General features: G+C 68.4%; 74 protein-coding genes. 37 read left to right on the top strand and 37 right to left on the bottom strand.

What is annotated here, in order from left to right; all coding sequences use genetic code 11:
• Nucleotides 1–168: 168 nt before the first annotated feature.
• The 5 genes from VSO01S_RS04070 (at nt 169) to VSO01S_RS04050 (ending at nt 5,207) form a co-directional block, all read left to right on the top strand.
• Complete coding sequence (locus tag VSO01S_RS04070; RefSeq protein WP_068640515.1) at nt 169–1,065, top strand: DUF2950 domain-containing protein; 897 nt, start codon at nt 169–171, stop codon at nt 1,063–1,065.
• Between the two features lie 144 nt (nt 1,066–1,209).
• Entirely contained in the window at nt 1,210–2,094 is an 885-nt protein-coding gene (gene ppk2 / locus VSO01S_RS04065; protein ID WP_084241674.1) for a polyphosphate kinase 2, read from the top strand.
• A 1-nt stretch (nt 2,095) separates the two neighbouring features.
• Entirely contained in the window at nt 2,096–3,859 is a 1,764-nt protein-coding gene (locus VSO01S_RS04060; protein WP_068640514.1) for a SulP family inorganic anion transporter, read from the top strand.
• A 32-nt stretch (nt 3,860–3,891) separates the two neighbouring features.
• The gene (locus VSO01S_RS04055; RefSeq protein WP_068640513.1) at nt 3,892–4,146 is read left to right on the top strand and encodes an RNA recognition motif domain-containing protein; all 255 of its coding nucleotides are present in this window, start codon (nt 3,892–3,894) and stop codon (nt 4,144–4,146) included.
• A gap of 26 nt (nt 4,147–4,172) precedes the next feature.
• Nucleotides 4,173–5,207: a hypothetical protein gene (locus VSO01S_RS04050; protein WP_068640512.1), complete on the top strand. Its 1,035-nt coding sequence runs from the start codon at nt 4,173–4,175 to the stop codon at nt 5,205–5,207.
• 23 nt (nt 5,208–5,230) lie between these two features.
• Here VSO01S_RS04050 and VSO01S_RS04045 read toward each other — a convergent pair whose 3' ends face one another.
• Nucleotides 5,231–6,166: a LysR substrate-binding domain-containing protein gene (locus tag VSO01S_RS04045; RefSeq protein WP_068640511.1), complete on the bottom strand. Its 936-nt coding sequence runs from the start codon at nt 6,164–6,166 to the stop codon at nt 5,231–5,233.
• 85 nt (nt 6,167–6,251) lie between these two features.
• On the opposite strand from VSO01S_RS04045, the gene VSO01S_RS04040 reads away from it, so the two are divergent.
• The 4 genes from VSO01S_RS04040 to VSO01S_RS04025 are packed head-to-tail and all read left to right on the top strand — an operon-like array spanning nt 6,252 to nt 9,030.
• Nucleotides 6,252–6,578 (top strand): DUF2917 domain-containing protein, encoded by a 327-nt coding sequence (locus VSO01S_RS04040; RefSeq protein ID WP_068640525.1) that lies wholly within the window; start codon nt 6,252–6,254, stop codon nt 6,576–6,578.
• 56 nt (nt 6,579–6,634) lie between these two features.
• A complete protein-coding gene (locus VSO01S_RS04035) occupies nt 6,635–7,432 on the top strand; it encodes an enoyl-CoA hydratase-related protein (protein WP_068640510.1) in 798 nt (265 codons plus the stop codon).
• 60 nt (nt 7,433–7,492) lie between these two features.
• Nucleotides 7,493–7,762 carry a cysteine-rich CWC family protein gene (locus VSO01S_RS04030; protein ID WP_245684100.1) on the top strand — a complete coding sequence of 90 codons (270 nt, stop codon included), beginning with the start codon at nt 7,493–7,495 and terminating at the stop codon, nt 7,760–7,762.
• The gene (locus tag VSO01S_RS04025) at nt 7,759–9,030 is read left to right on the top strand and encodes a 6-phosphofructokinase (RefSeq protein ID WP_068640509.1); all 1,272 of its coding nucleotides are present in this window, start codon (nt 7,759–7,761) and stop codon (nt 9,028–9,030) included. The genes VSO01S_RS04030 and VSO01S_RS04025 overlap by 4 nt, the downstream gene beginning before the upstream one ends.
• Here VSO01S_RS04025 and VSO01S_RS04020 read toward each other — a convergent pair.
• Nucleotides 9,007–10,221: a zinc-binding metallopeptidase family protein gene (locus VSO01S_RS04020; protein WP_084241673.1), complete on the bottom strand. Its 1,215-nt coding sequence runs from the start codon at nt 10,219–10,221 to the stop codon at nt 9,007–9,009. The two genes, VSO01S_RS04025 and VSO01S_RS04020, sit on opposite strands and share 24 nt — an antisense overlap.
• 111 nt (nt 10,222–10,332) lie before the next feature.
• Here VSO01S_RS04020 and VSO01S_RS04015 point away from each other — a divergent pair, with 111 nt between their 5' ends.
• From VSO01S_RS04015 to VSO01S_RS04005, 3 genes are all read left to right on the top strand, one after another.
• On the top strand, nt 10,333–11,832 hold the full coding sequence (locus VSO01S_RS04015; protein WP_068640507.1) for a DHA2 family efflux MFS transporter permease subunit: 1,500 nt from the start codon (nt 10,333–10,335) through the stop codon (nt 11,830–11,832).
• Between the two features lie 44 nt (nt 11,833–11,876).
• Nucleotides 11,877–12,644 (top strand): class II glutamine amidotransferase, encoded by a 768-nt coding sequence (locus tag VSO01S_RS04010; protein ID WP_068640506.1) that lies wholly within the window; start codon nt 11,877–11,879, stop codon nt 12,642–12,644.
• A gap of 145 nt (nt 12,645–12,789) precedes the next feature.
• Nucleotides 12,790–14,994, top strand: a complete 2,205-nt coding sequence (locus VSO01S_RS04005) for a TonB-dependent receptor (protein WP_068640505.1) — start codon at nt 12,790–12,792, stop codon at nt 14,992–14,994.
• Nucleotides 14,995–15,006: 12 nt separating this feature from the next.
• Here VSO01S_RS04005 and gshB read toward each other — a convergent pair whose 3' ends face one another.
• The 8 genes from gshB to leuS form a co-directional block, all read right to left on the bottom strand.
• Entirely contained in the window at nt 15,007–15,960 is a 954-nt protein-coding gene (gshB, locus tag VSO01S_RS04000) for a glutathione synthase (protein ID WP_068640504.1), read from the bottom strand.
• Complete coding sequence (locus VSO01S_RS03995; RefSeq protein ID WP_068640503.1) at nt 15,957–17,174, bottom strand: benzoate/H(+) symporter BenE family transporter; 1,218 nt, start codon at nt 17,172–17,174, stop codon at nt 15,957–15,959. The genes gshB and VSO01S_RS03995 overlap by 4 nt, the downstream gene beginning before the upstream one ends.
• A gap of 161 nt (nt 17,175–17,335) precedes the next feature.
• Nucleotides 17,336–19,207 carry a potassium transporter Kup gene (locus VSO01S_RS03990; protein ID WP_068640523.1) on the bottom strand — a complete coding sequence of 624 codons (1,872 nt, stop codon included), beginning with the start codon at nt 19,205–19,207 and terminating at the stop codon, nt 17,336–17,338.
• A 170-nt stretch (nt 19,208–19,377) separates the two neighbouring features.
• The gene (gene gshA, locus VSO01S_RS03985) at nt 19,378–20,670 is read right to left on the bottom strand and encodes a glutamate--cysteine ligase (protein ID WP_068640502.1); all 1,293 of its coding nucleotides are present in this window, start codon (nt 20,668–20,670) and stop codon (nt 19,378–19,380) included.
• A gap of 111 nt (nt 20,671–20,781) precedes the next feature.
• A complete protein-coding gene (locus VSO01S_RS03980; protein ID WP_068640501.1) occupies nt 20,782–22,074 on the bottom strand; it encodes a glutamate-5-semialdehyde dehydrogenase in 1,293 nt (430 codons plus the stop codon).
• A gap of 47 nt (nt 22,075–22,121) precedes the next feature.
• The gene (holA, locus tag VSO01S_RS03975) at nt 22,122–23,195 is read right to left on the bottom strand and encodes a DNA polymerase III subunit delta (RefSeq protein ID WP_068640500.1); all 1,074 of its coding nucleotides are present in this window, start codon (nt 23,193–23,195) and stop codon (nt 22,122–22,124) included.
• Between the two features lie 12 nt (nt 23,196–23,207).
• Nucleotides 23,208–23,726: an LPS-assembly lipoprotein LptE gene (locus VSO01S_RS03970; RefSeq protein ID WP_068640499.1), complete on the bottom strand. Its 519-nt coding sequence runs from the start codon at nt 23,724–23,726 to the stop codon at nt 23,208–23,210.
• 10 nt (nt 23,727–23,736) lie between these two features.
• Nucleotides 23,737–26,367, bottom strand: a complete 2,631-nt coding sequence (gene leuS, locus VSO01S_RS03965) for a leucine--tRNA ligase (protein ID WP_068640498.1) — start codon at nt 26,365–26,367, stop codon at nt 23,737–23,739.
• Nucleotides 26,368–26,599: 232 nt separating this feature from the next.
• On the opposite strand from leuS, the gene VSO01S_RS03960 reads away from it, so the two are divergent.
• The 6 genes from VSO01S_RS03960 (at nt 26,600) to VSO01S_RS03935 (ending at nt 37,852) form a co-directional block, all read left to right on the top strand.
• Nucleotides 26,600–28,255: an alpha-glucosidase gene (locus VSO01S_RS03960; RefSeq protein WP_068640497.1), complete on the top strand. Its 1,656-nt coding sequence runs from the start codon at nt 26,600–26,602 to the stop codon at nt 28,253–28,255.
• Nucleotides 28,242–30,404 carry a 1,4-alpha-glucan branching protein GlgB gene (gene glgB / locus VSO01S_RS03955; protein WP_068640496.1) on the top strand — a complete coding sequence of 721 codons (2,163 nt, stop codon included), beginning with the start codon at nt 28,242–28,244 and terminating at the stop codon, nt 30,402–30,404. The genes VSO01S_RS03960 and glgB overlap by 14 nt, the downstream gene beginning before the upstream one ends.
• A 13-nt stretch (nt 30,405–30,417) precedes the next feature.
• Complete coding sequence (gene glgX / locus VSO01S_RS03950; protein ID WP_068640495.1) at nt 30,418–32,478, top strand: glycogen debranching protein GlgX; 2,061 nt, start codon at nt 30,418–30,420, stop codon at nt 32,476–32,478.
• A gap of 92 nt (nt 32,479–32,570) precedes the next feature.
• A complete protein-coding gene (glgC, locus tag VSO01S_RS03945; protein ID WP_068640494.1) occupies nt 32,571–33,866 on the top strand; it encodes a glucose-1-phosphate adenylyltransferase in 1,296 nt (431 codons plus the stop codon).
• 11 nt (nt 33,867–33,877) lie between these two features.
• On the top strand, nt 33,878–35,341 hold the full coding sequence (gene glgA, locus VSO01S_RS03940) for a glycogen synthase GlgA (protein ID WP_068640522.1): 1,464 nt from the start codon (nt 33,878–33,880) through the stop codon (nt 35,339–35,341).
• 36 nt (nt 35,342–35,377) lie between these two features.
• Nucleotides 35,378–37,852 carry a glycogen/starch/alpha-glucan phosphorylase gene (locus tag VSO01S_RS03935; protein WP_068640493.1) on the top strand — a complete coding sequence of 825 codons (2,475 nt, stop codon included), beginning with the start codon at nt 35,378–35,380 and terminating at the stop codon, nt 37,850–37,852.
• Nucleotides 37,853–37,879: 27 nt separating this feature from the next.
• Here the strand turns inward: VSO01S_RS03935 and VSO01S_RS03930 are convergent, their stop codons facing one another.
• The 5 genes from VSO01S_RS03930 to VSO01S_RS03910 form a co-directional block, all read right to left on the bottom strand.
• Entirely contained in the window at nt 37,880–38,308 is a 429-nt protein-coding gene (locus VSO01S_RS03930) for a nuclear transport factor 2 family protein (protein ID WP_245684099.1), read from the bottom strand.
• 133 nt (nt 38,309–38,441) lie between these two features.
• The gene (locus VSO01S_RS03925; RefSeq protein ID WP_068640492.1) at nt 38,442–38,918 is read right to left on the bottom strand and encodes an ExbD/TolR family protein; all 477 of its coding nucleotides are present in this window, start codon (nt 38,916–38,918) and stop codon (nt 38,442–38,444) included.
• A 22-nt stretch (nt 38,919–38,940) separates the two neighbouring features.
• Nucleotides 38,941–39,561: a MotA/TolQ/ExbB proton channel family protein gene (locus VSO01S_RS03920; RefSeq protein WP_373282867.1), complete on the bottom strand. Its 621-nt coding sequence runs from the start codon at nt 39,559–39,561 to the stop codon at nt 38,941–38,943.
• Between the two features lie 68 nt (nt 39,562–39,629).
• On the bottom strand, nt 39,630–40,454 hold the full coding sequence (dapB, locus tag VSO01S_RS03915) for a 4-hydroxy-tetrahydrodipicolinate reductase (RefSeq protein WP_084241672.1): 825 nt from the start codon (nt 40,452–40,454) through the stop codon (nt 39,630–39,632).
• 68 nt (nt 40,455–40,522) lie between these two features.
• Nucleotides 40,523–41,083, bottom strand: coding sequence for an outer membrane protein assembly factor BamE (locus VSO01S_RS03910; protein WP_068640489.1), 561 nt, complete (start codon nt 41,081–41,083; stop codon nt 40,523–40,525).
• Between the two features lie 165 nt (nt 41,084–41,248).
• Between VSO01S_RS03910 and fur the strand changes: the two genes are divergently transcribed.
• The gene (fur, locus tag VSO01S_RS03905) at nt 41,249–41,668 is read left to right on the top strand and encodes a ferric iron uptake transcriptional regulator (RefSeq protein ID WP_068640488.1); all 420 of its coding nucleotides are present in this window, start codon (nt 41,249–41,251) and stop codon (nt 41,666–41,668) included.
• Here the strand turns inward: fur and hprK are convergent.
• The 4 genes from hprK to VSO01S_RS03885 all read right to left on the bottom strand — a co-directional run bounded on the left by hprK (nt 41,665) and on the right by VSO01S_RS03885 (nt 45,909).
• A complete protein-coding gene (hprK, locus tag VSO01S_RS03900; RefSeq protein WP_068640487.1) occupies nt 41,665–42,624 on the bottom strand; it encodes an HPr(Ser) kinase/phosphatase in 960 nt (319 codons plus the stop codon). The two genes, fur and hprK, sit on opposite strands and share 4 nt — an antisense overlap.
• A gap of 37 nt (nt 42,625–42,661) precedes the next feature.
• Complete coding sequence (locus VSO01S_RS03895) at nt 42,662–43,129, bottom strand: PTS sugar transporter subunit IIA (RefSeq protein ID WP_068640486.1); 468 nt, start codon at nt 43,127–43,129, stop codon at nt 42,662–42,664.
• Nucleotides 43,130–43,234: 105 nt separating this feature from the next.
• Complete coding sequence (hpf, locus tag VSO01S_RS03890) at nt 43,235–43,564, bottom strand: ribosome hibernation-promoting factor, HPF/YfiA family (RefSeq protein ID WP_068640485.1); 330 nt, start codon at nt 43,562–43,564, stop codon at nt 43,235–43,237.
• 254 nt (nt 43,565–43,818) lie between these two features.
• Complete coding sequence (locus VSO01S_RS03885) at nt 43,819–45,909, bottom strand: ATP-dependent helicase (protein WP_068640484.1); 2,091 nt, start codon at nt 45,907–45,909, stop codon at nt 43,819–43,821.
• A 262-nt stretch (nt 45,910–46,171) separates the two neighbouring features.
• On the opposite strand from VSO01S_RS03885, the gene corA reads away from it, so the two are divergent.
• Complete coding sequence (corA, locus tag VSO01S_RS03880; RefSeq protein WP_068640483.1) at nt 46,172–47,161, top strand: magnesium/cobalt transporter CorA; 990 nt, start codon at nt 46,172–46,174, stop codon at nt 47,159–47,161.
• Between the two features lie 132 nt (nt 47,162–47,293).
• Here the strand turns inward: corA and VSO01S_RS03875 are convergent, their stop codons facing one another.
• The 12 genes from VSO01S_RS03875 to VSO01S_RS03820 all read right to left on the bottom strand — a co-directional run bounded on the left by VSO01S_RS03875 (nt 47,294) and on the right by VSO01S_RS03820 (nt 61,449).
• Complete coding sequence (locus tag VSO01S_RS03875) at nt 47,294–49,606, bottom strand: xanthine dehydrogenase family protein molybdopterin-binding subunit (RefSeq protein WP_068640520.1); 2,313 nt, start codon at nt 49,604–49,606, stop codon at nt 47,294–47,296.
• Nucleotides 49,607–49,707: 101 nt separating this feature from the next.
• Nucleotides 49,708–50,250, bottom strand: a complete 543-nt coding sequence (locus VSO01S_RS03870; protein WP_068640482.1) for an MOSC domain-containing protein — start codon at nt 50,248–50,250, stop codon at nt 49,708–49,710.
• Complete coding sequence (locus tag VSO01S_RS03865) at nt 50,247–51,005, bottom strand: 5'-methylthioadenosine/adenosylhomocysteine nucleosidase (RefSeq protein ID WP_068640481.1); 759 nt, start codon at nt 51,003–51,005, stop codon at nt 50,247–50,249. The genes VSO01S_RS03870 and VSO01S_RS03865 overlap by 4 nt, the downstream gene beginning before the upstream one ends.
• Nucleotides 51,006–51,075: 70 nt before the next feature.
• The gene (locus VSO01S_RS03860; protein WP_068640480.1) at nt 51,076–52,701 is read right to left on the bottom strand and encodes an ABC transporter substrate-binding protein; all 1,626 of its coding nucleotides are present in this window, start codon (nt 52,699–52,701) and stop codon (nt 51,076–51,078) included.
• A 30-nt stretch (nt 52,702–52,731) separates the two neighbouring features.
• Nucleotides 52,732–53,730, bottom strand: coding sequence for a peptide ABC transporter ATP-binding protein (locus tag VSO01S_RS03855; RefSeq protein WP_068640479.1), 999 nt, complete (start codon nt 53,728–53,730; stop codon nt 52,732–52,734).
• Nucleotides 53,727–54,746 carry an ABC transporter ATP-binding protein gene (locus VSO01S_RS03850; protein WP_068640478.1) on the bottom strand — a complete coding sequence of 340 codons (1,020 nt, stop codon included), beginning with the start codon at nt 54,744–54,746 and terminating at the stop codon, nt 53,727–53,729. The genes VSO01S_RS03855 and VSO01S_RS03850 overlap by 4 nt, the downstream gene beginning before the upstream one ends.
• Before the next feature lie 3 nt (nt 54,747–54,749).
• A complete protein-coding gene (locus tag VSO01S_RS03845; protein ID WP_068640477.1) occupies nt 54,750–55,661 on the bottom strand; it encodes an ABC transporter permease subunit in 912 nt (303 codons plus the stop codon).
• Nucleotides 55,658–56,668 (bottom strand): ABC transporter permease subunit, encoded by a 1,011-nt coding sequence (locus VSO01S_RS03840; RefSeq protein ID WP_068640476.1) that lies wholly within the window; start codon nt 56,666–56,668, stop codon nt 55,658–55,660. Before VSO01S_RS03840 ends, VSO01S_RS03845 begins: the two co-directional genes overlap by 4 nt.
• Before the next feature lie 81 nt (nt 56,669–56,749).
• Nucleotides 56,750–58,417 (bottom strand): long-chain-fatty-acid--CoA ligase, encoded by a 1,668-nt coding sequence (locus tag VSO01S_RS03835; RefSeq protein WP_068640475.1) that lies wholly within the window; start codon nt 58,415–58,417, stop codon nt 56,750–56,752.
• Between the two features lie 69 nt (nt 58,418–58,486).
• A complete protein-coding gene (locus tag VSO01S_RS03830) occupies nt 58,487–59,974 on the bottom strand; it encodes an NAD(P)(+) transhydrogenase (Re/Si-specific) subunit beta (RefSeq protein WP_068640474.1) in 1,488 nt (495 codons plus the stop codon).
• Entirely contained in the window at nt 59,971–60,297 is a 327-nt protein-coding gene (locus VSO01S_RS03825; RefSeq protein WP_068640473.1) for an NAD(P) transhydrogenase subunit alpha part 2, read from the bottom strand. The genes VSO01S_RS03830 and VSO01S_RS03825 overlap by 4 nt, the downstream gene beginning before the upstream one ends.
• 21 nt (nt 60,298–60,318) lie before the next feature.
• Nucleotides 60,319–61,449 (bottom strand): Re/Si-specific NAD(P)(+) transhydrogenase subunit alpha, encoded by a 1,131-nt coding sequence (locus VSO01S_RS03820; protein WP_068640472.1) that lies wholly within the window; start codon nt 61,447–61,449, stop codon nt 60,319–60,321.
• A gap of 304 nt (nt 61,450–61,753) precedes the next feature.
• Here VSO01S_RS03820 and VSO01S_RS03815 point away from each other — a divergent pair, with 304 nt between their 5' ends.
• From VSO01S_RS03815 to mnmA, 5 genes are all read left to right on the top strand, one after another.
• On the top strand, nt 61,754–62,491 hold the full coding sequence (locus VSO01S_RS03815; protein WP_068640471.1) for a response regulator transcription factor: 738 nt from the start codon (nt 61,754–61,756) through the stop codon (nt 62,489–62,491).
• Nucleotides 62,492–62,496: 5 nt separating this feature from the next.
• Complete coding sequence (locus VSO01S_RS03810) at nt 62,497–62,802, top strand: hypothetical protein (protein ID WP_068640470.1); 306 nt, start codon at nt 62,497–62,499, stop codon at nt 62,800–62,802.
• A 96-nt stretch (nt 62,803–62,898) separates the two neighbouring features.
• On the top strand, nt 62,899–65,250 hold the full coding sequence (locus VSO01S_RS03805; protein WP_161944418.1) for a CHASE2 domain-containing protein: 2,352 nt from the start codon (nt 62,899–62,901) through the stop codon (nt 65,248–65,250).
• Nucleotides 65,247–65,720, top strand: coding sequence for an NUDIX hydrolase (locus tag VSO01S_RS03800; RefSeq protein WP_068640468.1), 474 nt, complete (start codon nt 65,247–65,249; stop codon nt 65,718–65,720). The genes VSO01S_RS03805 and VSO01S_RS03800 overlap by 4 nt, the downstream gene beginning before the upstream one ends.
• A gap of 72 nt (nt 65,721–65,792) precedes the next feature.
• The gene (mnmA, locus tag VSO01S_RS03795; RefSeq protein WP_068640519.1) at nt 65,793–66,911 is read left to right on the top strand and encodes a tRNA 2-thiouridine(34) synthase MnmA; all 1,119 of its coding nucleotides are present in this window, start codon (nt 65,793–65,795) and stop codon (nt 66,909–66,911) included.
• A gap of 15 nt (nt 66,912–66,926) precedes the next feature.
• Here mnmA and VSO01S_RS03790 read toward each other — a convergent pair whose 3' ends face one another.
• Nucleotides 66,927–67,910, bottom strand: a complete 984-nt coding sequence (locus VSO01S_RS03790) for an LLM class flavin-dependent oxidoreductase (RefSeq protein WP_068640518.1) — start codon at nt 67,908–67,910, stop codon at nt 66,927–66,929.
• A 184-nt stretch (nt 67,911–68,094) separates the two neighbouring features.
• Here VSO01S_RS03790 and VSO01S_RS03785 point away from each other — a divergent pair, with 184 nt between their 5' ends.
• The 3 genes from VSO01S_RS03785 to VSO01S_RS03775 are packed head-to-tail and all read left to right on the top strand — an operon-like array spanning nt 68,095 to nt 71,634.
• Nucleotides 68,095–70,203, top strand: a complete 2,109-nt coding sequence (locus VSO01S_RS03785) for a TonB-dependent siderophore receptor (protein ID WP_068640467.1) — start codon at nt 68,095–68,097, stop codon at nt 70,201–70,203.
• A 10-nt stretch (nt 70,204–70,213) separates the two neighbouring features.
• Nucleotides 70,214–71,431, top strand: coding sequence for a PepSY-associated TM helix domain-containing protein (locus tag VSO01S_RS03780; RefSeq protein WP_068640466.1), 1,218 nt, complete (start codon nt 70,214–70,216; stop codon nt 71,429–71,431).
• Nucleotides 71,428–71,634 (top strand): hypothetical protein, encoded by a 207-nt coding sequence (locus VSO01S_RS03775; protein WP_068640465.1) that lies wholly within the window; start codon nt 71,428–71,430, stop codon nt 71,632–71,634. Before VSO01S_RS03780 ends, VSO01S_RS03775 begins: the two co-directional genes overlap by 4 nt.
• Nucleotides 71,635–71,707: 73 nt before the next feature.
• Here VSO01S_RS03775 and ssb read toward each other — a convergent pair whose 3' ends face one another.
• Nucleotides 71,708–72,241, bottom strand: a complete 534-nt coding sequence (gene ssb / locus VSO01S_RS03770; protein ID WP_068640464.1) for a single-stranded DNA-binding protein — start codon at nt 72,239–72,241, stop codon at nt 71,708–71,710.
• A 97-nt stretch (nt 72,242–72,338) separates the two neighbouring features.
• On the opposite strand from ssb, the gene VSO01S_RS03765 reads away from it, so the two are divergent.
• Nucleotides 72,339–73,706 carry a chloride channel protein gene (locus tag VSO01S_RS03765; protein WP_068640463.1) on the top strand — a complete coding sequence of 456 codons (1,368 nt, stop codon included), beginning with the start codon at nt 72,339–72,341 and terminating at the stop codon, nt 73,704–73,706.
• Nucleotides 73,707–73,724: 18 nt separating this feature from the next.
• Nucleotides 73,725–76,811 (top strand): excinuclease ABC subunit UvrA, encoded by a 3,087-nt coding sequence (uvrA, locus tag VSO01S_RS03760; RefSeq protein WP_068640462.1) that lies wholly within the window; start codon nt 73,725–73,727, stop codon nt 76,809–76,811.
• A 15-nt stretch (nt 76,812–76,826) separates the two neighbouring features.
• On the opposite strand, the gene VSO01S_RS03755 is transcribed toward uvrA, so the two are convergent.
• A complete protein-coding gene (locus tag VSO01S_RS03755) occupies nt 76,827–77,897 on the bottom strand; it encodes an AraC family transcriptional regulator (protein ID WP_068640461.1) in 1,071 nt (356 codons plus the stop codon).
• Nucleotides 77,898–78,072: 175 nt separating this feature from the next.
• Here VSO01S_RS03755 and VSO01S_RS03750 point away from each other — a divergent pair, with 175 nt between their 5' ends.
• Nucleotides 78,073–79,707, top strand: a complete 1,635-nt coding sequence (locus VSO01S_RS03750) for an AMP-binding protein (RefSeq protein ID WP_068640460.1) — start codon at nt 78,073–78,075, stop codon at nt 79,705–79,707.
• Nucleotides 79,708–79,765: 58 nt separating this feature from the next.
• On the opposite strand, the gene VSO01S_RS03745 is transcribed toward VSO01S_RS03750, so the two are convergent.
• Genes VSO01S_RS03745 through VSO01S_RS03735 form a run of 3 tightly spaced genes read right to left on the bottom strand, consistent with a single transcriptional unit; the run spans nt 79,766 to nt 83,834 of the window.
• Nucleotides 79,766–80,581, bottom strand: coding sequence for a GntR family transcriptional regulator (locus VSO01S_RS03745; protein ID WP_373282865.1), 816 nt, complete (start codon nt 80,579–80,581; stop codon nt 79,766–79,768).
• Nucleotides 80,582–80,598: 17 nt separating this feature from the next.
• Nucleotides 80,599–82,353 carry a glycerol-3-phosphate dehydrogenase/oxidase gene (locus tag VSO01S_RS03740; protein ID WP_068640459.1) on the bottom strand — a complete coding sequence of 585 codons (1,755 nt, stop codon included), beginning with the start codon at nt 82,351–82,353 and terminating at the stop codon, nt 80,599–80,601.
• Nucleotides 82,350–83,834, bottom strand: coding sequence for an FGGY family carbohydrate kinase (locus tag VSO01S_RS03735; protein ID WP_068640458.1), 1,485 nt, complete (start codon nt 83,832–83,834; stop codon nt 82,350–82,352). Before VSO01S_RS03735 ends, VSO01S_RS03740 begins: the two co-directional genes overlap by 4 nt.
• Before the next feature lie 182 nt (nt 83,835–84,016).
• Here VSO01S_RS03735 and VSO01S_RS03730 point away from each other — a divergent pair, with 182 nt between their 5' ends.
• The 6 genes from VSO01S_RS03730 (at nt 84,017) to VSO01S_RS03705 (ending at nt 94,322) form a co-directional block, all read left to right on the top strand.
• Nucleotides 84,017–85,057: a substrate-binding domain-containing protein gene (locus VSO01S_RS03730; RefSeq protein WP_068640457.1), complete on the top strand. Its 1,041-nt coding sequence runs from the start codon at nt 84,017–84,019 to the stop codon at nt 85,055–85,057.
• The gene (locus VSO01S_RS03725; protein WP_245684098.1) at nt 85,054–86,610 is read left to right on the top strand and encodes a sugar ABC transporter ATP-binding protein; all 1,557 of its coding nucleotides are present in this window, start codon (nt 85,054–85,056) and stop codon (nt 86,608–86,610) included. The genes VSO01S_RS03730 and VSO01S_RS03725 overlap by 4 nt, the downstream gene beginning before the upstream one ends.
• Nucleotides 86,607–87,626 carry an ABC transporter permease gene (locus tag VSO01S_RS03720; protein ID WP_068640456.1) on the top strand — a complete coding sequence of 340 codons (1,020 nt, stop codon included), beginning with the start codon at nt 86,607–86,609 and terminating at the stop codon, nt 87,624–87,626. Before VSO01S_RS03725 ends, VSO01S_RS03720 begins: the two co-directional genes overlap by 4 nt.
• Nucleotides 87,623–88,609, top strand: a complete 987-nt coding sequence (locus VSO01S_RS03715) for an aldo/keto reductase (RefSeq protein WP_068640455.1) — start codon at nt 87,623–87,625, stop codon at nt 88,607–88,609. The genes VSO01S_RS03720 and VSO01S_RS03715 overlap by 4 nt, the downstream gene beginning before the upstream one ends.
• A 51-nt stretch (nt 88,610–88,660) precedes the next feature.
• Nucleotides 88,661–89,515 (top strand): class I fructose-bisphosphate aldolase, encoded by an 855-nt coding sequence (locus VSO01S_RS03710; protein WP_068640454.1) that lies wholly within the window; start codon nt 88,661–88,663, stop codon nt 89,513–89,515.
• A 127-nt stretch (nt 89,516–89,642) separates the two neighbouring features.
• Nucleotides 89,643–94,322: a LamG-like jellyroll fold domain-containing protein gene (locus VSO01S_RS03705; RefSeq protein ID WP_068640453.1), complete on the top strand. Its 4,680-nt coding sequence runs from the start codon at nt 89,643–89,645 to the stop codon at nt 94,320–94,322.
• Nucleotides 94,323–94,399 lie beyond the last annotated feature (77 nt).

Raw genomic sequence — 94,399 nt, 5'->3', positions numbered from 1 at the left:
CAGTCGATGGGTGGCGGCGGATTTTCCGGCGGCAGCCGCGGCGGCGGCGGAGGCTTCCATGGTGGTGGCGGCCGGGGTGGTGGCGGCGGCGGGCGGGGCGGACGGCGCTAGGCCGCTGCCGACCCATTGCCCACTTCAGCACCACTCATTCGCGAGGTTCACATCACCATGCAACACATCCAATACCGCATCCACGCGCTGGCGGGCGCCGCCATCACGGCGCTGGCCATGAGCTTCGGCACGCCCGCGGCCGCGCAGCAGAACTACCCCAGCGCCGAGGCCGCGTCGCAAGCCTTCTTCAACGCCATCGTCAACAACGACGAGGCCGCGCTGCGCACCGTACTGGGCGCCGACTGGAAGCGCTTCGTGCCCACCGGCGAGATCGACCGCGAGGACATCTACACCTTCCTGGAATCCTGGTCGAAGGGCCACAGCGTCGTGGCGGACGGCGACAACCGCGCCTACCTTGGCGCCGGCACCACGGGCTGGACGCTGCCCATTCCCATCGTCAAGGGCGCCGGCGGCTGGCACTTCGACCCGCGCGAGGGCCGGGACCTGATGAAGACGCGCCGCATCGGCCGCAACGAGCTGTCGGCCATGCACGCCGTGCTGGCGTACTACGACGCGCAGCGCGAGTACGCCTCGGTCGACCGGGACAAGAACGGCGTGCTCGAGTACGCGCAGAAGTTCGGCAGCTCGCCGGGCAAGCATGACGGGCTCTACTGGGTCACCAGGCCGGGCGAGCCGGAAAGCCCGCTGGGCCCGCTGTTCGCCAGCGCCCGCCCGGGCGAGGGCTACCACGGCTACCACTACAAGATCCTCAAGGCGCAAGGCCCGCATGCGCCGGGCGGCGCCTACAGCTACCTCATCGGCAACCGCATGCGCGCGGGCTTCGCGCTGGTGGCCTGGCCGGTGAGCTGGGGCGAGTCGGGGGTGATGAGCTTCATGGTCAGCCACGCCGGCGTGGTCTACCAGAAGAACCTGGGCTCGGGCACCGACGCCGCGGCGCGCGCGATGACGCGCTTCGATCCGGACGACAGCTGGCAGAAGGTCGACGTGCCCTGAGGCTCGTGGCACCGGCGCCCCGCCCTGGCTCTTGACAGTCGGCGCGGGGCGCGAGACAACCGGGCCGTGGGATCGACACAGGGAGCCATGCGCGGCATCCGCCAAGAGACACGCCAGCGCGACGGTCGAACGAGGAGTTTCTCCATGGCCAAAGGCAGGAAGGGCGCCAGGCAGGGCGCCGGCTTGGACGAGGATGTTCTGCAGGCTCCCCCCGCGTCGAGCGACGACGCGGAGCCGGCACCCGAAGGCGGCAAGCGCGAGCCCTTGTCGAACAAGGAATACGACAAGGCCCTGAAGGACCTGCACATCGAGCTGGTCAAGCTGCAGGAATGGGTCAAGCACGCGGGCCTGAAAGTCTGCGTGGTGTTCGAAGGGCGCGACGGCGCCGGCAAGGGCGGCACCATCAAGGCGATCACCGAGCGGGTCAGCCCGCGCGTGTTCCGGGTGATCGCGCTGCCCGCACCCACCGAGCGGCAGAAGTCGCAGATGTACTTCCAGCGCTACATGGGCCACCTGCCGGCCGCGGGCGAGATCGTCATCTTCGACCGCAGCTGGTACAACCGCGCCGGCGTGGAGCGGGTGATGGGCTTTTGCACCGAAGAGCAGTCCAAGCGCTTCCTGCAGGGCACGCCGCTGGTGGAGCGGGCCATCGTCGACTCCGGGATCATCCTGCTCAAGTACTGGCTCGAGGTGAACCCCGAGGAGCAGACGCGCCGGCTCATGGGCCGCATCGAGGACGGCCGCAAGATCTGGAAGCTCTCGCCCATGGACATCAAGTCCTACACCCGCTGGGACGACTACTCGCGCGCCCGCGACGACATGTTCAAGACCACCGATTCCCCGTGGGCGCCCTGGTACGTGGTGCGCTCGGACGACAAGAAGCGCGCCCGGCTGAACCTGATCCGCCACATGCTCAGCCAGATTCCGTACGAAGAGGTTCCGCGCGAGAAGATCAAGCTGCCCAAGCGGCGCATCAAGACCAGCTCGCGGCCGGACTACGTCTGCAAGTTCGTCCCCGAGGTCTTCTGACTTGACCATCCCCGCGAGCGCCGAAGGCGGCGCGCGGTCGCCGCCGCTGCTGCACTGGCTGCCTGGCCTGCGGCTGCTGCGCGCGTACGACCCGGCCTGGCTGCGGCACGACATCGTGGCCGGCCTGGTGCTCACCACCATGCTGGTGCCGGCGGGCATCGCATACGCCGAAGCGTCGGGCATCGGCGGCATCTACGGCCTGTACGCCACCATCGTTCCGCTGCTGGCCTATGCGATCTTCGGCCCGAGCCGCATCCTGGTGCTGGGCCCCGACTCGGCGCTGGCGGCACTCATCCTGGCCGTCGTCGCGCCGTTGGCCGCCGGCGATCCCGCACGTGCGGTGGCCTTGGCCAGCGCCATGGCGCTGGTCTCCGGTCTCGTGTGCATCGTCGCCGGGCTGGCCAAACTGGGCTTCATCACCGAGCTGCTTTCCAAGCCCATCCGCTACGGCTACATGAACGGCATCGCATTCACCGTGCTGCTGAGCCAGCTGCCCAAGCTCTTCGGCTTCTCGGTGAACGCGGACGGGCCTTTGCGGCAGATCGCCGGATTCGCCGAGGCCGTGATGGACGGCAAGACCTTGCCGGCTTCGCTGGCCGTGGGCGCCGGCACGCTGGCGGTCATCCTGCTGCTCAAGCGCTTTCCGCGCCTGCCCTCGGTGCTGATCGCCGTGCTGGGCGCCACGGTGGTGTCGGGCCTGCTGGACCTGCACGAGCGCGCGGGCCTGGCCGTGCTGGGGCCGCTGCCGCAGGGCCTGCCGGCGCCGGCCCTGCCGATCATCGGCTGGGCCGACCTGCAGCCGGTGCTGCTGGGCGGCGTGGCGGTGGCGCTGGTGGCCTTTGCCGACACCAGCGTGCTCTCGCGGGTGTATGCCGCGCGGCTGCGCACGCCGGTGGACCCGAACCAGGAAATGGTGGGCCTGGGCGCCGCCAACCTCGCGGCCGGCTTCTTCCAGGGCATGCCGATCAGCAGCAGTTCGTCGCGCACGCCGGTGGCCGAATCGGCCGGTGCGCGCTCGCAGCTCACCGGCGTGGTGGGTGCGCTGGCCATTGCGGCCCTGCTGTTCGCCGCGCCCAACCTGCTCAAGAACCTGCCGAGCTCGGCGCTGGCCGCGGTGGTGATCGCGGCGGCGCTGGGGCTCTTCGAGTTTCGCGACCTGGGGCGCCTGTACCGCATCCAGCGCTGGGAGTTCTGGCTGTCCGTGGCGTGCTTTGCGGGCGTGGCGGTGTTCGGGGCCATCCAGGGCATCCTCATCGCGGTGCTGATCGCGGTGATCGAATTCCTGTGGGACGGCTGGCGCCCCCACACGGCGGTGATGGGCAAGGTGCCCGGCATCGGCGGCTATCACGACATCACCCGCTATCCGGATGCCAGGCGCGTGTCCGGCCTGGTGCTGTTTCGCTGGGATGCGCCGCTTTTCTTCGCCAATGCCGAGCTGTTCCGCGAGAAGGTGCTGGCGGCGGTGGCCGAGTCGCCCACGCCGGTGCGATGGGTGGTGGTGGCGGCCGAACCCGTCACCAGCGTGGACGTGACCTCGTCCGACATGCTCGCCGAGCTGGACGAGGAACTGCAGGGCCGGGGCATCGAACTGTGCTTTGCCGAGATGAAGGACCCGGTGAAGGACAAGCTCAAGCGCTTCGGCCTGTTCGAGCGCTTCGGGGCGGCCACCTTCCATCCCACGGTGGAAGAAGCGGTGGCCGCCTACCAGTCGCAGGTTTCAGAAAAAAGACCGTCAGACGCGGGCGGCGCTCCTATCATGGGGTAGCGCCCGCCACCTTCGACATCAAGGAGATCCGCATGGCACGCCTCTGGATTGGAAACATCGAGGACAAGACCACCGACGAGGAACTGCAGGAGCTGCTGACCAAGTACGGCTTCCCCAAGTTCGATTCGATCGAACGGGTGCCCGGCGACGGCTCGCGGCCCGCCGCCATCTTCACCTTCGGTGAGGCCTCGCCCGAAGGGTTGGCGCTGGTCGCACCGCGCATCCAGGACCTGTTCTGGAAGCACCGCAAGCTCACCGTGCAGGTGATGCGCGACAACTTCGCCTGAGCGCACCGCGCCAAGAGTTCGACCCCATGGGCCTGATCGGCCGCCTGTTCGGCGGCAAGGACAAGGACCGCACCCCGCACGACCCGCGCCTGCGCCAGATGGTGGAGCGCGTGGTGGCAATGCATTCGCGCCTGCGCCTGGCGCCGCGCTGCGAGGCCCGCCTGGCAGCCGCGATGGCCCCGGCGCTCTCGCACATCGGCGAACTCGTCGCCAGCGTGCCGCGCGCCCACCAGGCCAGCACGGCGGCGTGGTCCACCGACCCCTATGTGCGTGCCTATTTCGCGGCACCGGATGACATCAACCACGTGCTGGCGCGTTCGCGGGCGCTGCATGACTTCTTCGATGCCAACCCCGGCGCCAGCACGGCCTACGCGGTGATGGGCATGACGATGAACGAGCGCAACACGCTCGGCGTGGCGCGCGTGGGCGAGCAGACCCGTTCGGACGTGCCGCAGACCACGCTGGGCTTTTCCGACCACCTCATCCGCCTGTGCGGCGTGGACGAGGACGGCCTGCGCGAGGAGGTGACGCAGCGCATGATCGACCAGATCGCCATCGAGGGCCTGGCCAAGGTCGCAGCCGACACCTCGCTGCGGGAAGACCTGGAGCAGGAGCGCGCGCTGCTCGCCACCCGGCTGCGCCTGCTCGAGCGCCAGGGCGCGGGGCTGCGCGGCATGGTCGGCGCCGATGAACCCGGCGGGGCGGGCGACCCGGGCGAACTCGCGCGCGTGCGCGCCGAGGCCGAGGAGAACGAGCGCCGGCTGCAGGCCCTGGGCCCGCGCTCCGAAGTCCTGTCGCGCCAGCTCGACACGCTGTGCAGCGCCTTCGGCAACGCCGGCGAGCTGCTGCAGGTCTCCAGCCTGACGCGACGCATCGACCGCATGAACGTGGTGGTGCAGCACGGTGTGGGTGACGAGGCCGAAAGCCATTCGCTGGAATTTCGCGTGGCGCGCGTGCCGGGCAACCCGCCGCAGCAGCGCGCCCTGGCCATCCTGAAGGTGGCCCGGGCCGACCTGCCGCACGCGGCCAACCTGCTGGACAACGCCGACCGCCTGCTGTGACGCATCGTCCGGCGGCCAACGGCTCAGGACGCGCGCGCCAGCTCCGCCTCGGCCCGCAGCCAGCGGATGAAGTTCTGCGCATCGGGGTTGGCCGCGCCGCGCCGCGATGTCTCGATGAAGTAGCCGCGGCTCGACGACGCGCCCGCCCCGAACGGCGCCACCAGGCGCCCTTCGCGCACCAGCTCGGCCAGCAGCGGCATGCGGCCGATCACCACGCCCTGCCCGGCCATGGCCGCCGCCACCGCATCGGTGTAGTGGTTGAAGCGCACGGTGCTTTTCATGCGCAGGTCCTTGAGCTGCATGATTTCGAGCCAGGGGTCCCAGTCGAGCGTCAGCGCATCGCTCATGCCGGGGGCATCGATCGTCAGCAGGGTCTGCTGGGCCAGGTCTGCCGGCTCGCGCAGCTGTGAAGCCAGCCGGGGCGCGCACAGCGGCATCACCGATTCCTCGAACAGCGCCGGCCCGCTGCCGCGGCTGAGCGCCACGAAGCGCACGGCCAGGTCGAGCCGGGCGCGGTCCAGGTCGTCGACCACCTCCAGCGAGGCCGACACCCGCACGTCCACCTGCGAATGGCTGGCGGTGAAGTGCGCCATGCGCGGAATGAGCCAGAGCGAGGCGAAGCCCGGCGTGCAGGTCATGGCCACCTGGCGCGGCGCCGGCACGCTGCGCAGGCGCGCGGTGGCGTCGCGCAGGCGCTCGAGGCATTCGACCGCGGCGCGCTGGAAGATGCGCCCCGCCTCGGTGAGCACGATGGCGCGGTGGCGCCGCTCGAACAGCGGCACGCCCAGGCTGTCTTCCAGCTGCGCGATCTGGCGGCTCACGGCCGACTGGGTCAGGTGGAGTTCTTCCGCCGCCTTGGTAAAGCTCAGGGCGCGTGCCGCGGCCTCGAAGCTGCGCAGCAGCTCCAGCGGCGGCAGGTCGTGGGCGTAGGAGACCGGTTTTGCATTCTCACTGCGCATGCAACGAGTTCCGAATCAGCGTGTGAACTTTGAAGGGGTGCTGACTATATTCATTCTCATGATGAATGCGAAGGAGTGTTTTCCCATGCGCACCACCGACCCCCTCTCCACCTTCAAGATCGAACTGCCGCGCCATGCCATCTTCACGGTGGCCGACATCGCCGGCGTGGGCATCGAATGCCAGAGCGGCTGCGTCTGGCTGACCCTGGACGACGACCCGCGCGACCTGGTGCTGGAGCCGGGCGAGCGCTTCGTCGGCGACATCCACCGCCGGGTGCTGGTGTCGGCCATCGAGGCGGCCAGCATCGCCGTCTCGCACGCCTTGCCTGCAGCCATGCCGGTGCCTGCCACGCCCGGGAACGCAGGCGCGTCGCACCCGCGACTTTTCGCGCAGGGGTTGTCCCCGGCTTGACCCCCTGCCGGCCGCGGCCGAACCTCGACCCCTTGTTTCCCAAGGAGTCGAACCCGATGTCCACGGTTGTGCATGAAACCCAGGACGGCATTGCCACCCTGAGCCTGAACCTGCCGCACAAGCTCAACCCGATCGCCGCCGAGCTTCAGCAGGAACTGCGCGCCGCCCTGGCCCGCGTGCGCGATGACCGCAGCGTGCGCGCCCTCATCCTGACAGGCGTGGGCAAGGCCTTCTGCGTGGGCGCCGACCTGAGTTCGATGGGCGGGCGCGATGCGAGCGGCCCCAGCCTGGGCGATGCCACCGCGCGCTGGATGCAGGAACTGAGCCATCCGCTCATCGAGGACCTGCGCAGCATGCCGGTGCCGGTGCTGTGCGCCGTCAACGGCGCGGCCGCCGGCGCCGGCGTGGGCGTGGCGCTGGCCTGCGACATCGTCATTGCGGCAAAGAGCGCGTACTTCTACCTGCCCTTCCTGCCCAAGCTGGGCATCGTGCCGGACCTGGGCTGCACCTGGGCCATCCCGCGCCTGGTGGGCCCGGCACGCGCCATGGGCATGGCGCTGCTGGACGAACGGGTGAGCGCCGAGCTGGCCGTGCAGTGGGGATTGATCTGGGCCAGCTTCGAGGACGACCTGCTGCTGCTCGAGGCGCAGAAGATCGCCCAGCGACTGGCCCGGCTGCCCGCGCACGCGGTGGTCGAGGCGCGGCGCGCGCTGGAAGCCTCGGCGCGCCACACGCTGCCCGAGCAGCTGCATTACGAAAGCGAACGCCAGCGCGAGCTGATCGACCGGCCCGAATTCGCCGAAGGCGTCGCTGCTTTCCTGCAAAAGCGCGCGCCCGTCTTTCCCGGACGATGAGGGGCCCGCGGCGCGCCGCGCCTCGATGACGATTTGAAGCAGCGGCCGGCGCCACGCTGCATGACAATGGCCCGGATGAACGCGGCGCCTGCAGCCATCGACACCACCCGCTGCCCGCTGTGCGGCGCCGACAACCGCTGCGCGGTCGAGCTGGAACGCGCCACCGGCCAGGCGCAGCCGCCCTGCTGGTGCATGGACAAGCCGCCAATGGACGCTGCTGCCGCCCAGGCGCTGCAGCGGCGCCTTCCCGACAGCGCACGCGGCCTGGCTTGCGTCTGCGCTGCGTGCATGGTCCAGTTGCTGGAAGACACCCGGGAGCACATGCCATGAGCAACGACACGACGCGAATCACCAATGCCTTCTATGCCCAGTCGGGCGGGGTGACCTCGGTCATCAATGCCTCGGCCTGCGGCGTGATCCAGGCCGCGCGCCGGCACCCGGATCGCATCGGCAAGCTCTACGCCGGTCGCAACGGCATCCTGGGCGCGCTGGCCGAGGACCTGATCGACACCGGCCAGGAAAGCGACGAAGCGATTGCCGCGCTGCGCAGCACGCCGGCGGGCGCCTTCGGCTCATGCCGCTACAAGCTCAAGTCGCTGGAGAAGAACCGGCGCGAGTACGAGCGGCTCATCGAGGTGTTCAAGGCGCACGGCATCGGCTACTTCTTCTACAACGGCGGCGGCGACTCGGCCGACACCTGCTTCAAGATGAGCCAGCTGTCGCAGGCCATGGGCTACCCGCTGCAAGCCATCCACGTGCCCAAGACCATCGACAACGACCTGCCGCTGACCGACTGCTGCCCGGGCTTCGGCTCGGTGGCCAAGTACGTGGCGGTGTCCACCCTCGAAGCATCGTTCGACGTGCGCTCCATGGCCGCCAGCTCCACCAAGGTGTTCGTGCTGGAGGTGATGGGCCGGCATGCGGGCTGGATCGCCGCGGCCGGCGCGCTGGCGGCGGACCACGGGATTCCGGTGGTGGTGCTGTTTCCGGAGATCGAGTTCGACCAGGCCGGCTTTCTCGCCCGCGTCGATGCCCTGGTGAAGCACCACGGCTACTGCACCGTCGTCGTGTCCGAAGGTTGCCACTACGCCGACGGCCGCTTCCTGGCCGAGCAGGGCTCGCGCGACGCCTTCGGGCATGCGCAGCTCGGCGGCGCGGCGCCGGTGGTGGCGCAGATGGTGAAGGAAGCGCTGGACCACAAGTTCCACTGGGCCGTGGCCGACTACCTGCAGCGCTCGGCGCGGCACATCGCCTCGGCCACCGATGTGGAGCAGGCCTATGCCCTGGGCGAGCGCGCGGTGGAGCTGGCGCTCTCGGGCCACAACGCCGTCATGCCCTGCATCGAGCGCACGTCCGATGCGCCCTATGCCTGGCGCATCGGCACCGCGCCACTGGACCAGGTGGCCAACACCGAGAAGAAGATGCCGCGCGAGTTCATCTCGGCCGACGGCTACGGCATCACCGATGCCTGCCGCCGCTACCTGCTGCCGCTGATCGAGGGCGAGGACTACCCCGCCTATCGCAACGGCATGCCGGTGTATGCCACGCTCAGGCTGCAGTCCGTGGAAAAGAAGCTACCGGCCTTCGAGATGGCTTGAGCCCTCGCGCTGCTGCGCCACCAGCTGGTGGATGAACTGCAGCTTGCGCACCACCGAATGAGGCAGCGCAAAAGGATAGTTGTCCGGCTGCCCCATGCTGCGCGAGAACTCGTTGAGCACGTGCGTCAGCCGCACCCAGCCGTTGAGAAATTCCAGGAACTGCGCGGCCTGCGGATCATCGCTGCGCCACAGGTCTTCGGGCTGGAACAGGTCCTCTTGCGCGACTTCCACCTTGAGCGGGTTCACGCCGAAGCTCAGCGCCGTGTCCGCCGTATCGGTCATGTGCAGGTAGTGCGCCCAGGTTTCGGCCCAGTCCTCCCATGGGTGGGCGCCGGCATACGAACTGACGAAATTCGCCGCCCAGTCCGCGCGCGGGCCATTGCGGTAGTGCGCCTGCAGCGCCTGCGCGTAGTCGGCGCGCTCGTCGCCGAACAGGTCGCGAAAGCCCGCCAGCCAATCGTCATGCGGTGCCACCAGCAGGTCCCAGTAGTAGTGCCCGATCTCGTGGCGGAAATGGCCGAGCAGGGTGCGGTAGGGCTCGCGCATCTGGGCCCGCACCTGTTCGCGCACCGAGTCGTCCGCCTCGGCCACGTTCAGCGTGATCACGCCGCCGGCATGGCCCGTCATCACCGGCTGGCCCGGCAGCTCCGACAGAAAGTCGAAGGCCAGGCCATGCTGCGGATCCTGCACGCGCGTGGTCACGGGCAGGCCCAGTGCCAGCAGCTGCGACAGCAGGCGCCGCTTGGCCTGCTCCAGCAGGTTCCAGCGCTGCGGGTTGCCGGGCACCGACAGGTCGGGCAGGGTGCGCGTCGTGCTGCAGGCCAGGCACATTCCCGAAAGAAGGCCCATGGGCGCTTCGGCATCGGGCACGGTCTCGGTCTCTGCAGGCACAGGCACCATCCAGTTGCAGCCCGAGGCGCTGGTGAAGTTGGCGCAACGCCGATAGCGCAGCCCGCGCTCGTCGCCGAACACGGTGAAGTCTTCGGAATCGGCCACCGGCGCCAGCGGGACCACGCCCAGGCGTTCGATCACGTAGCCCAATGGCGTCTGGCAGGCCAGGCACCGGCTGTTGCGCAGGAACACGGGCCGCCCGCACTGGCACTGGTAGGCGCGGCTGACCGTGGGCGCCGTCAAGGCCTCGGCAGGCACGTCACTCCCTGATTGCGGGGCTGCAGCTGGATGGTCCGGCATGTGTTCTTTCATCTGACCGGCCATTGTGCGGGCGCCAAGGCGACTGCCGTGTCGGCGCAAAGGCCGATATCCTCGGGGCGAGCCGCCCATTGCGGCGCGCTGCCTTCTCCGATGAAATCCGACGACACCAACCCTGCCGCAGCGCCGGCCATGCCCAGCCTGCGCGAGCGCTACGGCGAGCGCTACCGCTGGTACCTGCTGCTGTCGGTCATGGTGGGAACGATGGCCTCGATCATGTCCTCGACCATCGTGAACGTGGCCATTCCGGACATGAGCCACTACTTCGGCCTGGGACAGGACCGTGCGCAGTGGGTCACGTCCGGCTTCATGGTGTCGACCACCGCGGCGATGCTCATGACGCCCTGGCTGCTCGCGCGCTTCGGCTACCGCCGGACCTACGTGGCCACCATGCTGCTGCTCATGGTCGGCGGCATCGTCGGCGGGCTGGCAAGCCAGTTCTGGCTGGTGCTGCTGGCGCGCGTGGCCGAGGGCCTGGCGGCGGGCGTGGTGCAGCCCATTCCGGCCATCATCATCCTGCGCGCCTTCGAGCCGCACGAACAGGGGCGCGCCAGCGGCCTCTTCGGCATGGGCGTGGTGCTGGCGCCGGCGGTGGGGCCGAGCATCGGCGGCGTGCTGGTGGACCTGTTCGGCTGGCGTTCGATCTTCTTCATGGTGGTGCCTTTCTGCCTGGCCTCCCTGTGGGCCGCCTACAAGTTCGTGCCGACCACCGCGCCGGGCGGCGTGACCGCCGAGCGCGGCGCGCGGCTGGATTGGGGCGGGCTGGCGCTGGCCACGGCGGGCACGCTGTGCCTGCTCAACGGCCTCGTCGAGCTGCGCGGCGGCACGGCGCTGGAAAGCGGCCTGCTGCTGGCGGGCGCCGCCGTTTCGCTGATTGCGTTCATCGCCTGGGAAAAGCGCATGGCGGCCAGCGGGGGCGCGCCGCTCATGAACCTGGCCCTGTTCGGCTACCGGCAGTTCGCCATGGGCAGCGTGGTGGCCTTCATCTACGGCACGGCCCTGTTCGGCTCCACCTACCTGCTGCCGGTGTACATGCAGGTGGGGCTGCACCTTTCGGCCTCGCACGTGGGCACCATCATGCTGCCGGCGGGCATCATGCTGGCGCTGACCATTCCGTGGGTGGGCCGCATGGCGGACCGCAAGCCCACCTGGCTGCTGGTGAGCACGGGCCTGGCGCTGCTGGCCCTGTCCTTCGCGCTCATGCTGACGCTTCGGCTGGGCAGCGCCATCTGGCTGCTGGTGCTTTTTGCGGTGATCGGGCGGGTGGGGCTGGGCTTCATCCTGCCTTCGCTCAACCTGGGCTCGATGCGGCCGCTGGCCCAGCCGCTCATTCCCCAGGGTTCCAGCGCCATCAGCTTCATTCGCATGCTGGGCGGGGCGGCGGGCGTGAGCCTGTGCGCCATCGTGCTGGAGTGGCGGCTGGCCGCGCATGGCGATTCGCTGGCCAACGCCGCCACCAGCCCCGCGCGGATTGCGGCCTTCGACGAGGTCTTCGCCATGCTGGCCGGCATCTGCGCCCTGGCGGTGTGCGCGGCCTGGCAGTTGCGCGAGGCGCCGGCGCCGCGAGACACGCCGCCGGCCGAGCCGCACTGACCGCACCCGACATTCGGCTGGCCATTTCGCGCTCTAATGGCGCGATGTGCCAATTGCTCGGAATGAACTGCAACACGCCGACGGACGTGACCTTCAGCTTCACGGGATTCGCCCAGCGCGGCGGGCGCACCGACCACCATGCCGACGGCTGGGGCATCGCCTTCTTCGAGGACCGCGGGCTGCGGCATTTCGTGGACCACCAACCGGCCTGCGAATCGCCGGTGGCCGAGCTGATCCGCCGCTACCCCATCCGCAGCCGCAACGTGGTGGCCCACATCCGCAAGGCCACGCAGGGCGAGGTGAACCTGCAAAACTGCCACCCCTTCGTGCGCGAGCTGTGGGGCCGCTACTGGGTGTTTGCCCACAACGGCGACCTGAAGGATTTCCGCCCGCGCCTGCACGGCAACTTTCACCCGGTGGGCAACACCGACAGCGAGCACGCCTTCTGCTGGCTCATGCAGGAGCTGGCCAAGTCGCATGCCGACGTGCCCAGCGTCGATGAACTCACGCTCACGCTGAAGGAACTGGCGCCGCGCTTCGCGCGCCAGGGCACCTTCAACTTCATGTTGTCCAACGGGCAGGCGCTGTGGGCGCATGCCTCCACCCACCTGTGGCATGTGGAACGGCGGCACCCGTTCACGACCGCGCACCTGGCCGACGAGGACCTGTCGATCGACTTTGCCGACCACACCACGCCGAACGACCGGGTGGCGGTGGTGGTCACGGCGCCGCTCACCACCAACGAGCCCTGGGTCGCGTTCGACCCCGGCGAATTGCGCGTGTTCGTGGACGGCCAACTGCGGCGCAGCTGAGCCCGCCAAGTCCAACGCGCGGCTTTCGCGCAACAGATTCGCGCCTGATCGGCACCGATCGGCGGCCAATTGCCACCAAAGGGCGGCCACGATCGCTCCAAACCTTAATAATAGGAGTTCTCATTTGCAATAACAGAGCCTTCCCTTGCCCGCCTCCTTCTCAGCCCGTTTCACCCTGCGCGCGGTCGCGCTGGCCGCTGCCGTCGCCGCCTCGGCCCCGCATGCGCTGGCGCAGGACAACAACCCGCCAGCCGCTTCCGCCGGCACCCTGAACACCATCACGGTGGAGGCCAGCGCCGACGCATCGGCCGCGGGCCTGGCCAAGCCCTTCGCCGGCGGGCAGGTGGCACGCGGCGGTCGGGTGGGCATCCTGGGCACCCAGGACATCATGAGCACGCCCTTCTCGTCGACCAGCTACACCAACGAGCTGATCCAGAACCAGCAGGCGCAGAGCGTGGCCGACGTGCTGCTCAACGACCCGACCGTGCGCCAGGCGCGCGGCTTCGGCAACTTCCAGGAGCTGTACGTGCTGCGCGGCTTTCCGGTGTTCTCGGACGACATCGTCTACAACGGCCTGTACGGCATGCTGCCGCGCCAGTACATCGCCTCCGAGTTCTTCGAGCGCGTGGAGGTCTTCCGCGGCGCCAACACCTTCTTGACCGGCTCGGCGCCCGGCGGCACCAACATCGGCGGCTCCATCAACCTGCTGCCCAAGCGCGCGCCCAACGATCCGCTCACCAGCATCAGCGCCGGCGTGCAGACCGGCGGCGAAGGCTATCTGGCCGCCGACATCGCGCGCCGCTTCGGGCCGGACCAGAGCACCGGCATCCGGCTGAATGCGGTGCGCCGCGACGGCGGCACCGGCGTGGACGACGAATCGCGCGAGCTGAGCGCGCTGAGCCTGGGCGTGGACTGGCACAACCGCAACGTGCGCCTGTCGGCCGACATCGGCTGGCAGGACCACGACCTCAAGCAGGGCCGCCCGAGCGTGACGCCGGCCGCGGGCATGGCGCTGCCGACCCCGCCCGATTCGGACAGGAACTGGGCGCAGCCCTGGACCTACTCGAAGGAGCGCGACACCTTCGGCACCCTGCGCGGCGAAGTCGACATCACCGACAACATCACCGCCTGGGCCGCCGCAGGCGCGCGCCGCGGCACCGAGTCGAATTCGGTGGCCAATCCGACGGTGCTCAACGCGGCCGGCGACACGAGCGCCTTCCGCTTCGACAACGTGCGCAAGGACGAGATCGCGACCGGCGAAGCGGGTGTGCGGTTCAAGTTCAACACGGGCAGCGTGGGCCATACGCTCACCACGGCGGCCTCCACCTACAGCAGCAAGGAGCGCGACGCGTACGCGTTCTCCAGCTTCTTCGGCGACAACCTCTACAACCACGTCAACGTCGCCGCGCCTGCGCTGTTCCCGGCCACGGGCAGCTTCAGCGACCCGCAGGTCACCCTGCGCAACAAGTTCAAGAGCGTGGCCGTCGCCGATGCCATCTCCTTCTTCGACGACAGGCTGATCGCCACCGTGGGCATCCGCCGCCAGAGCATCGAGCAGGACAGCTTCGACTACGTCACCGGCGCGCCCACCACCAGCTACGCGTCGGCGCGCAACACGCCGATGGCGGGCCTCTTGTTCAAGCTGAACCAGCAGGTCTCGCTGTACGGCAACTACATGGAGGCGCTCATTCCCGGCCAGGCCGCGCCTGCCAGCACGGCCAGCGGCCCGGTGGCCAATGCCGGCGAAGTCTTCCAGCCCTTCCGCTCCAAACAGAAAGAGCTGGGCCTGAAGTACGACGGCGGCACCCTCGGCGCCAGCGTGGCGGCCTTCTCCATCGAGCAGCCCCAGTACTTCGTGCAGAACAACGTCTTCGGCCCCAACGGCGAGCAGCGCAACCAGGGCGTGGAGTTCTCGGTGTTCGGCGAGCCGGTCAAGGGCGTGCGCCTGTTGGGCGGCCTCAGCCTCATGGATCCGCAGCAGCGCCGCACCGCCGGCGGGCTGACCGACGGCAAGGACGTGATCGGCATTCCCAACACCCAGTTCAACCTGGGCGGCGAATTCGACATCCCCGGCGTGCAGGGCCTGGCGGTCAACGCGCTGTGGCTCTACACGGGCAAGCAGTACGCCGACGCGGCCAACACGCAGGCGCTGGATGCATGGAACCGCGTGGACATCGGCGCGCGCTACCTGATGGATATCGGCAGCGGCCGCCTGCTCACGCTGCGCGCCAAGGTGAGCAATGTGTTCGACAAGTCGTACTGGGCCTCGGCCGGCGGCTATCCGGGCTCCAACTACCTGGTGATGGGCGCGCCCCGCACCTTCAGCCTGAGCGCGACCGTGGACTTCTGAGCCGCGCGGCGGCTACTGGCCCGAGGCGACGAGCCGCTCCAGCGCATCGATGAACATGGCCGGCACGTCGAAGCCGGTCTGCTCGGTGATCTCCTGGAAGCAGGTCGGGCTGGTCACGTTGATCTCGGTGAGCGAGCCGCCGATCACGTCCAGGCCGATCAGCAGCAGGCCGCGTGCCGCCAGCACCGGGCCGATGGCGTTGGCGATCTTCCAGTCTTCCTCGCCCAGGGGCTGCGCCACGCCCTTGCCGCCCGCGGCCAGGTTGCCGCGGATCTCGCTGCCCTGCGGAATGCGCGCCAGGCTGTAGGGCACCGGCTTGCCGTCGATCACCAGCACGCGCTTGTCGCCCTTGACGATCTCGGGCACGAAGCGCTGCACCATGATGGTCTGCGTGCCGTGCTTGTTGAGCGTCTCGATGATGGAGCCGAGGTTCAGGCCGTCGGCGCCCACGCGGAAGATGCCCATGCCGCCCATGCCGTCCAGCGGCTTCAGGATGATCTCCTGGTGCTCGGCATGGAAGGCCTTGACGGCCTTCTCGTCGCGCGTGACCAGCGTGGGCGTGGTGTGCTCGGCGAACTCCATGATCGCCAGCTTTTCCGGGTGGTCGCGCAGCGCGCTGGGCTTGTTGACCACGCGCGCGCCCTCGCGCTCGGCCTGCTCGAGCAGGTGCGTGGCGTAGATGTACTCGGCGTCGAAAGGCGGGTCCTTGCGCATCAGCACCGCGTCGTATTCGCGCAGGGGCACTTCGCGCGTGGCTTCCACGCGAAACCATTCGTTCTTGTCGCCGGTGAGCGCGACCTCGCGCACCGTGGCGGTCACCGGACGGCCGCGCTGCCAGCCCAGGTGCTGCGGCTCGCAGGCGGCCAGCTTGTGGCCGCGGCGCTGGGCCTCGCGCATCATCGAGAAGGTGGTGTCCTTGTAGATCTTGAAGAGCTCGAGCGCGTCGGCAACGATGAGGATGTTCATGGCGAAGTGGTCTTTCCAACGGATGCGTTCTTGTCATCGGCGCGGCGGCGTGCCCGGCCGATGCCCTGGATGCCGAGTGCGGCAGCCCCGGCCACCACACCCCAGAAGGCCGAGCCCACGCCCGCCAGCGTGACGCCCGACAGGGTGACGAGAAAGGTGATGAGCGCGGCCTCGCGGTGCGACTCGTCGCGCACTGCCAGTGCCAGGCCGCTGCCGATGGTGCCCAGCAGCGCCAGGCCGGCGATGGCCGCGACAAGCTCTTTCGGAAAAGCAGTGAGCAGCCCGGTGACGGCCGCGCCGAAGAAGCCGATCAGCACGTAGATGGCGCCGCAGGACACGGCCGCCGTGTAGCGCCGCGCCGGATCCTCATGCGCCTCGCGCCCCATGCTGATGGCCGCCGTGATGGCGCTGAGGTTGAGCGCATAGGCGCCGAAAGGCGCCAGCAGCAGCGTCATCACCCCGGTGAAGCTGATGAGCCTGGAGATGGGCATGTCGTAGCCGGCGGAGCGGATGGCCGCCACGCCCGGCAGGTTCTGCGATGCCATGGTGACGACAAACAGCGGCAAGGCCAGGCTCACCGCCGCCTGCCAGCTGAACGCGGGCATGGTGAACACGGGTTTGGCCAGTTCGAAATGCACCGCCGACCAGGCCAGCTCGCCGCGCGCGGCGACAAAGGCGATGGCCACCACCAGCGTGAGCGGCACCGCATAGCGCGGCCACAGGCGGCGCGCGACCAGGTAGCTGCCCAGCATGACCAGCACCAGGGGCAGCGCGGTCTGCGCCGCCTGGAAGGCCTGCAGCCCGAAGCGGGCCAGCACGCCGGCCAGCAGGGCCGAGGCGATTTCCATCGGGATCTTGTTCATCACCCGCTCGAACCAGCCGGTGGCGCCAGCCAGGGTGATGAGCATCGCACACACCATGAAGGCGCCCACCGCCTCGTTCATGGAAAAGCCCGCGCCGGCCACCGCCAGCACGGCCGCGCCGGGCGTGCTCCAGGCGATCATCACCGGCTTCTTCCACAAGAGCGAGGGAATGGCCGACGCCAGTCCCATGCCGATGCCCAGCGCCCACATCCACGAGGCGATTTCCGCCGCGCTGGCGCCGAAGGCCTGCGCCGCCTGGAACACGATGGCCACCGAGCTGGTGAAGCCCACGAGCACCGCCACGAAGCCCGCCACAAAGGCCGAGAGGCTCAGGTCCTTGAAAAAACGCATGGGCGCGATTGTGCCGGGACGGGCGAAACTGCGCCCCCGTGGGTCCATATGCGCGCTGGCCCAGGCCAGGGCACCCGCGGAACTGGCTTTGCCAGGCCGCTGGGTGCGCCCCCTCGCAGGGGGTTGGCGGACCTGCGAAGCGGGGCAGCCTGGGGGTGGGCCTAAATTTCGATCTTCGACCCGAGCTCGACCACTGCATTGTTGGGCAGACTCAGGAAGTCCGCCGCACCGCTGGCGTTGTGGTGCATCTGCGCAAACAGCTTCTCGCGCCAGGGCGCCATGCCGCTGCCCAGCGTGGGAATGACCACGTCGCGCGACAGGAAGTAGCTGGTGGTCATGGGCTCCATCTGGCAGCCGCGCATGCGGGTGCCGTCCAGCGCGCTGGGCAGGTCGATGTCGTTCTTGAAGCCGTAGTGCACGATCACCTGCCAGCAGTGGCGGCCCAGCGGCTCCATTTCGATGCGCCTGTCCATCGGGATCCAGGGCACTTCGTGGTTGCGCACGGTGACGAACAGGTTGTATTCGTGCAGCACCTTGTTGTGCTTGAGGTTGTGCAGGAGCGCGTTGGGCACCACGCCCGGCTCGGCCGTGAGGAACACGGCGGTGCCGTCCACCCGCGCCGGCGGGTTGACGAACACCGAGTCGAGGAAGGCGCGCAGGTCGATGGCGTCCTGCCGCTGCACCTGGCCCATCAGGCGCCGGCCTTCCTTCCAGGTGATCATGAGCGTGAACACCGCGCCGCCGATGAGCAGCGGGAACCAGCCGCCCTGCAGCAGCTTGAGCAGGTTGGAGGCGAAGAACGCGAAGTCCACCACGAAGAAGATCGCGGTCGCGCCGATGCAAAGCGCCAGGGGCAGCTTCCAGGCAAAGCGGATCACGAAGAAGGTCAGCACCGTGGTGATCAGCATGTCGGTGGTCACCGCGATGCCGTAGGCCGCCGCCAGGTTGCTGGAGCTGCGGAACATCACCACCGCCAGCACGATGGCCACGAACAGGCCCCAGTTGACGAAGGGGATGTAGATCTGCCCCGCGGTGCGCACGCTGGTGTGCTCGATATTCAGGCGCGGCAGGTAGCCCAGCTGGATCACCTGGCGCGTGACGCTGAAAGCCCCGGTGATCAGGGCCTGCGATGCAATCACGGTGGCCGCCGTGGCCATCACCACCATCGGGATCACGGCCCACTCGGGCGCCATCATGAAGAAGGGGTTCTTCACCGCGGCCGGCTCGCGCAGGAGCAGCGCGCCCTGGCCGAAGTAGTTGAGCGTGAGCGCGGGCATCACCACCGAGAACCAGGCGATGCGGATCGGCCCCTTGCCAAAGTGGCCCAGGTCCGCATACAGGGCTTCGGCGCCGGTCACGCACAGCACCGTGGCGCCCAGGATGAGAAAGCTGGTGCCCGGGTTGTTCCAGATGAAGCCCAGCGCGTAGTGCGGGCTCAGCGCCCACAGGATCTCGGGGTGGGTGACGATCTGCGCGACACCCAGCACCGCGATGGCGACGAACCAGATCAGCGTGATGGGCCCGAAGAACTTGCCGATGCCCGCCGTGCCGTGCTTCTGCAGCGCAAAAAGGCCGAACAGCACCACCAGGGTGATCGGGATCACGTATTCCTTGAAGTGCGGCGACACCACCTCCAGGCCCTCGACCGCCGAGAGCACCGAGATGGCCGGCGTGATGACGCCGTCGCCGTAGAACAAGGAAGTGCCGAAGATGCCCACCGCGAGCAGCACGCCGCGCAGCTTCGGCCGGTCCACCACCGCCTGGGAGGCCAGCGCCAGCATGGCGATGAGGCCGCCCTCGCCCTCGTTGTCGGCGCGCAGCACCAGCACCACGTATTTCAGCGAGACGATGATGGTCAGCGTCCAGAAGAACATCGACAGGATGCCGAAGACGTTCTCGGAGTTGAACTGCACACGATCGTGGCTGAACACCTCCTTCATCGCGTACAGCACGCTGGTGCCGATGTCGCCGTAGACAACGCCGATGGCCGCCAGGATCAGCGCCGCGGATGCAGTGGATTTTTTGGAAGACACGTCGCGTGACAGCAATGGGTGCAGTGGCGCTGCTCTTTACGCCGGGAGATGGGGGCTCCCGCCGATGGCCGCGCTTGCCTGCGCCCGAGGGCGTTGCATTGTTCTGGGTAGGGTATTGTGCAGTCCCGCCGCGTGGCCGCCAATGTGAAGTGGCGGCGCGGCGGGTTAGGTCATTCGTAGACTTCGGCGTCCGGGTCGGTGGCTTCCAGCTCGTAGCTGGCGGCCACCATGGCCAGGCGCCCGATCACGCCGTACATGTAGAAGCGGTTGGGCGCGCTGGCACCGGGCTTGGCACCCGGCACAGGTAAGTGCGCACTTTCGGAAAACGCCAGCGGCACGAAGCTGGCGCCGGGGGAATCGAGGTTCTCGTCGATGCTGCGCTCGGCATGCACCCGGTAGAAGCCGCCCACCACGTAGCGGTCCATCATGTAGACCACCGGCTCTGCGACGCCGTCGTGCACCCGCTCGCGGGTCAGAACGCCTTCCTGCACGATGATCTCGCTGCCCAGCGCCGACACGGCGCGCGAGCCGCCGGTCCTGGCCTTCTGGAACAGCGCCTCCAGGTCCTTGATGTCGCGCACCGTCATCACGCCCACGCCGTTGGTGCCGTTGTCCGGCTTGACGACGACGAAGGGCTTCTCGTTGATGCCGTATTCCTTGTACTTGCGCCGGATCTTGGTCAGCAGCTGGTCGCAATGGGTGATGAGCTCGTCCTGCCCGGACCCGGTGGCCAGGTCCACGCCCTCGGCATGGCTGGACATGGGGTTGATCAGCCAGGGGTCGATGCCCAGCAGCTTGCCGAAGCGCTTGGACACCTCTTCATAGCTGCGGAAATGCTTGCTCTTGCGCCGCACCGACCAGCCGGCATGCAGCGGCGGCAGCAGGTACTGCTCGTGCAGGTCTTCCAGGATGCCCGGCACGCCGGCCGACAGGTCGTTGTTCAGCAGGATGGTGCAGGGGTCGAAGTTCTTCAGCCCCAAGCGCCGCTTGCCACGCACCACCGGCTCCAGGCACACGCTTTCGCCATGCGGCAGCACGATCTTCTTGGGCGACTTGATGGCCGGGTCGATGGAGCCGACCTTCACGTTCAGCCCCGCCATCTGGAAGATGCGCACCAGTTGGGCGACGTTGGCCAGGTAGAAGGTGTTGCTGGAGTGGTTTTCCGGCACCACCAGCAGGTTGCGCGCCTCGGGGCAGATCTTCTCGATGGCCGCCTGAGCCGCCTGCACCGCCAGCGGCAGCATTTCCTGGGTGAGGTTGTTCCAGCCGCCGGGGTAGAGGTTGGTGTCGACCGGCGCCAGCTTGAAGCCGGCGTTGCGGATGTCCACCGAGCTGTAGAAGGGCGGGGTGTGCTCCATCCATTCCAGGCGGAACCAGCGCTCGATGGCGGGCATCGAGTCGAGCACTCGCTGCTCGAGTTCGTTGATCGGACCGGTCAGGGCGGTGACGAGATGGGGGACCATGCAGCAGCCTTGTTATGCGAGTTCTTGCCTGAGCAAAGAACTGCAATTGTAGATAGGGGTAACCCACCCCCATCACAAGCCCCGCCCGCCGACAGGGCCCGAGGGCCGCAACTAGCTGCGGACCTCGCCCTGGCCGAGCACCACGTACTTGAGGGAAGTCAGCCCTTCGATGCCCACCGGGCCGCGGGCATGGAACTTGTCGGTGCTGATGCCGATCTCGGCGCCCAGCCCGTACTCGAAGCCGTCGGCGAAGCGGGTGCTCGCATTGACCATGACGCTGGCCGAATCCACCTCGCGCAGGAAGCGCTGTGCATTGACGTGGTCGCGGGTGACGATGGCGTCGGTGTGGTGGCTCGAATAGTGGTTGATGTGGGCAATGGCCGCATCGACCCCGTCCACCACCTTGATGCTGATCACGGCGGCGAGGTATTCCTCGAACCAGTCGGATTCCACCGCATCCACCACCCTGGCACCGGCCGGCAATGCGCTTGGGGCGCGCAGGATGGCCGCGGCTGCGGGGTCGCAGCGCATTTCCACGCCCTTGGCGGCGAAGATGGCGCCGATCCTGGGCAGGAATTCGGCCGCCCGGGAGCGCGCCACCAGCAGGCCCTCGGCCGCGTTGCAGGGGCTGTATTTCTGGGTCTTGGCGTTGTCGACGATGGTCACGGCCATGTCGAGCTCGGCGGTGTCGTCCACGTACACGTGGCAGTTGCCGTCCAGGTGCTTGATGACCGGCACCTTGGCATCGCGGCTGATGCGCTCGATCAGCCCCTTGCCGCCGCGCGGGATGATCACGTCCACATATTGCGGCATGGCGATGAGCCGGCCGACCGCCTCACGGTCGGTGGTCTGCACCAGCTGCACCGCGTCGGCCGGCAGCCCGGCCTCTTGCAGCGACTCGGCCACCAGCTGGGCCAGCGCCTTGTTCGATTCGATGGCTTCCGAGCCGCCGCGCAGGATGGCCGCGTTGCCGCTCTTGATCGCCAGGCTGGCCGCCTCGATGGTCACGTTGGGGCGGCTCTCGAAGATCATGCCGAACACGCCGATGGGCACGCGCATCTGGCCCACGCGGATGCCGCTGGGCTGCTGGCGCATGCCGATGATCTCGCCGATCACGTCGGCCATGGCGGCCAGCTGCTCGCAGCCCTCGGCCACGGTGGCCAGCACCTTGGGCGTGAGCTTGAGCCGGTCGACCATGGGCGCCGGCAGGCCGGCGGCGCTGGCGCGCTCCACGTCGCGGGCATTGGCCGCCTGCAGTTCCGGGCCGGCCTGGCGCAGGCGCCGCGCCAGGGCCTTCAGGGCCTTGTTCTTGGTGGCGGCATCGGCGCGTGCCATGGCGGCGGCCGCGGTCTTGGCCTGTGCGCCCAGGGCCAGCATGTGTTCGTCGACGTTGAAGGCGTTCATGGGCGGCATTTTCCCACTGCCGGGCGCACCGGAGCCGGCGCAGGGTTTCAGGCGGCGCGGCGCCCGCTGCCCTCGGTCATGCACAGGCGGCACAGGCGGAAGGCCAGGCGCTGCAGGGCCTGCCAGCCGTCCTGCGGCCAGTCGGGCTGCGGCAGGCCCTTGACGATGCCGTCCACCTTGTGGGCGTCGTTCAGCAGGTGCGCCAGCGCGCGGCCCTGCAGGCGCGGCAGCACGCGCTCGAAGGCCCGCTCCTTGGGGCCCCACACCCGGTTCTCGCGCAGCGCCATCGGCAGCGGCCGGCCGGCGTCGACCGCGTCGCGCACGCGCTTGAGGGCGCGGATGTCCTCGGCCAGGGTGTAGTGCACCAGCACCTCGGCCTCGCCCTCGGCCTTCAGGCCCTCGAGCATGCGCGCCACCCGCTGCGGGTTGCCGCCCAGCACCGCCTCGGACAGCTTGAACACGTCGTAGCGCGCCACGTTGTTCACCGCGCCCTCGACCTGCTCGAAGGACAGTTCGCCCTCGGGATACAGCAGGGCGAGCTTCTGGATTTCCTGGTGCGCGGCCAGCAGGTTGCCTTCGACACGGTCGGCAAAGAACTGCAGGGTGCGCTGACCTTCCTCGCCGGACTTGACCCGCTGCGCCTGGCGGCCCAGGCGCTGGGCGATCCATTCGGGCAGGGCGCCGCGCTCCACCGGGTCGAGCTGCACCGTGATGCCGTGGCCATCGAGCGCGCCGAACCAGGCGCCGGTCTTGGTGGCCTTGTCCAGGCGCGGCAGCAGCACCAGCGTGAGCGTGCTGTCGTTGCCCACGGTGCTCTCGGCGATCTGCTGCAGGGCCGCGCTGCCGTCCTTGCCCGGCTTGCCGGACGGAATGCGGATCTCGACGATCTGCTTGTCGGCGAACAGGCTCATCGAGCCGCCGGCCGCCTGCACCGCGCCCCAGTCGAAATGGGCGCCGGCGACGGTATGCACGCTGCGCTCGCTGAAACCCTGCGCACGGGCGGCCGCGCGAATGGCGTCGGCCGCCTCCTGCACCAGCAGGGCTTCGTCGCCGTGCAGGGTGTAGAGCGGGCGCAGTCCTTTTTGCAGGTGCGCCGGAAGCTGGGCCGCGGGCAGTTGCAATTCGGGCTCCGCCTACAGCGACTTGACCGCGCCCAGGCGGCGCAGCGTCTGCTGCACGATGTCGTTGGTCATGTCGCGGTACAGCAGTTGCGTTTCGCTTTCCTTGGCCAGCGCGGCGGTTTCGTTGTAGGTGATGTCGCGCGACTGCATCATTTCCGAGGGTGGGATCAGCTCCTTGCCCTGCGGCGTGCGCAGCTTGAAGCGGATGCGCAGGAACAGCTGCATTTCGCGCACCTGGCCAGCCGAATTGGTGGACAGCACCAGTTGGTCGCGCGTTTCTCCCAGCACGTCGAACACGGCGTCCGCCTTCTCCCATTCGGCCATGGGCAGCACCTTGAGCTTGCCCGTGACGTCGATGCTGCGCTTGAGCTGCGCCAGGTAGGCCGTGTTGGTGGGCATGGCGATGGTGGTGAAGGCGAAATCGGGCGCCTGCCGCAGCTTGAAGCCGCAGCCCGCCAGGCCCAGCGCCGCGCCAGCAGCCAGGAAGGCGCGGCGGGACGGTTCGGTGATGCGTGCGCTCTTCTTCATCATCGTGCGCCGCTCAGATGACCACGTTGACCAGCCGGCCCGGCACCACGATCACGCGCTTGGGCGCCGCGCCTTCGGCGAACTTCACGAAGCCTTCGCTGGCCAGTGCGATCGCCTCGATCTCCTGCTTGCTGGCGCCGGCCGGCACCACCAGCGAGCCGCGCAGCTTGCCGTTGACCTGCAGCATGAGCTCGATCTCGTCCTGCTCCAGTGCAGCCTCGTCCACCAGCGGCCAGGGCGCGTCGAGCAGGTCGCCGTGCGCCTTGTCGTAGCCAAGGGCACGCCACAGCTCGAAGGTGAGGTGCGGCGTGACCGGGTAGAGCGTGCGCAGCAGGATGCCGAAGCCCTCGCGCGCGGCGGCGGCGTCGGCCGCGTCGGCGGGCTTGAAGCCTTCCAGCGCGTTCAGGAGCTTCATCGCGCCCGACACCACCGTGTTGTATTGCATGCGCTGGTAGTCGTAGTCGATCTGGCGCAGCACGGTGTGCACTTCGTGGCGCAGGGCCTTGGCGGCCTTGCCGTAGGCGGCAGGGGCGCCGCCGTCGGCGCCGCCCAGTTCCTTGAGCTGCACGCCGTAGTTCCACACCCGGCGCAGGAAGCGGAAGGAGCCCTCCACCGCGGCGTCGTTCCATTCCAGCGTGGCCTCGGGCGGCGCGGTGAACATGGTGTACAGGCGCGCGGTGTCGGCGCCGTACTTCTCGATCAGCTCCTGCGGATCGACACCGTTGCGCTCGCTCTTGCCCATCTTGCCCACGCCGCCGTACTGCACCTCGGTGCCGTCGGAAAGCAGGCCGCCGACCACGTGGCCGGAGGCGTCGAGCTTGGGCGTGACTTCCGAGGGCGGGTGGTAGTCCTTGCCGCCCTTGTCGTTGCGGGTGAAGAAGATGTGGTTGAGCACCATGCCCTGCGTGAGCAGGCGGCTGAAGGGCTCGTCGATGGTGACCAGGCCCAGGTCGCGCATCACCTTGGTCCAGAAGCGCGCGTACAAGAGGTGCAGGATCGCGTGCTCGATGCCGCCGATGTACTGGTCCATCGGCATCCAGTACTGCGCGCCCTCGCCGACCATGGCCTGGTCGTTCTTGGGGTCGCAATAGCGCATGAAGTACCAGGACGAATCCACGAAGGTGTCCATGGTGTCGGTCTCGCGGCGCGCCGCCTTGCCGCACACCGGGCAGGTCACGCCGGCGTGGAAGCCCTCGTGCTTGTTCAGCGGGTTGCCGCTGCCGTCGGGCACGCAGTCGGTGGGCAGCACCACCGGCAGGTCCTTCTCGGGCACCGGCACGGCGCCGTGCTCTTCGCAGTGGATGATCGGGATCGGCGTGCCCCAGTAGCGCTGGCGGCTGATGCCCCAGTCGCGCAGGCGCCAGGTGGTCTGCAGGCCGCCCAGGCCCTTCTGCTCCAGCGCGTGCGCCACGGCCTTGACGGCCTCCTGGTGGCCCATGCCGCTGAAGTTGTCGGAGTTGATGGTGATGCCGCGCTCCTTGTCGGCATACCACTCCTGCCACTTGTGGTAGTCGAAGTGGGGCTCGTCCTCCACCAGCACCACCTGGATGATGTCGATGTTGTACTTGTTGGCGAAGGCGAAGTCGCGCTCGTCGTGCGCGGGCACGCCCATCACGGCGCCGTCGCCATAGCTCATGAGCACGTAGTTGCCCACCCACACCGGGATCTGCTCCTCGGTGATGGGGTGCGTGACCACCAGCCCGGTGGGCACGCCCTTCTTCTCCTGCGTGGCCAGCTCGGCCTCGGTGGTGCCGCCAGCCTTGCACTCGTCGATGAAGTTGGCCACCTGCAGGTTGGTGCGGGCGGCATGCTGGGCCAGCGGGTGCTCGGGCGCCACGGCGCAGAAGGTCACGCCCATGATGGTGTCGGCGCGCGTGGTGAACACGTACATGCGGCCGTCCTGGATCAGGTGGCCCTCATGGTCCTTGATGGTGTGGGTGAAGGCGAAGCGCACGCCTTCGCTCTTGCCGATCCAGTTTTCCTGCATCAGCCGCACACGCTCGGGCCAGCCCGGCAGCTTGTGCTGGGTGTGCTCGAGCAGCTCCGGCGCGTAGTCGCTGATCTTGAGGTAGTAGCCCGGAATCTCGCGGCGTTCCACCGGCGCGCCGGTGCGCCAGCCCTTGCCGTCGATCACCTGCTCGTTGGCCAGTACGGTCTGGTCGACCGGGTCCCAGTTGACCACCTGGGTCTTGCGGTAGGCAATGCCCTTTTCCAGCATCTTCAGGAACAGCCACTGGTTCCACTTGTAGTAGCCGGGGTCGCAGGTGGCGACCTCGCGGCTCCAGTCGATGGCCAGGCCCATGGCCTGCAGCTGGCCCTTCATGTAGGCGATGTTGTCCATCGTCCAGGCCGCCGGGGGGACGCCGTTCTTCAGCGCCGCGTTCTCGGCCGGCAGGCCGAAGGCGTCCCAGCCCATGGGCATGAGCACGTTGTAGCCGCTCATGCGCAGGTAGCGCGTGAGCATGTCGTTGATCGTGTAGTTGCGCACATGCCCCATGTGCAGCTTGCCGCTGGGGTAGGGCAGCATCGAGCAGGCGTAGTACTTCTTCTTGTTCGCGTCCTCGATGACGCGGTAGGCGTCGGCAGACGCCCACTTGGCCTGGGCAGCGGATTCGACGTCGGCGGGTTTGTAGCTGGAATTCATGCGATCTTGGGGGCAGGGGATCGGCGAGCGGGCTGTGCTGGAACAGAGGCCCGCGCAAGGCCGAAGCGTGCAGGAGGGTGGATTATCGCGGCATCGCCACCACCGCGCTGGCATGGGCTTGGCCCGATTCTCGCGTGCCAGAATGAAACACAAAGCACCAAGGATGCGCGATGGGATTCGGTTCGAGCTTCCGACAATGGCCCGCACCAGAATGCAGCGGGGAGGAGTGCCAATGAGAAACGGCAAGGCAAGCGACTGGTGGCGCGGCGCGGTGATCTACCAGATCTACCCGCGCAGCTTCATGGACAGCAACGGCGACGGCATCGGCGACCTGCCGGGCATCACGTCCCGGCTCGAGCACGTAACCAGCCTGGGGGTGGATGCGATCTGGGTCTCGCCCTTCTTCCGCTCGCCCATGAAGGATTTCGGCTACGACGTGGCCGACTACCGCCAGGTCGACCCCATGTTCGGCACCCTGGAGGATTTCGACGCGCTGCTGGCGCGCGCCCATTCCCTGGGACTGAAGGTCATGATCGACCAGGTGCTCTCCCACACCTCCGACCAGCATGCCTGGTTCGCCGCCAGCCGCGCGAGCCGCGAAGGGCCGCACGCCGACTGGTACGTCTGGGCCGACCCCAGGCCGGACGGCACCCCGCCCAACAACTGGCTGTCGGTCTTCGGCGGGTCGGCCTGGCAGTGGGACTCGCGGCGGCGCCAGTACTACCTGCACAGCTTCCTGGTGGCGCAGCCCGACCTCAACTTCCACTGCCCGGCGGTGCAGGACGCCCTGCTGGACGAAGTGCGCTTCTGGTGCGAACGGGGCGTGGACGGCTTCCGCTTCGATGCCTGCAACCATCAGTTTCACGACGCCGGCCTGCGCGACAACCCGCCGGCCGCGGCCTCGGCCATCGGCGAGGTGAGCACCGTGCGCGCCGACAACCCCTACGCCATGCAGCGGCACCTGTACGACAAGAGCCAGCCGGAAAACCTTGCGTTTCTCGAGCGGCTGCGCGCGCTGCTCGACTCCTACGGCGCCGTGGGCCTGGGCGAGGTGGGCGACGAGAACGCGCCGCCCGTGATGGCCCAGTACACCGAGCGGGGCAGGCGCCTACACCTGGCCTACAGCTTTTCCCTGCTCACCACCGAGCACAGCGCCGGCCACCTTCGCCGGCAGGTGCAGGCGCTGGACGACGCCCTGCAGCGCACCGACGGCTGGGGCTGCTGGGCGGTGTCCAACCACGACGTGCCGCGGGTGTCCAGCCGCTGGAACGGCAACGGCCAGGCCGACGTGCGGCGCGACAAGCTCTGGCTGGCGCTGCTGCTGTCGCTGCGCGGCAGCGCCTGCATCTACCAGGGCGAGGAACTGGGCCTGCCCGAAGCCGAAGTGCCTTTCGAGCGCCTGCAGGACCCGTACGGCCGCGCCTTCTGGCCCGAATTCAAGGGCCGCGACGGCGCCCGCACCCCCATGCCCTGGCAGGCCGAGGCGGGCAACGGCGGCTTCAACGACGGTCAGATCGAACCCTGGCTGCCGCTGTACGAGCCGCACCTGCCGCTGGCCGTCGACCGGCAATCGCAGGATCCGCAGTCCATGCTCAGCTTCAGCCGCGAGCTGCTGGCCTGGCGGCGCCGGCAGCCCCTGCTGAAAAGCGGCCACCTGCGCTTCCTGGACGCGCCCGAGCCCTTCCTGTGCCTGGAGCGCTACGACGGCGACGAGGTCTTGCAGGCGGTGTTCAACTTGTCGGACCAGCGCGCCACGCTGCGCCTGGACAAGATGCTGGTACCGCTGGCCGGCTCGCCCTTCCTGGGCGCGCGGATGGACGGCGACCTGGCGCTGGAATTGCCGCCGTACGGCGTGTACATGGGGGTGCCCATCGATGCCGCTGCCTGAATCCGAAGTCCGCGCCCTGATGCGCGCCGAGCACGGCGACCCCTTCGCCGTGCTGGGGCCCCATCGCGGCGGCGACGGCCTGTGGGTGCGCGCCCTGCTTCCCGGCGCCCGTTCGGTCGCGGTCGTGCAGGCCAGCTCGGGCTGGCCGCTGGCGCAACTGGAGCGCCAGGGCGATTCCGACCTGTTCGCCGCCCTGGTGCCCGCCGCCGAAGCGCAGCTGGGCTATCGCTTCCAGGTGGACTGGGGCACGCACACCTCGCACCTGGAGGATCCGTACCGCTTCCCGCCCGTGCTCGGCGACACCGACGTCTGGCTGCTGGCCGAAGGCACGCACCTGCGCCCCTTCGAGCAACTGGGCGCCCACCTGCGCGAAATGGACGGTGTGCACGGCGTGGCCTTCGCCGTCTGGGCGCCCCATGCGCGGCGGGTGTCGGTGGTGGGCGACTTCAACCAGTGGGACGGGCGCCGCCACATGATGCGGCTTCGGCGCGAATGCGGCGTGTGGGAAATCTTCGCGCCCCACGTGGCGCCCGGCGACAGCTACGAGTTCGAGATCCTCTCGGCGCGCGGCGAGCTGCTGCGCAAGTCCGACCCCTACGGCTTCGCCGCCCGCCTGCGCCCCGAAACGGCCAGCGTGGTGCAGCCGCTGCCGCCGCCGGTGGCGCTGCCCCCGGGCCGCGCACAGGCCAACGCGCGCGAAGCGCCCATCAGCATCTACGAAGTGCACCTGGGCTCGTGGCGGCGCAAGAACGGCCACGAGTGGCTCAGCTACCGCGACCTGGCCGCCAGCCTGGTGCCCTATGTCCGGGACATGGGCTTCACCCACATCGAGCTGCTGCCGGTGAGCGAACACCCCTTCGACGGATCATGGGGCTACCAGCCCATCGGCCTGTATGCGCCCACCTCGCGCTTCGGCACGCCGGGCGACTTTCGCGCCTTCGTCGAGGCGGCACATGCGGCCGGGCTGGGCGTGATCCTGGACTGGGTGCCGGCGCACTTTCCCACCGACGTGCACGGGCTGGGCCGGTTCGACGGCACGGCCCTGTACGAATACGCCGACCCGCGCGAGGGCTTCCACCGCGACTGGAACACGCTCATCTTCAACTACGCGCGCACCGAGGTGCGCAACTACCTGGTCGGCAATGCGCTGTACTGGCTGGAGCGCTACGGCGTGGACGGCCTGCGGGTGGATGCGGTGGCGTCCATGCTGTATCGCGACTACAGCCGGCCGGCCGGCCAATGGGTGCCCAACGCGCAGGGCGGGCGGGAGAACCTGGAGGCCATCGATTTCGTGCGCCGCATGAACCAGGTGGTGGGCGTGCAGCGGCCCGGCGCCTTCACCGTGGCCGAAGAGTCCACCTCCTTTCCCGGCGTGACGCGCCCGCCCGAACATGGCGGCCTGGGCTTTCACTTCAAGTGGAACATGGGCTGGATGAACGACACGCTGTCGTACGTGGGGCTGGACCCGGTCTACCGGCCGCACCATCATCAGCAGGTGACCTTCGGCCTGATGTACGCGCACAGCGAGAACTTCGTGCTGCCGCTCTCGCACGACGAAGTGGTGCACGGCAAGGGCTCGATGATCGGCCGCATGCCCGGCGACGAATGGCAGAAGTTCGCCGGGCTGCGCAATCTCTACGGCTACCTGTGGGCCTACCCGGGCAAGAAGCTGCTGTTCATGGGCAGCGAGTTCGCGCAGTACGCCGAATGGAATGCCGACCACAGCCTGGACTGGCACCTGCTCGACCACGCGCCCCACCAGGGCATCCAGCGCCTGGTGCGCGACCTGAACAACGTGTACCGCCACTTCCCGGCCCTGCACGAGATGGACTGCGAGCCGCAGGGCTTCGAATGGATCGTGCACGACGACAAGGCCCATTCGGTGTTCGCCTTCGTGCGCCGCGCGCGCAACGGGCAGTTCGTGCTGGCGGTGTGCAACTTCACGCCGGTGGTGCGCCACGGCTACCGCCTGGGCGTGCCGGCCGAAGGGGCCTACCGCGAGATCATCAACACCGACAACCCGGCCTATGGCGGCAGCGGCGTGGGCAACGGCGTGGTGCCCAGTGAAGCCGTGCCATGGCAGGGGCAGGCCCATTCGCTGGTGATGACGCTGCCGCCGCTGGCCACCTTGCTGTGGGTGCTCGCATGAGCGGCGGGGCGCCATGCTGATGGCGGGCCGCCCCTATCCGCTCGGCGCCACCTTGGCGGAAGAAGGCGGGGTCAACTTCGCCCTGGTCGCGCCGCATGCCGAGGCCGTGGAGCTGTGCCTGTTCGACCCGAGCGGCCGCCACGAGCAGCAGCGGCTGCGCCTGCCGGCCTGCACCAACGGCTGCTGGCATGGGCGCCTGCCCAGCGCCGGGCCGGGCCTGGTGTACGGCTACCGCGTCCATGGCCCGTGGGCGCCGCACTTGGGCCAGCGCTTCAACCCTGCCAAGCTGCTGCTCGACCCCTATGCCCGGGAAGTCTTGGGCGAGTACGCGGGCGAGGACCTGTTCCTGGCGCATGTCCCCGGCCATCCGGCGCAGCGCGACACCCGCGACAACGCGGCCATTGCGCTCAAGGCCCGGGTGGCGGCGCCCCTGCCCCCCGCGTCTGCACTCGATTCACGCCCGCGCATCGCCGCGGGCGAGCGCGTCCTGTACGAGCTGCACGTGGGCGGCCACACGCAACTGCACCCGGCCGTGCCGGGCGAGCTGCGCGGAACCTACGCCGGCCTGGCGCAAGCCCCGGTGCTGGACCACCTGCAGCGCCTGGGTATCACCACCTTGAGCCTGATGCCGGTGCAGCACCGCGCCGACGAGGAGCGCCTGCTGAAGCTGGGCCTGCGCAACTACTGGGGCTACAGCCCCATCGGCTGGTTCGCGCCCGAGGCACGCTATTGGAGCGGCCGGCCCCGCACCACGCCGGCGCTCGAATTCCGCCAGCTCACCGATGCGGTGCATGCCCGCGGCATGGAAGTGGTGGTGGACATGGTGTTCAACCACAGCGCCGAGACGGACGAACTCGGCCCTACCCTGAGCCTGCGCGGCATCGACAACGCGCTGTACTACCACCTGCGCGAGAGCGACCCCGCGCTGTACGAGAACTGGACGGGCTGCGGCAACTGCCTGAAGCTTTCCGAGCCGCGCGTATTGCAACTGGTGATGGACTGCCTGCGGCACTGGGTGCTGGAACTGGGCGTGGACGGCTTTCGCTTCGACCTGGCGCCGGTGCTGGCGCGCCGCCCGCCCGGCGGCGAGTTCGACGCGCACGCGCCCTTCCTGGCCGCCATCGCGCAAGATCCGGTGCTCGCGCGCTGCCTGCTCATCGCCGAGCCCTGGGACATCGGCCCCGGCGGCTACCGGTTGGGCGAATTCCCGCCCGGATGGCTCGAATGGAACGACCGCTTCCGCGACACACAGCGCGCCTTCTGGCTGCACCGAAGCACCGGCCTGGGCGACTTCGCCCATCGGCTGGCCGGCTCCAGCGAAGAGTTCCGGGCCCATGGCCGCGCGCCGACGGCCAGCGTCAACTTCATCACCGCGCACGACGGCTTCACCCTGCGCGACCTCGTGAGCTACAACGAGCGCCACAACCTGGCCAACGGCGAGCACAACCGCGACGGGCACAGCCACAACCTCAGCCGCAACTGCGGCGTGGAGGGCGACACCGACGATGCCGCCGTGCTGGCCGAGCGCGCACGCCTGTCGCGCGTGCTGCTGGCGGCCCTGCTGCTCTCGCAAGGCACGCCCATGCTGCTGGCCGGCGACGAACTCGGGCACAGCCAGCGCGGCAACAACAACGCCTATTGCCAGGACAACGACATCACCTGGCTGGACTGGGTGCGGGCCGATGCCGACCTCACCGCCTTCGTGGCGCGCGTGCTCGCGCTGCGGCGCGAGGCCGCGCCCCTTCGCAGCAACCACTGGTGGCCGGCGCAGCCGCAGCCCGGGCAGGCGGCGCTGCGCTGGCTCACGCCCGAAGGGCAACCCATGGCGACGGCCGACTGGGAGGCCCCGGGCCGGCACGCCATGGCCATCCTCTTCGAGTCGCCGGGCATGGCGCAGCAGTGGCTGGTGCTGGTCAACGCGCAGCAGAGCGCCGTGCGCTTCACGATCCCGCCGGGCCGCTGGCAGCTGCGGCTGGCCACGGAGGCCAGGGCGCACGGCGCGGGTGGGGCCGGCCTGCCGCTGGCCCATGTCCAGGACATGCCGCCCACCAGCCTCTGGGTCGCAAGCGGGTAGGAGCCAAAAGCACGCCGAAGTGCTAGGGTGCAGACAAACAAACGGGAACGGACATTGCACAACGGTCACGACCACATCAGGAGGAGCACAAGATGGAAGACAACCTGCAATCCCAGCTTCCGGCGCATCAGCTGGTGCGCCGCACCATCGCGCTGGTGCTGGCCGGCGGACGCGGCTCGCGGCTCAAGCAGCTGACCGACAGGCGCGCCAAACCGGCGGTGTACTTCGGCGGCAAGTTCCGCATCATCGACTTCGCGCTGTCCAACTGCCTCAATTCGGGCATCCGGCGCATGGCGGTGGTCACGCAATACAAGTCGCATTCGCTCATGCGGCATCTGCAGCGCGGCTGGAGCTTCCTGCGTGCCGAGCTGAACGAAATGGTCGACGTGCTGCCCGCGCAGCAGCGCACCGGCGACGAGCACTGGTACCGCGGCACGGCCGACGCCGTCTACCAGAATCTGGACATCATCCAGACCCGGTCCACGCCGCACGACTACGTGGTCGTGCTGGCCGGCGACCACATCTACAAGATGGACTACTCGATCATGCTGGCCGACCACGTGCGGCTCGGCCGCGGCTGCACGGTGGGCTGCATCGAGGTGCCGCGCATGGACGCCGTCGCCTTCGGCGTGATGGCGGTCGACGCCGACCGCCAGATCACCGCGTTCCTCGAGAAGCCGGCCAATCCGCCGGCCATGCCCGGCAAGCCCGACGTGGCCCTGGCCAGCATGGGCATCTACATCTTCGATTCGGACTACCTCTACCAGCTGCTGGAAGAAGACAACGCCGACCCCAAGTCGAGCCACGACTTCGGCAAGGACATCATCCCCAAGGCGGTGGCGGCAGGGCGCGCGGCGGCGCATCCCTTCGGCATGTCCTGCGTCACGCGGGCGCAGCGCGGGGGCGACGCGCCGGCTTACTGGCGCGACGTGGGCACGATTGATGCATTCTGGGCTGCCAACCTCGACCTGGCCTCGATCACCCCCGAGCTGGACATCTATGACACCAACTGGCCCATCTGGACCTACCAGCGGCAGCTGCCGCCGGCCAAGTTCGTGCTGGACGCCGAAGGCAGGCACGGCATGACGGTGAACACCATCGTCTCGGGCGGCTGCATCGTGTCGGGCTCCAAGGTCAGCAGCTCGGTGCTGTTCTCGGGCGTGCGGGTGCACTCGTACTGCGAGATCAACGAGGCGGTGCTGATGCCGGACGTGGAGGTCGGCCGCGGCTCGCGCCTGAACCGCGTGGTGGTCGACCGGGCCTGCGTGCTGCCCGACGGCATCGAGATCGGCTTCGACGCGGCGGCCGATGCGGCGCGCTTCGAGCGCACCGAAGGCGGCGTGGTGCTCGTCACGCGCGAGATGCTCAAACGCCTGACCACGCCTTGAACAACAAGCCGATGCGGATCCTCCAGGTCACGGCCGAGATCTTTCCCCTGCTCAAGACCGGCGGCCTGGCGGACATCGCCGGCGCCCTGCCCCTGGCCCTGATGGCCGCGGGGCAGGACGTGCGGGCCCTGCTGCCCGGGTTTCCGGCCATCGTCGCCGGGGTGCGCCATGCCACGACGGTGGCCGATCTCGACACGCCCTGGGGCGAGCGCGTCGGCCTGCGGCTGGGCAGCCTGCACACCGAAGGCGCGCCGGACTTGCCGGTGTACTGGATCGATGCGCCCGCCCTGTACGACCGCCCCGGCAATCCGTACGAAGATGCCGCCCGGCATGCCTACGGCGACAACCACCGGCGCTTCGCCTTGCTCGGCTGGGCCGCAGCGCGGCTCGCACAGGGGCTCGATGCGCACTGGCAGCCCGAAGTCGTCCACGCCCACGACTGGCACGCGGCGCTGGCACCGGCCTACCTGGCCTTCGGGCAGCCCCACGGGCGGCCGCGCGTGGGCAGCGTGTTCACGGTGCACAACCTGGCCTACCAGGGCCTGTTCGAGCCGCGGCACTTCCCCGAGCTCGGTCTGCCGCCCGCCGCCTACGGCCTGGACGGTCTCGAATACCACGGGCAGCTGTCGTTCATGAAAGGCGGACTGGTGTTTGCCGACCGCATCACCACCGTCAGCCCCACCTATGCGCGCGAGATCCAGACGCCCGAGCAGGGCTTCGGCCTGGACGGGCTGCTGCGCCATCGCTCGGGGGTTCTCTCAGGCATCCTCAATGCGGTGGACGACCAGGTCTGGAACCCGGCCACCGACCACCTCCTGCCCGAGCGGTTCGACCTGGACCGCCTGGGCGGCAAGGCCGGCTGCAAGGCGTTCCTGCAAAAGGAGCTGGGCCTGGCACGCAAGGCCGATGCCCCGCTGTTCGTCGTGGTGAGCCGGCTCACCGAGCAGAAGGGCCTGCAACTGGTGCTGGATGGCCTGGATGCGCTGCTGGCGCAAGGCGGGCAGCTGGCCTTGCTGGGCAGCGGCGACGCGCCCCTGGAGGCGGCCTTTCGCCAGCGCGCCGAGGCGGCCCCGAAATCCGTGAGCGTCACCCTGGGCTACAGCGAGCCGCTGGCGCACCGCCTGTTCGGCGCCGGCGACGTCACGCTGGTGCCCTCGCGCTTCGAGCCCTGCGGCCTCACGCAGATGTACGGCCTGAAATACGGCAGCCTGCCGCTGGTGCACCGGGTCGGGGGCCTGTCCGACACGGTGACCGACAGCAGTCTGGAAAACTTGGAAGACGGCACCGCCACCGGCTTTTGCTTCGAGCACTTCACCGTCGCCGACTACGAGCGCGCCCAGCGCCGGGCCTTCGCGCTCTATCGCCGGCCGGATGACTGGCGCGCCGTGCGGGCCCATGCCATGCGCCGCCCCGCCGACTGGGCCACGGCCGCGCAAAGCTATCTCGCCGTGTACCGCCAGGCACTCGCCGGCTGATACCGCCGACCATCCATTCAGCGAAAGCCATCGAAGATGACAGTCAAGGAATTCAAGTACGACCACCCCGACCGCGACGTCGCGGCCTTCAAGCGCGCCGTGGCCAACAAGCTCATGTACGCCGTGGGCAAGGACCCGGTCGCGGCCAGCCAGGACGACTGGCTGCACGCCGCCGCGCTGGCCGTGCGCGACCAGCTGGTGGAGCGCTGGATGGCCACCACCCGCGCCCAGTACGCGCAAAAGCTCAAGCGCGTGTACTACCTCTCGATGGAGTTCCTCATCGGCCGCACCTTCACCAATGCGCTGCTGGCCCTGGAGCTGCAGGACACGGTGAAGGAGGCGCTGGCCGATTTCGGCGTGGACGTCGAGCAGCTCACCGAGCGCGAGCCCGACGCGGCCCTCGGCAACGGCGGCCTGGGCCGGCTGGCGGCCTGCTTTCTCGATTCCATGGCCACGCTGGGCGTGCCGGGGCTGGGCTACGGCATCCGCTACGAATACGGCATGTTCCGCCAGCGCATCGTCGAAGGCCAGCAGGTGGAAACGCCCGACTACTGGCTCACCCATGGCAACCCGTGGGAGTTCCAGCGGCCCGAGGTGCGCTTTCGCGTGCGCTTCGGCGGCCATGTGCAGCGGCCCGGCGGCAAGAACGCGCCCTACGGCGCGGCGCGCTGGGTCGACACCGACGACGTCCTGGCGGTGGCCTACGACACCATCATCCCCGGCTACGGCACGCAGGCCACCAACACGCTGCGCCTGTGGTCGGCCCGCGCCACTGAGGAAATCGACCTCAAGGCCTTCAACCGCGGCAACTACATGGAGGCGGTGGAAAGCAAGAACCACTCGGAGAACGTCTCGCGCGTGCTCTACCCCGACGACTCCACGCCCTCGGGCCGCGAGCTGCGGCTGCACCAGGAATACTTCTTCGTGAGTGCCAGCGTGCAGGACATGCTGCACCGCTACCTGCGCAACCACGACAGCTTCGACGACCTGCCCGGCCAGGTCAGCATCCACCTGAACGACACCCATCCGGTGCTGGCGGTGCCGGAGCTGATGCGCCTGCTCATCGACGAGCACGAGCTGCCGTGGGACACGGCCTGGGCCCACACCACGAAGATCTTCAGCTACACCAACCACACGCTGATGCACGAGGCGCTGGAAACCTGGCCGGTGGAGATGTTCGGGCGCGTGCTGCCGCGCCACCTGCAGATCATCTTCGACATCAACTCGCGCTTCCTGGCCATGGTGACGCAGCAGCATGGCCACGACGTCGAGCTGATGCGGCGCCTGTCGCTCATCGACGAGAACGGCGAGCGGCGCGTGCGCATGGCCTACGTGGCGGTGCTGGCCAGCCACTCGATCAACGGCGTCTCGGAGCTGCATTCGGAGCTGATGAAGCAATCGATCTTTGCCGACTTCGCCCGGCTCTTTCCCGAGCGCTTCAACAACAAGACCAATGGCGTCACGCCGCGCCGCTGGCTGGCGCAGGCCAACCGGCCGCTGGCGCGTCTGCTGGACCACCGCATCGGGCGCGGCTGGCGGCGCGACCTCGAGCAGCTGCAGGCGCTGCGCCACATGGCGCAGCAGCCCGCCTTCGTGGGCGCCTTCCGGCATGCCAAGCAGGAGAACAAGCTGCGCCTGGCCCGATGGGTGGAAGAGCACATGCACATGACGCTCGATACAAGCGCCATGTTCGACGTGCAGGTCAAGCGCATGCACGAGTACAAGCGCCAGCTGCTCAATGTGCTGCACGTCATCACGCGCTACCACCGCATCCTCGACGAACCCGATGCGCCCCACGTGCCGCGCGTGGTGGTGTTCGCGGGCAAGGCCGCCTCGGCCTATCACATGGCCAAGCTGGTGATCCGCCTCATCAACGACGTGGGCGCGGTCATCAACGCCGACGAGCGCGTGGGCGGCAAGCTCAAGGTGCTCTTCCTGCCAAACTACAGCGTGAGCCTGGCCGAGGTGATCATTCCCGCGGCCGACCTGTCGGAGCAGATCTCCACCGCCGGCACCGAGGCCTCGGGCACGGGCAACATGAAATTCGCACTCAACGGCGCGCTCACCATCGGCACGCTGGACGGCGCGAATGTCGAGATGCGCGACGCGGTGGGCGCCGAGAACTTCTTCATCTTCGGCAACACGACCGATCAGGTGGCGGACATCCGCGCCAGCGGCTACGCGCCGCGCGACATCTATGAAGGCAACTTCGAACTGCAGCGCGTGCTCGATAGCATCCAGGGCGGCCTGTTCTCACCCACCGAGCCGGCGCGCTACCAGGAGATCTTCGACGCACTGGTGAACTGGGGCGACCACTATCTGCTGCTGGCCGACTATGCGAGCTACATCGAAGCACAGGAAAAGGTGGACACCCTGTACCGCGATGCCGATGCGTGGACGCGCATGGCCATTCTCAACGTGGCCGGCATGGGCCGGTTCTCGTCGGACCGCACCATTGCCGAGTACGCGCACCAGATCTGGCACACGCGGCCGGTGGCGCTGGGTCAGTAGAGAAGCGGCCGCCCAGCGCCCGCTCGCTCAGTGGTGGCGCTGCTGGGCCGGCTGCTCCAGCGGCGTTTCGGTGTGCGCGACGCACTGCCACTGGTCTTCCTTGCGGACCCAGGTGGAGCTGTCGACCATCTCCTGCATCTTGCCCATGCCGTCGCTGCCGCGCGGCGCCACGGATTGCTTCACGCGGTAGGTCAGCACCGCCATGTCTTCGGTGGGCTGCAGCACGTCGATGTCGCCGAGCTTGAAATCCTTGAGCACCATCGGGCCCTGCTGGGCCATGTGGCGATATTGGGCGTGGTCGAACTTCATGGAACCATGCGAGCTGACCATGAGCGCCTGCTGGTCGAGCAGTGACAGCGCGGCGTCGGTGTCTTCTCGCACCAGCGATTGCCAGAACTTGCGCTCCAGCTCGATGAGATGTTGTGCAGTGTCTTGCACCTGCTTGTGTTTGGCCATGCGGGACTCCTGGTCGTTGGGGATGGATCGTCCAGTGTCCCCCCGTCGCACGCCGCATTCGAATCAGTCGCGGTGGCTGAAGCAGGTAGGTCTTGGCCGACGCCCGCTGACGCGCGGGGCGGCGCCGACGCCGTCAGCGGGCCGGTTGCGCCGGTTCGGCAGCGGAGGGCTGCGTCACGAAGCCGATGCGGGACAGGCCGGCCTTGTTGGCCGCGCCCATGACCTGGACCACGCGGCCGTAGGGCACGCTTTCGTCGGCACGCAACTGGACCTCGGTGTCGCGGCTGGCGGCCGCAGCCTTGCCGAGCCCGGCGGCCAGTTCTTCCTCGTTCACCGGCACGTCGTCGAGGAAGACGGCGCCCTTGGGATCGATCGCGATCGAGACGAACTTGGGCGCCTCCAGCGGCTGGCCGGCATCGGTCTTGGGCAGGTCCAGGCGGATCGAGCTGGCCATGAGGGGCGCCGTGATGATGAAGATCACCAGCAGCACCAGCATCACGTCCACCAGCGGCGTGACGTTGATGTCGGACAGGGGCCGCTGCCCGCCGCCGCCCAGTGCCCGGCCACCCGAGGCGGCGGAACTGCCCAGCGAGGTGCGGCCGAATGCCATGCGCCCGTTCCCTTGGCCCGCGCTAATCGGCCGATGGCCCGCCGCCGGCAAAGCGCGCCAGCAGGTCGTGCGCGAAGCCTTCCAGCTCGGCCTCGATGCGGCCGATCAGGCGGCCGAACACGTTGTAGGCCAGCACGGCGGGAATGGCGACCGCCAGGCCGAAGGCCGTCATGATCAGCGCCTCGCCCACGGGGCCGGCCACCTTGTCGATGGTGAAGCCGCCGGTCTGCGTGGAAATGCTGGCCAGCGCATGGTGGATGCCCCAGACGGTGCCCAGCAGGCCGACGAAGGGCGCGGTGGCTCCCACCGTGGCCAGCAGGATCTGGCCGCCCTGCAGCCGGCGCAAGGCGGCATGCAAGGCCTCGCGCAAGGCGCGGGTGAGGCGCTGCACCGGATCGCCGCCCGCCGCCAGGCTCGCGCCGCCATGCGAAGAAGAAGAAGAAGAAGAAGCCGCCTGCTGCTGGCGCAGCGCCTGCACGGCCGGCAGCACGAGCAAGGCCCGGTCGAAGCCGGCCAGGCGGCCGGCCGCCTCGTCCACCGAGGGCGCCTGCCAGAAGGCGGCAATGCTGCGCAGCACGCTGCGGGTGCCGCCGCGCAGCAGCCAGGCCTTCCACAGGATCACGACCCAGCTGGCGATGGACATCGCGAGCAGCAACGCCGCGACCGCGCGGCTGACGGGGTCGCCCTCGAGCAGAAGCGCCTGCAGTGCGTTCAACGCAGGCCCAGTACGTCGAACATGTCGAACAGGCCGCGCTGCTGGCCCGCCAGGAAGCGCACCGCGCGCAGGCTGCCCTGTGCATAGCTCACGCGGCTGGACGACTTGTGGCTGATCTCGATGCGCTCGCCGGTGCCGGCGAACAGCACCGTGTGGTCGCCCACGATGTCGCCGCCGCGAATGGTGGCGAAGCCGATGGACGAAGGATCGCGCTCGCCGGTGACGCCTTCGCGCGCGTACACGGCGCAGTCCTTGAGGTCGCGCCCCAGCGCATCGGCGATGACTTCACCCATCTTGAGCGCCGTGCCCGAGGGCGCGTCCACCTTGTGGCGGTGGTGCGCCTCGATGATCTCGATGTCGTAGCCGGTGGACAGTGCCTTGGCCGCCATCTCGAGCAGCTTGAAGGTCACGTTCACGCCCACGCTCATGTTGGGCGCCAGCATGATGGCGATGTCCTTGGCGTACTCGGCGATCTGCGCCTTCTGCGCGTCGCTGAAGCCGGTGGTGCCGATGACGGCCTTCACGCCCAGTTCGCGGCACACCGCGAGGTGCGCCAGCGTGCCTTCGGGCCGGGTGAAATCGATGAGGACCTGCGAATTCGCCAGGCCCTGGCGCAGGTCCGACACGATGGCCACCCCGGCCGGCGTGCCGGTCCAGGCCGCGGCATCGCTGCCCAGCGCGCTGCTGCCGGCGATGTCGAGCGCGCCGGTGAGCTTGCAGTCGCCCGAGGCCTGCACCGCCTCGATCAGCATGTGGCCCATGCGGCCGGAAGCGCCGGCAACGGCGACGCGGTGAACGGGGGAGGAGTTGGTTGCAGTCACGCGTGTTCAGCCTTGAAGTGCAAAGAAGAAGGGGGCTTTGCGAGCCCCCGGATTGTTCGTGAACCGGCTCAGCGGCCCGATTCGAGCGGCGGGTAGCTGGCCGGCAGCGGCGGCAAGGGCTGCGCCGGCTGGGCGTCCTTGGTGTCTTTCTCGTCCTTTTTCGGATCGAACTTCTTGAGTTCGTCTTCCGAGGCTTCCAGCTTGGGCACCTTGCCATGGCGCGCCCGGGTATCGAGGGCCGCAACGAATTCTTCCTCGCTGGGCATGGGGTCGCCTTCGAAGCGGTCGAGCGTCTCGCCCTTGAAGAAGACGGTCAGGCGGCGCTGCTGCGCCTCGACGCCCTGGCGGCGGATGGTGAAGACATAGTCCCAGCGGTCGGCATGGAAGACGTCGCTCAGCAGGGAGGTTCCCAGGATCTCACGCACCTGCTGGCGCGTCATGCCGGGCTTGAGCGCCTCGACCTGCTCCTTGGAGACGAAGTTGCCCTGGACGACTTCGACCTTGTAGGGAGTGACGGTATTGAGCGCGCTGCGCGTGCTGTCGCCGATGCTGCTGCATGCACCGAGGATGACGCTGCCGGCAACGGCCACCAGAAGCAGCCCGGGGCGGCGTGTGTGAATGGCAGGCATGGGAAAAGAGGCAAGCGATATGATCGACCCATTGTAGCGGCTGGGTCCTTTGGGGCCCCCAGGGCCGGGCCGGTCCGGCCCGCTCCACCGCAGGGGGATCGGGCAAGGCGGCAAAAAGCCACGTTTGCTCGAGCAGCCTGCCGCGCCCGGCGCAGGAAACCGACCATGGACAAGATCGACGAACTCAAGAGCACCGGCCTGAAGGCCACCCTGCCGCGCCTGAAGATCCTGGAAATCTTCCAGAGCGGCGACCAGCGCCACATGACGGCGGAAGACGTCTACCGCGTGCTGCTGAACCACCATTCCGACATCGGCCTGGCCACCGTCTACCGCGTGCTCACGCAGTTCGAGCAGGCCGGCATCCTCGAACGCAGCCATTTCGAGAGCGGCAAGGCCGTCTACGAACTCAACGAGGGCACCCACCACGACCACCTGGTGTGCACCGGCTGCGGCAAGGTCGAGGAGTTCTACGACGCCGAGATCGAGCGCCGCCAGCAGATGGTGGCCAAGGACAAGGGCTGGGCCCTGCAGGACCACGCCATGTCGCTGTACGGCCTGTGCGCCGACTGCGTGAAGAAGCGCTAGTCCTCTTCCCTGTTCGCTTCCATCGCCTTGTGATGACGGGCGACGAAGTCGGCATAGGTATCGATGCCGCGAAGCTGCAGGATGGAGTTGCGCACCGCGGCCTCCACCAGCACGGCGATGTTGCGGCCGGCGACCACCTGGATGATCACCTTGCGCACCGGCACGCCCAGCACGTCCTGCGTGAGCGGCGTCGAAGGCATGCGCTCGTAGTCGCGCTCGAAGCTGTCGCGCCGCACCAGGTGCACGATGAGCTTGAGCCGCATCTTGCGGCGCACCGCCGTCTCGCCAAAGATGGCGCGGATGTCCAGCAGGCCGATGCCCCGCACTTCGAGCAGGTTCTGCAGCAGGTCGGGGCAGCGCCCCTCGATGGTGGTCTGGTTGATGCGGAACAGGTCGACCGCGTCGTCGGCCACCAGGCCGTTGCCGCGCGAGATGAGCTCCAGGCCGAGTTCGCTCTTGCCCAGGCCCGACTCACCGGTGATCATGACCCCCAGGCCCAGGATGTCCATGAACACGCCGTGCATCGAGGTGCGCTCGGCAAAGTGCTTGGACAGGTAGGCCCGCAGCACGTCGATCACGAAGGCGGACGACTCCTTGGTGGCGAACAGCGGCAGCTGCGCCCGCTCGCAAATCGACAGCAGCAGGTCGGGCGCCGCCTGGCCGTCGGCCAGCACCAGCATGGGCGGCTCCAGGGTGACGATGCGCGCGATGCGCCGGGCGCAGTCGTCCAGCGTGCCGCGCGTCAGGTAGGCGATTTCGCGCGCACCCAGGATCTGCACCCGGTAGGGATGGATGTAGTTGAGGTAGCCCACCAGGTCCGCCGCCGACTGGGCGCGGCTGATGACCTCGGGGTCGAACTGGCGCTCGGATGCGCCCAGCCCCGCCAGCCACTCCCACCGGAGCGAGCCGCGGAACTCCTCGAACATCGCATCGGCGCTGACGACGGTCGGCTTCATGCGCTCGGCCGCGTGGTTTGATGAAGGGTGGGTTGGCTCACGCCACCTGAGCCGACTGCCAGCTCGCGATCAGGGCGTGCAGCGACCCCGCATCGTTGCTCGACTTGATCTGCTCGCGCAAATTGGCGTCGGACAGCAGTTCGGCGATTTCGGAGAGGATTTCCAGGTGCTTCTGGGTCGCGGCCTCGGGCACCAGGAGGAAGATGAGCAGCACCACGGGCTGTTCGTCCGGCGCATCGAAACCGATGGGGTGGGCCAGCTGGAACACGGCCGCCATGGGCGACTTCAGCCCCTTGATTCGCCCGTGTGGAATGGCAACCCCATGGCCGAGGCCGGTGGAGCCGAGCCGTTCGCGGGCAAAAAGGCTGTCGGTGATCAGGGCACGGCCCAGGCCGTGGAGGTTCTCGAACAGCAGGCCAGCCTCTTCGAAGGCGCGCTTCTTGCTGGTTGCATCGACGCTCACGAGAACTTGAGCGGGCGGCAGGATGGACGCGAGGCGATTCATGGTGGGGAGAGAGCGGGCCGATTATGCACCCACCCCACAAAAAGCAAAGGGCCGCCAAAAGGCGGCCCGCAAGAGGATTTGCCCTTGTGCGTCGATTACATCACGTTACATGACGCGCTTTGGCGCTTCATGGTGGTGATCCTGGAGTCGATCCTTGTGGCGCACCACCTGCCGGTCGAGCTTGTCGACCAGTTCATCGACCGCGGCGTAGAGATCAGCATGGCTCGACTCGGCGAACATGTCGTTGCCCTTGACGTGGATGTTGCATTCGGCTCGTTGGCGCCTTTCCTTTTCCTTCTGCTTTTCCACCGTCAGGATCACCTTGACGTCGACCACCTGGTCGAAATGCCGCGTGATACGGTCCAGCTTGCTGGTGACGTAGTTGCGCAGCGCGGGAGTAACGTCGAGATGATGACCGCTGATCGTCAAATTCATAAGTGACCTCCTGGAATTGACGGTTGGTGAAATGACACCGCCGGGAACCGGTGGCGTCGACGTGAAAACGGGGGGTTGGAGGGGAGAGAGAAATGAGAGACGGAAAGCTCAAGGGGTCGATTCACTATGCCCCCGCCGAGGGTGAAAAGCAATGCTTGACCCCCCATGGCCCTACCCCGTATTTGTGACGCTATCTTTACTTCGCGTTTGATGGCAAAGTCTTCGGGTTGACCGGATGGCGCCCCGAGCGCGCGTTACCGCCAGACCGCCCGGAGCCGGTTCCTCAAGTCGATGGCCGCCTGCGGCGCAGGCACCGCCGGGGGTCTTTCCGGTGGCGGCGGCCACACCACTTCCTCGAATGCCTTCACGTCCTGTGCGGCGATGAATCGCGTGCGCCCGGCATACAGGTGGCGGTCCCCGTGCGCCGACTGCTGGGTCACGTAGAAGCGCTGCGGCACCAGCAGGTGCAAATGGTCTTTCGCGCGGGTCATGGCCACGTACAAAAGGCGCCGCTCCTCCTCGATTTCCTCGTTGCTGCCGGTGGAAAGATCCGCGGGAATGCAGCCGTCCACCACGTTGAGCACGTGCACCGAGGTCCATTCCTGGCCCTTGGCCGAATGGATGGTCGAGAGGATCAGGTAGTCGTCGTCCAGCAGGGGCGGGCCGGCGCGGTCGCTGGTGGCCTCGGGCGGATCGAGGGTGAGCTCGGTCAGGAAGCTTTCGCGGCTGGCGTAGCCCGCCGCCAGGCGCACCAGCTGCTCCACGTCGGCGCGGCGCACGGCGGCGTCCTCATGCAGGCGCTCCAGGTGCGGCAGGTACCAGCGCAGCGCCAGTTCGGCATCGGCCGGCCAGGCCGCTTGGCCGGATCGCAGGCTGGCATAGGTGGCGGCGAAATCGCTCCACTGTTCGCGCGCCGCGGCCGGCGGGGCGAAGGCTTGCAGCGTCTGGGCAGGATCATTCGACTCGTCCATGGCGTCGAGCAGGCGCGCCGCCGTGGCCGGGCCCACGCCGGCCAGCAGTTGCACCACCCGGAACCCGGCCTGCCGCCCCTTGGGGTTCTGCGCAAAGCGCAACAGGGCCAGCAGGTCTTTGACGTGCGAAGCCTCGAGGAACTTGAGCCCGCCGAACTTCACGAATGGAATGTTGCGCCGCGCCAGCTCGAGCTCCAGCGCGGCGCTGTGGCTGGAGGAGCGAAACAGCACCGCCTGCGACTTCAGCCGCAGGCCGCCCTCGCGATGCGCCAGCACCTTGTCGGCCACCCAGCGCGCCTGCTGCGCCTCGTCGGGCACCAGCACCAGTTGGGGACGGCCGGCGGAAGGCTTGTCCGTCCACAGGCGCTTGGCATGCCGCTCGCCGGCCGCCGCGATGAGCGTGTTCGACACGTCCAGGATGGGCTGGGTCGAGCGGTAGTTGCGCTCCAGCGTGACGATGCGCGCCGCGCTGCCGAGTTGGCCGAACTGCGAGGGGAAGTCGAGGATGTTGCGTACGGTGGCGCCGCGGAACGAATAGATGGACTGCGCGTCGTCCCCCACCGCGGTCAAGCCCCTGCCGTCGGGCTTGAGGCGCTGCAGGATCGAGGCCTGCAGCCGGTTGGTGTCCTGGTATTCGTCCACCAGCACATGGTCGAAGCGCCCGGAAAGCTGCGCCGCCAGCGAGGGCTCGCCCATCATCTCGTGCCAGCCCAGCAGCAGGTCGTCGTAGTCGAGCACGTTCTGTTCCTGCTTGGCCTCGACATAGGCGCCGAACAGTTGCCTGAGCTGCGCCTCCCACTCGGCGCACCAGGGAAAGGCTTCGGCCAGGACCTGCGCCAGGCCGCCCTGCGTGTTGACCACCCGCGAGTAGATCGCGAGGCACGTGCTCTTGAGCGGAAAGCGCTTTTCAGTGCCCGTGAAGCCCAGATCGTGGCGCACCAGGCCCATCAGGTCTTCCGCATCGCCGCGGTCGTGGATGGTGAAGTTCTCGGCCAGCCCAATCTGCACGGCGTAGTCCCGCAGCAGCCGCGCGCCCACACCGTGGAAGGTGCCGGCCCAGGGCAGTGCGGGCGGCGTTTGCGAGCCCAGGCCCAGCACCTGCGCCAGCACGTGACCGGCGCGCTGCGACATCTCCTGCGCTGCGCGGCGCGAGAAGGTCAGCAGCAGCAGCCGCTGCGGATCGGCGCCCTTGGCGATGAGGCAGGCCACGCGGTGGGCCAGGGTGCTGGTCTTGCCGGAGCCGGCGCCAGCGACGATGAGAAGCGGTGCGTTGCCGGCATGCAGGACGGCGTCGCGCTGCGCTTCGTTGAGGCGCGACAGGGCTTCGTCCAGGCGATCGGCGGACGTGTCTTTTTGCTGGTCGAGGACGGGCATGGCGCTCACGGCATGAACTGTACATCCATCCAGCCCACTACCCACGGCCGCCGACCGCCGAAAGTCCGGCGCGGGGAGCAATGACATAATCGCGCCCGTCGTTTTTTTACAGGAGTTACGGCCTTGGAAATCTGCCAGCCTCGGCAGCTTTCAACTCCCTGCTGACGGCCATCGGATCAACGCGATGGGTGCCGGGGGACGGTTGAAAGCGCCCCACACCTTCCCCCCATCCATCAGACGGTTCCATCAAGGGAGTGAGCCCATGCTCAACATCTTCACGCTCGCCAACGGGCGCCTCGTCCAGGAAGAAATCGAGGCGCTGGAGGAGCTCTCCAAGTTCCAGCCCATCTGGGTCGACCTCGAGTCGCCCACCTTGGAAGAAAAGCGCTGGGTCAAGCAGTACTACGGCCTGTCCATTCCGGAAGACGCGATGGACGAGGACATCGAGGAGTCGGCGCGCTTCTACGAAGAAGACAACGGCGAGCTGCACATCCGCTCCGACTTCCTGATCGCCGACGAGGACGACCCCCGCTCGGTGCGCGTGGCCTTCATCCTGAACCAGCACAACACCGAGCTGCGCAGCCGCGGCGTGCTTTTCACGATCCACGACGAGGACGTGCCGGTGTTCCGGCTGCTGCGCCTGCGGGCGCGCCGCGCACCCGGCCTGATCGAGGACGCCAAGGAAGTGCTGCTCAAGCTCTTCGACGCCGACGCCGAATATTCGGCCGACACGCTGGAGGACATCTACGACGAGCTGGAGCTGGCCGGCAAGAAGGTGCTCAAGGGCGACGTGAGCGACGAGCTGGCCGGCGAGGTGCTGGGCCTGATCGCCCGGCAGGAAGACCTGAACGGCCGCATCCGCCGCAACGTGATGGACACGCGCCGCGCGGTGAGCTTCATGATGCGCAGCCGCATGCTCAACGCCGAGCAGTTCGAGGAGGCGCGACAGATCCTGCGCGACATCGAGTCGCTGGACAACCACACGGCCTTCCTGTTCGACAAGATCAACTTCCTGATGGACGCCACGGTCGGCTTCATCAACATCAACCAGAACAAGACCATCAAGATCTTCTCGGTGGCCAGCGTGGCGCTGCTGCCGCCGACGCTGATCGCCAGCATCTACGGGATGAACATGCAGATTCCGGAGGTGGCGGAGCTGGGGGCCGGGGCCTATCCCTTCGTGCTCCTGCTGATGACGGCCAGCGCGCTGGTGCCGATGTGGTACTTCCGGCGGCGCGGCTGGTTGAAGTAGAGCCCCCCGGCTTTTCACTTCGCTTCGCTACGTGTAATTCGCCACCCCCCGTGGGGGAGGCCACACCTGGGGCCCGGCAAAGCCGGTTCCCCGGTGCGTTGCTGGGTTGATTCGGCTCGCTTCGCTTTGCCTCTAATTCGGCTGGAGGAGTTGCCAGAGCTTGGCGGGGGTCAGGGGCATTTGCAGCTTTGGGGCCTTGTCGGGGTGGCCGGCGCGGGTGAAGGCGTCGGCGACGGCGTTGACGACCGATGGGGTGGCGCCGATGGTGCCCAGTTCGCCCACGCCTTTCACGCCCAGGGGATTGGTGAGGCACGGGGTGCTGGTGTCCATTTCGGTGACGAAGGGCGGGGCCTTCACGGCGCGGGGCAGGGCGTAGTCCATGAGGCTGCCGGTGAGCAGCTGGCCGGTCTCGGGGTCGTAGGCGATCTGCTCGACCAGGGCCTGGCCCAGGCCCTGCACGGCACCGCCGTCCAGCTGGCCGCGCACGATCATGGGGTTGACCACCGTGCCCACGTCGTTCACCGAGGCATAGGCCACCACGTCCACCTCGCCGGTGGCCGGGTCGAGTTCCACTTCGCAGATGTGGCAGCCGTTGGGCCAGCTGGGGCCGCCCACGGTGGTGCTGGAATCGACCACGATGCGCTGGCCGCTCTGCTTGCCCGCAAGGTCGAAGAGGCCGATGGAAAGATCGGTGCCCTTCACCGAGAAGCGGCCTTGCACATAGTCGATGTCGTCGGCCGCCGCCTCCAGCTCCTTGGCCGCCAGGCCGCGCGCATGCTCGATGGTGCGCTCGGCGCCCTCGTGCAGCGCGGAGCCGCCGGTGAAGAGCGAACGCGAGCCTGCGCTGCCGAAGCCGTTGCCGCGGTCGGTGTCGCCGAGCACCACGCGCACCTGCTCGATGGGCACGCCGAACACGTCCACCACCAGCTGCGTGAGAGAAGTGGCAATGCCCTGCCCCATGGCGTTGACGGCGGAGAACACCTCCACCACGCCTTCATCGGCCAGCACCGACACGGTGACGCTTTCCTGCAGCGCATTGCCGCCGGTCCATTCGAGAAAGGTCGCAATGCCCAGGCCGCGCACGAGGCCGCGCTGCGCCGATTGCGCGGCGCGCGCATCGAAGCCGTTCCAGTCGGCCAGTGCCAGGCCCTGGTCCATCACATGCTCGAAACGGCCGCTGTCGTACACCTGCGCCATGGGGTTGGTGTAGGGCATCTGCTCGGGCCGCACGAAGTTGCGGCGGCGCAGCTGGATGCGGTCGATGCCGGTCTGGCGCGCGGCCTCGTCCATGAGGCGCTCCATGTTGAAGATGGCTTCGGGGCGGCCCGCGCCGCGGTACGCGCCGGTGGGCGCCGTGTTGGTGAGCACGGCCTGGAAGCGGAAGTCGATGGTCTGGATGTCGTAGACGCTGGTCTGCACCCAGGGCCCGATCAGCAGCTGGATGGCCACGCCGGCGCCGGTGGGATAGGCGCCCACGTTGGCCTGCGAATGCAGCCGCAGCGCCAGGATGCGGCCGTCCGCCGCCAGCGCCATCTCGGCATTCACGTCCACATCGCGCCCGTGCGTGGTGGCCAGGAATTCCTCGCTGCGGTCGGCGATCCACTTTACCGGGCGCTTGAGTTCGCGGGCGGCGAAGCCCACCACGGCGTCTTCGGGGTACAGGCCGGTCTTCATGCCGAAGCCGCCGCCCACGTCGCTCACCAGCACGCGCACCTCGGTGTTCTCGATGCCCAGCATGGCCGCCAGCGTGTCGCGTACGCCGGTGGGCATCTGGGTGCTCATCTGGATCACCGTCCGGCTGCTGCCCGGGGCCTCCGGCGCGGCCAGGATGGCGCGCGGCTCGAGCGTGACCGCCGCCAGCCGCTGGTTCTGGATCTGCAGGCGCACCACGTGCGCGGCCTGCGCAAAGGCGGCCTCGGCCGCCTTTGCGTCGCCATGGCGCATCTCGGCGCAGATGTTGCCCGGCGCGGCGTCTTCGCTGAGCACCGGCGCGCCCTCGGCCAGGGCGGCAGGAACCGTCGCGACCATGGGCAGTTCCTCGTAGTCGACAAAGACCGCCTCGGCGGCATCGCGCGCCTGCTGGAGGGTGTCTGCCAGCACGGCCGCCACGGGCTCGCCGACGAAGCGCACGCGTTCATGCGCCAGCGCACGGCGATCCGGGCCGCGGGCAGGCTTTCCGTCGGGCCGCCTGAAGCCGGCGACGCCGGGAATGGGCTGCACGCCGGCGGCCACCAGATCGGCGCCGGTCAGCACCCGCGCCACGCCGGGCATGGCGGCGGCGCCGGCGGTGTCGATGCCGACGATGCGGGCATGCGGATAGGGCGAGCGCAGGAAGGCCACGTGCAGTTGCCCCGGCTGGCTCAGGTCGTCGGTGTAGCGGCCGCGGCCGGTAAGAAGCTGCTCGTCTTCCAGGCGCTTGACGGCCTGGCCGCTGCCGAAGCGCATGGCCTCGGGCGGGTTGCGGTTGGAATTTGCGCTCAAGTGACTGGCCTCGTGAGGTGATTGGACAGGTGCTGATGCATTGTGTTGGCTGGCTCGTGCGTGCGTCAAACCATCGGGGCCTCGGCAGCGGCCCCGCGGACCTGCACGATGTCGCCGACCCGCAAGCGGCCGCCCTGCAGCACCCGCGCCGTCACGCCGCCGTGTCCGCGCATGGCGTTGTAGCCGCCGGCACCCAGCGTGGCCTCCATGCGGGAGCAGGGCTCGCACGGCCCGCTGACTTCGAGCAGCACCTCGCCGCCGATGGCCAGCCGCAGAGGCCGGTCGGGAAAGAGCGAGCGGGCGGCCAGCAGGTTCAGGCCCGACACGACCAGGTTGCGCCGCAACTGCTCGGCGCGGACTTCGCCGTGGCCGCACAACGCGGCCACGACCGGCAGGTGCTCCGCCTGGATCAGCGTGACCTGGCGCTTTCCGCCTTCGGCCCTGGACTGCGCGGCGCGGTCGCCCTCGAGCCCGCGGCCAGGCAGCGCGAGGACTTCGGCAACGCCGTGCATTGCAACCCCTCGCGCCGGACGCAGCCAGATCGCCTCCAGCCGCCCGTCCCGCGCGAACCGGCGCGTGAGGTCGCGCAACCCGCCCTCCGCGCTCATGGCGACGGCAGCAGCGGCAGCAGCGCTGCGATCAAGGCGCGCGCCTGGCGGCCGGCCACGTCCTCGATGTAGGCGCCGAAGTCCACATGCGCCTGGTCGTCGGCCCGGTCCGAGATATTGCGCACGGCCGCAAAGGGAACGCCATGGTCGTGGCAGACCTGCGCCACCGCGGCAGCCTCCATCTCCACTGCCATGGCCTCAGGCAAGGCGGCCCGAAGCTGGGCCGCCTCTTCGGCACGCGAGACGAAGCGGTCGCCGCTGGCGATGAGGCCGTGGTGAACGCGCTGCGAATCAGGCAAGCCAAAGCGCATGCGGGTGGCCTCGTCCAGCACGGCGCCGTCCTGCAGCGCCGCTTGCGCCGCCTGCGCGAGGCATTCGGCCAGCACGCTGTCGGCCAGGAAGCGCGAGCGTCCGTACAAGGGCACTTCGTAGCGGGGGAAGATGGGCGAGGCATCCATGTCGTGCTGCACGAACTCGGTGCCGATCACGGTGTCGCCCACGCGCACCGACGGATGCAGGCCGCCCGCCACGCCGGTGAACACGATGCGCGAGACGCCGAAGCGCTCGATCAGCGCCGCCGCCGTCGTGGCGGCCGCCACCTTGCCGATGCGCGACAGGGCGAGCACCACCTCGCGGCCCTGCCAGCGCCCGACCTGGAATTCGCGGCCTGCGTAGCGCTCCGTGCGCAGGTCCCGCAGGTGCGCCGCGAGGCCTGTCTGCTCCTGCGCCATCGCGCTCAGGATGCCGGTCGTCATGTTCGCATGTCCTCCTGCGCCAAATGAAAAGGGCCGGCACAGGCCGGCCCCTTGTTGCCAATCGCGCAGCTTACTGCTTGATGTCCACGCCGTAGAAGGTGTGGCGCCCGAAGGGGCTGAGCTTGAAGTCGATGACTTCGTTGCGCACCGGCTTGAGCTGCACCGCGTGCGCGATGGTGAACCAGGGCGCCTGCTCCTTGAAGATGAGCTGCGCCTTCTTGTAGAGGGCGTCGCGGTCGGCCTGCTTGGGCGCGCTCTTGGCCTTCACCACCAGGTCTTCATAGGGCTGGTAGCAGAACTTGGCCACGTTGGAGCCGCTGGCCGACTGGGCCGAGGCGCAGCCCAGCAGCGTGTAGAGGAAGTTGTCCGGATCGCCGTTGTCGCCGGTCCAGCCCAGCATGCCCATCTGGTGTTCGCCGGCCTGCATGCGCTTGCGGTACTCGCCCCACTCGAAGGTCTTGATCTCGGCCTTCACGCCCACCTTGGCCAGGTCCGCCTGCATCAGCTCGGCGATGCGCTTGGCGTTGGGGTTGTAGGGGCGCTGCACCGGCATGGCCCACAGGTCGGTGGTGAAGCCGTTGGGGTGGCCGGCCTCTGCCAGCAGTTTCTTGGCGGCTTCCGGGTTGTACGCGTCGTCCTTCACCGCATCGTTGTAGGACCACATGGTGGGCGGGACCGGGTTCTTGGCCGCCACGCCGGCGGTCAGGTAGACGCCGTCGATGATGGCCTTCTTGTTGATGGCCATGTTGATGGCCTTGCGCACGCGCACATCGTCGAAGGGCTTCTTCGTGGTGTTGTAGGCCAGGTAGCCCACGTTCAGGCCGGGCTGCTCCAGCACCTTCACGTTCGGGTCCTTGCGGATGGCGTCCAGGTCGGCCGGGTTCGGGTACGGCATGACATGGCACTCGCCCTTCTGCAGCTTGGCCCAGCGCACCGAGGCGTCGGGCGTGATGGCGAACACCAGGTCGTCGATCTTGGCCTTGCCGCCCCAGTACTGCGGGAAGGCCTTGAAGCGCACGATGGCGTCCTTCTGGTACTGCACCAGGTAGAACGGGCCGGTGCCGACCGGGTCCTGGTCCACCTTCTCGGGCGTGCCGGCCTTGAGCATCGCGATGGCATATTCCTTGGACTGGATGCCCGCGTACTGCATGGCCAGGTTGGCCAGGAACGGCGCTTCGGGCTTGTTCAGCACGATCTTGACGGTGTGGTCGTCGATGCGGTCCACCGTCTTGAGCAGCTTGGGCATGCCCATGTCGTTGAAGTACGAATGGTTGGGGCTGGTCACGCGGAAGAAGGGATCGTTCTCCTTCCACTGCCGCTCGATCATGAAGATGAAGTCGTCGGCGTTGAAGTCGCGCGTGGGCTTGAAGTTCTTGTTGGTGGTGTGCCACTTCACGCCCTTGCGCAGGTGGAAGGTGTACTCGGTGCCATCGGCCGAGATGTCCCACTTTTCCGCCAGGCCGGGCACGACCTTGGTGCCCCCGCGCTCGAACTGCACGATGGTGTCGTACACCTGGGTCGTCACGTCGAAGGACGTGCCGGTGGTGTTCACGCCGGGGTAGAAGTTCTCGGGGCTGCCTTCGGAGCAATACACCAGTGTCTTGGCCGAAGCGGCCACGCCGGTGAGCGCGAGCGCCGCAGGAAGGATCCACGCGGCGACCCGTGCGCGCCGCGCGATGCTGGAGGTGGATTTCATGGTCGAATCCTTTTCGTTTGAAGGGGTTGGTCAGGGGAGAAACTTTTCGGCATGGTGGCAGGCCACCAGCCGTTCATCCAGGGCACGCAGCAGCGGGCGCTCGGCCCGGCACCGCTCGGTCGCATGGGCGCAGCGCGTGCTGAACACGCAGCCGGCCGGCGGGTTGAGCGGCGATGGCAGCTCGCCCTTGAGCACGATGCGCTCCTTGCTCAGCCCAGGCGTGGACGCGAGCAGTGCCTGCGTGTAGGGATGCAGCGGCCGCGCGAAGATGCGCTGCTTGGGCCCCTGCTCCACCGCGTGGCCCAGGTACATCACCAGCACGTCGTGCGCAATGTGCCGCACCACGCCCAGGTCGTGCGAGATGAACAGGTAGGCCAGGCCCAGCTCGGCCTGCAGGTCGGCCAGCAGGTTCAGCACCTGGGCCTGCACCGACACGTCCAGCGCCGAGACCGGCTCGTCGGCCACCACCAGCTTGGGGCTGAGCATGAGCGCGCGCGCAATCGCGATGCGCTGGCGCTGGCCGCCGGAGAACATGTGCGGATAGCGGTCCGCATGCTCCGGACGCAAGCCCACCTGCCTGAGCATCTGCTGCACGCGGCGCTTGCGCTCGTCCTTGTCGAAGGGCATGTTGATGGCCAGCGGCGCCTCGAGGATGGCGCCGATCTTCTTGCGCGGGTTGAGCGAACCGTACGGGTTCTGGAACACCAGCTGCACGGCGCGGCGCAGGTTGCGGCGCTCGGCCATTCCCATGACGGCCACGTCATGCCCATCCACCACCAATTGGCCCGCGCTGGGCGACTCGATGAGCGACACCATGCGCGCCAGCGTGGACTTGCCGCAGCCCGACTCGCCCACCACGGCCAGCGTCTTGCCGGCCTCCAGCGTGAATGAGACGCCGCCCACCGCATGCAGCGCCGCGGGCTCCTTGAAGAGGCCGCGGCGGATCTTGTAGACGCGCTGGAGGTCGCGGGCCTGCGCCACCACGCCCACCGGACGTTGGGTCAAGGTGTTGTCCTGCACCAGGCTCATTCCGCCGCCTCCACCGCCACGCGGCCGTCGCGAACGATGTTGTCGCTGCGCTGGGGATCGCCCAAGGGGTAATGGCAGCGCACCTGCCCGCCCTGCCAGTCGCGAAGCAGGGGGCGCACCGCGCGCGAATGCTCGGTGGCGTAGGCACAGCGCGGCGCGAACAGGCAGCCGGCGGGGCGGTCGTGCGCACCGGGCACCACGCCGGGGATGGTGGCCAGCCGCCCGTCCGCGGGCGCACGGTCGGGCAGGGCGGCAAGCAGCGCCTCGGTGTAGGGATGCTGGGGCGCGGCAAAGAGGCGATCCACCGGCTGCTGCTCCATCACCTGGCCGGCATACATCACCGCCACGCGCTGCGCCATTTCCTCCACCACGCCCATGTTGTGCGTGATGAGCACCAGCGCCATGCCCCGCTGCTTCTGCAGGTCGCGCAGCAGGTCGAGGATCTGCGCCTGGATGGTGACGTCGAGCGCGGTGGTCGGTTCGTCGGCGATCAGCAGGCGCGGGTTGCAGGCAATGGCCATCGCGATCATCACGCGCTGGTTCATGCCGCCCGAGAGCTGGTGCGGATAGCTGCCGAGCCGCGAGGAGGCGGCCGGGATGCCCACCTGCTCCAGCAGTTCGATGGCGCGGCGCTGAGCGGCGCGCTTGTCCATGCGCAGGTGCAGGCGCAGCGTCTCCATCAGCTGGAAGCCGATGGTGAAGCAGGGGTTGAGGCTGGTCGTGGGCTCCTGGAAGATCATGGCCACGTCCTTGCCCACCAGCTCGCGGCGCTGCCTGTCGGAGATGCCCAGCAGGTCGTGGCCGGCAAAGCGCATGTGCTGCGCGCGCACGCGGCCCGGGTAGGCGATGAGCCCCATGAGCGCCATCATGGTCACGCTCTTGCCCGAGCCCGATTCGCCGACGATGCCCAGCACCTCGCCTTCCTCCAGCGAAAGGCTCACGCCGTCGACCGCATGCAGGGTTGCGCCTTGCGTGGGGAACTCCACGTGCAGGTCGCTGATTTCGAGAAGCGCCATTCGTTATCTCTTCAACTTCGGGTCGAGCGCATCGCGCAGGCCATCGCCCAGGAGGTTGAACGCCAGCACCGCGGCCAGGATGGCCAGACCCGGGAAGGTCACCACCCACCAGGCGCGCAGCACGAACTCGCGTGCGTCGGCCAGCATGGTTCCCCATTCGGGCGAGGGCGGCTGCGCGCCCAGGCCGAGAAAGCCCAGGGCCGCCGCATCGAGGATGGCGGTGGAAATGCCCAGCGAAGCCTGCACGATCAGCGGCGCCGCGCAGTTGGGCAGCACCTCGCTGAACATCAGGCGCAGCGTGCCGGCGCCGCTCACGCGCGCCGCCGTCACGTAGTCGCGCGACACCTCGGAGATGACGGCCGCGCGCGTGATGCGCACATAGTGCGGCAGCACCACGATGGCCACCGCGATCATCGCGTTGATGAGGCCGGGGCCGAGGATGGCCACGATCACGATGGCCAGCAGCAGGCTGGGCAGCGTGAGGACGATGTCCATCAGCCGCATGATCGCGATCTCGAACACGCCCCGGAAGAACCCGGCGATGAGACCCAGCGCGATGCCCACGACGACGGAGATCGCCACCACCGCGACGCCGATCGAAAGCGACAGGCGCGCGCCCCACATCAGGCGCGAGAGGATGTCCCGGCCGATGGCATCGGTGCCCAGCACGTGCGCCCAGGAGCCGCCGGACTGCCATGCCGGCGGCAGCAGGAATGCGCCGCTGTCGGTCTGGTTCGGCGCATGCGGCGCGATCCAGGGCGCCAGCAGCGCCACCAGGAACAGGAACAGCACCGTGGCCAGGCCCAGCACCGCGCCGTGGTTCTGCGAGAAGGCACCCCAGAATTCGCGCCAGGGTCCGGGCGGCGCCGGCGCGGCCGCGCTGGCCGCGGGAGTCGTCGTCGTGGAGCTGTTCATCGGGATTGGCGGATGCGGGGGTTGATGACGCCGTACGCCAGGTCCACGCTGACATTGACCAGCATCACGATCACGCCCAGCAGCAGCATGCCGCCCTGCAGCACCGGATAGTCGCGCCGGCCGATGGCCTCGATGAGCCACTTGCCCACGCCCGGCCAGGAGAAGATCGTCTCGGTGAGGATGGCGCCGGTGAAGAGCTGGCCCACTTGCAGGCCGATCACGGTCACCACAGGAATCATGGCGTTGCGCAGCGCATGCAGGCCCACCACGCGCATCTTCGACAGGCCCTTGGCGCGGGCGGTGCGGATGTAGTCCTCGCCCAGCACCTCGAGCATGGCCGAGCGCGTCATGCGCGCTACCACCGCCAGCGGGTTGGTGCCCAGCACGATGGCCGGCAGGATGAGGTGCTGCAGCGCCGACCAGAAGGCGCCCGTGTCGTCCGAGAGCAGCGAATCGACCAGCAGGAAGCCGGTGACCGGCTCCACGTAGTACTGCACCGCGATGCGGCCCGACACCGGCGTCCAGCCCAGCTGCACCGAAAAGAACAGGATCAGCAGCAGGCCCCACCAGAAGATGGGCATGGAGTAGCCGGTGAGCGAGGTCGCCATCACCCCATGGTCGAACAGCGAATTGCGGCGCACCGCCGCGACGATGCCGGCCGGAATGCCGACGATCAGCGCGAACACGATGGCGCACAGCGCCAGTTCCACCGTGGCCGGAAACAGCGCCAGGAACTCACGGATCACCGGCTCCTGCGTGATCACCGACTTGCCCAGGTCGCCATGCAGCACGCGGCCGATGTAGATGCCGTATTGGACGAACAGGGGCTTGTCCAGCCCGTATTCCTTGAGCAGCTGGGCGTGGCGTTCAGGGTCGATGCCGCGTTCGCCGGCCAGCGTCTCGATGGGGTCGCCCGGCACCAGCCGGATCAGAAAGAAGGCGAGCAGCGTCATGCCGATGAAAGTCGGCACGAGCAGGCTCGCTCGCGTCAGGAAGAATCGGAGCATTGGCGGCGAATATGCAAGAGCAATGCCCGGAAATCATCCCGGCAGAACCCTTATTCCCGCCCGCAGGCGGCGCGTGCGCGATCAGCGCAGTTCGCGGCGCAGCACCTTGCCCACCGGCGTCTTCGGCAGGTCGGTGCGGAACTCGACCAGCCGCGGCTGCTTGTAGCCGGTGAGGTTGGCGCGGCAGAAGTCGCGCACGTCCTGCTCGGTGAGCGCAGGATCCTTCTTCACGATCACCAGCTTGATGCCCTCGCCCGTCTTGGCATCCGGGACGCCCACGGCCGCGCACTCGAGCACGCCCGGGATCTGCGAGACCACGTCCTCGATCTCGTTCGGATACACGTTGAAGCCGCTGACGATGATCATGTCCTTCTTGCGGTCGACGATGCGGAAGTAGCCGCGCTCGTCCACCATGCCGATGTCGCCGGTCTTGAAGTAGCCGTCGGCGGTCATGACCTTGGCGGTTTCGTCGGGGCGCTGCCAGTAGCCCGCCATCACCTGCGGGCCCTTGATGGCGATTTCGCCGGCCTGGCCCGGCGGCACTTCGTTGCCCGCGTCGTCCAGCAGCTTCATGAACGTGCTGGGCAGCGGCAGGCCGATGGTGCCGGTGTATTCCTGGCTCGTCACCGGATTGCAGCTGGCCGAGGGCGAGGTTTCCGACAGGCCGTAGCCCTCGCAGATCGGGCAGCCGGTCTTGTCCAGCCACTGCTTGGCCACGCCGCTTTGCACCGCCATGCCGCCGCCCACCGAGACCTTCAGGTTCTTCCAGTTGACGGAGTTGAAGTCGGGATGGTTGGCCAGGCCGTTGAACAGCGTGTTCACCGCCGGGAAGCTGTGGAAGGTGTGCCTGGACAGTTCCTTCAGCGTTGCGGCCAGGTCGCGCGGATTCGGAATGAGGATGGTCTTTCCGCCCGTGCGCATGGACAGCATCATGTTCACCGTGAAGGCGAAGATGTGATAGAGCGGCAGCGCGCACACGCTGGTGGGCTGCTCGCCGGCCGGCACGCGCTTCATCGCGGGCTCGTTCCAGGCCTCGGACTGCAGCACGTTGGCGATCACGTTGCGATGCAGGAGCACCGCGCCCTTCGACACGCCGGTGGTGCCGCCGGTGTACTGCAGCACGGCCACGTCGTCCGGGCCGATTTCGGGCTGCTGCAGCTTGCGCGAGGCACCGCGCGACAGCGCATCGTTGAAGCGCACCGCGCCCGGCAGCTGGAAGGGCGGCACCAGCTTCTTGACGTTGCGCACCACGAAGTTGACCAGCGCACCCTTCAGGGTACCCAGCCGGTCGCCCATGGCAGCCAGCACCACGTGCTTGACCGGCGTGGCCGCAATGCACGCCTGCAGCGTGGCACCGAAGTTCTCGATGATGACGATGGCCTTGGCACCCGAGTCCTTGAGCTGGTGCTCCAGTTCGCGCGGCGTGTACAGCGGGTTGACGTTGACCACCACCAGCCCGGCGCGCAGGATGGCCGCCACCGTGATCGGGTACTGCGGCGTATTGGGCATCATCACCGCCACCCGATCGCCCTTGGCCAGGCCCAGGCCCTGCAGGTAGCCGGCCAGCTTGCGGCTGGCGGCATCCACCTGGGCATAGGTCACGTCGGTGCCCATGAAGCTGTAGGCGACGCGATCGGCGTAGCGGCGGAAACTCTCCTCCATCAGGGCGACGAGCGACCTGTACTGGCTGGGATCGATGTCGGCGGGCACGCCGGCGGGGTAGCTGGCCAGCCAGGGGCGGTCAGTCATTTGAGTTGTCTCCTGTCTCTCTGTCCTGTGCGCGCGGCATCGGGCCGCGCGTCTTGTATCGAAATCGAACTACTCGATCGCCTTGCCCATGTCCTCGACCACCTTCTTGGCGTCACCGAAGACCATCATGGTCTTGTCCATGTAGAACAGCTCGTTGTCCAGGCCCGCATAGCCGGCGGCCATGCTTCGCTTGTTCACGATCACCGTCTTGGCCTTGTAGGCTTCCAGGATGGGCATGCCGTAGATGGGGCTGCCCTTTTGCAGGGCGGCCGGGTTCACCACGTCATTGGCGCCCAGGATGATAGCCACATCGGCCTGCGCGAATTCGCCGTTGATGTCCTCCATCTCGAACACCTGGTCGTAGGGCACCTCGGCCTCGGCCAGCAGCACGTTCATGTGCCCCGGCATGCGCCCGGCCACCGGGTGGATGGCGTACTTCACCGTCACGCCCTTCTCGATGAGCTTCTGCGCCAGCTCGTTCACCGCATGCTGGGCGCGTGCCACCGCCAGGCCGTAGCCCGGCACGATGATCACGGTGTCGGCATTGGCCAGCATGTAGGCCGCATCGTCCGCGCTGCCGCTCTTGACCGGGCGCTGCTCCTTGGCACCGCCGCCGGCCGCAGCCGCCTCGCCGCCGAAGCCGCCCAGGATCACGTTGAAGAACGAGCGGTTCATGGCCTTGCACATGATGTAGCTCAGGATTGCGCCCGAGGAGCCCACCAGCGAGCCGGCCACGATCAGCATCGCGTTGTTCAGCGAGAAGCCGATGCCCGCCGCCGCCCATCCCGAGTAGCTGTTGAGCATGGACACCACCACCGGCATGTCGGCACCGCCGATCGGGATGATGATCAGCACGCCCATCACGAACGACAGCGCCAGCATCGCGAAGAAGGCGATCCAGCTCTCGGTGAACACGAACACCAGGCCCAGGCCGATGGTCAGCAGGCCCAGGATCAGGTTCAGCATGTGCTGGCCTTTGAACTGCACCGGCGCGCCCTGGAACAGGCGGAACTTGTACTTGCCCGACAGCTTGCCGAAGGCGATGACCGAGCCGCTGAAGGTGATGGCGCCGATGGCCGCACCCAGGAACAGCTCCAGCCGGTTGCCCGCCGGAATGGCGTAGCGCGCAAAGCCGTCGATGACTACCGTGCCTTCGGGCGTGTTCAGGCCCACCGCGGCCAGCACCGGCGCCGGCGTGATGCCGAAGGCCCAGGGCTCGACCACGGCCGCGATGGCGATGAACACCGCCGCCAGGCCGATCATGCTGTGGAAGAAGGCCACCAGCTCGGGCATCTGGGTCATCTCGACCGTCTTGGCGCGCCAGGCGCCATAGGCGGCGCCCACCACCAGGCCCAGCAGCACCCAGCCCATGCCCGCGGCCTTGCCGCCGGCCAGCTGGACGATGAGCGCCGCCGTGGTGAGGATGGCGATGGCCATGCCCACCATGCCGAAGATGTTGCCGCGGATGGAGGTGGTCGGATGACTCAGGCCCTTCAGGGCCTGGATGAAGCAGACGCTGGCAACGAGGTACAGCAGCGTGACGACGTTCATGCTCATTGGCCAGCTCCCTCAGCCTTGGGGGCGCTCTTGCGCTCCTTTTTCTTGAACATCTCCAGCATGCGCCGGGTGACCAGGAAGCCACCGAAGACGTTCACCGCGGCCAGCGCGACGGCCAGCACGCCCATCGACTTGCCCAGCCAGGTCTCGGTGAGCGCCGCCGCGAGCATGGCGCCCACGATGACGATGGCCGACACCGCGTTGGTCACCGCCATGAGCGGGGTGTGCAGTGCGGGCGTGACGGTCCACACCACGTGGTAGCCCACGTAGATGGCCAGCACGAAGATGATCAGGTTGATGACGGTATGGCTGACGGGATCCATGTCCTTCTCCTCGAGCTTGTCTTATTTGCGGGTGACCTGGCCGTCACGCGCCACCAGGCAGGCGGCGACGATGTCGTCCTCGAGGTCGATCTTGAAGCCGCCCTCCTTGGGCAGCACCAGCTTGAGGAAGTCCAGCACGTTGCGCGCGTACAGCGACGAGGCATCGGCCGCCACCAGCGCGGGCAGGTTGGTCTCGCCCACGATCGTCACGCCATGCTTGAGCACGGTCTTGTCCGCCTCCGAAATGGTGCAGTTGCCGCCCACGCCGTCGGCGCCCCGGCCCGCGGCAATGTCCACGATGACCGAGCCCGGCTTCATGGACTTGACCATGTCCTCGGTGATGAGCGTCGGCGCGGCGCGGCCCGGAATGAGCGCGGTGCTGATCACCACGTCGGCCGCAGCCACGCGCTTGGCCACTTCCACCTGCTGGCGCGCCAGCCAGCTCGGCGGCATGGGGCGGGCATAGCCGCCCACGCCTTCGGCCGCTTCCTTTTCCTCGGCGGTCTCGTAGGGCACGTCGATGAACTTGGCGCCCAGCGACTCGACCTGCTCCTTCACGCTCGGGCGAACGTCGGAGGCCTCGATCACGGCGCCCAGGCGCTTGGCAGTGGCAATGGCCTGCAGGCCCGCCACGCCCACGCCGAGGATGACCACGCGGGCCGCCTTCACGGTGCCGGCCGCCGTCATGAGCATGGGGAAGAAGCGCTGGTACTTGTCCGCCGCGGTCATCACGGCCTTGTAGCCGGCGATGTTGGCCTGGGACGAGAGCACGTCCATGCTCTGCGCGCGCGTGGTGCGCGGCGCGGCTTCCAGGGCGAAGGCAGTCAGGTTGGCCGCGGCCAGGCGCTGCAGGCCGGCGGCGTCGAAGGGGTTGAGCATGCCCACCACGGCGGTGCCGGGCTTCATGTGGGCAATCTCGTTGTCGAACGGCGAGCGCACCTTCAGCACGATCTCTGCGCCGAAGGCGCCAGCCGCATCGGTGATCTCGGCGCCGGCGGCCTGGTACGCCGCATCGGTGGCGGCGGCGGTGAGGCCCGCGCCGGACTGCACGCGGACCACATGACCCAGCGCTACGAGTTTCTTGGCCGTTTCGGGGGTCACGGCCACACGGGTTTCGCCTGCCGTCGTCTCGGCAGGCACGCCAATCAACATACGAAGTCTCCTCTCGGCTGGGGGTCAGCGCAAACCGGGCGAGCTTACCTGAAGATTACAAAAGGTCACCCAATTGGCGCCCGTTGATGCGCAGATGTGATGTGTTGACGCGATTTCCGGCGCGAGTCATTGACAGGAGCGTTCCAACGGGGTGCCAGGAATGACACGAACGATGGCCAAGGGCTATCGTGAAATTTGACTCGATAGTTCACATTCGCAATTCGTGCTGCATGAAGGATTCGTGACGTTCAAGACTAGACTTCGCCCTGCTTCGTTAACACATAAATCAGGGACGGTAACGACTATGCGCATCGCGGCACTCGACGATGATCCTTCTCAGCTCGAGCTGATTCAACACACCATGAACGGCATTCAGCATGAATGCCATGTCTATTCCGAGGGCAAGGCCCTGCTGCGCGACCTGCGCCAGCAATCCTTCGACCTGCTGATCCTCGATTGGACGCTGCCCGACATCTCGGGCCCGGCCATCGTCAAGTGGGTGCGCGAGGAACTCGCCAGCCGCATCCCCATCCTGTTCGCAACCAATCGGCGCGCCGAGGCCGACCTGGTGGCCGGCCTGTCGGCCGGCGCCGACGACTTCATGGTCAAGCCGATCAGCGTGGCGGAACTCGAGGCGCGCGTGCATGCGCTGCTGCGCCGCGCCTACCCCAGCCACCACGACGTGGAGCTTGAATTCGGTCCCTATCACTTCTTCCCGCAGGCGCGCACGCTGCAGGTGAACGGAGAGCCGGTCGACCTGAAGCACCGCGAGTACGAGCTGGCGCTTTTCCTGTTCCAGAACCTGGGGCGACTGCTGTCGCGCGAACACCTGCGCGAAGCCGTGTGGGGCCGCGGCCCCGACGAGCCGTCGCGCTCCCTCGACACGCACATCTCGCGCCTGCGCACCAAGCTGTCGCTGCGTCCGTCCAACGGCTTTCTGCTGTCTGCCGTGTATGGCCTGGGCTATCGGCTCGAAACGGTGGAAGCGTCGTCGCTGTCCACCTTCGGCCAGGAGCCCGACCCCACGGAGTCGGGGACCTGAGCGCCGTGCGGCGTCCGGGCCGGCTGTCCGCGGTACTGCGTGCGCTGGCGCTGGCGGCGCTGGGGCATGCAGGCGCGCAGGCGCAGGTGGCGCCAGCGCGGGCCGACCCGGCTGGCAACGCCATCCGCCTGCGACTGGCGGACGGCAGCATCATCCGCATTGCCTGCGACAAGGCCGGTCCGGGCTGCCCGGTTGCCGCCGCCCCTGAAAACGCCTGGATCTCGGGCAGCGCCCGCCGCGCACCGCTGAAGCGGGGAGCGAAGCTCTTCGACGCCGGCAAGCCGGGCGTCGTCGCCAGCATCCGCGGCTAGGCCGACTTCGCAGGGCCTGCGGCGCGTTTTCTTGCGATGCCCTTCACGTCTTCGTCTTCGCCGCCAGGTCCGCCGCCGGCATCGCCCAGCAGGCGTGTGCTCGATCTTGTGCGGCGGCGCCTGTCCTGGCTGTTGCTGGCAGCCGGATCGATCGCCCTGGTGACCTGGCTGACGCTCGGCCAGTACTTCACCCGGGCCGATCGGGTCCTGCTGGAAAACGCGCTGGATCGGGTGCGCCCGGTTGCTGCCAGCAACATCCTCATCGTCGCCATCGACGATCCGAGCTTGCAGGCCATCGGCCGCTGGCCATGGCGGCGCGCCCTGCACGCCGAGCTGCTGCGCCGCATCGCGCTGGGCGGCCCGCGCTGCATCGGGCTGGACCTGCTCCTGGACGATGCGAACTCGCACTACCCCGTCGACGACATCATGCTGGCCCAGGCCATGAAGTCGGCGGGGTGTGTGGTGCTGCCCTTGGCCCTCCAGTCACCGGGAAACAATGACCAGATCCAGGCCGAGCTCGTGCCGTCCAGGCCTCTGTCCGATGCCGCGACGGCACTCGGGCACTCGCATCTGGCCATCAACGACGAAGGCGACATCCAGGGCGTCTACCGCTTCGAAGGCTTTCCCGGACACCGCTGGCCCCAGTTTTCGCTGGCCCTCTACCAGGCGGCCAACGGGGAACTGCAGCCCCAGCCGTCGCTCACGGACGGTGCACATAGCTCGCCGCCCGAGGGCCGCTGGCAGCGTCTGGACGAGGAGCTGCTGATCTACCACAAGCCATCCACCCGCTTCCAGACGGTGTCCTACATCGACGTGCTGCGCGGCAATGTGCCGCCGGAAGTGTTCCGCGACCGCTATGTGCTGGTAGGCCCTACCGCCGAGACGGTGGCCGACATGTTCGCCCTGCCCTCGCCCGACTACCTGGTGCCGGGTGTGGAACTGGCGGCCACGATGCTGCAGGCGTTCGATCAGGATCAGCGCATCCATCCGGCGGCGGCATGGCAGAACCTCGCCGTCAACCTGATTCCGCTGGTGGTCGTGCTTCTCGGGCTTCTGTGGCTCCACCCGGTCGGAGTCTTCATCCTGATCGCATCCATGGTGGCCGTGCATGTCGGCCTGCAGATGGCGCAGCCCTGGCTGGGCATGCGCTTCAGCGCCGCGGCGGGCGTCGGTGGACTCCTGCTGGTTTATCCGGTGTGGAGCCTCATGCGCCTGACCGCCGCCTATCGCTTCCTGCAGCGGGGCACGTCGGAACTCAACAAGGTGCTTGCGGGCCTGGACAGGCCGAACGCGCCGGAGCAGGCGGGCGATTTCCTCGACCGCGAGATCGACGCCATCGCGGCCGCGGCGCAGCGCGTGCGCAACCTGCACCGCTTCGTGCACGACGCCATCGATCACCTGCACGATGCCAACCTGGTGCTCAACCGCAACGGGCGGGTGTTCCTGGCCAACCGTGCGGCGGCACGCCACTGGGACCGCGAGGCCTCGCTGCTGGCGGGGCAGGATGCGCACGATCTGCTGGCGGACGTGCGTGCGCGCCACAACGGCCAGCCGATGATCACGCCGGGTTCGTTCAGTGCAAGCCACGTGGTGCCGATCGCGGGCGAGGGGGAAGACTCGGCGGGACGCACCCTGCTGCTGCGCTGCGTGCCCTTCTTCGATGCCGACGATGCCTACGCGGGCTGGATCGTCACGCTGGTGGACCTGACGGAAATCCGCCGCACACAGGCGCAGCGCGACGAGGCGCTGCGGTTCATTTCCCACGACATCCGCGAGCCGAGCGCGGCCATCCTCACCGTGCTCGAGCTCTCGCGCGCGGACCCTTCGATGCTCTCGCAGGACGTGATGCACCAGCGCATCGAGCAGCATGCGCGCACCTGCCTGGCCCTTGCAGACGGGTTCGTCACCCTGGCACGGGCCGAAGCCCAGCCCTTCAAGCCCGAGATGCTGGACCTGCTCGAACTGGGCATGCAGACCGTGGATAACGCCTGGGCCAGCGCCCGCCGCAAAGGGGTGAGCGTCGCGTTCGAAACAGAACTGGAAGAAGCCCCCTTCACCGGGGACCGCGACCTGCTGTCCAGAGCACTGACCAACCTCCTGAGCAATGCGCTGAAGTTCTCGCCCACCGGCGCACGCGTGACATGCCGCGTCGCGCAGCGCACGTCCCACTGGACAATGGCGGTCACCGACCAGGGCCCCGGCATCGCGGCGGAACGCCAGTCGAAGCTGTTCCAACCTTTCCATCGCCTGCACCAGGAATCGCATCCGGAGGTTCATGGCGTCGGCCTGGGACTGCTGCTGGTGCGCACCACAATGCAGCGGCACGGCGGCACGGTCGAGATCGAAAGCGCAGAGGGCGCCGGCTGTACATTCATCCTCGTGCTTCCCAAGCCGGGCGCGCAAGCGCTCCAGCAATCTGCCAACCATCCGCGAGAGCAGGACGCATGACCCGACATCGCTGGAAACCCAATGTGACCGTGGCGGCCGTCATCGAGGAGGACGGCCGCTTCATGCTGGTGGAAGAAGAGACTTCCGCCGGCCTGATGCTCAACACCCCGGCCGGGCACCTGGACCCCGGCGAATCGCCGCTGGAAGGCTGCGCGCGCGAGGCGCTGGAGGAAACTGCGCACCGCTTCTCGCCCACGGCGCTCCTGGGCATCTACATGGCCCGCACGCGCAGCGCCTCCCAGGACGTGACCTACATGCGCTTTGCCTTTTGCGGCGAACTGGGCGAGCGCGAGCCGGGCCGCGCGCTGGACCACGGCATCGTGCGCACACTGTGGATGACGCCCGAGGAAATCCGCGCGAGCGCAGCGCGCCACCGCAGCCCGCTGCTGCTGCGCTGCGTGGAGGACTACCTGGCCGGAAAGCGCTTCCCGCTGGATCTCATCCATGTGGATCCGTCGCTGCACGACTAGCGGCCGGGCATCTCGAACGAGGCATTTCCCACACGGGGGCGCCGCCAGGACAGGCCTGGGACAATGTCGCCCATGAGCGTCAAGAAAAAACGCGTGGTGGTGGGCCTGTCCGGCGGTGTCGATTCCGCGGTCACGGCCTACCTGCTCAAGCAGCAGGGCCACGAGGTCATCGGGATCTTCATGAAGAACTGGGAGGACGATGACGACAGCGAGTACTGCTCCTCCAACATCGACTTCGTCGACGCCGCCAGTGTGGCGGACGTGCTGGGCATCGAGATCGAGCATGTGAACTTCGCGGCCGACTACAAGGACCGCGTGTTCGCCGAGTTCCTGCGCGAATACCAGGCCGGCCGCACGCCCAATCCCGACGTGCTGTGCAACGCCGAGATCAAGTTCAAGGCTTTTCTCGACCACGCCATGCGCCTGGGCGCCGAGCAGATCGCCACCGGACACTACGCACGGGTGCGCTTCAACCAGGGCACCGGACGGCACGAACTGCTCAAGGGGCTGGACCCAGCCAAGGACCAGAGCTACTTCCTGCATCGCCTGAACCAGCAGCAGCTGTCCAAGACGCTGTTTCCGGTGGGCGAACTGCGCAAGACCGAGGTGCGGCGCATCGCTGCCGAGATCGGACTGCCCAACGCCAGGAAGAAGGATTCCACCGGCATCTGCTTCATCGGCGAGCGGCCGTTTCGCGAGTTTCTCAACCGCTACATCAGCAAGGAGCCCGGGCCCATCCGCGACGAGCGCGGGCGCGTGCTCGGCCAGCACCAGGGCCTGTCCTTCTATACCCTGGGCCAGCGCCAGGGCCTGGGGATCGGCGGCGTGAAGGACAAGGGCGCGGCACGCGGCGGTGGCGACCACGCCCCCTGGTTCGTGGCGCGCAAGGACATGGCGGCCAACACGCTGTGGGTGGTGCAGGGGCACGACCATCCCTGGCTGCTGTCCCACGCACTGGAAGCCGACGACACCAGCTGGGTGGCCGGCGAAGCGCCCGCCGCGGGCGCCTGTGCGGCCAAGTCGCGCTATCGGCAGGCGGATGCGGCCTGCACGCTGGCGGAAGGCAGCGCCGGCGGCACTTTCCGGCTCGCGTTCCCCGAAGCGCAGTGGGCCGTCACGCCGGGGCAGTCGGCCGTGCTCTACGACGGCGAAGTGTGCCTGGGCGGCGGCGTGATTTCCAGCGCCGCCTGATCGCCTGAAGCCCGCTCAGTCCTGGCGCAACTTCGCCAGCAGTTCGTAGGAGCGCAGGCGCGCCTGGTGGTCGAAGATCTGCGAGGTCACCATCAGCTCGTCGGCGCCGGTGCGCGCCACGAAGGCGTCGACAGCGGCGCGCACCGTCTGCGGCGAACCCACGGCCGAGCACGACAGCACCGAATCCAGCAGCGCCGACTCGGCGGGGCCGACGCGCTCGCGGTAGCCCTCGACCGGGGGCGGCAGCCGGCCGGGCCGGCCGCTGCGCAGGTTGACGAAGGCCTGCTGCCATGAGCTGGCGCGAAAGCGTGCCTCTTCGTCCGTGTCGGCGCAGAAGACGTTGAAGCCGAGCATCACATAGGGCTTGGCCAACTGGGCCGAAGGCTGGAAGGTCGTGCGGTAGATCTCGATCGCCTGCATGAGCTGCTGCGGCGCGAAGTGCGAGGCGAAGGCGTAGGGCAGCCCCAGGTGGGCGGCCAACTGGGCGCCGAAGGTGCTCGAGCCCAGGATCCAGATGGGCACTTCCAGCCCGCGGCCGGGCACGGCCATCACCGGCTGGCGCGGCTCCTTGGACATGAAGTCCATGAGTTCCAGCACGTCCTGCGGGAACTGGTCGGCGTTGGTGTCCAGGTCGCGGCGCAGCGCCCGGGCGGTGCGCTGGTCGGAGCCGGGCGCGCGCCCCAGGCCCAGGTCGACGCGGCCCGGGTAGAGCGACTCCAGCGTGCCGAACTGCTCGGCGATCACCAGCGGCGAATGGTTGGGCAGCATCACACCGCCCGCACCGATGCGGATGGTGGAGGTGCCGGCGCCCACGTGCGCCAGCAGCACAGCGGTGGCGGCGCTGGCGATGCCCGGCATGCCGTGATGCTCGGCCAGCCAGTAGCGCCGGTAGCCCAGGCGCTCGCCGTGCTGGGCCAGCGACAGGGAATTTCGGAAGGATTGGGCGGCGTCGCCGCCCTCGCAGATGGGCGACAGATCGAGGATGGAGAAGGGAGGCATGGCCGCCATCATGGCCAAAAGGTGCATCCCTTGCTGGTGTCGGGACGGGTACCAAAGCACGACGGGCACCCGGGTCAATCCCTTTCAACGGCGTGAATTTGCAGCTATTTGTGTCGGATTTACATAGAATGCGAATCGTTCTTATTCGCTATTCATATTCCGTTCAGCCAAGACGACTAGACAAATGAGCGCTCACTTTCGCCCGAATCGAAGCACCGTGCTGGTGTCATGCTTTATCGCCATCTGCACCGCACCGCAACTCGCCGCCGCGCAGACAAACACCAGTGCCGTGCTGCCCGAGGTTCGGGTGGATGCCAACGCCACGCCCGAAACCGCTGCGACCCCGGTGGTGGGCTACCGCGCGAAGAACGCCATCTCCGCCACCAAGACCGACACCCCGCTGTCGGAAACGCCGCAGTCGGTGACCGTGGTGCCGCGCGACCAGATGGTGGACCAGGGCGCTTCCAACGTGCAGGACGCCCTCAACTACGCCGCCGGCGTCCGCTCGGATGCCTACGGCATCGATGGCCGGACGGATTCCGTTCGCATCCGCGGTACCGAGCCCAGCGTCTTTCTGGACGGCCTGCGCCAGGCCTACGGCTACTACACCAGCAACACCCGCACCGAGCCTTACATGCTGGAGCGCCTGGAGGTCCTGCGCGGCCCATCGGGCATGCTGTACGGCTCGGGCACGGCCGGCGGCATCGTCAACATGGTGAGCAAGCGGCCGCTGCTGGAGACGCAGCGCGAAGTGGGCGTGGAATTCGGCAGCTATGGGCGCAAGCAGATCCAGGCCGACCTGACCGGCGCCCTGACCGACAGCGGCGAATGGTCCTACCGCCTGATCGCCCTGCAGCGCAATTCGGACACCCAGGTCGACTACGTGCCCGACGACCGCACCGTGCTGGCCCCTTCGCTCACCTGGCGCCCGAGCGGCGTCACCTCGCTGACGCTGCAGGGTCTCTACCAGAAGGACAAGGCCGGCAGCACCTCGCAGTTCTTCCCCTGGGAAGGCACGCTGCTGGCCAACCCCAACGGCCAATTGCCCAGCAGCCGCTTCATCGGCGAGCCGGGCGACTACTACAACAGCGAGCGCAAGACCTTCGGCTGGCAGTTCGAGCACAGGTTCTCCGACGCGTGGGCCTTCCGCCAGAACTTCCGCTACGCCAAGAACGAAAACGACAACCGCTACCACTGGGCCGACTCGTTCACCATTCCGGGCGGCTGGGGCGCCGACCCGGTCAACAAGCGCATCCTGGGCCGCTACCTGGACTACTCGCTCACGAAGAACGAGATCGCGGTGATGGACAACAACGTCGAGGGCCGCTTCAAGACCGGCGCCCTGCAGCACACCCTGCTCATCGGCGCCGACTTCTCGCGCCAGAAGGAAAACATCTACGGCGGCACGGTGGGCTACAGCGAGATCGATGCCTACGCGCCCGTCTACGGCAACCTGGAGCCGCTGCCGGCCACGCGCGACCCGCTGCCGCAGACGCACCAGCGCAGCATGGGCCTGTACGTGCAGGACCAGATGAAGCTCGACAACTGGGTGTTCCTGGCCGGCCTGCGCCGCGACTGGACCGAATCCACCGCCGAAGGCTCGCCCGAGCAGAAGGACGACGCCAACACCAAGCGCTTTGCGCTGCTGTATGCGCACCCGAGCGGATGGTCGCCGTACCTGAGCTACGCCGAGTCGTTCACGCCCCAGGCGCCGCAGCGCGGCCAGATGCTCAAGCCGCTGCGCGGCGAGCAGTGGGAGGCGGGCCTCAAGTACGAGCCCAAGGACCGCCCGCTGGCCTTCAATGCCGCGGTGTACGACCTGCGCGAGAAGGACCGCACCACTTCGCCCATGCCCAACGTGATCACCCAGCTGGACGACACCCGCACCCGCGGCGTCGAGCTCGAGGCGCGCGGGCGCATCACCCCGGCGCTGGACCTGATCGCCAACTACACCTATACCGACGCCGACCCGGTGCTCGAGGGCCTGCCCGAGAACATGGCCAGCGTCTGGGCCAAGTACCGCTTCCAGATCGCCGGCATGCCCGGCTTCGCGGTGGGCGCGGGCGTGCGCTGGATGAGCGCCTTCCGCGACCTCTCCTACGGCATCGGCCCCGAAGTGCCCGCCCAGACTTTGGTCGACGCGATGATCTCCTGGGAAAATGCGCGCTGGCGCCTCGCCCTCACGGCCAACAACCTCACCGACAAGACCTACTTCAGCACCTGTCTGTCGCGTGGCGATTGCTGGTATGGCGCCCGCCGCAATGTGGTGGCCAGCGCCACCTACCGTTTCTAAGAAAAGCACCATGAACTCCGGCCGCATCAAGACCTGGACCTGGGTCCACAAGTGGAGCAGCCTGGTCTGCACCATCTTCATGCTGCTTCTGTGCCTGACCGGCCTGCCGCTGATCTTCCACCACGAGATCGGGCACCTGCTGGGCACCGAAGTCGAAGCACCCGAGCTGCCCGCCGACCAGGCCGGCCGGCGCGCGAGCCTGGACGATGTGCTCAAGACCGCGCACGCGCTGCACCCGGATCGCGTGGTGCAGTTCGTCTCGCAGGAAGAAGACAGCGACAAGATCTGGTTCGTCACCCTCACGCCCACGCCCGCCCCCACCGACGACTTCAAGTCGGTGGCGGTGGACGCGCGCACCGGCCAGGTGCTGGCGCAGCCCAAGTTCGACGAAGGTTTCATGTGGGTCATGCTCAAGCTGCACGTCGACCTGTTCGCGGGCCTGGCGGGCAAGCTGTTCCTGGGCTTCATGGGCCTCTTGCTGCTGGTGGCCATCGTCAGCGGCGCGGTGCTGTATTCGCCCTTCATGCGCAAGCTGGAGTTCGGCACCGTGCGGCGCGAGCGCCGGCCGCGCCTGAAGTGGCTGGACCTGCACAACCTGCTGGGCATCGTCACGCTGGTGTGGGCCTTCACGGTGGGTGCCACCGGCATGATCAACACCTGGGCCGACCTCGTCATCAAGTACTGGCAGTACGACCAGCTCAGCCACATCCTGCAGCCCTACCAGGGCCAGCCGCTGGTGCCGGCGGCCGAGCGCGGCTCGGTGCAGCGCTCGCTCGACGCGGCGCTGCAGAGCTCGCCGGGCAACAAGCTGTCCTTCATCGCCTTTCCCGGCACGGCCTTCTCCAGCCCGCACCACAACACCGTCTTCCTGCGCGGCGACACGCCGATGACCTCCAAGCTGCTGCAGCCGGTGCTGGTGGACGCCAAGACCAACGACATCACCGCCAGCCCGCACCTGCCCTGGTACCTGACGGCGCTGCTGGTGTCGCAGCCGCTGCACTTCGGCGACTACGGCGGCATGCCGATGCAGATCATCTGGGCGCTGCTGGATATCGCGACCATCATCGTTCTCGGCAGCGGCCTCTACCTGTGGCTCAAGCGGGGCAATCCGGTGCACGAACACAAGTCCAGAGCCGAAGCCCACGGTGCCGCGTCGCCGCCGCTCGGTGCGCCCGACCCGGCGCCCCAACCCGCAGCCGCCGCCAGCCAGGCCGTCACATCGCCATGAAGAAGCCGCAAGAACCCCATGCCCCGCATCACGTCCGGCGCGTCTGGGGCTGGCCGATCGCGCTGGGCCTCATGACCGCCGTGGGCCTGGTCTCGGCCCTGTTCAGCGACGGCGGGGTGGGCGACATGCTGGCCTGGGCGACCCTGGGCATTCCAACCTTCGTCTGCTTCTGGTACGGCTGGGGCCGACGCCCGCGCGGCTAGAAAGAAAAAGCCCGCACGCCTTTTCGGGGTGCGGGCTTCTTGTCTGCAGGCGAATCCTGCGAGATTGGCCGTTTTAGAACGGAATGTCGTCGTCCATGTCATCGAAGCCCGACGACGACCGGGCCGGTGCCTGGCGCGGAGCGGCTGCCGGCGCCTGGCGCGGTGCCGCAGCCGGGGCGCGCGAATAGCCACCGCCGCCGCCGCCGCCACCACCACCGTAGCCGCCGCCATAACCGTCGTCATCGCCGCCGCCCGACGGGCCGCCCTGGCCCTGGCGGCCGCCCAGCAGCTGCATGGTGTTGGCGCGGATCTCGGTGGTGTAGCGGTCGTTGCCGTCCTTGTCGGTCCACTTGCGGGTGCGCAGCGACCCTTCCACATACACCGGCGAGCCCTTGCGCAGGTACTGGCCGGCGATTTCGGCCAGGCGGTCGTTGAAGACCACGTTGTGCCACTCGGTGATTTCCTTTTGCTCGCCGCTCTGACGGTCTTTCCAGCGCTCGGTGGTGGCGATGCGGACGTTGCAGACCTGCCCGCCGCTGGGGAATGTGCGGGTCTCCGGGTCGGCGCCCAGATTTCCCAGAATGATGACTTTGTTGACCGATGCCATGACGCTGCCTTGAAATGAGAAAAGTCGCCGGGCGGTCCCGGCGGCCAAACGACGAGTCTACCCGCGTCCGCCGCTGCCACAATGGGCGCGCACCCCAATGACACCGCCAGACGACCCGCGCCCCCAGCACCACCCCGACTTCGTCCAGAACCTGCGCGCAGAGTTCTCCGGCTGGCGCACCTGGGTGGACCGCGCCATCGTGCTGGGCTACGCGCTGGTGTGCGGCCTGTTCGTGGTGGGCTTCACCATCGCAGCCGACTGGGCGTTCGCGCTGTTCCGGCGCATGTACCAGTCCCATGGCTGGCTGGTCCTGCTGTGGACGCCGGCGGCCACCGCCGCCATCGTCTGGGCCACCCGGCGCTGGTTTCCCGGCGCGGCCGGCTCGGGCATTCCGCAGATCAAGGCGGCGCTGCACCCAGCGCTGCCGCCGGAGCGCCGCAGCGTCTTTGCCTCGCTGCGGCTCACTCTGGCCAAGGTCGCGCTCGGCGTGGCTGGATTCGCCGCCGGCCTGTCGGTGGGGCGCGAAGGCCCGTCGGTGCAGGTGGCGGCCGGGCTCATGCAGCATGCGCGGCGCTGGCTGTCGCCCAACTCGACCATCGACGCGCGCGCCCTGCTGGTGGCCGGCGGCGCCGCCGGTATCGCCGCAGCCTTCAACGCGCCGCTGGCCGGGGTGGTGTTCGCCATCGAGGAGTTGGCCGGCCGGCTGGAGGCGCGCTCCAGCGGCCTGATCATCACCGCCATCGTGCTGGCCGGCGTGGTGGCCGTGTCGGCCTTCGGCAACCTGAGCTACTTCGGCGTGATCAAGGTGCCGCGCCTGGGCTGGGACCTGCTGGGCCCAGGCCTGCTGGTGGCAGCGGTTTGCGGTGCGGCCGGCGGGCTCTTCGCCCGGTTGATGGCGTCGTCGCTCACGGGCGCGCCGGATCGCTTCAACCGCTGGCGGGCGCGCCGGCCGGTCGCGTTTGCCGCCGGCTGCGGCCTGGCGGTGGCGCTGATCGGCCTGGCCTCCAACGGCGCCACCTTCGGCTCGGGATCGGAGAGCGTGAAAGAGATGCTGAGCGGCGAGCACGAACTGCCGCCGCTTTACGCCACCTTGAAGTTCCTGTCCACCTGGATCACGGCATGGAGCGACGTGCCGGGCGGCATCTTCGCGCCCTCGCTCTCGGTGGGCGCGGGGCTGGGCCATGCGGTGGCCGGCATCGCCCCGGCCGACCTGGCGCCAGCCCTCATTGCCATGGGCATGGCCGGCTTCCTGGCCGCCGTGACGCAGGCGCCGCTCACGGCCTTCATCATCGTGATGGAGATGGTCGACGGGCACTCGATGGTGCTCAGCCTGATGGCCTCGGCCATGCTGGCCAGCCTGGTGTCGCGCATGATCAGCCGCCCCCTGTACGAGACGCTGGCCGAACACATGGTGGCCACGGCCGTCAGTTCCCACAAACCGGTGGAAGACGTGCCGGAGCGCTGAAATGCCCGGGCGTCTATCATGCTCGGTTGCCCGAAAGAGCTGCCAAACGTGAACGCCTCCCTGGAAAAAGAAGCCTATCTGGGCGCCTTGCTGGCGCAGCAGCGCATCAGCATCCGCGGCGCCCGCACCCACAACCTCAAGAACATCGACCTGGACATTCCGCGCAACAAGCTGGTGGTCATCACCGGCCTGTCGGGCTCGGGCAAGTCCAGCCTGGCCTTCGACACCCTGTATGCCGAGGGCCAGCGCCGCTATGTCGAGAGCCTGTCGGCCTATGCCCGCCAGTTTTTACAGCTGATGGACAAGCCCGACGTGGACATGATCGAGGGCCTGTCGCCCGCGATCAGCATCGAGCAGAAGGCCACCAGCCACAACCCGCGCTCCACCGTGGGCACGGTGACCGAGATCCACGACTACCTGCGCCTGCTCTATGCCCGCGCCGGCACGCCCTACTGCCCTGACCACCACCTGGCGCTGCAGGCGCAGACCGTCTCGCAGATGGTGGATGCGGTGCTTGCGATCCCGGATGAGCCCCGCCTGATGATCCTGGCGCCGGTGGCGCGCGAGAAGAAGGGCGAGTTCACCGAGCTTTTCGCCGAGATGCAGGCCGCCGGCTATGTGCGCTTCCGCGTGGACGGCCAGACCTACGAATACAACGACCTGCCGCAGCTCAAGAAGACCGAGAAGCACGACATCGACGTGGTGATCGACCGCCTGCGCGCGCGGCCCGACATGCAGCAGCGCCTGGCCGAGAGCTTCGAGGCCGCGCTGCGCCTGGCCAGCAGCCGGGCCATCGCGCTGGAACTGGGCGGCGAGGGCAAGCCGGACAAGGAACACCTCTTCAACGCCAAGTTCGCCTGCCCGATCTGCCACTACTCCATTGCCGAGCTGGAGCCGCGCCTCTTTTCCTTCAACTCGCCGGTGGGCGCCTGCCCGGCCTGCGACGGCCTGGGGCACCGTGAGTTCTTCGACCCGACGCGGGTGGTGGCCTTTCCGTCGCTGTCGATGGGCAGCGGCGCCATCAAGGGCTGGGACCGGCGCAACGGCTACTACTTCTCCATGGTGGAGAGCGTGGCCAAGCATTACAAGGTGGACGTGGACGCGCCCTTCGAATCCTGGCCGGCCAGCGTGCAGCAGGTGCTGCTGAACGGCTCGGGCAGCGAGGAGATCAAGTTCAGCTACACCATGGAGTCGGGTGCGCAGGCCGGCAAGAAGCTGGTGAAGAAGCATCCCTTCGAGGGGATCATTCCCAACATGGTGCGGCGCTACCGCGAGACCGATTCGGCCATGGTGCGCGAGGAACTGGCCCGCTACCGCAACGTGCAGCCTTGCCCCGACTGCGGCGGCTCGCGCCTGCGGCCCGAGGCGCGCAATGTGTTCCTGGTGAACGACGACAAGGAAGACGAGCGCATGGCGATCTATGAGATCAGCCGGCTCACGCTGCGCGAGAGCCTTGCGTACTTCCACGAACTCCACCTCAAGGGCGCCAAGGCCGACATCGCCGACAAGGTGGTGCGCGAGATCGGCCTGCGCCTGAAGTTTCTGAACGACGTGGGCCTGAACTACCTGAGCCTGGACCGCAGCGCCGACACGCTGTCGGGCGGCGAGGCGCAGCGCATCCGCCTGGCGTCGCAGATCGGCTCGGGCCTGACGGGCGTGATGTACGTGCTGGACGAACCCAGCATCGGACTGCACCAGCGCGACAACGACCGGCTCATCGGCACGCTCAAGCACCTGCGCGACATCGGCAACAGCGTGATCGTGGTCGAGCACGACGAGGACATGATCCACGCGGCCGACCACATCATCGACATGGGTCCGGGCGCCGGCGTGCACGGCGGCCAGGTGATGGCGCAGGGCGACTACCAGCAGGTGGCCGACAGCCCGGAGTCGCTCACCGGCCAATACCTGTCCGGCCGCCGCCAGATCGGGGTGCCCGAGCGCCGCACGCCCTGGCTGCCGGTGATGAAGAAGGCCGGCGAAACGCAGGAAAAGAAGAAGCCCGCCTCGCGCTTTCCCATGAGCCCCGCCGCCGAGCGCCGCGCCGCGCGCGAGGCGCAGCACCTGGCCACACAAGGCGAGCTGCAGGAGATCCGCGTGCTGGGCGCCACCGGCAACAACCTCAAGAACGTGAGCGTCGCCTTCCCGGTGGGGCTGCTCACCTGCGTGACGGGCGTGTCGGGCTCGGGCAAGTCCACGCTGGTCAACGACACCCTCTATGCCTCGGTGGCGCGCACGCTCTACCGTGCACATGAAGAGCCGGCGCCGCACGAGGCAGTGGAAGGCATCGAGTATTTCGACAAGGTCATCAACGTCGACCAATCGCCCATCGGCCGCACGCCGCGCAGCAACCCGGCCACCTACACGGGCCTGTTCACGCCCATCCGCGAGCTGATGGCCGAGACCAACACCGCCAAGGAGCGCGGCTACGGCCCGGGGCGCTTCAGCTTCAACGTGGCGGGCGGCCGCTGCGAGGCCTGCCAGGGCGACGGCGTGGTGAAGGTGGAGATGCACTTTCTGCCCGACGTGTACGTGCCCTGCGAGGTCTGCCACGGCCAGCGCTACAACCGCGAGACACTGGAGGTGCAGTACAAGGGCCGCAACATCGCGCAGATCCTGGACATGACGGTGGAAGCGGCGCACGAGTTCCTGAAGGCCGTGCCCACCATCGAGCGCAAGCTGAAGACGCTGCTGGACGTGGGCCTGAGCTACATCAAGCTCGGCCAGGCCGCGACGACGCTCTCGGGCGGCGAGGCGCAGCGCGTGAAGCTGGCGCTGGAGCTGTCCAAGCGCGACACCGGCCGCACGCTCTACATCCTGGACGAGCCCACCACCGGCCTGCACTTCGCCGACATCGAGCTGCTGCTGAAGGTGCTGCACCAGTTGCGCGACGCCGGCAACACCATCGTCGTGATCGAGCACAACCTGGACGTGATCAAGACCGCCGACTGGCTGATCGACATGGGCCCCGAAGGCGGGGCCGGCGGCGGCACGGTGGTGGGCGAAGGCACGCCGGAAGACCTGGCGGCCAACGAGGCGAGCCACACGGGGCGCTATCTCAAGCGGCTGCTGGCGCCGGCGAAAAAAGCCACGGCCGCGGGCTGAGCGCGCGCGCTTCGCTCAGCTGGCGGCGGCACCCGCGCCCGCATGCAGGCTTCGATACTCGGCCGGCGCCTGCCCGGTCCATTTGCGGAACGCCTTGCGGAAGTTGGTGGCCTCCGAGAAGCCCAGGCGCTGGCCCACTTCCTCCACCGACATCGTGGTGTGCACGAGGTACTCGCTGGCCAGCGTGGTGCGCACCTCGTCGACCAGCACCTGGTAGCTGCGGCCCTGCGCCATCAGGCGCCGCTGCAGCGTGCGCGCCGACAGGCCGAGCCTGCGGGCCATGTCCTCCAGCGCGGGAAAGTCGCCGCAGCTGTTGAAGCACGCGGTGCGGATGCGGCGTTCCAGCTCCGATTCGTCGGGCAGGCTGCGCAGCAGGCGCTCGCACATCTGGGCGCACAGCTGCGCGGTGATGGGGTTGGCATTGGGGCAGGGCGCGCTCAGCACCGCAGCATCGAAATGCCACTCGAGCACGCCGGTGTCGAACTGCGCCGGGCAGCCGAACGCGCGCTCGTACGCCGCCGCGTGCGCTGGCCGCGGGTAGGGCAGGCGGATCAGGCGCGAAGGCACCGGCGCCTCCAGCACGCAGGTGGCCAGCCGCAGCACGGAACTGAACCAGTATTCGGTGACCAGCGGCAGCAGCTCGCCCAGCGCCTGCATGTCGCGGCCCTCGAACACGGCCGTGTCGCCCTGCACCCGAAAGCGCTTCTCGATCACCGGGCCGGCCAGCTTCACATGCCGCACGCCCAGCGCCACGGCATCGCCGAAGGTCGGGCTGCTGGCCAGTGCATAGCCATACACGCCGAAGTCGCTCAGGCGGTGGCGGGCGCCCGCGCGCAGGCCCACGTCCGGCCGCCTGGACAGCTGCAGCGCATTGCCGTACACGACGATCTTCTGCGCCAGCGACATGCCCGCCTGCGGGTCGTCCAGATGGCTCGACTTCAGGCCCGTGCCCCGCAGCAGCGCCTCGGCGCCCACGCCCTGGTCCCGCATTTCCGCAAAAAGCGCGGCCAGGGACAGCATGGCGTGGGCCGCCCCCACGGGGCTGTCGTCGTATTTGCCGACGATCGCGCCGGTCTGCGAATTCATGGGGCTGGCATCACGTCAATACAATTGGCGCATTTTCACCCCCCTTTGGCGCGATCCGACCTCGTGCAAACACCGAATCCGATTCAGACTGCGCCCCTCGTGCGGCGTCCGTGCCGGGAAAGCGCCTGCCGCAGTGCTGCCCATTTGCTTTGACTACTAGATGAGAGACAAGCCCATGCAAGAACGTCCCTGGCTCGCCACCTACCGCGAATTCGGCATTCCGGCGCAGATCGCGCCCGCCAGCCACAGCAGCGTCACCGCCATGATGGAAGACGCGATGGTCCGCTTTGCCGGCCACACCGCGCTGCGCTCGCTGGGCCAGTCGCTCAGCTATGCCGAGGTCGACCGCCTGTCGCGCAACTTCGCCGCCTGGCTGCAGGCGCAGGGCGTGAAGCCGGGCGAGCGCGTGGCGGTGATGACGCCCAACATCCTGGCCTTTCCGGTCGCGATGCTGGGCATCCTGCGCGCCGGTGCGGTGCAGGTGAACGTCAACCCGCTGTACACGCCGCGCGAACTCGCGCATCAGCTCCAGGACGCCGACGCGAAGACGCTGGTGATCTTCAACGGCTCCACGCCGATCTTCGCGGAAATCGCCGGCGAGACGCCGGTGCGCCGCGTGGTCACTGCGGGCCTGGGGCTGGCGGCGGACAGCAAGCTGCCCAGCCCGCCGGCGGATGCGCGCCTGACCGATGCCATCAGCATCGCCGACGCACTGGCTGCCGGCGAATCGCTGCCCTTCTCGCCCGTCACGAGCGGCCCGGACGACCTGATCTTCCTGCAGTACACGGGCGGCACCACCGGCCTGTCGAAGGGCGCGGCGCTCTCGCACGGCAACCTGCTGGCCAACTGCGCGCAGTTCGCGCTGTTCATGCCCGCGGCGCGGCGCGAAGGCGAAGAGGTCGTGGTCACGGCCATTCCGCTGTATCACATCTTCGCGCTGATGGTGAACTTCATCAGCTACTTCAGCATCGGCGCCGAGAACTGGCTGGTGGCCAATCCGCGCGACATGGACGGCTTCTGCGAAACGCTGCGCCAGTCGCGCCCCACGGTCATCACCGGCGTGAACACGCTGTATGCGGGCCTGACCATGCACCCCAAGCTGCGTGAGGTCGACTGGTCGCGCCTGAAGCTGGCCGCCGGCGGCGGCTCGCAGATCGTGCCGACGGTGTCGGAGCGCTGGAAAGCCGTCACCGGCCAGATGATCCGCGAAGGCTACGGCCTGTCGGAAACCTCGCCCATCGTCACCTTCAACCCGGCGGCCGTGGCCGAGTTCACCGCCACCACCGGCCTGCCGCTGCCCTCCACCGACATCAAGCTGCTGGACGACAAGAACCAGGAAGTGCCGCTGGGCGAGGCCGGCGAGGTCTGCGTCAAGGGCCCGCAGGTGATGCGCGGCTACTGGGAAAAGCCGGAAGCCAATGCCTCGGCCTTCACCGCCGACGGCTACTTCCGCACCGGCGACGTGGCCGTGTTCGACACGCGCGGCTTCCTGAAGATCGTGGACCGCAAGAAGGACATGATCATCGTCTCGGGCTTCAACGTGTACCCCAACGAGATCGAGGCCGTGGCCACCGCGCTCGATGGCGTGGCCGAATGCGCCTGCGTGGGTGTGCCCGACGAGAAGACCGGTGAAGCCGTGAAGCTGTTCGTGGTGCGCACCGCCGGCAGCACCGTGACGGAGGCCGACATCACCGCCCACTGCCGCGCGCAGATGACCGCCTACAAGGTGCCGCGCTCGGTGCACTTCGTCGATGCACTGCCCAAGTCCACCGTGGGCAAGATCCTGCGGCGCGAGTTGAGGGACGCCTGACCGCCAGGCTTGGACCGGCAAAAAGAGCGCCCACTCGGCGCTCTTTTTTTATGCGCCCTCAGGTCGTCGTCTGCACGTGCAGCCGGCTGGACTTGCAGCGGTGCAGCGCGCGGTAATGCTCCAGCGGCCGGCCGTTGGCGCCGTAGGCGATCGACTCGATGCGCAGCAGCGGCTCGGGCTGGGGCAGCGCCAGCAGCTCGCAGGTCTGCGCGTCGGGCAGCACCGCATCGATCCAGCGCTCGGCGCGCACCAGGCGCAGGCCGTACTGGCGGCGCAGCACGTCGTACAGCGAGCGGTCGTCCAGGCGCGTGCGGTGCAGGCCCGGCGCGAGGTCGGCCGGCACCACGGTTTCCACCAGCAGGCGCAGCTCGCCGTCCACGCTGCGCAGCCGCTTGAGCGCCACCACCTGGATGCCTTCGGTCAGGCCCAGCGCGCTGGCTTCCTGCTCGGTGGGCGCGCGCAGTTCCTGCGACAGCACCTGCGTGCGCACCGTAATGCCCTTGCGCTCCATCTCGTCGGAAAAACCCAGCACGGTGGAGACGAAGTCCTCGTCACGCTCGCGCGCCGACACGAAGGCGCCGCGGCCCTTGATCTTGTAGATGAGGTTGTTGCGCACCAGGTCGGCCAGTGCCTCGCGCACCACGATGCGCGAGATGCCGTACTGCTCGCCCAGCTCCGCTTCCGAAGGCAGCTTGGCGCCCACCGGCAGCTCGCCCTGGAGGATGCGCATGCGCAGTGCGTCGCGAAATTGCGCCCACAGCGGGGATTCGGAATCCCGGTCGAGCGCGGGTGGTGGATCGGTCGGGCGGGTCACGGTGTCGTCGATGGGTTCCAGGGCGCCTGGTTCCAGCGAATTGGAGATGTCGTCGGTCATGCGGCTTGATCCCCCCTTCATGGAACCAGCGATGATGCCTCGAAAGCCGAAGGCTCGTTGGCTGCCGGCTGCACGGCCGACAGCCGCACGCCGTGGCGCTCGCGCAGCAGCCGCGCACAGTCGTGCAACTCCTGCTCGCGCCGATGCTCGCTCCAGCCCAGCACGTCGGTTGCCACGTCGGCCAGCTCGGCCAGCGCCGCGTCGTCGACGTGGCCGCGAATGGCCAGCAGCGTGCGACGGATGACCAGGTCGCTCAGGTGCACCACCCCGGTTTCCAGGCAGAGGTAGCCGATCTCGGCCGCCGAATAGCCGGGCGCGTGCACCAGCGGCCGGTCGCCCGATGCCGCCAGCCGCTGCGCCAGCGCCGGCGCCTTGGTGCCATAGCGCGCAGCGAGCGTCTCGGCCCGCGGCAGGGACAGGCTCGAACTCGCCACGATGCGCTGCACCAGTTGCTGGCGCGCGGCCTCGTCGGCCGGAAAGCCGGCGCCGCCGCCAATGGCCAGGTCGCGCGTGGAAGCGGTGCGGGTGCGACCCAGCTGGCGCAGCACCAGGTCGCTCGCCTCCTCGGCCAGCGCGCGGAAGGTGGTCCACTTGCCGCCGACCAGGCCCACGACCGGAATGTCGCGGGTGGCGTCGGGCAGGTCGACCACCACCGAGTGGTCGCGCGAGATCTGCCCCGGCTGCGAAGCGTCGGAGCGGGCCAGCGGACGCACGCCCACGTAGGTGTAGACCACCTGGTCGTGGCCGAACTGCAGCTTGGGAAACAGCTCGCGCAGCACGTCGAGCAGGTAGTCGACTTCCTGCGGCTCGGTGACGACGCGGTCGGGGTCTTCCACCGGAATGTCGGTGGAGCCCACCAGCACGCGGCCGAGAAAGGGATAGACGATGCACACGCGCCCGTCCACCGCCTCGAAGTAGGCCATGCGGCCGGCCAGTGCCTGGCGCAGCGGCTCGTGGTCGAGCACCAGGTGCGAGCCCTTGGTGCCCATCACCCGCGGCGCGGCGCCGCCCAGCACTTCGCTGCAGCGGTCGAGCCAGGCGCCGCCGGCATTGACCACGCAGTCGGCCGTCACGTGCACCAGCTCGCCGCTGAGCTCGTCGCGCAGCGTGAGCATGTTGCCGGCGCAGCCGATGGCGCGGCAGTAGTTCACCGCGGCCGAGCGCGGCTGGTCGCGGCACGCGTCCGCAATGAGCTCGAGCATGAGCCATTCGGGGTGGCTGATCCAGGCGTCGAAGTAGGTGGCGGCCCAGCGGATCGCGTCGCGAAACAGCGGCCGGTCCGCAGCTGATAGCCGCTCGATGCGATGCCGCGGCAGCGCGCGCTCCTCGCGGCCCAGCAGGTCGTACAGCATCAGCCCAGCTGCCACCGCCATCAGGCCGCGCGTGCGCTTTTGCGGCGGGTTGCGCCCGAAGAAGCGCAGTGCGCTGCTGGCCAGGCCGCCGAACAGGCTGGACAACGGCACCATCGTCTTGAGCGGACGCACCAGGTGCGGCGCATTGCGCAAGAGCAGGTTGCGCTCGCGCGTGGCCTCGGCCACCAGCGAGAAGCTGCCGTTCTCCAGGTAGCGCAGGCCGCCGTGGATCATGCGCGAGGGCGCGCTGCTGGCGCCCGCGCCGAAGTCGCCCTTGTCGATCAGGAGGCATTCCACGCGCTGCAGCGACAGGTCGCGAAACACGCCGACGCCGTTGATGCCGGCGCCGACGATGACGGTGGAGAAGTGGCGCCCTGCCAGCGCGGCAGGACGGAGGTAGGGCAGTTGCCAGGCGCTCATGGGTGGGGGTGGCGCGCGGCGGCGGTGGCCGTGCTGCGGTCGATCAGTTCTTTGAAGCCGGCCATGAATGCGGCCTCGGCGTTTGCGGCGGATGGGTCGGGCTCGACGATGTCGCAGGGGGCGAGCATCGGGCTGGCCCGCTCGCCGGCGTGCTGCCAGCCTTGCGACTGCGCGGCGCACAGCGCGGCGCCGCGGGCGCTGGTTTCGTCGTCGGCGCAGCGCTCCACCGCACGGCCCAGAAAGCCGGCCAGCAGGCGCACCAGGCGGATGTCGCTGGCGCCGCCGCCCAGCACCGTGAGTGCCGACACATCGAGCCCGCAGGAAGCCAGGCGGCCGAGCTGGCGCGCATGCAGCGCCGCCACGGCATCGACCACCGCACGCGCCAGGTCGGCGCGCGTGTGCTGGCTGCGCAGGCCCACGTAGCCCGCGCCCGGCCCGCCGCCGTTGACGAAGGGCAGGAAGCGCAGGCCGTGTGCGCCGAGCGGGGCCGTCATCGCCAGGTCGAGCAGCGCCTGCGCATCGGGCAGGCCCAGCGCGCCGGTGGCCCAGGCGATGTTGGCCATCGACGAGGGGCTGTTGTCCATGTACAGGCGCTGCGAGGCATCGCCGAAGTTGACGATGGCGCCCACCGCCGGCTTGGGCTCGCGCACCTCGGCGCTCACCGCGTTCACGCACCAGGTGCCCAGCACCGAAACGGCGCGTCCGCGGCCCTGCGCGCACACGGCGCCCATGGCGGCGAGAAGGTCGATGGCACCCATGGCCACCGGCAGGCCCGCGGGCAGTCCGCAGCGGGCGGCCCGCGCCGGCAGCAGCTGGCCGATGACGTGGCCGCGCGGGCGCAGCGGCACGAAGCTGTGCGTGCCCACGTCGGCCATGCCCGATGCGGCGATGGCACGCGCGGACCAGTCGCCGCTTTTGAGCGACAGCAGGCCGGCCGTGCTGGCATCGCTCGCATCGGTGGCGAGTTCGCCGCACAGCAGCAGGCCGAGGTAGTCCTTGGCGAAGAGCACGCGATGCACCGCGCCGCGCTGGAAGGCATCCGCGCCCAGCAGTTCCGCGGCCAGCAGCAGCGGCTGCCCCGCCCAGGGGGCGCAGCCCGCTTCGTCGAAGAGCTGCTGGCCCTGCTCGCTCGCCAATGCTTCGGCACGGCCCTGTGCGCGCTGGTCGGTGGAAGCGACGGCACGGCCCTGGACCAGATGGCCCGCGCCATCGAGCGCATAGAGCCCGGCGCCATGGCCGGTGCAGGCCAGCGCCCGCACCTGCGCCACCTGCGGCCCGAGTTGCTGCACGACGGAGCTGAGCACCTGGTCGAGCGCCGCCTCGATGCCGCCCGCGCGCACCTCGCAGCCGCCGCCGGCCAGGCGTTCATAAGGCAGTGCCTGCCGGGCCACGGCCACCGCGCGGCCGCTGGCGCCGTCGACGGCCAGCGCCTTCAGGCTGCTGGATCCGATGTCGATACCGATGAAGAGATCACTGAACATGTCATAACAGCTTCGCGGCAGGTATCGCGAGTTGCCAGTGGTGTTTCCCCTAGGTATCTGAGCAAACACGCCGCGATTACATTCCGCCTGTCATAACAACTGTTGTGGCGTAGCAAGCCAAGAACATGCGGTGGCCGAAGCCGGTCGCCGCCCCCAGTCAGCACAACCAGAGGAGACGAGAGATGAGGCGCAATTTCCTGAAGTCCGCTGCGGCAGCGGGCATGGGCCTGGCTGGTGCCAGTGCCTTCGGCCAGCAATCCGCGGCGCCGGCCGCGGTCGGCCTGCACGGCAAGTCCACCGACGTGTACGTGATGAACGTGATGGTCTCGGGCGTGGAGTACTGGTTCCCGGTGTACGAGATGATGAAGCAGCTCGGCCGCGAACTGGGCGTGAAGACGCGCTACTCCGGCACGCCCGAGTACGACGTGAACAAGCAGCTGGCCTCCTTCGAGCAGGAGCTGGCACGCAAGCCCGCCGGCATCCTGCTGCACCCGATGAACCCGGACCCCTTCATCGAGCCGATCAACCGCGCGGTGGCGATGGGCATCCCGGTGGTCACCTTCGCGGCCGATTCGCCCAACTCCAAGCGCTCCTCCTTCATCACCTCCGACAACGACCGCGAAGGCAGCCAGGCCGCCGACGCCATTGCCAAGGAACTGGGCGGCAAGGGCGAGTACGCGGTGCTGGAGAACCCCGGCCAGGACAACCACGACCGCCGCATCGCCGCCTTCATCAACCGCATGAAGACCAAGCACCCCGGCATGAAGCAGGTAGGCCGCGCGGCCAGCAACCAGGACCCGAACAAGGCCTACCAGGCGGTGCTGTCCATGGTGCAGGCCAATCCCAACCTGGGCGCCCTCTTCATGCCCGAGGCCAACTCGGCGCTGGGTGCGGCGCAGGCCAAGGTCGAGAGCAAGAAGAACATCAAGGTGATGTGCTGCGACGTGAACGCCAAGATCCTGGACATGATCAAGTCCGGCGACGTGTTCGGCGCCATCAACCCCAACCAGGGCATGCAGGGCTACATGGGCATGATGATGCTGTTCCTGGCCAAGAACCCGCAGCTCATCGACCCGATGAACGATGCCAAGCGCAACGGCACCAACCCGATGTCGGTGCCCTTCCTGGACAACGGCCTGTCGGTGGTGAGCAAGGCCAACGCCGACGACTTCTACTGGGACAAGTACCTGGCCCGCCGCGGCACCAAGGGAATCAACGAGTGAGCGATCCGCTGCGCGTGGAAGAAGATGCCGCGACAGCGCCCCTGCTGGCGCTGCGCGGCATCGGCAAGCGCTTCGGCGCCTCGCGCGCCCTCGCGGGCGTGGACTTCTCGCTGCGCGCCGGCGAGATCCATGCCCTGTGCGGCGAGAACGGCGCGGGCAAGTCCACGCTGATGAACATCATCGACGGCATCCACCAGCCGGACGAAGGCGAAATCTTCCTGGCCGGGCAGAAGGTGTGCATCGACGGGCCGGCGCATGCCATGCGCCTGGGCATCGGCCTGGTGCACCAGGAGATCGCGCTGTGCGGCGATGCCACCGTGGCCGAGAACATCTTCATGCCCGAGATCAATGCGGGCCGCCGGGCCTGGATGGATTTCGCCAGCCTCAACGAGCGCGCCGCGAAGGTGCTCGCGCGCCTGGGCCAGGACATCGACCCGGCCATGCGCGTGGAGCAGCTGCCCATCTCCAGCCAGCAGCTGGTGGAGATCGCCAAGGCGCTCACGCTCGACTGCAAGGTGCTCATCCTCGACGAGCCCACCGCCGCCCTCACCGAGCTGGAGTCGGCCGCCCTCTTCAAGGTGCTGCACGACCTGAAGGCGCAGGGCATCGGCATCATCTACATCAGCCACCGCATGGCCGAGATCTTCACCCACGCCGGTCGTGTGACGGTGCTGCGCGACGGCCGCAACGTGCACTGCGCCGCCACCGCCGACATGAATGCCGACGAGCTGGTGCGCCGCATGGTGGGCCGCGAGCTGGGCAACTACTACCCGCCGCGCCCGGCGGCCAACGACGAGACGCCCGAGACACTGCTGCAGGTGGACGGCATCGCCGACGACGAGCGGGTGCATGGCGTGTCCTTCGCGCTGCAGCGCGGCGAGATCCTGGGCATCACCGGCCTCATGGGCGCGGGGCGCAGCGAGCTGGCCGAGACGGTGTGCGGCCTGCGCCGCGCGCGCCGCGGCACGGTGCGCCTGCATGGGCAGCCGCTGGCCATCCGCAAGTACGGCGACGCACTGCGCCACGGCATCGCCTACCTCAGCGAAGACCGCAAGGCGGCCGGCGTGTTCCTCGACCTGCCCATTGCGCAGAACATCGCCGCGATGGCGCTGCCGCGCGTGGCGTCGCGCTGGGGCCTGCTGCAGCGCGGGGCGGAACGCACGCTGGCGCACAAGCTCGGCGCGCGCCTGAAGCTCAAGTCGGCCGGCGTGGACATCGAGGTGTCCAGCCTCTCGGGCGGCAACCAGCAGAAGGTGGCCATTGCCAAGCTGCTGGCCACGCAGCCGTCGGTGCTGCTGATGGACGAGCCCACGCGCGGCATCGACGTGGGCGCCAAGTCCGAGATCCACCACCTGCTGCGCGATCTCGCCAACCAGGGCGTGGGCGTGATCGTGATTTCTTCCGAACTGCCCGAGATCATCGGCCTGTGCGACCGCGCGCTGGTGATCCGCGAGGGCCGCGTGGCCGGCGAACTGGCTGCCAATGCCATGACCGAAGAGGCCCTGCTGCGGCTGGCCTCCGGCCTGGGCGAACAAGAGGTAAAGACCGCATGAACTATCCAGCCCAGGCCGACGCGGGCCGCCTGCCCGCCGCGCCGCCGAGCACCGACGCCATGAACCTCACCCACAAGCTCGTGCGCATGCGCGAGGCCGGCCTGCTCTTCATCATTGCGCTGCTGTGCGTGGGCATGAGCTTCGCGTCACCGCACTTCCTCACCTGGGACAACATCCGCGCGATGCTGCTGTCGTTCTCCATCGAGGGCATCGTGGTGGTGGGCATGACCATCCTGCTCATCGTGGGCGGCATCGACCTGTCGGTGGGCTCGGTGGTGTGCTTCGCGATGGTCGTCACCGGCAAGCTCTTTCTCATGGGCATGGACCCATGGAGCGCGGGGCTGGTGGCCATCGGCGCCAGCGCGCTCATCGGCGCGATGATCGGCGGCTGCGTCACGCGCGTCGGGCTGAACCACTTCATCGCCTCGCTGGCCTTCATGGTGATCGTGCGCGGGCTGTGCCTGGCGCTCACCCAAGGCACGCCGCAGTCGCTGTTCTCGCTGCCGGCGGAGTTCAAGTTCATCGGCCAGGGCACGCTGGGCGGCGTGCCGGTGGTGATCCTGATCTTCCTGGGCATCGTGCTCATCAGCGACTTCGTGCTGCGCCGCTCCACGCTGCTGCGGCGTGTGTTCTACACCGGCAGCAACGAAAAGGCGGCCCTGTACTCGGGCATCCGCGTGGGCCGCGTGAAGTTCTGGGTGACGGTGCTGTGCGCGGCCTCGGCGGGCCTGGCCGGCGTGATCTACACCGCGCGCTTCGGCGCGGCCACGCCCACCTTCGGCGTGGGCATGGAGCTGAACGTGATCGCCGCGGCCGTCATCGGCGGCGCCAGCCTCAAGGGCGGCTCGGGCACGGTGCTGGGCGCGGTTCTGGGCCTGGCGCTGCTGTCGGTGGTGACCAGCTCGCTCATCCTGCTGGACGTGTCGCCCTACTGGCAGGACGTGATCAAGGGCCTGATCCTGCTGGCCGCCGTGACCATCGACCACCTGCTCAATTCCAGAAAGACTGCAAGATGACGATGAAGCAAACCACCCTGGGGCCTTCGGGCATCCGCTGCTCGGCCATCGGCCTGGGCACCTGGGCCATGGGCGGATGGATGTGGGGCGGTGGCGACGACGCAGCGGCCGTGGACGCCATCCGCGCATCGCTCGATGCCGGCGTCACGCTGATCGACACCGCGCCCGCCTACGGCCTGGGCCAATCGGAACGATTGGTGGGCGAGGCTTTGAAGGGCCGCCGCGAGAAGGCCGTGATCGCCACCAAGTGCGGCCTGGTGTGGCACACGAAGAAGGGCACGCACTTCTTCGACGAGAACGGCCACCCGGTGTACCGCTACCTCGGGCGCGACTCGATCGCCTTCGAGGTGGAGCAGAGCCTGAAGAATCTGCAGACCGACTACATCGACCTCTACATCACCCACTGGCAGGACAGCACCACGCCGGTGGGCGAGACCATGGATGCCTTGCTGTCGCTCAAGCGCCAGGGAAAGATCCGAGCCATCGGGGTGAGCAACGTCGACGCACCCACGCTGGCCGAATACCTGCGGCACGGCCCGGTCGATGCCGCGCAGGAGCGCTACAGCCTGATCGATCGCGAGATCGAACAGACGCTGGTGCCGCTGTGCAAGGAACATGGCGTGGCGGTGATGGGCTATTCGTCGCTGGCACTGGGCCTGCTGGCCGGGCCCATCGACCCGGCGCGCGTGTTCGGCGGCGACGACCAGCGCGCAGCCAACCCGCGCTTCTCCGCCGGCAACCGCGCCAGGCTCTCGGCCTTCTTCGCGCAACTCTTCCCGCTGCGCGCGCAGCTGGGCTGCAGCTTCTCCGAAATGATGATCGCCTGGACGCTCGCCCGCGGCGCCGTTTCGATGGCGCTGTGCGGCGCGCGCACCGCAGCGCAGGCGCGGCAGAACGCGGCCGCCGGCGGGGTGTCGCTGGATGCCACGGCCGTGGCGCAGATCGAAAGCGCTGCCCGAAAACACCTGGCCGAGCTCGACTGAGCCGGCCCTCTTCCACCTCCATCCTTCTTCTCTTTTCAAGGAGTCTCTCTCATGGCCAATGCCAAGGAGGCACGCCTGGCCCGGCTGCTGCATGCCGGCCGCTGCCTGGACATCGCCCTGGACCACGGCGTGTGCAACGAACCCACCTTTCTCGACGGCCTGGAGGACATGCCTGCGCTGATGGACCGGCTGGTGGCCGCGCGCCCCGACGCCATCCAGCTCAATTACGGCCAGGCCGACCTGCTGCAGCACCGGCCCGGGCGCGACCGGCCGGCACTGGTGATGCGCCTGGACATGGGCAACCCCTACAACGCCCAGCGCCACCGCACGATGTGGGCCGTGCTGCAGAACGAGCACGACCCGGTGCTGCCCGGGGTGCAGATGGACGCCGCCTGCGTGGTAGTCAACCTGTTCATGCTGCCCGACGAGCCCGACCTGTTCCGCCAGTGCGTGCGGAACATTGCACGCGTGCGCGCCGACTGCGACCGCTACGGCATGCCGCTGATGATCGAGCCGCTGGTGATGCAGCCGCATGGCGAAGGGCGCGGCGGCTACATGGTCGACGGTGACGCAGAGAAGATCGTGACGCTGGTACGCCTGGCGCGCGAGATGGGGGCCGACATCGTCAAGGCCGACCCCACCGCCGACGCGCATGAGTTTCACCGCGTGGTGCAGGCCGCGCGCTGCCCGGTGCTGGTGCGCGGCGGCGGGCGCGAGAATCTGCAGCAGGTGTTCGAACGCTCGCGCGTGCTGCTCGACCAGGGCGCGGTGGGCATGGTGTACGGCCGCAACGTGTACCAGCATGCCAGCCCGGCGGCGGTGGTGGCGGCACTGATGGCCATGATCCATGAGGGCGCCAGCGCTCAGGCGGCCTGGCAGCTCTACGAGAGCCGCAACACCAGGTAGTTCCGAGGACCGGACAGGGGTTCCGGCGGAGCGCCCTGATCCATTCCGTTTCCCGAAGAAGGGACGCGCACGCCGCGCCCCAGGCCCTTGCTCCGCCGGTTTTTTGTGAGACAAGCTGGAGACAAGAATGAAGAGAATCCGGTATCTCCTGGCGGCCCTGGCGCTGCCCTTTGCGGCGCTGCTGACGCACGCCGCGGTCACCGGCCAAAGCCCCGTCACCACGCTGCAACGCGCGAGCGCAGCGGTGATGGCGGTGGTGGCGCCCCTGCCCATCCAGGGGCCCGGCCTGGGCAACCTGCAATACAACTCGAGCGAGCTGTTCACGGCCGTGTCGATGATCCACCGCGACGACCAGGGCGTGCCCGAGACCTACCCGGGCCGCAAGGCCTTCGGCCTGAACGTGGGGATCATGCACAAGGGCTACTTCCTCACCGTGTTCGCGCCCGACAGCGGCCTGGGCCCGGGCGGCTTCCTGCTCTACGACGTGTCGAACCCGCGCGCCATCCAGCTGGTCAAGCGCATCTACGAGCCCGAGGGCCGCACCGCCGAGTTCCGCGAGGCGCATGCCATCGGCAGCGCCACCATCGGCGGCAAGGACTACATCGTGGTGCCCAGCACCAAGGGCATCGAGTTCTGGGACTTCACCGACATCAACGACGTCAAGCAGGTGAAGAAGCTGCAGCTCCCCACCGTCAACGGCGGCGACTACACCAACGTGAGCTGGCAGCTGTGGTGGCAGGCGCCGTATGTGTACGTGGCCTCGGCCAACGACGGCATTTACATCGTCGATGCGCGCGACCCGGCCAACGCGGTGCTGGCCAACCGCGGCGCCGGCAAGCCCAACCCGGTCCCCACCGGCGAGCTGGGGGGCTTTCGCGTGGGTCCGATCTTCACCATGGGCAACCACATGGTGCTCAGCTCGATGGACAACACCGACGGCTTCGCGAGCCTGGACATCTCCGACCCGCTCAACCCCAAGGTGCTCGACACCGTGGGCGCCAACCCCAACTACTACGCCACCTGCTTCGACGGCAAGCAGCTGCATGCCTCGGCGCGCGGCGCCGGCGCGAAGATGTACAGCTACGACCTGTCCGACCGCTCTCGCTTCGTGGCCGAGGACAACCGGCTGGTCATCGACGAGCAGCTGTACTGCGGCACGCAGGACCACTTCGTGTTCCAGGGCGCGCAGTTCAAGGTGCACAAGGTGGACGTGAGCAATCCGCTCAACCATGTCGAGGTGGGCCGCGGCGGCCTGTTCCCCGCCGGCTCGGAAGAGGAATCGCATTCCGACCACGGCCAGGTGGCGCCGCTGGGCAACCTGCTGTTCATCGGCAACGACCACGGCTCGGGCAGCGGCTTCATGGTGCACCAGATCGCGCCGGACACCACGCCGCCGGCCGTCAAGCAGGTGTCGCCCGCCAACGGCGCCAAGCAGCAGGCGCTGAGCTCGCGCATCGGCATCGGGATGACGGACAGCATCCGGCCCGAAAGCGTCAACGCCAGCACCTTCATCGTGCGCCAGGTGGGCGGCAACACGCTGGCCGGCACCTACAGCGTGCAGCTGGGCATCCTCAACTTCTTCCCCGACCAGCCGCTGGTGGCCGGCAACAGCTACGAGGTCTTCCTGCCGGCGGGCGGCGTGAAGGACTATGCGGGCAACGCCATCGCGGCGGACTACCGCTCGGTCTTCCACACCGGCAGCGCCGCCGACATCAACCTCATGCACTACTGGCCGCTGGCCGGCGGGCTGGTGGACGAGATCAGCGCCAGCAACGGCACCGCGACGGGCGCCGACCGATTCGAGAGCATCGGCCTGAACTTCGCGCAGCGCAGCGGCGGTGTGCAGCTGAAGAACGACGCCGTGGCCACCGCGCTGGGCGGCACCGCCTCGCTGGCTTTCTACATGAAGACCACGCAGGCCGGCGGCGCCAATGCCTGGACCGCGCCGGGCGTCTTCGGGCGCGACCAGTCCGGCGGCGCCGACGACGTGTTCTGGGGCTGGCTGGACAACAGCGGCCGCATCACCCTGTCGGTGGGCAACACGGGCACCGGCAATCCGGGCGTGCGCTCTGCCTCGCCGGTGAACGACGGCAACTGGCACCACGTGGTGATGACGCGCGACGCCGCCTCCGGCGCGCAGACGCTCTATGTCGACGGCGTGAAGACCAGCGCCGCAGGCCTCGCCGGCACCAAGGGCCTCGGCAACAAGTTCAGCCTGCTCGGCCAGATCCAGGGCAACGCGGACTTCTTCCGCGGCCTGCTGGCGGAAGTGCGCGTGTACGGCCGCGTGCTCAGCGACACCGACGTGGCCAACCTGCGCGCGCAGACCGTCATCGGCGATGCCGGCGTGAGCGGCGGGCCGAAGCTGGTCAACGGCCAGCTGAGCTTCTCGCCCGAACGCCTGGGCAGTGCCACCGGCGTGCAGTACCGCTGGAACTTCGGCGACGGCACGCAAAGCGCCTTCTCGGCCCAGCCGGGCATCAGCTACACCTACACGCGCCCCGGCCACTACACCGTGACCCTGACGGTGCGCGACGCCGCCGGCCGCGAAACCTACTACACCTACCAGGTCACCGTGGTCTACCCGATGACGGCGCAGGCCCCCACCCACAGCAGCAACATCGTGGGCGATGCGAACAGCGTGTACGCGCTCAACCCCGACAGCGGCACCGTGGCCGCCATCGACGCGCTGGCCCTCACCCGGCGCTGGGAGGTTCGCGTGGGCGACGAGCCCAAGACGCTGGCGGTGGGCCCCGACGGGCGCATCTGGGTCGCGGTGCAGGGCGAGGACAAGCTGGTGGCGCTCAACGCCGCGGACGGCAGCGTCTCGGCCAGCATTCCGCTCGCCTACGGCAGCGGCCCCTACGGCGTGGCCTTCGCCCCCGGCGGCGCCAAGGGCCTGCTCACGCTGGAGAGCAAGTCGCAGCTGCTGTTCTTCGATCCGGCCACCGGCGCCACCACCGGCTCGCTGGCGCTGGAAGGCGCGCTGCGCGGCATCGCGGTGGCCGCGGACGGGCAGACCGCCTACGTCACCCGCTTCAAGTCGAAGATGACCGGCGGGCAGCTGCACAAGGTGGGCGTGGGCACGATGAGCCTGCTCTCGACCATCGCCCTGCCGGTGGACACCACCACGGTGGACACCGAGGCCGGCGCGCGCGGCGTGGCCAACTACCTGAGCCAGGTGCTGATCTCGCCCGACGGCTCGCGCGCGGTGCTGCCCTCGAAGAAGGACAACATCGTGCGCGGGCGCTTCCGCGACGGCAACGACCTGGTGCACGACCAGACGGTGCGCTCGATCCTCTCGCAGGTGAACCTGGCGCTGGGCGAGCATGTGCAGGCCGAGCAGATCGACTTCGACGACCGTGCGCCGGCGCGTGCCGCGCTCTTCTCGCCGGCGGGCGACTACCTCTTCGTCGCGCAGATGGAGGGCAACAACGTCGCCATCGTCGACAGCTACACCCGGGCGGTGCGCGGCGAGATCAACGCCAGCAGCGCGCCGCATGGCCTGTACCTGGACGCCGCGCGCAAGCGCCTGTTCGTCAACAACTTCCTGGCGCGCTCGGTCACGGTGCACGATGTGGCGGACGTGCTGGCCTCCAAGAGCGCGGCGGCCGTCTTCATCGCCAACGTGAACACGGTGGCGCAGGAGCCCATGTCGCCCGCGGCCTTGCGCGGCAAGCAGGTGTTCTACAACGCGGCCGACCGGCGCATGAGCAAGGACAACTACATGTCCTGCGCCAGCTGCCATGCCGACGGCGGCGACGACGGCATGGTGTGGGACTTCACCCAGCGCGGCGAGGGCCTGCGCCGCACCATCAGCCTGCAGGGCAAGCGCGGCATGGCGCACGGCAAGCTGCACTGGAGCGCCAACTTCGACGAGGTGCAGGACTTCGAGAACGACATGCGCAGCGCCTTCGGCGGCACCGGCTTCCTGAGCGATGCCGACTTCACCGCCACCGCCGACCCGCTGGGCGCGCCCAAGGCCGGGCGCAATGCGCAGCTGGACGACCTGGCCGTCTACCTCACCTCGCTGGGCAAGTACATGCGCAGCCCGGCGCGCGCCGCCGACGGCAGCCTCACGGTGGAGGCCGCACGCGGGCAGACGCTGTTCGCCAGCGCGCAGTGCGCCACCTGCCATGCGGGCGGCACCTTCCAGGACGGGCTGCGGCACGACGTGGGCACCATCCAGGCCTCGTCGGGCAAGGGCGCCAACCAGCCGCTGGCGGGCGTGGGCTTCGACACGCCCACCATCGCGGGCAGCTGGACGGCGTCCTCGTACTTCCACAACGGCCAGAAGCCCAGCGTGCTCGCCGTGATCGCCGGCGGCCACGGCAATGCGAGCGGCCTGCCCGCCGCGGACCAGCAGGCGCTGGCGCAGTACGTGCTGTCGCAGGACACGGCCACCGAGCTGGTGACGCGGCTGCGCTCCAACCACAGCCAGCTGTGCGTCAACATCCGCGGCGCATCGACCGCCAGCGGGGCGGCGGTGATCCAGTGGCCCTGCGGCAGCGCGGGCAACGAGCGCTTCACCGTCAAGAGCCTCGCCGGCGGTTATGTGCAGTTCGTGGCGCAGCACAGCGGCCTGTGCATCGCGCAAAGCGGCACGGCCGCCAGCGGCGCGCTGGCGGTGCAGCTGGCCTGCAATGCGGGCGACACCACGCAATGGAGCCAGGTGGGATCGAGCCTGCGCAACAAGGCCTCGGGCGCCTGCCTGGACGTGCCGAACGGCTCCACGACGCAGGACACGCAGCTGCTCACCTGGACCTGCAACGGCGGCAACAACCAGAACTGGACGCAGCTGCCCTGAGCCGGCTCAGGCCGCCCGCAGCGCTGCTTGCTGCGGCGGTCTGCGCGCCGGCGGCGCGTCGCCCTGCGCCGGCAGCC

The organism is Variovorax soli NBRC 106424, assembly GCF_001591385.1.
Classification (GTDB): Bacteria; Pseudomonadota; Gammaproteobacteria; order Burkholderiales; family Burkholderiaceae_C; genus Variovorax; species Variovorax soli.
This window is presented reverse-complemented; position numbering and strand designations above follow the sequence as displayed.

Coding starts and splice junctions, on each gene's coding strand:
- VSO01S_RS04035 (WP_068640510.1), top strand. CDS start 6,635: ATGTCCACGGTTGTGCATGAAACCCAGGACGGCATTGCCACCCTGAGC.
- VSO01S_RS04040 (WP_068640525.1), top strand. CDS start 6,252: ATGCGCACCACCGACCCCCTCTCCACCTTCAAGATCGAACTGCCGCGC.
- glgX (WP_068640495.1), top strand. CDS start 30,418: ATGCTGATGGCGGGCCGCCCCTATCCGCTCGGCGCCACCTTGGCGGAA.
- gshA (WP_068640502.1), bottom strand. CDS start 20,670: ATGGTCCCCCATCTCGTCACCGCCCTGACCGGTCCGATCAACGAACTC.
- VSO01S_RS03705 (WP_068640453.1), top strand. CDS start 89,643: ATGAAGAGAATCCGGTATCTCCTGGCGGCCCTGGCGCTGCCCTTTGCG.
- glgA (WP_068640522.1), top strand. CDS start 33,878: ATGCGGATCCTCCAGGTCACGGCCGAGATCTTTCCCCTGCTCAAGACC.
- VSO01S_RS03775 (WP_068640465.1), top strand. CDS start 71,428: ATGAAGAAGCCGCAAGAACCCCATGCCCCGCATCACGTCCGGCGCGTC.
- VSO01S_RS04070 (WP_068640515.1), top strand. CDS start 169: ATGCAACACATCCAATACCGCATCCACGCGCTGGCGGGCGCCGCCATC.
- VSO01S_RS03895 (WP_068640486.1), bottom strand. CDS start 43,129: ATGAATCGCCTCGCGTCCATCCTGCCGCCCGCTCAAGTTCTCGTGAGC.
- VSO01S_RS03710 (WP_068640454.1), top strand. CDS start 88,661: ATGGCCAATGCCAAGGAGGCACGCCTGGCCCGGCTGCTGCATGCCGGC.
- leuS (WP_068640498.1), bottom strand. CDS start 26,367: ATGAATTCCAGCTACAAACCCGCCGACGTCGAATCCGCTGCCCAGGCC.
- gshB (WP_068640504.1), bottom strand. CDS start 15,960: ATGAACATCCTCATCGTTGCCGACGCGCTCGAGCTCTTCAAGATCTAC.
- VSO01S_RS03800 (WP_068640468.1), top strand. CDS start 65,247: ATGACCCGACATCGCTGGAAACCCAATGTGACCGTGGCGGCCGTCATC.
- VSO01S_RS03790 (WP_068640518.1), bottom strand. CDS start 67,910: ATGCCTCCCTTCTCCATCCTCGATCTGTCGCCCATCTGCGAGGGCGGC.
- glgC (WP_068640494.1), top strand. CDS start 32,571: ATGGAAGACAACCTGCAATCCCAGCTTCCGGCGCATCAGCTGGTGCGC.
- VSO01S_RS03735 (WP_068640458.1), bottom strand. CDS start 83,834: ATGTTCAGTGATCTCTTCATCGGTATCGACATCGGATCCAGCAGCCTG.
- VSO01S_RS03740 (WP_068640459.1), bottom strand. CDS start 82,353: ATGAGCGCCTGGCAACTGCCCTACCTCCGTCCTGCCGCGCTGGCAGGG.
- VSO01S_RS03845 (WP_068640477.1), bottom strand. CDS start 55,661: ATGAACAGCTCCACGACGACGACTCCCGCGGCCAGCGCGGCCGCGCCG.
- hprK (WP_068640487.1), bottom strand. CDS start 42,624: ATGAAGCCGACCGTCGTCAGCGCCGATGCGATGTTCGAGGAGTTCCGC.
- hpf (WP_068640485.1), bottom strand. CDS start 43,564: ATGAATTTGACGATCAGCGGTCATCATCTCGACGTTACTCCCGCGCTG.
- VSO01S_RS04050 (WP_068640512.1), top strand. CDS start 4,173: ATGGGCCTGATCGGCCGCCTGTTCGGCGGCAAGGACAAGGACCGCACC.
- VSO01S_RS03870 (WP_068640482.1), bottom strand. CDS start 50,250: ATGAGCGCGGAGGGCGGGTTGCGCGACCTCACGCGCCGGTTCGCGCGG.
- VSO01S_RS03765 (WP_068640463.1), top strand. CDS start 72,339: ATGACACCGCCAGACGACCCGCGCCCCCAGCACCACCCCGACTTCGTC.
- VSO01S_RS03755 (WP_068640461.1), bottom strand. CDS start 77,897: ATGAATTCGCAGACCGGCGCGATCGTCGGCAAATACGACGACAGCCCC.
- VSO01S_RS03750 (WP_068640460.1), top strand. CDS start 78,073: ATGCAAGAACGTCCCTGGCTCGCCACCTACCGCGAATTCGGCATTCCG.
- VSO01S_RS03960 (WP_068640497.1), top strand. CDS start 26,600: ATGAGAAACGGCAAGGCAAGCGACTGGTGGCGCGGCGCGGTGATCTAC.
- ppk2 (WP_084241674.1), top strand. CDS start 1,210: ATGGCCAAAGGCAGGAAGGGCGCCAGGCAGGGCGCCGGCTTGGACGAG.
- VSO01S_RS04010 (WP_068640506.1), top strand. CDS start 11,877: ATGTGCCAATTGCTCGGAATGAACTGCAACACGCCGACGGACGTGACC.
- VSO01S_RS04020 (WP_084241673.1), bottom strand. CDS start 10,221: ATGCCGGACCATCCAGCTGCAGCCCCGCAATCAGGGAGTGACGTGCCT.
- VSO01S_RS03820 (WP_068640472.1), bottom strand. CDS start 61,449: ATGTTGATTGGCGTGCCTGCCGAGACGACGGCAGGCGAAACCCGTGTG.
- VSO01S_RS04055 (WP_068640513.1), top strand. CDS start 3,892: ATGGCACGCCTCTGGATTGGAAACATCGAGGACAAGACCACCGACGAG.
- VSO01S_RS03935 (WP_068640493.1), top strand. CDS start 35,378: ATGACAGTCAAGGAATTCAAGTACGACCACCCCGACCGCGACGTCGCG.
- VSO01S_RS03835 (WP_068640475.1), bottom strand. CDS start 58,417: ATGACTGACCGCCCCTGGCTGGCCAGCTACCCCGCCGGCGTGCCCGCC.
- VSO01S_RS03720 (WP_068640456.1), top strand. CDS start 86,607: ATGAACTATCCAGCCCAGGCCGACGCGGGCCGCCTGCCCGCCGCGCCG.
- VSO01S_RS04015 (WP_068640507.1), top strand. CDS start 10,333: ATGAAATCCGACGACACCAACCCTGCCGCAGCGCCGGCCATGCCCAGC.
- VSO01S_RS03815 (WP_068640471.1), top strand. CDS start 61,754: ATGCGCATCGCGGCACTCGACGATGATCCTTCTCAGCTCGAGCTGATT.
- VSO01S_RS03925 (WP_068640492.1), bottom strand. CDS start 38,918: ATGGCATTCGGCCGCACCTCGCTGGGCAGTTCCGCCGCCTCGGGTGGC.
- VSO01S_RS03730 (WP_068640457.1), top strand. CDS start 84,017: ATGAGGCGCAATTTCCTGAAGTCCGCTGCGGCAGCGGGCATGGGCCTG.
- fur (WP_068640488.1), top strand. CDS start 41,249: ATGGACAAGATCGACGAACTCAAGAGCACCGGCCTGAAGGCCACCCTG.
- glgB (WP_068640496.1), top strand. CDS start 28,242: ATGCCGCTGCCTGAATCCGAAGTCCGCGCCCTGATGCGCGCCGAGCAC.
- VSO01S_RS03885 (WP_068640484.1), bottom strand. CDS start 45,909: ATGCCCGTCCTCGACCAGCAAAAAGACACGTCCGCCGATCGCCTGGAC.
- VSO01S_RS03745 (WP_373282865.1), bottom strand. CDS start 80,581: ATGACCGACGACATCTCCAATTCGCTGGAACCAGGCGCCCTGGAACCC.
- VSO01S_RS03980 (WP_068640501.1), bottom strand. CDS start 22,074: ATGAACGCCTTCAACGTCGACGAACACATGCTGGCCCTGGGCGCACAG.
- VSO01S_RS04030 (WP_245684100.1), top strand. CDS start 7,493: ATGACAATGGCCCGGATGAACGCGGCGCCTGCAGCCATCGACACCACC.
- VSO01S_RS03995 (WP_068640503.1), bottom strand. CDS start 17,174: ATGCGTTTTTTCAAGGACCTGAGCCTCTCGGCCTTTGTGGCGGGCTTC.
- VSO01S_RS04045 (WP_068640511.1), bottom strand. CDS start 6,166: ATGCGCAGTGAGAATGCAAAACCGGTCTCCTACGCCCACGACCTGCCG.
- corA (WP_068640483.1), top strand. CDS start 46,172: ATGCTCAACATCTTCACGCTCGCCAACGGGCGCCTCGTCCAGGAAGAA.
- VSO01S_RS03875 (WP_068640520.1), bottom strand. CDS start 49,606: ATGCGCTTCGGCAGCGGCCAGGCCGTCAAGCGCCTGGAAGACGAGCAG.
- ssb (WP_068640464.1), bottom strand. CDS start 72,241: ATGGCATCGGTCAACAAAGTCATCATTCTGGGAAATCTGGGCGCCGAC.
- VSO01S_RS03840 (WP_068640476.1), bottom strand. CDS start 56,668: ATGCTCCGATTCTTCCTGACGCGAGCGAGCCTGCTCGTGCCGACTTTC.
- VSO01S_RS03830 (WP_068640474.1), bottom strand. CDS start 59,974: ATGAGCATGAACGTCGTCACGCTGCTGTACCTCGTTGCCAGCGTCTGC.
- VSO01S_RS03850 (WP_068640478.1), bottom strand. CDS start 54,746: ATGGCGCTTCTCGAAATCAGCGACCTGCACGTGGAGTTCCCCACGCAA.
- VSO01S_RS03920 (WP_373282867.1), bottom strand. CDS start 39,561: ATGTCCATCGCCAGCTGGGTCGTGATCCTGTGGAAGGCCTGGCTGCTG.
- VSO01S_RS03910 (WP_068640489.1), bottom strand. CDS start 41,083: ATGCCTGCCATTCACACACGCCGCCCCGGGCTGCTTCTGGTGGCCGTT.
- VSO01S_RS03855 (WP_068640479.1), bottom strand. CDS start 53,730: ATGAGCCTGGTGCAGGACAACACCTTGACCCAACGTCCGGTGGGCGTG.
- VSO01S_RS03970 (WP_068640499.1), bottom strand. CDS start 23,726: ATGATGAAGAAGAGCGCACGCATCACCGAACCGTCCCGCCGCGCCTTC.
- VSO01S_RS03785 (WP_068640467.1), top strand. CDS start 68,095: ATGAGCGCTCACTTTCGCCCGAATCGAAGCACCGTGCTGGTGTCATGC.
- VSO01S_RS03715 (WP_068640455.1), top strand. CDS start 87,623: ATGACGATGAAGCAAACCACCCTGGGGCCTTCGGGCATCCGCTGCTCG.
- VSO01S_RS04025 (WP_068640509.1), top strand. CDS start 7,759: ATGAGCAACGACACGACGCGAATCACCAATGCCTTCTATGCCCAGTCG.
- uvrA (WP_068640462.1), top strand. CDS start 73,725: ATGCTCGGTTGCCCGAAAGAGCTGCCAAACGTGAACGCCTCCCTGGAA.
- VSO01S_RS03780 (WP_068640466.1), top strand. CDS start 70,214: ATGAACTCCGGCCGCATCAAGACCTGGACCTGGGTCCACAAGTGGAGC.
- VSO01S_RS03860 (WP_068640480.1), bottom strand. CDS start 52,701: ATGAAATCCACCTCCAGCATCGCGCGGCGCGCACGGGTCGCCGCGTGG.
- mnmA (WP_068640519.1), top strand. CDS start 65,793: ATGAGCGTCAAGAAAAAACGCGTGGTGGTGGGCCTGTCCGGCGGTGTC.
- VSO01S_RS03865 (WP_068640481.1), bottom strand. CDS start 51,005: ATGACGACCGGCATCCTGAGCGCGATGGCGCAGGAGCAGACAGGCCTC.
- VSO01S_RS03930 (WP_245684099.1), bottom strand. CDS start 38,308: ATGGCCAAACACAAGCAGGTGCAAGACACTGCACAACATCTCATCGAG.
- VSO01S_RS03825 (WP_068640473.1), bottom strand. CDS start 60,297: ATGGATCCCGTCAGCCATACCGTCATCAACCTGATCATCTTCGTGCTG.